This window comes from Paenibacillus marinisediminis (assembly GCF_054343325.1).
Window position 1 is genome coordinate 230,685 of sequence record NZ_JBTGUH010000006.1, and the last position, 85,007, is coordinate 315,691.

The 85,007-nt window shown below is 43.9% G+C and carries 75 protein-coding genes, 1 tRNA gene and 1 riboswitch (1 of these 77 only partly in view); of the genes, 21 read left to right on the forward strand and 55 right to left on the reverse strand.

Annotated elements, in window-relative coordinates:
* The 6 genes from ACXX53_RS15365 to ACXX53_RS15390 form a co-directional block, all read right to left on the reverse strand.
* Nucleotides 1-271: the beginning of a DUF4855 domain-containing protein gene (locus tag ACXX53_RS15365; protein ID WP_458569541.1), read on the reverse strand. It extends 3,968 nt beyond the left edge of the window; the window shows 271 of its 4,239 coding nt (coding positions 1-271); it begins with the start codon at nt 269-271; its stop codon lies off the left edge, out of view.
* A 360-nt stretch (nt 272-631) separates the two neighbouring features.
* The gene (locus ACXX53_RS15370; RefSeq protein WP_458569542.1) at nt 632-2,545 is read right to left on the reverse strand and encodes a hypothetical protein; all 1,914 of its coding nucleotides are present in this window, start codon (nt 2,543-2,545) and stop codon (nt 632-634) included.
* 35 nt (nt 2,546-2,580) lie between these two features.
* On the reverse strand, nt 2,581-3,432 hold the full coding sequence (locus tag ACXX53_RS15375; protein ID WP_458569543.1) for a carbohydrate ABC transporter permease: 852 nt from the start codon (nt 3,430-3,432) through the stop codon (nt 2,581-2,583).
* A complete protein-coding gene (locus ACXX53_RS15380) occupies nt 3,432-4,361 on the reverse strand; it encodes a carbohydrate ABC transporter permease (protein WP_458569544.1) in 930 nt (309 codons plus the stop codon). The genes ACXX53_RS15375 and ACXX53_RS15380 overlap by 1 nt, the downstream gene beginning before the upstream one ends.
* 72 nt (nt 4,362-4,433) lie before the next feature.
* Nucleotides 4,434-5,774 (reverse strand): ABC transporter substrate-binding protein, encoded by a 1,341-nt coding sequence (locus ACXX53_RS15385; RefSeq protein ID WP_458569545.1) that lies wholly within the window; start codon nt 5,772-5,774, stop codon nt 4,434-4,436.
* A gap of 517 nt (nt 5,775-6,291) precedes the next feature.
* Nucleotides 6,292-7,281: a LacI family DNA-binding transcriptional regulator gene (locus ACXX53_RS15390; protein WP_458569546.1), complete on the reverse strand. Its 990-nt coding sequence runs from the start codon at nt 7,279-7,281 to the stop codon at nt 6,292-6,294.
* Between the two features lie 955 nt (nt 7,282-8,236).
* Nucleotides 8,237-8,332: riboswitch (cyclic di-GMP riboswitch) on the forward strand.
* A 95-nt stretch (nt 8,333-8,427) separates the two neighbouring features.
* On the opposite strand from ACXX53_RS15390, the gene ACXX53_RS15395 reads away from it, so the two are divergent.
* On the forward strand, nt 8,428-13,656 hold the full coding sequence (locus ACXX53_RS15395; RefSeq protein ID WP_458569547.1) for an OmpL47-type beta-barrel domain-containing protein: 5,229 nt from the start codon (nt 8,428-8,430) through the stop codon (nt 13,654-13,656).
* A gap of 208 nt (nt 13,657-13,864) precedes the next feature.
* Here the strand turns inward: ACXX53_RS15395 and ACXX53_RS15400 are convergent, their stop codons facing one another.
* On the reverse strand, nt 13,865-14,326 hold the full coding sequence (locus ACXX53_RS15400) for a UTRA domain-containing protein (RefSeq protein ID WP_458569548.1): 462 nt from the start codon (nt 14,324-14,326) through the stop codon (nt 13,865-13,867).
* Nucleotides 14,327-14,428: 102 nt separating this feature from the next.
* Between ACXX53_RS15400 and ACXX53_RS15405 the strand changes: the two genes are divergently transcribed.
* Both ACXX53_RS15405 and ACXX53_RS15410 read left to right on the forward strand, forming a co-directional pair.
* Nucleotides 14,429-15,145, forward strand: coding sequence for a GntR family transcriptional regulator (locus tag ACXX53_RS15405; RefSeq protein WP_458569549.1), 717 nt, complete (start codon nt 14,429-14,431; stop codon nt 15,143-15,145).
* 165 nt (nt 15,146-15,310) lie between these two features.
* Nucleotides 15,311-17,722, forward strand: a complete 2,412-nt coding sequence (locus tag ACXX53_RS15410; RefSeq protein WP_458569550.1) for a glycoside hydrolase family 38 N-terminal domain-containing protein — start codon at nt 15,311-15,313, stop codon at nt 17,720-17,722.
* Between the two features lie 161 nt (nt 17,723-17,883).
* Here the strand turns inward: ACXX53_RS15410 and ACXX53_RS15415 are convergent, their stop codons facing one another.
* From ACXX53_RS15415 to ACXX53_RS15425, 3 genes are all read right to left on the reverse strand, one after another.
* The gene (locus ACXX53_RS15415; RefSeq protein WP_458569551.1) at nt 17,884-18,030 is read right to left on the reverse strand and encodes a hypothetical protein; all 147 of its coding nucleotides are present in this window, start codon (nt 18,028-18,030) and stop codon (nt 17,884-17,886) included.
* A 154-nt stretch (nt 18,031-18,184) separates the two neighbouring features.
* Nucleotides 18,185-18,628 carry a hypothetical protein gene (locus ACXX53_RS15420; protein WP_458569552.1) on the reverse strand — a complete coding sequence of 148 codons (444 nt, stop codon included), beginning with the start codon at nt 18,626-18,628 and terminating at the stop codon, nt 18,185-18,187.
* A 156-nt stretch (nt 18,629-18,784) separates the two neighbouring features.
* The gene (locus ACXX53_RS15425) at nt 18,785-19,078 is read right to left on the reverse strand and encodes a hypothetical protein (RefSeq protein WP_458569617.1); all 294 of its coding nucleotides are present in this window, start codon (nt 19,076-19,078) and stop codon (nt 18,785-18,787) included.
* A gap of 643 nt (nt 19,079-19,721) precedes the next feature.
* Between ACXX53_RS15425 and ACXX53_RS15430 the strand changes: the two genes are divergently transcribed.
* Nucleotides 19,722-20,426 (forward strand): hypothetical protein, encoded by a 705-nt coding sequence (locus ACXX53_RS15430; RefSeq protein WP_458569553.1) that lies wholly within the window; start codon nt 19,722-19,724, stop codon nt 20,424-20,426.
* A gap of 203 nt (nt 20,427-20,629) precedes the next feature.
* On the opposite strand, the gene ACXX53_RS15435 is transcribed toward ACXX53_RS15430, so the two are convergent.
* The 3 genes from ACXX53_RS15435 to ACXX53_RS15445 all read right to left on the reverse strand — a co-directional run bounded on the left by ACXX53_RS15435 (nt 20,630) and on the right by ACXX53_RS15445 (nt 23,564).
* The gene (locus tag ACXX53_RS15435; RefSeq protein WP_458569554.1) at nt 20,630-21,364 is read right to left on the reverse strand and encodes a hypothetical protein; all 735 of its coding nucleotides are present in this window, start codon (nt 21,362-21,364) and stop codon (nt 20,630-20,632) included.
* Nucleotides 21,365-21,457: 93 nt separating this feature from the next.
* Complete coding sequence (locus ACXX53_RS15440) at nt 21,458-22,909, reverse strand: sensor histidine kinase (protein WP_458569618.1); 1,452 nt, start codon at nt 22,907-22,909, stop codon at nt 21,458-21,460.
* Nucleotides 22,902-23,564, reverse strand: coding sequence for a response regulator transcription factor (locus tag ACXX53_RS15445; RefSeq protein WP_458569555.1), 663 nt, complete (start codon nt 23,562-23,564; stop codon nt 22,902-22,904). The genes ACXX53_RS15440 and ACXX53_RS15445 overlap by 8 nt, the downstream gene beginning before the upstream one ends.
* Nucleotides 23,565-23,904: 340 nt before the next feature.
* On the opposite strand from ACXX53_RS15445, the gene ACXX53_RS15450 reads away from it, so the two are divergent.
* Nucleotides 23,905-24,591, forward strand: coding sequence for a hypothetical protein (locus tag ACXX53_RS15450; RefSeq protein WP_458569556.1), 687 nt, complete (start codon nt 23,905-23,907; stop codon nt 24,589-24,591).
* Between the two features lie 79 nt (nt 24,592-24,670).
* Nucleotides 24,671-25,720: a hypothetical protein gene (locus tag ACXX53_RS15455; protein WP_458569557.1), complete on the forward strand. Its 1,050-nt coding sequence runs from the start codon at nt 24,671-24,673 to the stop codon at nt 25,718-25,720.
* A gap of 363 nt (nt 25,721-26,083) precedes the next feature.
* Here ACXX53_RS15455 and ACXX53_RS15460 read toward each other — a convergent pair whose 3' ends face one another.
* Nucleotides 26,084-26,968 (reverse strand): copper amine oxidase N-terminal domain-containing protein, encoded by an 885-nt coding sequence (locus ACXX53_RS15460; protein WP_458569558.1) that lies wholly within the window; start codon nt 26,966-26,968, stop codon nt 26,084-26,086.
* 352 nt (nt 26,969-27,320) lie between these two features.
* Here ACXX53_RS15460 and ACXX53_RS15465 point away from each other — a divergent pair, with 352 nt between their 5' ends.
* Nucleotides 27,321-28,355 carry an ABC transporter permease gene (locus tag ACXX53_RS15465; RefSeq protein ID WP_458569559.1) on the forward strand — a complete coding sequence of 345 codons (1,035 nt, stop codon included), beginning with the start codon at nt 27,321-27,323 and terminating at the stop codon, nt 28,353-28,355.
* A 1-nt stretch (nt 28,356) separates the two neighbouring features.
* A complete protein-coding gene (locus tag ACXX53_RS15470) occupies nt 28,357-29,034 on the forward strand; it encodes an ABC transporter ATP-binding protein (protein WP_458569560.1) in 678 nt (225 codons plus the stop codon).
* Between the two features lie 78 nt (nt 29,035-29,112).
* On the opposite strand, the gene yjeM is transcribed toward ACXX53_RS15470, so the two are convergent.
* Together yjeM and ACXX53_RS15480 are read right to left on the reverse strand one after the other, a co-directional pair.
* Nucleotides 29,113-30,609 (reverse strand): glutamate/gamma-aminobutyrate family transporter YjeM, encoded by a 1,497-nt coding sequence (yjeM, locus tag ACXX53_RS15475; RefSeq protein ID WP_458569561.1) that lies wholly within the window; start codon nt 30,607-30,609, stop codon nt 29,113-29,115.
* 351 nt (nt 30,610-30,960) lie between these two features.
* Nucleotides 30,961-32,700, reverse strand: a complete 1,740-nt coding sequence (locus tag ACXX53_RS15480) for an ABC-F family ATP-binding cassette domain-containing protein (RefSeq protein ID WP_458569562.1) — start codon at nt 32,698-32,700, stop codon at nt 30,961-30,963.
* Between the two features lie 415 nt (nt 32,701-33,115).
* Between ACXX53_RS15480 and ACXX53_RS15485 the strand changes: the two genes are divergently transcribed.
* Nucleotides 33,116-34,564 (forward strand): serine hydrolase domain-containing protein, encoded by a 1,449-nt coding sequence (locus ACXX53_RS15485; protein WP_458569563.1) that lies wholly within the window; start codon nt 33,116-33,118, stop codon nt 34,562-34,564.
* A 102-nt stretch (nt 34,565-34,666) separates the two neighbouring features.
* On the opposite strand, the gene rlmH is transcribed toward ACXX53_RS15485, so the two are convergent.
* From rlmH to ACXX53_RS15505, 4 genes are all read right to left on the reverse strand, one after another.
* The gene (gene rlmH / locus ACXX53_RS15490; protein ID WP_458569564.1) at nt 34,667-35,146 is read right to left on the reverse strand and encodes a 23S rRNA (pseudouridine(1915)-N(3))-methyltransferase RlmH; all 480 of its coding nucleotides are present in this window, start codon (nt 35,144-35,146) and stop codon (nt 34,667-34,669) included.
* Between the two features lie 351 nt (nt 35,147-35,497).
* Nucleotides 35,498-35,875 (reverse strand): hypothetical protein, encoded by a 378-nt coding sequence (locus tag ACXX53_RS15495; RefSeq protein ID WP_458569565.1) that lies wholly within the window; start codon nt 35,873-35,875, stop codon nt 35,498-35,500.
* A gap of 496 nt (nt 35,876-36,371) precedes the next feature.
* Entirely contained in the window at nt 36,372-36,542 is a 171-nt protein-coding gene (locus ACXX53_RS15500) for a CxxH/CxxC protein (protein WP_458569566.1), read from the reverse strand.
* A gap of 107 nt (nt 36,543-36,649) precedes the next feature.
* Complete coding sequence (locus tag ACXX53_RS15505) at nt 36,650-37,903, reverse strand: S1C family serine protease (RefSeq protein ID WP_458569567.1); 1,254 nt, start codon at nt 37,901-37,903, stop codon at nt 36,650-36,652.
* A 341-nt stretch (nt 37,904-38,244) separates the two neighbouring features.
* On the opposite strand from ACXX53_RS15505, the gene ACXX53_RS15510 reads away from it, so the two are divergent.
* Nucleotides 38,245-38,439 carry a hypothetical protein gene (locus ACXX53_RS15510; protein WP_458569568.1) on the forward strand — a complete coding sequence of 65 codons (195 nt, stop codon included), beginning with the start codon at nt 38,245-38,247 and terminating at the stop codon, nt 38,437-38,439.
* A gap of 28 nt (nt 38,440-38,467) precedes the next feature.
* On the opposite strand, the gene ACXX53_RS15515 is transcribed toward ACXX53_RS15510, so the two are convergent.
* From ACXX53_RS15515 to ACXX53_RS15590, 16 genes are all read right to left on the reverse strand, one after another.
* Entirely contained in the window at nt 38,468-39,289 is an 822-nt protein-coding gene (locus ACXX53_RS15515) for an MBL fold metallo-hydrolase (protein ID WP_458569569.1), read from the reverse strand.
* Nucleotides 39,289-40,032, reverse strand: a complete 744-nt coding sequence (gene yycI, locus ACXX53_RS15520; RefSeq protein ID WP_458569570.1) for a two-component system regulatory protein YycI — start codon at nt 40,030-40,032, stop codon at nt 39,289-39,291. The genes ACXX53_RS15515 and yycI overlap by 1 nt, the downstream gene beginning before the upstream one ends.
* A 25-nt stretch (nt 40,033-40,057) precedes the next feature.
* Complete coding sequence (locus tag ACXX53_RS15525) at nt 40,058-41,374, reverse strand: YycH family regulatory protein (RefSeq protein WP_458569571.1); 1,317 nt, start codon at nt 41,372-41,374, stop codon at nt 40,058-40,060.
* A complete protein-coding gene (walK, locus tag ACXX53_RS15530) occupies nt 41,374-43,245 on the reverse strand; it encodes a cell wall metabolism sensor histidine kinase WalK (RefSeq protein WP_458569572.1) in 1,872 nt (623 codons plus the stop codon). The genes ACXX53_RS15525 and walK overlap by 1 nt, the downstream gene beginning before the upstream one ends.
* Nucleotides 43,245-43,967, reverse strand: coding sequence for a response regulator YycF (yycF, locus tag ACXX53_RS15535; protein ID WP_458569573.1), 723 nt, complete (start codon nt 43,965-43,967; stop codon nt 43,245-43,247). Before yycF ends, walK begins: the two co-directional genes overlap by 1 nt.
* A 239-nt stretch (nt 43,968-44,206) precedes the next feature.
* Entirely contained in the window at nt 44,207-45,721 is a 1,515-nt protein-coding gene (locus ACXX53_RS15540) for a peptidoglycan DD-metalloendopeptidase family protein (protein ID WP_458569574.1), read from the reverse strand.
* A 171-nt stretch (nt 45,722-45,892) separates the two neighbouring features.
* Complete coding sequence (locus ACXX53_RS15545) at nt 45,893-46,621, reverse strand: spore coat protein (RefSeq protein ID WP_458569575.1); 729 nt, start codon at nt 46,619-46,621, stop codon at nt 45,893-45,895.
* A gap of 241 nt (nt 46,622-46,862) precedes the next feature.
* Nucleotides 46,863-48,146: an adenylosuccinate synthase gene (locus tag ACXX53_RS15550; protein ID WP_458569576.1), complete on the reverse strand. Its 1,284-nt coding sequence runs from the start codon at nt 48,144-48,146 to the stop codon at nt 46,863-46,865.
* A gap of 274 nt (nt 48,147-48,420) precedes the next feature.
* Nucleotides 48,421-49,776: a replicative DNA helicase gene (gene dnaB, locus ACXX53_RS15555; RefSeq protein ID WP_458569577.1), complete on the reverse strand. Its 1,356-nt coding sequence runs from the start codon at nt 49,774-49,776 to the stop codon at nt 48,421-48,423.
* A gap of 1 nt (nt 49,777) precedes the next feature.
* Nucleotides 49,778-50,221 carry a 50S ribosomal protein L9 gene (gene rplI, locus ACXX53_RS15560; RefSeq protein ID WP_458569578.1) on the reverse strand — a complete coding sequence of 148 codons (444 nt, stop codon included), beginning with the start codon at nt 50,219-50,221 and terminating at the stop codon, nt 49,778-49,780.
* Nucleotides 50,218-52,203, reverse strand: coding sequence for a DHH family phosphoesterase (locus ACXX53_RS15565; protein ID WP_458569579.1), 1,986 nt, complete (start codon nt 52,201-52,203; stop codon nt 50,218-50,220). The genes rplI and ACXX53_RS15565 overlap by 4 nt, the downstream gene beginning before the upstream one ends.
* 11 nt (nt 52,204-52,214) lie before the next feature.
* Nucleotides 52,215-53,141 carry a DUF2232 domain-containing protein gene (locus ACXX53_RS15570; protein WP_458569580.1) on the reverse strand — a complete coding sequence of 309 codons (927 nt, stop codon included), beginning with the start codon at nt 53,139-53,141 and terminating at the stop codon, nt 52,215-52,217.
* A 6-nt stretch (nt 53,142-53,147) separates the two neighbouring features.
* Complete coding sequence (locus ACXX53_RS15575) at nt 53,148-53,450, reverse strand: MazG-like family protein (RefSeq protein WP_458569581.1); 303 nt, start codon at nt 53,448-53,450, stop codon at nt 53,148-53,150.
* Nucleotides 53,451-53,503: 53 nt separating this feature from the next.
* A complete protein-coding gene (locus ACXX53_RS15580; RefSeq protein WP_458569582.1) occupies nt 53,504-53,926 on the reverse strand; it encodes a CBS domain-containing protein in 423 nt (140 codons plus the stop codon).
* A gap of 138 nt (nt 53,927-54,064) precedes the next feature.
* Nucleotides 54,065-55,078, reverse strand: coding sequence for an LCP family protein (locus ACXX53_RS15585; RefSeq protein ID WP_458569583.1), 1,014 nt, complete (start codon nt 55,076-55,078; stop codon nt 54,065-54,067).
* 98 nt (nt 55,079-55,176) lie between these two features.
* On the reverse strand, nt 55,177-55,920 hold the full coding sequence (locus ACXX53_RS15590) for a DUF421 domain-containing protein (RefSeq protein ID WP_458569584.1): 744 nt from the start codon (nt 55,918-55,920) through the stop codon (nt 55,177-55,179).
* A 512-nt stretch (nt 55,921-56,432) separates the two neighbouring features.
* Here ACXX53_RS15590 and ACXX53_RS15595 point away from each other — a divergent pair.
* Entirely contained in the window at nt 56,433-56,798 is a 366-nt protein-coding gene (locus ACXX53_RS15595) for a DnaJ family domain-containing protein (RefSeq protein WP_458569585.1), read from the forward strand.
* Nucleotides 56,799-56,861: 63 nt separating this feature from the next.
* On the opposite strand, the gene rpsR is transcribed toward ACXX53_RS15595, so the two are convergent.
* The 3 genes from rpsR to rpsF are packed head-to-tail and all read right to left on the reverse strand — an operon-like array spanning nt 56,862 to nt 58,014.
* Entirely contained in the window at nt 56,862-57,140 is a 279-nt protein-coding gene (rpsR, locus tag ACXX53_RS15600; protein WP_458569586.1) for a 30S ribosomal protein S18, read from the reverse strand.
* Nucleotides 57,141-57,193: 53 nt separating this feature from the next.
* Entirely contained in the window at nt 57,194-57,688 is a 495-nt protein-coding gene (gene ssb, locus ACXX53_RS15605) for a single-stranded DNA-binding protein (protein ID WP_458569587.1), read from the reverse strand.
* 41 nt (nt 57,689-57,729) lie between these two features.
* Nucleotides 57,730-58,014 (reverse strand): 30S ribosomal protein S6, encoded by a 285-nt coding sequence (gene rpsF, locus ACXX53_RS15610; protein WP_458569588.1) that lies wholly within the window; start codon nt 58,012-58,014, stop codon nt 57,730-57,732.
* 249 nt (nt 58,015-58,263) lie between these two features.
* Here rpsF and ACXX53_RS15615 point away from each other — a divergent pair, with 249 nt between their 5' ends.
* Nucleotides 58,264-58,458: a YjzC family protein gene (locus ACXX53_RS15615; RefSeq protein WP_458569589.1), complete on the forward strand. Its 195-nt coding sequence runs from the start codon at nt 58,264-58,266 to the stop codon at nt 58,456-58,458.
* Nucleotides 58,459-58,849: 391 nt separating this feature from the next.
* Here ACXX53_RS15615 and ACXX53_RS15620 read toward each other — a convergent pair.
* The 4 genes from ACXX53_RS15620 to ACXX53_RS15635 form a co-directional block, all read right to left on the reverse strand.
* Nucleotides 58,850-58,940, reverse strand: a tRNA-Ser gene (locus ACXX53_RS15620).
* An 85-nt stretch (nt 58,941-59,025) separates the two neighbouring features.
* Nucleotides 59,026-59,253, reverse strand: a complete 228-nt coding sequence (locus tag ACXX53_RS15625) for a DUF951 domain-containing protein (protein ID WP_458569590.1) — start codon at nt 59,251-59,253, stop codon at nt 59,026-59,028.
* 1 nt (nt 59,254) lies between these two features.
* On the reverse strand, nt 59,255-60,190 hold the full coding sequence (locus ACXX53_RS15630) for a mechanosensitive ion channel family protein (protein ID WP_458569591.1): 936 nt from the start codon (nt 60,188-60,190) through the stop codon (nt 59,255-59,257).
* 3 nt (nt 60,191-60,193) lie between these two features.
* On the reverse strand, nt 60,194-60,478 hold the full coding sequence (locus ACXX53_RS15635) for a DUF3343 domain-containing protein (RefSeq protein ID WP_458569592.1): 285 nt from the start codon (nt 60,476-60,478) through the stop codon (nt 60,194-60,196).
* A gap of 127 nt (nt 60,479-60,605) precedes the next feature.
* Here ACXX53_RS15635 and yyaC point away from each other — a divergent pair, with 127 nt between their 5' ends.
* The gene (gene yyaC / locus ACXX53_RS15640; protein WP_458569593.1) at nt 60,606-61,196 is read left to right on the forward strand and encodes a spore protease YyaC; all 591 of its coding nucleotides are present in this window, start codon (nt 60,606-60,608) and stop codon (nt 61,194-61,196) included.
* Between the two features lie 18 nt (nt 61,197-61,214).
* Here yyaC and ACXX53_RS15645 read toward each other — a convergent pair whose 3' ends face one another.
* The 12 genes from ACXX53_RS15645 to rpmH all read right to left on the reverse strand — a co-directional run bounded on the left by ACXX53_RS15645 (nt 61,215) and on the right by rpmH (nt 73,276).
* Nucleotides 61,215-61,715, reverse strand: coding sequence for a DUF4446 family protein (locus ACXX53_RS15645; RefSeq protein ID WP_458569594.1), 501 nt, complete (start codon nt 61,713-61,715; stop codon nt 61,215-61,217).
* Between the two features lie 22 nt (nt 61,716-61,737).
* Nucleotides 61,738-62,898 (reverse strand): aminotransferase class V-fold PLP-dependent enzyme, encoded by a 1,161-nt coding sequence (locus ACXX53_RS15650; RefSeq protein WP_458569595.1) that lies wholly within the window; start codon nt 62,896-62,898, stop codon nt 61,738-61,740.
* Nucleotides 62,899-63,165: 267 nt separating this feature from the next.
* On the reverse strand, nt 63,166-64,032 hold the full coding sequence (locus tag ACXX53_RS15655) for a ParB/RepB/Spo0J family partition protein (protein WP_458569596.1): 867 nt from the start codon (nt 64,030-64,032) through the stop codon (nt 63,166-63,168).
* Nucleotides 64,025-64,786, reverse strand: coding sequence for a ParA family protein (locus ACXX53_RS15660; protein ID WP_458569597.1), 762 nt, complete (start codon nt 64,784-64,786; stop codon nt 64,025-64,027). The genes ACXX53_RS15655 and ACXX53_RS15660 overlap by 8 nt, the downstream gene beginning before the upstream one ends.
* Nucleotides 64,787-64,965: 179 nt before the next feature.
* Nucleotides 64,966-65,784, reverse strand: a complete 819-nt coding sequence (gene noc / locus ACXX53_RS15665; RefSeq protein WP_458569598.1) for a nucleoid occlusion protein — start codon at nt 65,782-65,784, stop codon at nt 64,966-64,968.
* Nucleotides 65,785-66,603: 819 nt separating this feature from the next.
* Nucleotides 66,604-67,326, reverse strand: coding sequence for a 16S rRNA (guanine(527)-N(7))-methyltransferase RsmG (rsmG, locus tag ACXX53_RS15670; protein ID WP_458569599.1), 723 nt, complete (start codon nt 67,324-67,326; stop codon nt 66,604-66,606).
* Nucleotides 67,327-67,349: 23 nt separating this feature from the next.
* Complete coding sequence (gene mnmG, locus ACXX53_RS15675; protein WP_458569600.1) at nt 67,350-69,278, reverse strand: tRNA uridine-5-carboxymethylaminomethyl(34) synthesis enzyme MnmG; 1,929 nt, start codon at nt 69,276-69,278, stop codon at nt 67,350-67,352.
* A gap of 85 nt (nt 69,279-69,363) precedes the next feature.
* Nucleotides 69,364-70,740, reverse strand: coding sequence for a tRNA uridine-5-carboxymethylaminomethyl(34) synthesis GTPase MnmE (gene mnmE / locus ACXX53_RS15680; protein ID WP_458569601.1), 1,377 nt, complete (start codon nt 70,738-70,740; stop codon nt 69,364-69,366).
* 144 nt (nt 70,741-70,884) lie between these two features.
* Nucleotides 70,885-71,673: an RNA-binding cell elongation regulator Jag/EloR gene (gene jag, locus ACXX53_RS15685; protein WP_458569602.1), complete on the reverse strand. Its 789-nt coding sequence runs from the start codon at nt 71,671-71,673 to the stop codon at nt 70,885-70,887.
* Nucleotides 71,670-72,443, reverse strand: coding sequence for a YidC/Oxa1 family membrane protein insertase (locus ACXX53_RS15690; RefSeq protein WP_458569619.1), 774 nt, complete (start codon nt 72,441-72,443; stop codon nt 71,670-71,672). The genes jag and ACXX53_RS15690 overlap by 4 nt, the downstream gene beginning before the upstream one ends.
* A gap of 163 nt (nt 72,444-72,606) precedes the next feature.
* A complete protein-coding gene (rnpA, locus tag ACXX53_RS15695) occupies nt 72,607-72,945 on the reverse strand; it encodes a ribonuclease P protein component (protein WP_458569603.1) in 339 nt (112 codons plus the stop codon).
* 196 nt (nt 72,946-73,141) lie between these two features.
* The gene (gene rpmH, locus ACXX53_RS15700) at nt 73,142-73,276 is read right to left on the reverse strand and encodes a 50S ribosomal protein L34 (protein ID WP_458569604.1); all 135 of its coding nucleotides are present in this window, start codon (nt 73,274-73,276) and stop codon (nt 73,142-73,144) included.
* A gap of 807 nt (nt 73,277-74,083) precedes the next feature.
* Here rpmH and dnaA point away from each other — a divergent pair.
* The 8 genes from dnaA to ACXX53_RS15740 all read left to right on the forward strand — a co-directional run bounded on the left by dnaA (nt 74,084) and on the right by ACXX53_RS15740 (nt 84,690).
* Nucleotides 74,084-75,439, forward strand: coding sequence for a chromosomal replication initiator protein DnaA (dnaA, locus tag ACXX53_RS15705; protein ID WP_458569620.1), 1,356 nt, complete (start codon nt 74,084-74,086; stop codon nt 75,437-75,439).
* Between the two features lie 180 nt (nt 75,440-75,619).
* Nucleotides 75,620-76,762 carry a DNA polymerase III subunit beta gene (dnaN, locus tag ACXX53_RS15710; protein ID WP_458569605.1) on the forward strand — a complete coding sequence of 381 codons (1,143 nt, stop codon included), beginning with the start codon at nt 75,620-75,622 and terminating at the stop codon, nt 76,760-76,762.
* Between the two features lie 42 nt (nt 76,763-76,804).
* Nucleotides 76,805-77,032 (forward strand): RNA-binding S4 domain-containing protein, encoded by a 228-nt coding sequence (locus ACXX53_RS15715; RefSeq protein ID WP_458569606.1) that lies wholly within the window; start codon nt 76,805-76,807, stop codon nt 77,030-77,032.
* Nucleotides 77,033-77,035: 3 nt separating this feature from the next.
* Complete coding sequence (recF, locus tag ACXX53_RS15720; RefSeq protein WP_458569607.1) at nt 77,036-78,148, forward strand: DNA replication/repair protein RecF; 1,113 nt, start codon at nt 77,036-77,038, stop codon at nt 78,146-78,148.
* Nucleotides 78,149-78,161: 13 nt separating this feature from the next.
* Nucleotides 78,162-78,428 (forward strand): extracellular matrix regulator RemB, encoded by a 267-nt coding sequence (gene remB / locus ACXX53_RS15725; RefSeq protein WP_458569608.1) that lies wholly within the window; start codon nt 78,162-78,164, stop codon nt 78,426-78,428.
* A gap of 23 nt (nt 78,429-78,451) precedes the next feature.
* Nucleotides 78,452-80,362 (forward strand): DNA topoisomerase (ATP-hydrolyzing) subunit B, encoded by a 1,911-nt coding sequence (gene gyrB / locus ACXX53_RS15730; RefSeq protein ID WP_458569621.1) that lies wholly within the window; start codon nt 78,452-78,454, stop codon nt 80,360-80,362.
* Between the two features lie 481 nt (nt 80,363-80,843).
* Entirely contained in the window at nt 80,844-83,333 is a 2,490-nt protein-coding gene (gyrA, locus tag ACXX53_RS15735; protein WP_458569609.1) for a DNA gyrase subunit A, read from the forward strand.
* Between the two features lie 244 nt (nt 83,334-83,577).
* Nucleotides 83,578-84,690 (forward strand): HD-GYP domain-containing protein, encoded by a 1,113-nt coding sequence (locus ACXX53_RS15740; protein ID WP_458569610.1) that lies wholly within the window; start codon nt 83,578-83,580, stop codon nt 84,688-84,690.
* The last annotated feature ends 317 nt before the right edge of the window (nt 84,691-85,007 follow it).

The window sequence follows — 85,007 nt, forward strand, 5'->3', positions numbered from 1 at the left end:
CAAATTCTGCGGTGGATGCGGTTTGGCCATCAGTGATTCGATCAACGATTTGCGTCTCTACTTCATTTACAGAAAGACTACTATCTGTGGGATGGGGGCTGGTGCCTAGCCCGGTTAGGATTAACTCAGCCTTCTTCCCTAAAGCTAGATTCTGTTCTTCCCCGTAGCTTTTTTGGGTTGTAGATGTTCCGTAATCTGCGGAAGCAGAAACGCCTTCCACTATGTTGTCTGCAGCGCTAACATGCAGCGGGAACAGACCAACAATTAACATAAATATTAGTGCGCTAGCAATGTATTTTGAAGCACGCTTACAACAATTCATTTTCTCTACATCCCTTCTTAGTACATTTAGTTTATGTGCAAGAGATTACGAGTCCGATGAATGCTCCACAATATTGCATGCTTTGCAGCAATAACGCAGCTATAGATCGGATCCATCGCAATTCACTTGCCCAAGAAGATACGTGAAAATGCTTTGCCCTGAACTTTGTAAAGCGGAAACAATTTGCTAGTAATCGATCTCACAGCCATGACATAGCTCTGTGTGCATCGTATGTAATCTCGCCCTCCCTACATTATGAAACACCAGAAAAATGGGCGAAATTCATATTCTAGTGAGACCGCTTATTTTCTAATAAAACCGTATTAGCTTATCCTTCAGCAGTCCCATTAGAAGCCCAGAGGTAATCTCAGCAACTGTCCAGCCCGATTCAATTGCCCAAGGCCCCCAGCCTTGGTCAGCCGGAGATCCAAATACTTCTCCCAGCCTTACATCAAATCCCCTGGCCCAAGCTCCGTGCAGCACGGGGTCGTCACTGTACAATTGAGCTGTAATCATGAACTTCGCCGTTTCTTCCCATAACTGCCAGAAGTAATCGTCCTTCGTTACGAAATGAGCCTGTATAAAAGCAACCGGCAGCCAGTTATTCGAATATAATAAATCGACAATTGGATTACCATTCTCCACAAGTAACGAGCTTTCCCCTTGCCCCTTCTCTTGCCTCATTGCCGCTTTATACCCTTCATCCCACTCTATGTAAGCCCCGGATACGTGCTTAAATTTTTGCAAATCTTTCGTTACACGGTACAACCATTGCTTATGCTCAGGTTTGTCCGTTACCCAGAATAACCAGCTCAGAGGCAATATTAGGCGACAATACTCCTGCGTCTCACTCTGCTCTCGAATCGTCTCAGGGTAAACAGACAAGATGGCATCTAGACCTTTAATGGCTGTAGTTAGAAACTCTTCTTTTCCCGTTAGCTTGTAAGCTAACAATAATGCTGCATAATAATAGCCATTGTAATGTGCGCTAGGTAGATTCCCCGGCTCATCTCGCAACTTCTGAAGTTTCTCAGCAGTCAAATTTATATTATCCGTACGAAACACTCTTGTTCCATCGGTTCCCGTAGTACGAACCAGAAACTGCAACGCGGCTGTTATGTCATCCAAGTGATTGTCTGTACCCGTATACAAACACTTTAACAATTGCGGCATGACAGCACGAGCCACATCGTCTTGATAGCATATTCCCCACGCTTCTTCCGTCCAGCGCACCATTCCATATAATTCATCTGCTTCCCGTGAAAAAAAACTGTCAAAAATACATTGCTGCAGCTGATTGGAAACAGTCAAGCCTCTGTTGTCCTCGGCCCACAAATAGTTCAAGAAGTAAGGCATGGACACTTCTCCGATGCAATCTACTCTTCGCATCGTGCTAACCTTTTGCTTCCCATCGGGATAGATTTCCGTACCGAAGCCTTCAAGCACACCTGTCTTGCCTTCGTCATACAAGGTGCCGGAACGGTCGAACCACTCCATGGCGAGATGAACGCTTTGCTGAACTTGCTGCTGCAGTTGCCGTTCATCATCCCACTTCCCTGTTGTGTACGCTGGAGTAACATCCACTTCTACTTTCTCATCCATTAACCAGCTTACTATAAAAGATACGACTTGCTTGATTCCGGCATTCGGTGAGAATCTTGATTTCACAAAATTAGCCATTCGGAAGGAACAGATGAGCAGGTTGTCCGGCTGATCAAACCATAAGGCTCGATCGGATATCGACTTGTAGATTTCATCCTGCACGACAATCTGATCATGTCCATTGATTGCCGTATATTGAAGGATGGGCGCCGTATGAACGCAAGCGATCTCGTGCGGTTTCAAGCGCATCCCGCATTGGTCGTCTATCAGCATCCCTACAGACAAGCCCTCTATCGCATTCGAATCGGAACAATAGACAAGCCGGTCAAAGCGTGTGCTTACAGGCGGCTCGAAATAAACGTGTCCAATGCTGGCAACGTACTCGGCAAATACTCTTTTTCCTTTATTAATTTGCGCTTCAATACAGATACGCTCCTGCGAAGAAAACAAGATCGGCTGATTGGATGTTCCGCCAATAATAGCAATGGCATCGAATAATTCCAAATCGGTGTGCAACAATTGCGATCGGCTAATGATTGTAAGATGAGGATCTAATTGAAGCATATGCTCCAATAGATCGCTGCTCTCCTCCGTAATGACCGCTACTTTACTGTTCGACATTGACTTCCCCCACATTCAAATGTTTGTATGAACGACTACTTCATCCCTGTAATGCTTATTCCTTCAACAAACTTTTTCTGTACAAAGAAATAAAGGATGATGATCGGAAAGGTGAACAATGCAGCAGCAGCCATCAATGGGCCCCAAGCGACACTGTTTTCGCGAATAAATTGCTTAAGTCCAATAGACAACGTCCATTTATCAGGATCATGCAAATAAATCAATGGGCCCTGGAAATCTCCCCACGCTCCGAGGAACGTTAGCAATCCAATCGTCAAGATGACCGGCACAGCTAGCGGCAAAATAATAGTTGAGTAAATGCGAAACTCTGAAGCGCCGTCAATTTTGGCAGATTCCGTAAGCTCATGAGGCACACCCATAAAAAACTGACGAACTAAAAATATATTATAGGCAATCCCTGTTCCAAACCAGGTCGATAATACAAGCGGCCAAAACGAATCTACTAAATTTAGTTTATTAAAAAAAACGTAAATCGGGATCATCGTTACTTGGCCTGGAAGCATAAGCGTACCCATCATTATGATGAACAAAAACGTTCTTCCTTTAAAATCTATTCTAGAAAATCCATAAGCTACAAGTGGCGCAATGATAACGACGCCGATTACAGAAAGAAAAGCAATTACCAGTGTATTGAATGTAAATAAGCCAAATGGAATCATACTAGTGGCATCCGCATAGTTGTGCCAATTGAGTGTTTCAGGCCACCAAATGACCGGGATAGCGAAAATTTCTTCCTCCGTTTTCAATGAGGTGAGAATAAGCCACAGAAAAGGGAATAAGAAGAGTATACCTACTAGGGTTAATATAAAATGACTGAATATTTTCTCTTTCGCTGATCTATTCACCCGCAATGCTTTAGCAGCCATTATTTGTCACCCCCGTAGTGAACCCATTTCGCTGAAGTTCGGAAAACAATAACTGTTAGAATAAGAACTAGAACAAATAGTAACCAGGCCATTGCAGAAGCGTAGCCCATTTTAAGAAAACTAAACGCATTCTGGTACAAATAGATGGCATAGAATAAAATCGAATTCTCTGGTCCGCCAATCGCTTGACCGCCATCTGCAAAAATAAATCCTTGCGAGAAATACTGAAAAGATCCGATTAAGCCCATAATAACAAGAAATAACGTCATTGGAGAAATGGAAGGCCACGTAATCTTCCAGAACTTTTGCCAAGCTGTAGCTCCATCAATCGAAGCCGCTTCATAATACAGTTTCGGAACGTCCTGCAATGCGGCCAAATACATAATCGTTGTCGTTCCAGTGCCCCAGAAGCCCATTATAATTAATGACGGCTTAGTCCAATTCGGATCTAGCAGCCAGTTCGGCTCTGGAAGCCCCACCATGCCTAGCAGTTGATTAATGAGTCCATACTGCGCATTAAGCAGCCACATCCACAACAATGATGCTGCGACGACAGGCACGAGCGTCGGTAAAAAATAAATGGTACGATAAATCGACTGCCCTCTCACACCCCGATTTAATAACAAGGCAACAGCCAGTGCGAACGCCAATTGTGGGAACAAGCCAAACACTGTCATGAATATCGTATTGTATAGCGACAAGTACATTTTGGGATCTTGAAATAACGTAATGTAGTTCTCCATACCGACCCAATTAGGAGGAGAAAATAGATTGTAGTCCGTCATACTATAGTAAAACGATGTAATGATAGGCAACAGCTGAAAGAATAATAAACCGAACAACCATGGAGAAATAAACAGCAGTCCTGTAATTAATCGTTTTCTAGCTCTCTTCTTTATTGCTTTTTGGGAAACTGCGTATTCACCCATATCGCATAATCTCCTATCCAAAAAGTAATGGAGAACAGTCGAAGTCAATCATTCTACTGTTCTCCCAAACTATTATTTTTTCGCCTTGTCGGCAATAGGCTGCATTTTCTTCACTACATTATCCATTGCTTCCTGTGCGGATGCTTTGCCGAGCAATGCCTTTTCAGTTTCTTCATTCAAAGCTTGCAAGTATTCATTAATATAGATACTGTTTGGGAAACCTGTGAGGTTTTCACTCTTGGCGCTTTCGTAAAAATCTAGCATGGTTGCTGCTCTCTCGTCTTTAAGCAATGCCGGGTTATCTAAAGCACTCGTCAGAACAGGAATCGTGCCTCTATCAAGCGCATACTCGATTTGAATGTCTTCAGTCAATAGAAACTTCATAACTGTCCATGCCTCTTCCGCATGCTTAGCTTTCGCTGGAATGAACATAGCAACTGGGCTAACCATACCCGAGTTCTTCAATTCAGGATGAGCAGCTGGGTAAGGGAACGGAGCAATACCGACCTCGCCATTGTCGCCACGGTTATCCACGTAGCTGTACTCCCAGCCAATCATCATGCCTAGATTACCTGTTAGAATCGGATCTTGCGGTGTCTCTGCTTGGCCAATACCTGATTTGAATTTAGCAATTTCGTCGTTGCCAAATTCTTTGTAGTAATTTGCTTGGTAAGCGATCGAATCAACGTTAGCTTGCTGATTACAAGTTAACTTTCCGCTGCCGTCATCCCATGATCCGCCGAAAATACTCGGCCAGAATACATTGTCGATCCAAGGATAGTCCGGCATAAAACCGATTGACGTAATGTCGCCCTTTTCATTTTTCTTCGTCAGTTGTTTCGCTACATCAAACATTTCCTCTAACGTTTCAGGCGGTGCTGTAATGCCAGCTTCTGCAAACGCTTTTTTACTGTAAAGCAGCTTATTAGCCATACTCATAGAAATTGGAAATCCATAAATATCACCGTCAACTTTCATGCGATCAAGTGCTGCCGGGTTGATTTGGGTCGTATCATAATTATCCTTCTTAATCAGTTCTTCGAGATTCATTACAGCTCCCGCTTCAGACCACGGACCGATATTATTCCAATATGTTATTATTAAGTCTGGCGGGTTGCCTCCAGATATAGCCGTTAGTTGTGCCGTAGGATCCTGATTGCTCAGTGCCTTTACCTTAATGTCACCTTGGCTTTCATTAAATTTGGCAACAACATTATCCACATAAGTTGCATCTTTACCAGCGTACGGGTTCCAGAACGACACCTCTACCGGAGCTTTCGTCTCTCCTTCTTTCGATGTATCGGTATTATTCGATTCGTTTCCGGAAGACGAACATGCGCTTAGTCCCATACTTACGGTAATAATTAACGATAAGAGCACGATAAGTGGTTTTTTTCCATAACTGTTTTTCATTTTGACTCACCCTTTCGATATAATTAGTATCATGGATAACGACTTCGCCATCCTTTGGGGAGGCGCAACCTCACTAGTGCAACGTTTACTGAAAGTCCTAAGCTATATAGGTTGTGTTTTCACCTCCTAGGAAGCCTTCCTGAACAAAAGAAACGGGCATAATTGGGCTTACACCGTAGTCTTGGAGCGCTAATCCATTATCCGTTCCAAAGAAAATCTTTTTCTGTCTGTAATGGGAGGTTTTATTCGCTTTTATTGAATAAAACGGTGATATACTCCATTTTTAAAGCCTGGACAATTTGAAAGCGCAACCAAATTATAACTCCCGTTATCTGGTAAGTCAACATTATATATCACTAGTTATATTTTTATAAACATCAAGTAGAAACGACTTTTCCATCCTTATAGACGGGCGCGTTTCTTCGAGAAATATCTCAAGTATAAGTGTGAAACCTATACTTTCTGAGATTAAAAAAAGGGCGCGATCTTCGCCCCTTTTCACACGTATACAGATTTTCTATTGTGACTTACGACAAAACGAAACGGTTTCGCCCTCAAAAAACTTCACATTCGTTAAATAAATTGTTTTAGGTTCGGCATTTTTATGACAAATCATATCATGAAGTCGATCAACAACTGTCACGGCTTCAGTTGCATCAATGTAATAAGTTGTTAATTTAGGTGTACTCCTTCGAACTAACTCCGTTAAACCCCATCCAATTAAACTAATTTCATTCGGCACGCTAATACCGCGATCTTTCAAACGTTGTAATGCACCGAACTGAATTGCCGTATTTACGCTAAATGCTGCAGTGTAAGGGATTTCTAATATTTCCATACGCGTACAAAGTTCGTATCCGTCCTCATTTTGACTCACTTGTACGAGTTCTTTATTAAATGGTATATCGTATTCCTCCAACGCCTGCTGGTAGCCCATAAGAGTTTTTTGGTGTACTGACGTTTCCAAACTACCGCTGAGCAATGCAATTTGCTTATGACCTAACATAATCAAATGTTTAGTACACTCATAAGAAATTTTGACAACATCTGGTTCAATAATGTTAATATTTTTCTGTTTCACACTTCCATAAACAACATAAGGAACACCCGATTGCTCCATTACGTACAATATATCATCATCTACAGAGCCTATAAGAATAACACCCGCAGCTTCTTTCTTCCCTAAAAAATTTTGCACTTTCATAAAATCGTTTATTTTCGAACGAATATGCATAAAGATCAATCCATACTCATAATTGCTAGAAGCGCGCTCTATATTTTTTATATCAGAAACATATAGTGGATCATCACATTCACGATTATAAAGAATGTATAAGATTTTGGGAAGAACGGTTTCGTCTCTATATCCAAGCTCTTTCGCAGCTTTCAGTATTAAATCTCTCGTTTCTTCTGAAACCGTGCTACTCGGTGTATTGTTTAGTACAAGTGAAACGGAAGTTCTAGAAATCCCCAAGTAATCTGCGATGTCTTTTTTGGTTACTGTCATCTCATCACTCCTTATCCTTAAGACCGCAGCCTGAATAACGAACGTTATGCTATAATCACAAATACAATTATACAGAAAAACAAAGACTAGTAAATGGGATTGTACATAAGTATTTATCCCTCGTAACTTCCGAAATAACACCCGTTATGAAAATTTGTTTATTAAATGGATTGTTTTCTCTTAACTTCAATGGATTTACTCCGTTTAGGTTGTATTTTTCACTCAATTTTACTTTGTGGTTATACAGTTTACAGAATAGAGGAGAATTAACTGCGCAAAGCCGCAGGGGAGATCGCCAGAGACCCCTTCTGCTTGGTTTTATTACTGAGGAGCAACATGCAGCTGTGTTCGAGTCGTTCTACATAGAACTTCTCTTTAATCTAGGCTCTGTTATTCTATATTGTTGATTTTCAACCAATAGAAAATTCGCCTTATCATTGTGGAGGTTAATTAAACTAACGTGTCCCCTTAGCTCAATAGCAAATGAATCACAACTCGTTATTTCTCCCAAAGCTCGACCAGTCGACCTTCAGGATCTTACATTAAATATTCGAGATTTAATTTTAAGTTCCTTTTTCAACTATACAGTCGGTTAATGCAACAAAAATTATCCTCATTTGAAATAGACGTTATTCTCCTTCAACATTAATTCCGTTTTACAATAAGGACATTTGAATGTTTGCCCTTCTTTGTATTCAACGTTCCCATTACAATTAGGACAATTTAATTTAAGTAATTCCACTGGCCACCCCTCCTAATGTCTTTATCTATAAAGGCAAAATTATAGATTGATCTAAAGTATCTGATTATCTTTAAGATCATATCACAACTGGATAATTTTAGTCGATTTTAATAAAATGACTTAACCTATGACAAAAGACCGAATCTTGGTAGTTTATACCTATTCACACCGTCAGTTCCGGGACGTATGATAGATTCGTAGTTACAATTAACCAAGTGAAAAAGGCAAATCATAGGAAACTATGAGACGCAAAGCCAAGGGCCTGTACCACAACGTTTTTTATGATGTGGATGGCAGCCGGTTGCCACAAGGCATCATAGTATTAATTTCTATGGACCTTGTATGTAAGGTTCTTTTTCGCATGCCTTTTTCTCTAAATCCATTATGAAAGGTAGAACAAGATGATGAGAAAACGATTTAGGAGTAGCTTGCCATTACTCGTGTCGATGCTACTTGTGTTGCAATTGTTCTTTCCAATTGCAAACGTGTACGCACAAAATGCTGCCTTGGCTGGCAGCAGTATTTTGCCACCGAGTAACCTCGACCACCAACTTGTAACACCAAGTGACGTAAAACTCACATGGAATTCTGTTTACCAAGCGACTGGGTACAATATCTATGAAATAGGTGACGGTCAACTCAACCTGCTAGGTACAACAAAATCGAACTATTATAACATTAACGCTCTTTCGGAAGGTTCTTACACTTATGTCGTTTCAACGTTAAGTGCTGAAGGTGAATCTGGGCCATGTGCGCCGATTACGGTTAATATCGTTTATCCGATAATGGCGGCACCAGCTACCTTAACTTATACCTTCCAAAATGGAAACGATCTTGTACTGAACTGGGGATCGTCACAGTATGCTGAAACCTACAGTCTCTATCAAATTGGTGCGGATGGAGAAAAGACACTAGTCTCTTCGCTCAAGGACCGTACATACAAAATTACAAATGCACCTGCAGGAACATATACCTATGCGGTGTCCGCTGTAAGCTCCAAATACGGTGAGTCACCACTGTCCAATCCATTGGAGGTAACGGTGGGGCTGCCAGTTATGGCTGCGCCAGGTAATCTTGCGTACACAGTAACAAACGGTGGAAAAGACATCAATCTGAAATGGAGCTCCGCCACCTATGCAAACAGCTACAAAGTCTATCAAATTATCGACGACCAAAAAGTTTTAAAAGATACAGTGACTGGTACAAGCGTTACTTTCAGCAACATGTCTACCGGTACCTATGTTTATGAGGTTCACTCCTATAGTGACCGCTTCGGTGAATCAGAACAAGGAAGCCAGATCTCCGTCACTTTAGGTGACGTAATCATGGCTCCACCAAGCAACCTGTCTTATGTGGTGAAAAACGGAAACGATATTACTTTGAGCTGGGCAACGGTTGCTAATGCGAATAGTTATAAGGTTTACCAAATTGTCGATGGTCAAAAAGTATTAAAAAGTACCATCACCGGTACAACTGTAACGTACACCAACCAACCGTCAGGGGTTTATCTGTTTGAGGTTTATTCTTACAGTAATAGCTACGGTGAATCTCCGGACGGAAGCCAGGTTACTATCACCTTGAACGATGTGGCTATGGCTGCTCCGGATAACTTCGCTTATAAAATCAACAATGGCAACGACATCGTTTTAACCTGGGGAACTGTAGTCAACGTTAACAACTACAAGGTTTATCAAATCATTGACGGTCAAAAAGTGTTAAAAAGTACGGCAACTAGTCCAACCGTGACATTTAGCAACATGCCGACGGGAGATTACAGCTACGAAGTGCATTCTTATTCCACCCGTTTTGGCGAGTCGCCGGAAGGAAGCAAACTCACGTTTACACTGGCTCACCCTGCGATTCAACCGCCGCAGAATTTGGTTCAGAAGACCCAAAGTGCGACCAGTTTCTCTTTAAGCTGGGATGCCGCGTCGTATGCAAATAGCTACAAGGTTTATCAAATCATCGATGGACAAAAGGTATTAAAAAGTACAGTGACCGGTACAAGCGTGGCATACACCAATATGACGCCGGGTGAATACACCTACGAAGTTTATACCTATTCCACTCGTTTTGGGGAGTCGGCGGAGGGAAGCACACTTACTTTCACACTCACCGGACAAACCATGCAAGCACCGACAAACTTGACGTATACCATTACAAACGGAAACGATATTACATTGAAATGGACGGCAAGCAGCTATGCAACAAGCTACAAAGTATATCAGGTGATTGACGGACAACATGTCCTGAAAAGCACAGTAACTGGTACATCCGTTTCCTATACGAACATGCCGGAGGGAGATTATGACTTTGTAATTAAATCTTTCTCAACGGTTTTGGGTGAATCGCCTGAAGGGGCAGAAGTCAATTTTTCATTGGTTCTTCCGACGATGACAGGTCCGGGCAATCTTGCCTTTACCATCAAAAACGGAAATAATGTTGTGTTGACTTGGGCAACAGTACCTTACGCCAACAGTTACAAGGTTTATGAGCTGGTAGACGGTCAAGAAGTGCTGAAAGCAACTGTAACTTCCCTCACTGCAACGATCGCAAATGTACCAGCGGGCGACCATATTTATGTGGTGCATTCCGTAAGTACGCGCTTTGGTGAATCGGCAGAAGGAAGTAAAATCTCATTAAATCTGGATCAACTGATGATGGAAGCACCGGGAAATCTTACACAAAGTATTTCCAACGGCAATAACATCACACTGAAATGGAACTCTGTCACTTACGCAACCGCCTATAAAATCTACCAGATCATTGACGGGGAAAAGGTATTGAAAAGCACCGTAACGACTACGTCTGTTACGTATCCTAATATGCCAGCTGGCGATTACACCTTTGAGGTCCATTCTTTTAGCGACCGCTTCGGTGAGTCTATTGAGGGAAGTCAAATTTCACTTACCCTGGTTGCTCCGATCATGCAAGCTCCAAGCAACCTTAAGCAAAGCATCGCTAACGGGAACGACATTATTCTTAGTTGGGGAGCAGCAACCTACGCAACAAACTATAAGGTTTACCAAATCATCAACGGGGAAAAGGTGTTGAAAAGCACCGTAACGGGCACATCTATTTCCTATCCTAATATGCCTGCAGGTGATTACACCTTTGAGGTGCACTCTTTCAGCGACCGCTTTGGTGAATCTGACGAGGGAAGCCAAGTTTCATTGACTCTGGTGTTCCCGATCATGCAAGCACCAGCTAACTTTAAGCAAAGTATTGCAAACGGAAACGACATTAGACTTAGTTGGACAGCAGCAACCTACGCAACAAACTATAAGGTTTACCAAATCATCGACGGAGAAAAAGTATTAAAAAATACTGTAACAGGCACGTCCGTTTCATTCAGTAACATGCCGGCGGGTGATTATAGCTATGAGATTCACTCGTACAGCACTCGATTCGGAGAGTCACCAGAAGGCAGTACGGTGGACGTCACACTTGTTTGGCCTGTTGTACAACCTCCGACGCTGACAGCAACAATCTTTAACGCGAACAATCTGACATTTACCTGGCCAACAGTAACATGGGCGAACGAATACCGTCTTTATGAGATTGTTGATGGTACCCGCCAGCTAATCTATAAAGGAACAGCATTAAGCTACAAGGTGTACAACCTGAGTGAAGATACTCACCAATATGAAATTACGGCGTACAGTACTCGCTTCGGTGAATCTGCTCCTTCAGAACGAGTGGTTGAAGAGATTATTTATCCCGTGATGCAGCCGCCTGTGGCAAGCTTGAAACTTACAAGTGACACAAGCGCTAGGATTTCATGGAACTTTGTTACTTACGCTAATGGCTACAATGTCTATGAAATCATTGAAGGAAAACCAGTTCTTCTAACCGAGAACCTGAATAACCTGTCTTACACAGTGTCAAATCTGTCGTATGCGGACCATGAGTATTATGTCACTTCATACAGTAACTCCTTTGGCGAGTCAGACCCGTCCAATATCGTGATTGCGAAGCTGATCCTAGACACGACGCCACCAGTAACGAAAGCGAATGTACCAGAAGATTGGACGAATCAAAGCCCGATTGAAGTGACGTTGTCTGCAACAGATGATATTACGGGTGTTGCGAAGACCTACTATGCTGTGAATGACGGGGCTTTCGTTGAGGGCCATACATTGTCTGTCAGCGAAGAGGGAGTAACCAAAATTTCTTTTTACTCTGTCGACAAAGTAGGAAATACTGAAGCCGCTAATGTCGTCTATGTAAAAATCGATAAAACGGCACCAGTGACCAAAGCAACCACAGATTTGCAATCAGCTGTCATCAATCTCACTGCCACAGATGAACAAAGCGGAATACTTAAAACATTGTACTCCGTAAATGGTGCAGATTACGTGGAAGGAACAACAGTAACTCTTGAAAAAGAAGGGGCAAACAAGGTTTCCTTCTACTCAATCGACAAAGCAGGAAACAAGGAACCAGAACAAACTGTTGAAGCTACACTTGACCGGACTCCACCAGTCACTACGGCAGATGCACCCTCGACTTGGTCCAAGGATGATGTGACCATAAGGTTGACCGCTACAGACGCGCTAAGCGGCGTTGCGAAAACCTTCTACTCCGTCGACGGTTCGGCATACGCGGAAGGAACATCCTTCACGATCAGTGAAGAAGGCATTCATAAGATCGCCTTCTACTCAGTGGATGCGGCCGGAAATATTGAAGCGGCGAGCACTGCCGATGTGAAAATCGATAAGTCCGCTCCTGTCATTACCATGAATTTGAATGAACAATACGACATCGGGGATAAGGTACAGTTGACTTACGAAGTAATAAATAGTTTGTCGGGTATCGTTTCTGAGAAAATGACCGTTGTCGGTCCGAATGAAACTATCGGAACCGTGCTCACAAATGGTACCGTAATCCAGCTTGACAAGCCGGGCGTTTATAGCGTCATCGTTACCGTTACCAATGCTGCAGGCACAAGTACTACGATACAAAAACAATTCACGGTAGCTACCATTTTCGATTATGTGCTTTTTGCCGGGGATCCGACTAAAACTTTCACATTAAGCGGTTCAAACAGTAATTTTAGCGGGAAAGTGCATGTCAATGGGAATGCCGCAATTTCCGGAAGCAAGCATAAGTTCGATGTATTCGAATATGGGAATTCGTTAAAGGTATCCGGCTCCGGCACCACGATTGCTTCCGAAGTAAAGTCTACTTATACGGATATGATTCAAATAAGCGCGGATGAATACAAGAATAAAGCAACGACAATTTATAAGGGTAATAAGCACTTCTCCGGAAGTAATATCAAGATCGATGGAATCGTGTTCGTAGACGGAGACGTCACCATCTCCGGAAGCCAGATTAGCGGTACAGGGACAATCTTTGCTACCGGAAGCATTAAAATAACCGGGTCGGGATTAAAATATCAGACCAACAATGATTTGGTTGCCTTCTACTCGCTAAAAGACATCGAAATGTCAGGAAGCAACAACGAATATAATGGGTTATTTTACGCTCCAAACGGATCAATTAAGATAAGCGGAAGTAAAACGACTGTCCATGGTTCGCTGATTGCCAAAGAAATCCGCATTTCCGGTTCAAACTTCAATGCGGTCTATGATCCAAGATATAAAACAGTGTTTGGCTCGGCACAATAACATATTCACGGTCATCAAACGAAAAGTCACTCATGACGACCTTCATTCCCATTTTTGGGGGTGAGGGTCGTCTTTTCATTATCTATGCAGGCCCTTTCTATTTTACCTCTATTTATGATAAGGTTCAGCGTAACGGGTCTATCGGCGAAATTATTCGAGAGTACATGACGATATCTCCACTCGCATTCGATCAAAACAAAATAACCAGTTAGAGTAATGTCAGCTCAGAGGATTCATAGTTCAAATTGCATTCTTGTGTATTAACATAGGAATATTGAACACAGAGCATACCGCTTCTATCCTGAATACTCTGCTGTATAAGCAGAAGTGATCTATACAACCCGCATTGCATCATGGAATGAATCACTTGATCAGCTGTGATGATCGAAAGTGATGTGTTTACAACTTTGAACCGACATTTCAATATTTCTTTAAGATATCTATTTAAAAGACAGTTCTCTGGAGCCAGGTTATCGGCAATAGCCAGTCGCTTAGCAAAATAGGTCTCGGTATAAACGGGGGTTACCTGTTTATCTTCAGTATGAAAACAGCGTTTTATTTTCCATAAATCTGAACCAACCGATACATCAAATTCACGAGCCAAGGCTTCATCCGCTCTGCTGATTAGCGGGCGCTGCCACTCAACAACCAATGGTTCCTTCGTTTTCATCTGATACAAAAATATCTATCCCCTAACTTTATTGCCGTTTCATTTTTTTGATGATATTCTATCACATGTAATGACATATAGCCATTTAGAGGAGCATACACCATGCCTTTGTACGACCAAATTATCCAGGACATCATGTCTAAAATAAATAGCCATGAATTAAAGGAAGGCGATATGCTTCCTACTGAAATAGAACTTAGCGCACAATTCAAAGTAAGTCGTCCTACAGTACGCACAGCCATGCTCAAGTTGGTTAACGAAGGATACCTGACGCGAGTAAAGGGCCGGGGTACATTTGTAACCAAACCCAAACTCGTACAAGAATCTTCACAATTTATTGAAAGCTACAATGAAGAAATGTCGGGTAAGGGATTCGCCCCACGAACCATCGTGTTAGATTTTAAAGTGATAACTAAAAATGATTTGGTTTGTTCCAAATTAAATATCTCTCCTGGTGATAAAATCATTCTGTTACGACGCCTACGTTATGTGCAACCTACGAGTGAAGAAAAACCCGTTGTGCTGACTACCGTATATATTCCTTATGATCTTGTACCTGATCTGATGAATTATGACTTTGAATCGTTTTCGTTATACGAAGTGCTAGGCAAACATGGGATCACGGTCACTCAAGTCATTCGTGAATTGGAAATCAAGATGCTGCATGGAAAAACGGCACGCCTACTCGAGGCAAAAGAAAATTCTGCTGCTCACTTTATCTCTTCTATCGGGTATGATACGAATGGGCGAGTAGTTGAATACTCAGAAAGCTTCTATCCCGCTGATCGCAATAAGTTTATTATAAAAGTTTCAAACTAGCATAAGCACCCTGATTATAGAGCAATCTTTAAGGTTCAATAACCTGAGATTGCTCTTGTTTTTATGCAGATAATTCCATAGTAAATGGCGATTTACAACGGTTTAGAAGGTTGCTACAATACATATGTTATTACATTTAAATAATATTACGCCTTGGAGGACATTATGTCAGAACATACATTCACGATCTATTTGATCCACCACAGTCATACTGACATTGGATATACCGATTACCAAGAAAAAATTGAAATGCATCATGTTCATTTTATTAAAGAAGCTATCGATATTCTAAATGCAGCACATTCAGGAAAAGAAGAATGGCTTGGATTCAAATGGAATTGTGAGAGCTTCTGGTGTGTAGAGAAGTTTCTGGAGTACGCTTCGCAGGAAGAGATTCAAGACTTTATCAAGTATGTTCAATCTGGCGAGATTGGACTCTCTGGCAATTACTTAAATCTTACGGATCTGGTGGATGAAAGAGTCCTTCGTGATACATTTGCCCGCAGTGTAGAGACGATGCGAGGCTATAATCTTTCCATGAAATCCGGCATGACTGCTGATATTAACGGCTATAGCTGGGGGTACGCGGATGCGCTTGCAGACCATGGAATCGAGCACTTGATGTCCTGCATCCATTCCCATCACGGCTACCATCCTTTATTTAAGAAACAAACACCATTCTACTGGCTGTCACCAAAAGGAAATAAAGTGCTAGTGTGGAACGGTGAACACTATCTGGTTGGAAATGAACTTGGCATCACGCAAGTAGGTGAATACGAATATACTATACGCGACAATTTCACTTCTGCCCCTCTAGATAAGTTCACGAAGGCTGAACAGCGGATTGAAGCTTATGTTCGAGTGCTGCAAGAAGAAGGACATCCTTATCCTTTTGTTCCGCTTAGCATCTCGGGTAGAATGACAGATAATGCACCGCCTAACACCAAAATTATTGAGTTTGTTAAAAAATACAACCGCCTTCATGGGGATCAGATCCGACTGGAAATGGTGACATTAGATGAATTCTTTACGATTCTAAAAAACAACAACACGGAGATCCCTACCTACTCCGGCGACTGGACGGACTGGTGGGCTGATGGTGTAGGCTCTACCCCTAATGTCGTACAGCATTATCGTGAAGCTAGCCGCAAGCTTGATATGGCTCATAAGCTTGATCCTGATTTCCAGTTCTGCAGCAAAGAATTGTTGGATAAAGCGAGCTACAATCTCATGTTCTATGCTGAACATACTTGGGGATATTCGTCCTCTGTCTCTGAGCCATGGCATCCGGGAGTCAGCAAATTAGATTTACGGAAAAGTTTATACGCGCAGAAAGCCAATGAGTATGCTTCGCGTGCTTGCGATCAGATTAGCTTTGCGAATGGGGAGACGCCATTTACCTTTAAGAACGAGCTTTCTATCATCGCAATGAACCCGCACGATATACGCGTGACGGATATGATTCAAGTCGAACAAGAAGTGCTTTATAATGAACACTTTGAAGTTGTGGATGATACTACAGGGCAGACTGTGCCGTATCAGATTGGGTCTTATTCGCGTGGCAAGACGCTGAATATCTTGGCGACTTTGGAGCCTCACGAGAAGAAAAAGTATTCCATTCGGATCACAGAAGCGCCACCACTGCATTCCTCAGGTCATTATGCACCTATAGGGATTGATGGAGTAAATGATCTCTCTCCGTCATTTAAGCGTCAACTTGATGAGGGCAGTGTGGTGACACCTTATTACCTGGAGAATTCATTTTTCCGTATGCAATACTCTCAAGGTGAGGGAATAATCTCGGTCTTGGATAAACGACGGAATCAGGAGTTGATACGAAGCGATGCTCCTTACCGAGCGTTTACCCCTATATATGAGGTAACCGATGTTACAACGACGCAGTGCGATGAACGTAAACGGATGGGACGCAACCGCAAAGCAACTTCAACTCGTCGTTATGAGGGTAAGCTGCGAGGCGTAGATGTGCTAGAGGATGGTAGTGTTTATTCCAGAATTGAATTGCATTATGATCTGGAAGGAACCTCATTCTGCTCGCTCCTGATTACAGCGTTCAAGGATATTCCAAGAATCGATGTAGACTTCCGCTGCCATAAGGATAGTGTGTGGAATCCTGAGAATCTGTATCTGGCTCTTCCATTCACGACAGGACAATCCGATGAGGAGTTGTGGATTGACAAGACCGGAGCCGTGCTACGTCCGCGTATAGACCAACTACCTGGAAGCTGTACGGATTTCTATGCAGTGCAGAATGGCCTATGCCTCTGTTCCTCTAAAGGTTCCATTGCAGTAGCTACACCAGATACGCCGCTCCTCATGATGGGCGACATTAAGTCGCATGAGATCAAGCTTGCTGGTGAACCGGGAGTTCACAATCTGGACCATGTATATGCATGGATGATGAATAACTTCTGGGAGACCAATTTCAAAGTGGATCTTGGGGGCTTCCATCAATATCGTTATACACTGATGCTAAGTGATAGCACGCATGCTGCAGATGTACTGAAGCAGGCTAAGGTAGTGAATACTTCTGTGCTTGGATTCCAGTCCTATCAATAGATCTACAGGTTACAAATCGTGAATCTCATTGTTGCTTAAACTTCATATGAACCAAAAAAGCGTAAGGATTCGATAATTTGCAGCTCGAATCCTTACGCTCATTCTTTATTTATCAACGCATCGCAATATACCTTCATAGCATTTCGCATAATCACACTCCGCTATTTATGATACGGTTCACCGTCACGGACAGCACTTTTTGTTCGGATCAAAAATCGCGGAGGCACAATATGCGTAATCTGGCATGCGACATAAGCGTTCAATTCCGAATTCCAGAATCCGAATACGTCACCTGGCTGTATCGTCATGTTTATCCTTGTCCTCCAATGGTGCTTGTTATTGATAAATAGAAAATTACCGCCCAAATCTATATAAGACTTGGGCGGTAAAATAATATTATTCAAGATATATGAAGTAACCACTAAATAACGTTGTCGTCTGCCAAGCCCATATGAGACTCTTTTATTCAGCTGAGTTAATGGTCGGCTCTGTCGCGGTTGCTTTTTTAGCAAGACTTCCTGGCAACTGCCATGCTGTTACCACTGCCAATACTACAAAGATGATATCCTTGCCGCCGAAGAATTCTGTGATATTCTCTTGGAATATCGTTAGAACTTCGCTGTTGAATATTCCAGAGATATCTTCATTATAGTAATACCCTAAAATAAAATATTTACCAAGTAATATTCCAATCAAACTCGCAATTACGGCCATGACTTGATGTACTGCGTTAACATTCTTTTTTGCGAGATAGTAAACCGAATAACCAGCCAAGCCCCCAATGCCCCATGCCACAAAACCAATCTCGTAATCCGTCAGTACTGCGATTAACGCCCACACTGCTCCCCCAATTACCGCAGCTAACAATGCGCCAAGTACAGGCAAAACTATTTTATTGCTCTCCAATGTCATACTCTCCCTACAAAATATGTATTTTATACAACACATTCTATTAAACACCAAAATAATCCTCTTTTCTACATTAATTTGGTAAAATTCTTTGACATTTTTATGTAGGCGTAGCCACGCAACTAAATAACCCCCAACCTATGAGTTGGAGGTTTATTTCTCTGCACTACCTGGGCTTGGCTGCCTTGGGCACTTCTGTCTGCGCTTCAGTGAACTCAATTTGATGCAATTGCCTATTAAATGAAAGGACTGAATCAAAACCATCTCTGGCCCGTACACCAAATTTCCGTAAACATTGTTCTCTGGTAACAGATGAAGAGGAGGGGTTAAGTGTATGTTTCTACCGGAATATCTGCACTCACCAGGGGGAAGCCCATATTCTCGTTTAAACACGCGTATGTAGGTTTGCTCATGTTCATAACCGCATTCAATTGCTATGTCGAGGATTCGTTACTCAGTTTCCATCAATGTCTCCAAGCTGGCGGACAGCTTTCAAGATCGGATATAGCTTTGTAGCGGCACGCCGAAATCGAACTTGAAGAGCCGACGCAAATGAACAGTGGAGATCGGGAGATCGGCTAGATATTCTGTCTCCGTAGTACCAGAAACATGTTCTTCTATTCGTGATAGGAGCTCAGATAGTACGGTCAAATTACACTTGGGTTGCTTTACTTCGCGTTCAATAGCTATCTTAATGAAACATAATTGCTACTAGCAAAGTTATACCATAATATGGGGGTGGATTGTAGTTTCTTGCATATATAAAAAAGCCCCTAAGTCAACCTAAGGGCTAGAATTTCTTATAAATCATCGAGCTTACAGGCCTCCGGGCCTCTTACCCCCAATTTTTTACCGTCACTTATGATACGATTCCTCTCAGTTAATCTTCACCGCGGAGTTCCGCTCCACCAGCACTATTCACATCAACTGGTGCGGCAGCATCATGCGGCCGAAGGACTTGTTTCAACAAGAAAATCAATAAGACATTACAATTAAGATCAATTTTTGATAGAAGTAATCGACAAATAATGCTAGAATTACCCAATGTGCTAGTAAAATTATACCATCTAGAAAAAGGAGTATTACATTCATGAAAAGATTTTCATCTTGGTTTTGGAGTGCTTCAATCATTTGCACGGTTGTTTTAGTTTTATTAACCAGTGTTATCAATACTGAAAAGTACGATTTTAAAATGACAGCCGCTCCTTTTTACATCCTCGGTCACTCGGAAAAATATAGTGGGAATGATGGCTTTTCTCTAGCTTTAGACCTTTTAGAATCTGAGAATGCTAAAGAGTGGGAAAAGGCAGGTCTCGTTAGCATGATTGAATTGGATATGGGGAGTTCTAGTTCTCTTAAATCAGGTGATGCCGCTACGAAAAGAACCATAGCAACCTCTTTTGGGGAAACAGATTTACGATACCATTTTAAGTTGAAAACAGGTAACTTTGTTCCTACTACACTCGATTTTTCAACAAACATCTTATACAACGTTTCTTACATATTAAACACCCCTTCAAAACTCATCCATAATATTAAGCTCGATTTATCAATTTCCGAAAACGGCCTTTTTAAAAGGGCTATCAGTAGTTTAGATGTCTGTCTCTTTATTCTTTTAGACGTTCTACATGCGATTAGTGGCGTCGGTTTAGCTCTTGTCATGGCTTTCCTGGGCTGTATTCTAGGTCTAGTTTTCCACCCAATACAAAGCTTAATTAATTTCTTCCCTTCAATATGGCAAGTCCTAGTGACTACCTGGCATGCTATAAGCTATATTTTTAATATTTTCAAATAATCTCTGCATACTTAACTAGAAGAGGGCTATAGTAGCCCTCTTCTTTTTCAAAATTTGCGTCACTTATGGTACGGATCCCCGTAACATCTACAGAGCGAAAAGAAGGCCCAAATTCACCTTAAGTACGCGAATTTGGAGCCTTCAGCAATATTACCTCTAATTCTATTTGCTAACCTTTTTAATAGTCTCCCGATAATTGCTTTCTATTTCTTATGTTTAGTAGTTGAAGATGCACTTATAGGCTTGGCATCCTTAAACTTGTCTTGAATCTTAGCAACGATATCCTCAGTCGAGTCCTTTAACGAAATCGTCAACTTGTCTTCCTTACCTTCTAAGGTTTGATTGATCACAACTCCAGTATCATTCCCTGTCTTCGCTGCATTCTCCTTCATCTGTTCAATCATTTGAGTTAGAATATCACTTGGGGGAAGACCGCCTGCAAAACCAATCGTGTTCTCGATTGCAGTTCCTGGCTTCGCGGCTACACTTGCTGTAAACCCGGTCATCCCGTTGGAATCCCGATTCCCCTGCTTTTTTTCGATTATTGAAGATGCACTTATAGGCTTGGCATCCTTAAACTTGTCTTGAATCTTAGCAACGATATCCTCAGTCGAATCCTTTAACGAAATCGTCAGCTTGTCTTCCTTACCTTCTGAGGTTTGATTGATTACAACCCCAGTATCATTCCCCGTCTTCGCTGCATTCTCCTTCATCTGTTCAATCATTTGAGTTAGAATATCACTTGGAGGAAGACCACCTGCAAAACCAATCGTGTTCTCGATTGCAGTTCCTGGCTTCGCAGCTACACTTGCTGTAGCCTCCACTTTAATAGCGGTTCCTTTTGCGTTGGGAACGTCGCCGCTCGCAGCATATGCGCTCATCGGGACAAGTGCAGCTGTCAATATGGTTACTCCTAACAAAGCTTTGTTCATCTTCATCTCACATTCCTCCTATTTTGTATTCAAGGAAACATTTCCTTTGACTACAATGTAACAGCGCTAAATGGAGTTAATGTATAGCTAATGTGGAGTTTACGTGGATTTCATACGGATGTTAGCGCTAAACAAGACGCCCTGTTCCGTATTTTTCATCTCATGGTAAATCGATAGAGCTTCAAAAACCATTCTAACGATATATAGGCCCAATCCGCTGCCCCCCGTATTTCGGTTTCTCGACTTTTCCAACCGGTAAAAAGGTTCAAATATTTTATCGATATACTCTTCCGGAATATGAGCACCCGTGTTCATAACTTGAAAATTCAACATGCCGTGACTCGTCTTTTCCAATCGAATGGTCACTTGTTCAGATAGATTAGAATAGACAATCGCATTGTGAATCACATTTTTTAACGCTTTTTCGATGAGCTTAGCATCCGAGTATATCAACAGGTTAGCCTCAATTTCATGGATCACTCGAATGTTTTTCTCCAATGCAAAATATTCAAGATGTTTGATAATGACGCCGATCATTTCAGACAGGTTGATCTCACTATATTTGGGTAAAAGAACTTGATGTTCAAACTTGGATATTTGAAGGATTTCCTGAACTAACTGTTCCATCTCATCCACAATTTTGTAAGACCTCCTCAAATAGGTGTCTCGATCCTGATAGACCCCGATTCGGTGGATCATTCCTTCAAGCTGGCCTTTCATAGCCGTGATCGGCGACTTTAACTCATGCGAAAGGATTCTGAACAGCTCTCTGCGTTTGGCTTCTATTTCTCGTTCCTTCTCCATATCGCTTTTCAACTCTGCATTCGCGCTTCTCAAGTCCTCCATCGTTCGCTGTAATTTCGCCGACATTTCATTCAAACTGTCAGATAGTTCACCAATTTCATCCGTTGATTTATGCTCGATTTTAATTCCAAAGTCCAGGTTCGACATCTTTTTCGCCGCTTGGTTAATCGCGAGCATCGGTTTGGAAATAATTCTTGAATAAAGATAAGCTCCGCTAATAGAAACAAGAAGTATAAACAGACCTATATAGGGTAGGAGCATGAGCAATACCTGAGATGCTTCGTTTATGGGCTGCAACGTTGCGTTCAATCGAAGAGTTAACGTCTTGTCTTTAAAAACAATTGGGGTTGTAATGACATAGGCTTTCGGAAAGTCCTCCGGTATAGACTGGTCAACCGATATCGGGGCCACAGAAGAATTGCTTACCGCAGCAGTGCCATACATTACCGAATTAGGATATACGACTTGCCCCTGTTCATCCAATAAAAGTGGGAAAGCATTCATTTCTTGCGCCAATTGATTAATACGTGTCTTGGCATCCTGAAAAGTAAGGTCGCGAGCGTCCGCCACCAATTCCTTAACTCCGGCATTCAATTGCGTCTTTTTATAGTTTTCGTAGAATATCGGCAGAAAAAAATACAAGGTAGAATAAATTATTGTCGCAGATAGAAACAACAGCAGCGAGGTGACGATAAAGATCTTAAACGTGATGCTTTTCCGATTAGTCAGTATTTGCAGTTTATTGATCAATCTTATACCCCACCCCTTTTACCGTTTTGATATACGGGACATTCAGCTTTTTTCTTATGTTTTTGATGTGGGTATCGATAATACGAGTATCTCCATAGTAGTCATAGCCCCAAAGCTTGTCCATTAGGTTCTCTCTGGTTACAAGCTTCCCCTTGTTCTCGAGCAGCGTCTGCACGATTTCGAACTCTTTAGTGGTCAGCGTCACCTCGCTAGCATGAATATATGCTTTGTAACTGTCACAATCCAGTTCAAGTTCATGGAACTTAAGGAGCGTAGAATCCTCTCTGGAGTAGCTTCTCCTCAGAACCGCCTCGACTCTTTTAATCAGGATATGAAAAGAGAACGGTTTCGTGATATAGTCATCGATGCCCAGCTCGAAACCTTTCACTTGGTCTTGTTCTTCTTCAAGAGCAGTTAGCATGATGATCGGAACATTCGACTTGCTTCGAATGATTTGAGATACCTGGTAACCATCCATATTCGGCATCATTACATCCATGATGACCAAATCAATATCTAATTTGTTAAACAGCTGTATTCCTTCTATACCATCAGATGCAACATGTACAATATAATGTTGAGCCAGGAGAAATTCTTTAATCACTTCTTGAATATCCTGATCATCTTCAATAATCAGTACCCGATACGACATATTACTCTCCCTCCTATTACATTCATTATATTAAGGGAATCTGGAGTCTGTATGAAGTGGTTTATTCTCCCGCAAAATTAATATTACGAATGGTATGGGTAAGTTTTAAACGGAGAGTTCAATTTTGGCTTCGTCCAAATCTGTGACTGGTTCTGCTTGTCCAAATATCATGACGCGCATATCGGGCATTTTTTCCTTCAAAACATCAACAGCAAGAGGTTAGATCTATGGAATTGATTCAAAAGGCCTAATATTTGATCGGATTTTACCGATATAAATAGTAGATAGAATATTCTCAAAATAACCACATCACGTGATAACTTAAAGGAGGTATTTTATTATGGAAGTAAATTTTCAATATGAAGAAAGTAACTCTCTACCAATTAAGACTATATCTGTAATAGGAAGCTTTAATGGTTATGATCCTAGCAAAGGGGTTATGGTCAACGAGGATAGTAAATGGACATTTAAATGTGATTTGCAAACAGGTGAGCATCCCTATAAATTTCTTATTAATGGAGAATTAAAGCTTAATGATCCAACTGCAAATATATATTTTCCAGATGATAATGAAGAGCTTTGGTCTATAGTCAAGATTAATGAAAATGACCAGAGAATGTACAATAATACCCAATATACAGCACATATAGAAAAATACAATATAGGCTCTACAGTAAGTGAGCAAGAAAATAGCGTGAATAAGAAAATTTTTAATATGACTTTAGATAAAAAAATAGTAACAAGGTTTCAATTTACCAATGTAACAGGATTACATACTGTAACAACAGCATGGTATACACCTGCAGGAGAGTTGTTCCAAGTAACTGAGAATAATTTATTCACACCACCAAATCATGAAGAACCAATCATGTTATGGTTTTGGATGGATTTAACAGACAATACTCGTAGATATACTTTTGGGAAATGGACAATGAAATTTTTTATAGATGGTGAATTCATATTAGAAGATCAATTTAAATTAACCCCAAACCCATTATATTCGCCGCAAGGAGAAATAAGATACTAGTTTATAAGTTTAACTTTGCAGGATATAACCACTTATCAGTGATTATATATTATTTAAAAAGAGAAGGATGTGAAAGGTTATGAGAATAACTAGCAACGTCAACCTTAATTCAAGTGTTATCAACAAAAGCATTGATAATAAGAACAAAGGTAAAACGGTTGAAAATTCCAACTCAAAATCAGATATACAAATGGCTAACATGAAAGAAGCTAAAGACATATATGAATCTTCAATTGTTAGTGCTGTAGGAAGCTCTTCAGAGGTTGCATCTAAAGAAAGAGAGACAACTAAGAGTTCCATAGGAGAATTTTTTAAATCAGTTGCTGATAAAATTTCCTTTGCAGCTAATGAGGCTTCAAGATTTGTTAAAACAGCAGTTTCTGTAGGTGAAAGTGTTGTTAAAACAGTAAAGTCGGTTTCAAATGTTGTTGTCGATACTGCTTCGGCTGTAGCAACAACTATAAAAGACGTGTCAGAGTCAGTAGCTAACAAAGTAAAAGATACTGCATCACAAATAGCTAGTACCTTTAAGCAAGTAAAAACTACCGCCGCCGAATTGAAAAAAGCAGCTGAAGATGTTAAAAATTCGGCTACATCTCTAATAGATACAACAGTAAAGACAGCTGTTTCAGTAACGAGCGATGTTGTGGGGATAGCGGTGAAAATTGGGATATCAGTGAATGATATTAAGGCTGAGTGGAACAATCCAAATGACGGCATTATAAAAAAAGTGGTTCAAACGGGCAGAATAGCTAAAGATGGAATAGAATCTGTAAAAGGATCAATAAAAGAAATAGGAAATACAGCTTCAAAAGGAATTGATGAAATTAAGAAGAATTACAATGACATAAAGAGTAAGGTTGAAACTTCACTGTCATTAATTCAAGAAGTTAAACAGTCAGTTGTATCAGCTAGCAAGAATGTAATTGATACAGCAAAAACAGTTGCAACTGAAGTTAAAGATGCAAGCAACATTGTATTTGATAACATAAAAAATGCTTCAGCTAATATAAAGAACATAGTTAAAGATGGGTATAATGAAATTAATGAAACTATACAAAACTCAAGTAATGAAAAAGATAAGAATAGCCTAGAAAATAACATTGGAACGACACCTTTATTTACTTAAAGGATGGTCAGCAAGGGTAAGCTTACAAAGAGGACCTATTAATAGGTCCTCTTTTGAGTTTAGCTTGATTATCCATTCACTTCATTAATCCCCCAAAGGATAGCCCAACTCCCCAAATTGTGACTAGGAAAACATGCCAGAGCCGGCATCATCCCGACGTAAATTCCGTAGTCCAGAAGAATTCAATCGCGGACGTCTTTCTGTATGAATGCATGCAGTCATGCTCTACCTCTCCTTTACATGAGTGATGCAATAAACCCGCAAACACAGACGAAGGCACCCCACTCCGAGGAGTGGAATGCCTATGGGTTTCATTTACTATATCTTAGATACACAGCCATTTCGAAAGGGAATAAGCCCTCATCATCTTCCTTTACTTGCTTCTACATCTCTTTTTAATCTGTTGATATGTTCACCATCTTTAGTTCCATCAAACGTAAAATCTAAGCTAGAGTGATCATCTTTTGCCATAATTGCTACTTGATAACCATCAGACTTTATTACTTGTAATGGAATAATATCTTGTGTAGAAATTATTTTGTATATTTCATTTGCTTTAGTAGGTACTACACTGTTTAGAAGTAGTTTTGCAAAATCTAGATCTTCCGAATTGTTCTCATGCAAAGATAATGTCATTAATTGCATTTCAGGTACTACCTGTGCAAATGAAGTTTGGTGATAAGCACCATCTTCCTCTATGGCCCGTCTGACATAACTTATACCATCTGCCCCAAATTTCTCATAACCGTTGCTGAGAAATAAACTAGGTACTTCTTTTAACGGTATCTTTGTAGTTGCAGTTGGTAATTTGATTGGTTCACTTGATGTAGAGATATAAGCTGTTCGATTGACATAACCTATTTGTAAGCCCAATGCATCAGATACAACTCTTAGGGGCACATAAACCGTATTATTTTTCATTTCAGGCCTACTCGATAATTGAATGAAACCGTCGTTCACTTCTGCATTGTGATAATTTACTGTAAATTTGATATATTTATTATCCTTGGAGATAGTCGCTTCCTTTTCTTTGTTATCCCATTTCACTTTATAATGAAGATTCTCTGATAGAATTCTTAAAGGTATCATAGTGTTACCATTTTCACTTATATACCCTTGACCAATTATCTTATTATCAAGTGATACTGTTACAGGATTCGATAAAGATTTAGCCTGAACTTGTATTGGTGCAAGTGCTAACATACCTACTAAAGTCATCATAATAATCTTTTGTGTTAATCTATTCACTTTATTGACCCTCACTTCAAATTATTCTATTCCAACTATTTATTTCGTAGTGTTTACGACCACCGAATTGCATTTCTCCCTTGATGTAACTTAGATGAGTAAATATATATGAAAATAATATCATATTATTATATACTCCTATTCAAAATTAGTATGTGAGATATATTCCTTATCCCCCCCTCCACCGCACCCACTTTCGTTACGATTCCGTCAAATGGTGCACTAGCATCTGCTCCGTTAATTGAATAATCACTCCTTCTGATCTTTTAAAGCTCCGTTCATCCTCCGTTCATCCTCCGTTCATAATTCAATTGTATACTCATCATGCAACAGAGAAAGGGAGGCACAGTAAATGAATATGGCATGGAAAGAAATCAAGAAGAGTAAAGTGAAGTTTATTATTCTAGGCTCTATCATTTTTTTAGTTAGTTTTTTAACATTTATCATATCGGGACTCGCTAATGGTTTATCACAAGATAATGCATCTTTGATCAAGGATTTACCTGCTGGTCATTTCTATATGAATGAAAAAGCTAACGAAACTTATAATCTTTCAAAAATAGATCCAAGTGTGCAGGAGGACATCTTAAAGGAACAAAAGGATGCCGTTGCACTCTCGATTCAGATGGGTTTTGTGAATGATGCAGAGGACAATCAGCATGGTGTAGCGTTTGTTACTTCAACCGAATCCCCATTATTTGAGAAAGTGAATCCAGGGGAAATCATCTTAGATAGTTCGCTTGAAAAAGAAGGCATTAAAGTTGGAGATGTCTTAACGAACAATCAATTCAGCGGTGAATTTAAAGTGGTGGGATTTGCGGATCAAAAAAAATATAGTCATGCGCCAGTTGCTTATATCCATATGGATGACTATAAAGAAATTTACCGCGTGAAAACTATGCAATTGCTCTTTATCCCAGGACAAGATCAAGCACAGGCTATAGACGGATTACAATCCTTTTCGAACAATCAGTTTCTAGGCACTATTTCGAGCTATAAAGCAGAAATGACGTCCCTTAATATGATTATTTGGTTCCTAGTTGCCATCAGTGGCATGTTGTTTGCGATTTTCTTCTATATGATGAATGTTCAAAAGATCGGACTATATGGTATCTTGAAAGCCATTGGTGTAAAAACAAGTACATTATTCCGTATGATGTGGTCTCAAATGTTCTTCATCACGGCAATCTCACTAATATTATCAATTGCACTCAGTCAGGGCTTTAATATGATCGCACCAGAAGGCATGCCGTTCAGCCTAACGACTGCAGCGACCATTGAATTATCAATTCTGTTCTTAATCATTGGATTTATCGGTGCAACTCTTTCTGGTCTTCAGATTAGAAAAGTTGAACCCCTACAAGCCATACAGCAAGGAGATATCTAATATGACTACCTTCACAATACAAGATGTCAAAAAAACATTTACAAATGGCGAAGTCGACGAACAAGTATTGAACGGGATCAATCTTTCCCAACAAGAAGGGGAAATAACAGCACTCGTGGGTGCTTCAGGTTCTGGCAAAAGCACACTTCTTACGATCGCAGCAGGTCTTCAGCGCGCATCTGATGGACAAATCATTTTCGAAGGAAAGAACATGACCGAAATGTCGCAAGAAGAGATTCGCAAAATACGCGCCAGTCAATTTGGGTTTATTTTTCAATCGTCACATCTTGTGCCATTCCTTACCGTAGAAGATCAGCTCATGCTGATGCTTAACGTATCAGAGACCAAAATGAGTAAACGTGAGCAAAAAGAAGAGGTCACGAAGATACTCAAATTGGTAGGCATGGATCATCGTAAAGATGCTTATCCTTCTTCACTGTCGGGTGGGGAAAAACAGCGGGTTGCCATTGGTCGTGCCATCATCCACAAGCCCAAAATGCTATTCGCAGATGAGCCAACTGCAAGTCTAGACTCGACTAGATCGAACGATGTCATGACACTCATCCGCAAATTGACTAAAGAGTTGAAAATCACCACCTTGCTGGTCACACATGATGAAGAAATGCTCTCCTATGCAGATCATGTTATCACCATGAAAGATGGATTGATTGTAAAATAAATAATGAAGAAGCACCTACATGACTAGGTGCTTCTTTTTTTGCGTTATATGGCGAGAAAATTCACCCTACTTTTCGAGCTAACTTAATTTTTTTCTTTCATAATTTCTATACATTAACCATGCAACAATTGAGAAAATAACGGGTCCAGCCACACTCCAAATGGTTGTTTGCATATCCCCTTCTAAAGCTGGCTGTATGATACTAAAGAAATTTGCAAATCCAACGGTTAGAACAACGATCCATGTCCAAATATTAGCGCTCAATTGCGTCTTATATACAATAAACGGCTTATTGATTTGCACTTTTTTCTTAAAATACGGGAATGCAAGTGCTATAAATATATACGGTATTGTCATAGCCACGTTAGTCATCGAAACGAGTATGTTAAAGAATACGGCCATGGTGCTTCCACCGAACGCGATTAACGCGATCATCACACTAACGATAGTAGCTTGAATCCACATCGCATGAACAGGCAGACCATTCTTTGTTTCTCCAATCTTTCCGGGCCACAATCTTTTAGGTGTTCCTTCAATCAATTGCTTTAGCGGTGAAAACATTAAGGTAAAGAACGCACCGGAAAGTGCCAGGAACATTGAAAGTCCAATAAATCTTGCAACCCCATGTCCCAGGGCTGTAGCTGTAGCATCACTTGCTCCAAAAGCGATGCCTAATGAGTAACCTAAATTGGCCATAACTATATAACTCACGTTTCCTAGGTTAACATTTGCAATACCCATTACAGATGCCCAGTTTGTGAATATTCCAATTAATAGTATTCCTAATGAATACCCTACAGAAATGATAGCTGCAGAAATAAGAATTCCTTTCGGAAACGTTTTTTCTGGATTTTCTGTTACATCCACTAAACCGCCCACTGCTTCAAGTCCGCCATAAGCAAAAAGAGCATATACGATAAAAGCTAACGAAGCAATAAGATCTCCTGCATATTTAGGATTTGGTGTTTCCAAAAATGAATGCAATCCTGTAATCGGCTGTGCCAACTGTCCATGATTGCCTACAAGTACTGCAATTGCACCCACCCAAAGAAATACATTCAATAACAAGACCGCAGTACCACCTAAAGAGGTTACTTTCTTAATCTTATCCAGACCCTTTGTTGATGTGTAGGTTACGATAAGAATCCATACAATTCCAAGTATTCCCAAAACCTGAGGTCCTTGAAGATTAAAGATAGTCCAGCTTTGTGTTGTATCTTGTCCAAAGATAGCATTTGACACTGGAACCCACATACTAGATGCGACATTAACCATCCAAGTGATATAAGAAAAATACCACATAAACGTTCCTATAAATGCAAATTTGGGACCGATGGACTTTTCCATCCATGAGTAGATCCCACCCTTTTCCTCTTTAAAGGCAGAACCATATTCAGCGACCATTAATGCGAAAGGAACAAAGAAGGCTATGGCTGAAAATATGAACCAAGGAATAGCAGCATAACCCATCTTATAAAATGATCTTGGAATGTTGTTGAAACCATACACAGAAGTGAAAATCATTAAAACTAGGGATACTAAAGTCAACTTCCTGGTTGTGTTTGTGTTTGACACACGTTTTTCCTCCCCTATATTTACCTTCAACACACAATGTTTACTTAGTATCACCTAAATTGATTTTTTTAATTGTTCACTTTTAGCAAGTCTTAACAGGATTACTTTAAAAATTTTCGAGAAAATCCCCACAAAAAAAGCGCCAAGAACATTGAATTGTTCTTTGACGCTTCAGTATCAATTAACGATGACTTTGTGCTTACTTATGGTACGGTTCACCATAACACTCTAACGGCGAATTTTTAGGACACCTTTAAACTAAGAGTGCCCTATGCTCATATTCAAGACGTTCAACTTCAGCTTTTCTATAACGTTAAGAATGGAACTCATATGGTACCGCCCCGGTGTATTTTAAAGCAACTTAATCAGCTCTTCTAGCTCATCAACCAATACTTTTGCGGATTCAAAATCAGTATTTTTTAAAGCCAATTCTATTTTCATTTCAACTGCTTTTTTATTTTGTTCAGCTTCTAAATAGTCTTTATTAAAATGACTAGCATAAATCAGCTGTCTAAATTTACGCATACTCATTTTTCTTATCGTCTTATCGTCGATGATTAATACATAATCCATACCATTTACAACAGAATAGAAATCATGAGAAATCATGAGAATCGCACCTTTATAGTCTTCAATGGCTTTCTCCAATGCGATTTGTGAATAGGTGTCTAAATGGCTTGTCGGTTCATCTAGAAGCAATACGTTTGCTTTACTGGCGGCAACTTTGGCCAATTGAAGCGTATTTTTTTCCCCACCAGATAGAGATTCTATCTTCTGATTAACGATTTCTCCTTCAAACCCATAGCCAGAAATATACGATCTAATCTCATCATACGTTTTAAACCCAGCATCGATGAATTCTTCCAGTATTGAATTAGAATCCTTTAGCATTTCGCCTTGAATCTGAGATAAATAAGCCACTTTAACATCAGCATTTATTTCAATTGAATCCTGATTGTTTTTATAGATATCTCGGAGTAAAGTCGTTTTCCCGGTACCATTTGAACCAATAATGGCTACTTTATCTGTAGATCTTATCTCAAAGTTAACATGGTCTAGCAGCAGCTCATCAAAGGCAACACGATAATTATTAACATTTACAACAACGGTATCTTCCAGTTCATGATCTATATCAAAACGAATATTCGGTTGCTTCATATCAACAAATGGCGCTTTAATTCTACGTGCTTCCAATCTTTCTTGAAACTTAACTCTCGCTTTTAGTGCTCTCCCTCTAGATGCATCCGCATTAACAGTCGCGATAGCTCTAAGATTATCAATGATGTTATCGTATCTTTCAATTTCTTCTTGTTCAGCGACTGCAATTTCTTGCAACTCAATTTTTGTCTGAAGTAATGAGAAATTATACTCAATATATCGACCATCAAACTCTTGGATCTCCATGTTTTCAAGGTGAATAATTTTGTTGAAACAATGATTCAATAGATATCGGTTGTGCGTAACAACTAGCAGTATCCCTTTGTGAGCATTAATAAGTTTTTTAAGAGCATTTAGGTTTTCAAAATCTAAAAATACATCGGGCTCATCCATAATCATCAAGTCGGGACGATTAAGCATCTCCTTCATCACTTGAATAAGTTTGAATTCCCCACCACTCAGATCGGATACCCTAACATCTTTTAGCTTCATGAGGTTTGCTAGATTTAGTTTCTTATTAATGTTGCTTTCGAAATTATCACCGCCGATTGCATCATAAGCGTCTAAAGCTAATTGGTACTTTTCGAGTAACGGCTCAATATCCGATGATGTTTCCATTTCAGTACAAAGAGATTGTATTTCATTTTGTATTTTAATAAATTGGTCTCCTATATATTCAAAAACGGTTGTTTCTTTCGTTCTGTCTAGTTGGGAGAACTGACTTACATACCCAATTGTGCAGGTTGGATCTATCTCTAACTTGCCCTCGAACAAATATCTTTCTGGATCCATCAGTATATCGATCAATGTACTTTTACCACTGCCACTTGTTCCTATAAAAGCGCAATGCTGTGCTTCTTCTAACGTAAATGAAATGTTTTTATATAGTTCTTTTTGTGGAAATGAGAAGGATAAGTTTTCAACTTTTATCATAGTATTACCTTTCTTTATAACTAAATTTGTGATTATTATTGAAAGTATTGTAGAGCATAGAGTTTGAGTTTATCGTTGTTAGAGAGTAACACTGTTTACAACTAACTTCAAACCATTTCTATCCCCTCTGATTCCGGAATTACCCTGCGTTCCATACCTACCGGAATAGGTCCATCCTATTGCCCCTTCCGCTAATGAAGCAGAGGGGGCTTTTTGTGTTCCTTGCAAAATAGTTCGTAGTAAGTAGAAGATTATGATAGCAATCTAATTTTTTATATCGTATGATTCTTCACATACAATAAGATTTTGCAATAATAAGCTTCATAATATATACCTTATTACACTTTAGGGGAATAAGGCGTACTGCGGATTATTTATATTTTCCGTACGGGTGTTTTTTCGGAATGGAGAGACTATGAAAAAAATTATTGTCTTTATGATTGCATTACTTATACTGTTCACCGGATTCACAACACCAAGTTATGCATTATCAGATTCGCAATCTGATTCAATACAAACATTGTTGGATGATGCAAGCCGTATATCAGGTGTACCGGGAATGTCAATCTCAATACTTACGAACAATGAAGTGCTCTACTTTTCTTCCGGGTACGCAGATCGTGAAAAGGGACTGTCAGCAAGTGAAAATACTCTATATGAGCTGGCTTCGGTAAGTAAAGCTTTTACCGGCATGGGTATTCTGCTGATGGAAGAACAAGGACTGCTGTCAATGTCAGACCCTATCCAGAAATATTTGCCTTGGTTTACGTTAAAGTATCAGGGGAAACACGTTGATATGCAAAGTATTACACTCAATAACTTTTTACACCATACTAGCGGCTTAACAAATGGCAGTCACAGTCAAAACATTCCACAAGGCAATACGCCGGATATGTTGCAAAAAACCGTAGAAATGCTCGTAGATTCTGAATTGTCGTTCTATCCTGGTGAGCAGTATAATTACGGAACTGTTAATTATGACGTATTAGGTCTGGTTATTGAGATTGTGTCGGGACAAAGCTATGAAGACTTTATGAGGGAACAGGTATTTCAGCCGTTGGGTCTTCACCAGACGTATGTTTATAAAGAAGATGCTCAAGCCACCGGACAGTTGGCACAGGGCTACCGTTCTTCCTTTTTTATGACAACTCCATATAACGCACCGGATTTTTCCGGGAATAAACCCGCAGGCTACATCATTTCTTGTACAAAAGATATGGCGCGTTGGATGGGCATACAGATGGGTATTGTGCAGGACATACCCGAAATATTCCATACGGTTATCGAAAAATCACATCAGGGTGATATGTCTGTTCCGGCTGTCAATGAAATGTATTATGCGGCGGGCTGGTCGGTAAACGCCAACCAAACGATTATAGAGCACCCAGGGGGCAATCCCAATTTCGGAACCGAAGTAGCCATACTGCCAAATGAACGAACAGCCATCTGCTTGCTGACCAACGGCGCAAATATCAATAGAAGCATGGTACTAAAAGTTAAAGATATATTAGACGGCAATCTGACGCAGTCATATGGAATAAGCGGCACACAGCTTTTGGACATCATTCTGTCGTCTACCACAATTATTCTTTGCCTATTGGCTGTTCTGTTCTTTCTCTTAGGATTACGCAGAAGGAAAACGAATGAGCGGCAGCCAATGACAAAAAAGCGAATAATCGTAACAGCTATTTTGCTGATTGCTACGATTGTCCAGTGTATAATGTGCTGTGCATTAGATTGGTCAACGATACTTATTTGGCAAACATATAGTGTTCTTACAGCTTTGATTTCGTCGGCATTATTAACAGCAAGCATTACATGGTTTGTATACACTCACCGATATAATGCCTCGCTCCGAAAATAAGCATTTCATTCGTTTGCCTTATTGAAAAAACGCGAACATTTCTTTTTTATGAGAGAACAATATCAGCAAAAAGGAAGTGCCAGGCACCCCCTATTTTTCGCCCTACTTATGGTACGGTTCACCGCGGTTAATCTTCACCGCACGATAGATCTGCTCCACCAGCACCAGGCGCATCAACTGGTGCGGCAGCGTCATGCGGCCGAAGGAGAGCTTCGACTGCGCGCGGCGCATCACGGCTGGCGAGAGGCCTACCGAGCCGCCGATGATAAATACCACGTGGCTCGTCCCATAGGTAGCGAGCTTGTCGATGTGCGCCGCGAGGTCTTCACTCGACCACAGCTGGCCGTCGATCGCCAGCGCCACCACATGTGCATCCGGCTTCACATGCGCCAGGATGCGCTCGCCTTCACGCTCCTGCACCTGCAGCAGCTCCGCGTCGCTCATATTCTCCGGTGCCTTCTCATCCGGCACCTCCGTCACTTGGAACTTCACATACGGTGCAAGCCGCTTGCTGTATTCCGCGATCCCCTGCACCAAGTATTTCTCCTTCAACTTACCCACGCCAATTAACTGAATAAACATCTATGTATAACCCGCCTTTTCCTTATAATATGGGAACTATCACTGTCCCTAACCTACTGCCCGCATATGATAAGCATACAAAGAGGAGAGCCCGCGCTCTCCCCCATCTCTGCTCCCATCATGCTTCCTTCGTATAGTGTAACCGACAAGAACCGTCTTAGTCCATGCGAACCCACACTATATCAATCCATTACAAGCATTATAGTAGTTCTATCCCACACCACCATTCGACACGATCCCCTGTAAAAAGAGGGAGAAGAACCCCGAAAAACAACTAAAAAGAGCAAGCCATGAGACAGCCTGCCCTCGAATTCTCGCTATAAGAATAATAAGTCGATAATTGCCTACCCATCAACCACCAAACAACCGTTTAAACCAGTTCAACACATCGCCCGTCAGCGGAATTAAGCCGAAGCCATGCTTCCCGATCACTACCACACCGTACACCCACTCGCCTAGAGCAACAGCACCAAAGGCATACTTACCCACAGCAACCGCGCCTAACGCCCACTCTGCAATGGCCACCGCTCCAAGTGCAATCTCACTCGCTATGGCAACAGCACCTGCGGACAAGCCCCAACTGAGCGCCACCGCACCTAATGCCAGCCACAAGCCTAACGCGATCGCACCTATAGATAGCAATCCTACGCTGATCGCTCCGACTGAGATTAGCCCAACTGCGATATCGCCGATTGCGATCAATCCAACCGCGACCTTAGGCTTTCTCATTCCGCCTCTCCAAGAAGATCCATCCCCATATCCTGATAGATTACTTCGAATACTAATCACCGGAAATGAGGAAGAAGGCCATTGATAATCTATTTCTCGCCTACCCCCATTTTGATCAACCATGTAACGTGTAAAGTGCTGATGCCACTTCATCTTCATCCCGTCCTCTACATTAAGCTACTACCAATTATAGCTTGTATCCCTCTATTTGGAATCCAACTCTGACCTGACCTTTACTCGGTCTCTAGACCGACTTTCTCTCAGCTTATTTCAACACTCAACCGTTATCCACATGTGTATAACCATTTACAACAGCGCTATCCCCCGTGTTATCCCCACAATACCCAGCCTATACACAAAAAAACAAGGGCACGGACACTCATCCACAACCCTTGCTCTCATCTTTCTATAATCGTAACTACCTGTCTGCACTGGCCCAAGGACACTAAAGCCCAAACTCTAACCCAAACTTTAGCTTCATCCCGCTCCCTCTCATCTACACAACGAGGAATTGAGCCTCTTGTTCACAGTCCATGCAGCACTTAATCGGGCGTTCCCAGTCACTAAACTCATTTTCATCCAGATTGACTACATCCGGAGCATCCTCATACTCATCTACAAATTTCTCAATTGCCAACTCGATATGCTCTTTGCAAACTACGTACATGACGAACCCTCTTTCTTGCCTTCTAGCTGTCTATATAGCAGCGACTTCGCATTACTTCTTCACTCTACCGCATTTGGTACAGATGATCAAGCATGTTCAATGCTTCTTTATGCTTCCGGCTTCTCATCCAGCTTCACCTGTGTCGTCATCAGCTTCCCATCTCGGTAGAAAGATACCTTCATCTCTTCACCGATCTTCTTCTCTTCATACAGATACTTACGCATATCCAGCGTCGAGCTGATATCCGTATTATCGAACTTTACCATCACATCGTTCAGCTTCAGGCCGCTTGCCTTCGCTGGACCCGATGCTTCCAATACGATAACGCCTTCCTTCTGCGTATCTGGAAGCTGCAGCTCCTCACGCTGTTCATCTGTGATTGGTGCATATGGATTGTTCAGATCCACCGTATAGACACCCAGGTAAGGACGCGCAACCTTCCCCTTAGTCTCCAATTCATCCACTACAGGCTTCGCAACATGCGACGGGATCGCGAATCCGATACCTTCTACTCCCGTCATCTTTATCTTCATCGTATTGATTCCGATGACTTCACCGTTAAGATTCACCAAGGCGCCGCCGCTGTTGCCTTCATTAATAGCGGCATCCGTCTGAATGACGCTCTGTTCCCAATCGTACACACCGTCTTGATTCAGGGAAACAGGAATCATTCGATTCGTATATCCAACGATACCGGCGGTCAACGAATCCCCAAGTCCAAGCGGATTACCGATCGCGATGACCGTTTCTCCTCGCCGCAATTTATTAGAATCACCGAACTTGGCAACTTCCGTGACACCGGCGCCGTCCATTTTCAATACTGCAAGATCCGTGATCTTATCTTTGCCTACAAGCTCGGCATTCTTACGTTGTCCATTAGGCAGCACCACTTCTAGAAGATCGGCGCCATCCACCACATGCTCATTCGTCAACACGTAGGCTTTGTCATTCTCCAGCTTATAGATCACACCAGACCCCAAGCTTGCATCTGCAAGCTTGCTGTCCTCTTCCAAGAGGTTCTTCTGCTTATTCACAATGCTGACAACCGTAGGACTTACCTCATCCGCGGCCTGGACGATTCGTTCATAAGGATCATTCATGACCGCTTCATTAACTGCAACAACTGTTCGTACAGCACCAGGAGCCACAAGCCATCCATATATCGTAATTGTCAATATTGACGTAACTACAGAACTAATAACTGCAACTTGTAACGTTGACAGCCCTTTGCGCTTGCGATCGGGACGTGGTCCACGCCATCTGCGAATACGCAAACGAGGCAGACGCTTGCTTGATAACCAGGAACGGCTACTGTCTCTGCGAATCTTCGGCGAATAGAAATCATCATCAAACAAACCCATCCGCACCATCACTCCCTCTTACGGCGGCATTCATGCCTCTCCGGTTGCTCCAATACCCTCATATGAATGTCTTCTATCCTTCTTGGAACAGGAATGGGAACCATTCAAACGGTCAACACTAATGAACAGCGCATATGACGAGTCTATGAACCAATCTATTGAAATATACCATGGACAACAGGCCGGATAACTAACCATAACTGAATATAGCAGATAGCCTCTATCTTGAAGTAAATTCTATTAATGTGTCATAGACTATATGAACTGTACATATTCTATCATAAGTAAACTATGAACCGCGAACAATATGAAAATAAACCTAATAGAAGGAGCGATCAACTATGACTTCCAACTCATCCAACTGGGCTGAGATCGATCTGATCGGCAAGCTGGCCGATCTGAAGCATGATCACTACCGTTTGACCTTAGCTGTTTCTACACTAATGGAACTGCTAGTGGAAAAAGGAATACTAGAGCAAGAGGATATATCGCGGAAAGCAGCGGAGCTTGATTCCTATATCGCTTGCGCCGAGTAGGGCGGCAGTACAGAGCCGCCTTCGGATATTAACGCCGCACGGGAGTCTTCGCGTTCACCGTATCCCATGCGGTAGGCTTATCAAAATACGTATCATACAGCTGGAATTCCGATTCCTTGAAGAAATGACCGCGGTCCTCCATCACATTTTGCACCGTCATACGAGCCAAGTCCTGATGATTATGCTCTCGACTTAGATGCGCCAGATACACTCGACGAGTATTGCCCGTCATCACATCACACAATGCTTCACCTGCGGCTTCGTTTGACAAGTGACCTTCATCACCGAGAATACGACGCTTAATATTCCAAGGGTATCGACCCATACGCAGCATCTCAATGTCATGGTTGGATTCCAGTACGAGTACGTCCGAATCCGTAATCGCATCGCGCACCTTGTCACTCATATATCCGAGGTCGGTTGCTACACTCAGCTTCGTTTCACCTTCAGTGAAGGTGTATGCAACCGGCTCTGCGGCATCATGCGAGATGCCGACAGACTCAACGCGCAGATCCCCGAAGTCACGAGCCTCTCCTGTCTGCATCACGATCCGATTCTCTTCCGCAATCTCACCTATATGCTTGTCGAGAGCTTCCCATGTCTTCTCATTCGCATAGATCGGCACCTTATGCTTGCGCGCGAACGCGCCCATCCCTTTGATATGATCGGAATGCTCATGCGTTACGAGGATGCCGTCAATATCAGCGCCGGACAACCCTTGCTCCTGCAGCAGCTGTTCTGTTCGCTTGCCGCTCAACCCTACATCTATCATCAACGTTGTATCATCATTTTTCACAACCGTCGCATTGCCAGTAGAACCGCTCGATAATACCGTAAAGCGTAGACTCATTACTTCTCCTTCTTCCCTGCTGGCACGTGCTCAACCGCGCCGTTTATTGCATTCATATAATAGACATCTCCATTTTCCAACAGCAGCCGCCAAGAAGGCGCAGCCACCTGCGTATCCGTGTCAAATACTTGACCGTGATAACCCAGCTTCACATCAGTCACAACGGAGTTAGGCGCTAGATGCTTCTCGATGACCGTATCCAGGGCTTTGGAAGCAGGCAGTATCTTCTGATCCTCTGAAGTCTTCGAATTCTCGATCTCGGCATACTGTTGACGGAATGCCTTAATCATCTGGTTCTCATAATACAGCTCCAGATTCACTTCAAATAACGGCAAGCCATTCACCATCTGCTGATGCATGATGAATACCCCGTCTCCACTAAGGGCCTGATCATGCTGATACATCTCGATATGCGGTATCTCGTCTTCCATCTCTTGAATCGTATCCCGCTTCGTCATAAACAGCACTTTGCTCTCCACCGGCTCCTTCATCGGAGTGGGATCGACATCTTTATTGATCATGCGATACGTAATCTCACGCAGTGAAGGAGTCTCCGACGGAATACTGGCGGTAACGCTAATCTGCTTTACATCCATAATCTTGCGCGTCTCCTCCGAGAGCGACGTCCAATCCAGCTCCTTATTCATCTGAGCACTTATATCCTGCCACAGCTGATAGCCCAACACGATATTCAGGAGCAGAAAGGCGTATATTAAGATGCTCTTCGCACGACTCCAGTCCATGAAACTCCTCCTCTCCGCTTCAACATTACAATCTCAACAACTGAGTTGATCCATCGTAAAATGTAATCTGCCACACCGGTCGCAAATGAATCTGCTTCTCCATCAGAATCGGTTCATATACCGGCTCTACCGCCATAATCGAGTTCATCCGGTTCGTAGCTCGCAGGGCTTCGATTAACACCTCTCCACCTGGAAGCTTGTGAATCTCTTTTTCCTCTGCACGGGTACCCAGCTGCAGCAGCGAACGCTCATAGTTCATAACCATTCCTTGCTGAAGCTTCACCTGTAAATATCCAAACTTGAAGTCCTTCGTGGATATGATCGGATAGGAACCCCAGTATAGCTGGAACTTCAAGGTCCTCTCAGTATCACTAAAAGTCTTAAAGCCGCTTGCAGATACAGTGTCCTTATCGATTGGTATTTCGGCTAATCGGTAGCGACCGTTCCATCCGCCATGCTTATTGACAAAGTTAACGGCTTCCCACACATCAGCTGACAAGTCGTTAGGACCGTCTGTAGGAGCAGTTGCATCCGTATATGTCATCCAGTACTGTTTACTCTGCAGCTGCAAGCCGCGCTTGCCATCCGTATAGATGGTTGATCCGTCCGATTCACGGATAATTTTCGTCAAGGCAGGGTCAAAGAACAGGCTCTTCACCATCTGCTCTGGAGCATAGCTTGTGTATGGAAGCTTAACCTCCACCATCTCAAGCGGCTCCTTCGGGATATAGAATGCTCCGTTGACAAGCTGATAAGGCGTCAATTCGCGCCCGAATTCTACCTGCTGCTTGATGTCCTGTACCGTCAGGTCTGCGCGAGTTGACTCATACACCCGCTCCCCATCAGCGGTCAGGAACAAGACGATCACATCATTGTCCTCTTCCGAGGTATAGATCATCATCTTGCTCACACTTTCCTGTTGAAAGGCGGGATCATCTGCGATCGGCATCGCCTTCTGCAGCAGCTTTACCGGGATGGCTGAATTGTACTTCAGCTCGATGCCTTCAGAATTCGCCTGTATAGACGACCAATCGATCGATGTCGACGGCTTCATCTGAAAGCCATCATAAGATCGCCCCTGCAGTTTGTCCAAGATAATGTTATAGAAGGTCGTTCCTGGAGGCAGCAACGTATGCTCGTTATTGCCCATATGAAGAATGATCTTCTCTGGGTATATTAAGTTCTCGATCTTCTCTTCCGGTCCCATCGGTTCGGTGACGACATAATCCCCGGCAGCTCGCTTCTCTCCATCAAAGTTCGGCATGCTGTAAGTCAGGAAGAAGCTCTGTACAAGACTGAGTACGACAAGGAAGGTAAGTGCAATTGACTTAAATCGTTCCATTATACGCCCCCCTCACTCTTGTCATCCGCATTTGCCCGAACGGGTGATTGATCTATTGGAAGCGTAAAGGTAACGCAAGTTCCTTCGTTCCATTCCGACTCTATATGAATTGAACCACCGTGGACGTTTACCATTTCCCGGGCAATCGATAGTCCAAGCCCAGTGCCGCCCATACTGCGCGAGCGTGCTTTATCCACACGATAGAAGCGTTCAAATATCCGTTCCAGATCCTGCTTCGGAATTCCCATCCCGTTATCCTGTACCGTTATAGCGACGTGCTTCCTATCCTCCGTCAACACAGCGCTAAGCTCAATGACGCCCTGTTCAGGCGTGTATTTGACCGCATTCGACACCAGATTATCCAATACCTGATCAATCTGGTCACGATCCATCACCACCATCGGAAGCTGCGGGTCTACTGTCACATCGGCATAGATCTGCTTGCTGCGGAATTGGAAGGAGAAGCGGTCCTTTACTTCTTCCAGGAGCTCTACGACATCTATTGGCTGCATACGAAGCTTAGCTTGCTTCGAATCAAGACGTGACAGCTGCAGCAAATCTGTTACTAGTCGGATCATGCGCTCGGTTTCATTCTGTATAACACCGACAAATCGACTAGCCAGTTGAGGCTCCTCCAGCGCACCGTCATCCAAGGCTTCCACATAGCTCTTAATCGTCGTGAGCGGCGTTCGCAGCTCATGGGATACGTTCGCTACGAATTCGCGGCGCGATTGATCCAGCTTCTCCTGCTCAGTTACGTCCTGCAGCACGACGATTGTCCCTGTAATGCCCTCTCCACGGCGATGAATTGGCGTGAAGGTAACACGCAGAATCGTGTCATGCCCTTCCTCACCGTCCACTCTCGAACTGAGCGGCAGTAGCATTCCATTGATCTTGTCCTGCATGCGCTCCTTCAGCTCTTCTGCAGTGATATTCAGCAGGGCGGTCATGTCTCGACCTTCCCAGTCTTGTCCTTTTACGCCGAGCATCAGCCCCGCTCGTCGATTCATGACGATAATGTGTCCTTGATCATCAGAAGCGATCACGCCGTCGCTCATGTTCGTCAGAATCGAAGTCAGCTTCTCCTTCTCTTCCTCGTTCATACTGAGCGCTTCCTGCAGCCGCTTCGTCATATTATTGAACGCTTCGCTTAATTGTCCGATCTCATCGTTGCCATGCACCGTAACCTGACCGTCATAATGCCCTTCCGCAACCTTAGTGGCCTGCTTCGTAATCTCCTTGATCGGATGTGTGATCGTATGAGCCAGTATGATGCCAAGTACAGCTGTTAATCCAAGTGCGATAGCCATACCCGATAAGAAGATGCGGTTGATATCATTGATCGTCGCATATAGTTCATTCATGGAGCCGACGGCATATACCGCGCCGATCGTCTTGTTTTCGACCGTGATCGGCAGCGCGAGCACTTGCTTGCGATCATTATTTTCATCGATAATGACCTCTTCGTTCTCGCGAATCCCCTGCAGGGCGCGGCTAACCACCGTTTCAGTATTCTTCTTGCCTATGATATTCGCATTGGATTGCACGGAAGTGGCCAGTATCTTGCCGGTTGCATCAAGCACTTGTATCTCGACCCCGTTCATCTTGAACAGGTTCTGAAGTGAAGTATTCAAGTCCTCGATCACATCTTCATCCTCAGTGCCGACTTCCCCTTTAAGCTTCTGAACGGCCATTAGCAGCACGTAGTTAGCGGTAGTCTCCAGATCTTCTGTAAAATTGTTGGTTAAGGTGTTCTTCATCGTACTGACGAAGTAAACCCCAATAAGCTGCATTGCGATTAAGATCAGCAATACATAGATAATGATCAGTTTGGCCTGAATCGTACGAAAGAAACGGCTAATCCAAGCCATCACATTCCTCCGTTACGCGGATTGCGCATCATATAGCCAAGGCCTCTGCGGGTGATAATATACTCTGGCTTGCTTGGGTCATCTTCAATCTTCTCGCGCAGACGGCGAATGGTTACATCCACTGTCCGCACATCGCCAAAATACTCATAGCCCCATACCGCCTGCAGCAGGTGCTCACGCGTCATGACCTTGCCGCTGCTCTTCACCAGATAATGCAGCAGCTCAAATTCACGGTGTGTCAAATCTAACGGCTCACCATTCTTATAAACGATATACATATCCGTATCAATCAAGAGCTCATGAAGACGAACCCCTTGCTTCTCTTCTTCAGCTGAGGCTGACTCGCTAGAAGTCACTTTCGCCAGACGACGCAGATGGGCCTTAACCCGCGCTAACAGCTCGCGCGTACTGAATGGCTTCGTGACGTAATCGTCAGCGCCCATTTCAAGACCTAGTACCTTGTCCAACTCCGTGTCCTTGGCTGTCAGCATAATGATCGGCATTTGCAGGTGCTGACGCACCTCACGGCATACATCCATGCCATCCTTGACCGGAAGCATGAGATCCAGCAGGATCAAGTCAGGCTTCTCCTTCAACGCCAGCTCAACCGCTGCCCCTCCATCAAATGCACAAACGACTTCATAGCCTTCTTTCTCCAAGTTGAATTTCAGTATATCTGCAATCGGCTGTTCATCGTCAACGACCAGTATTTTGCCGTACATGAACTCCACCTCTTTCATCTCTTCTTGACCACTATTTGACCACTATATTGTATCATACTTGCCCCAATAGTCAGAAGCAAACCGCTATCGTCACCATCGTTATTATGAAGTTTCCTCTAAGGTTCAGCATGATTCGTATCGGGAGCACGGACCCGCATAATAAAAGCGAATAACCCGAAGGCTATCCGCTTTTCGTCGTATCGATATAGATTAAATGATTGCAATAGAGAATGACAAGCTTATAAATATTTGCTAGGATTGACGACTTCACCATTCTTATGGATCTCAAAATGAAGATGCGTTCCCGTAGAGTTGCCGGTGCTGCCCATAATGCCAATCTGTTCACCCTGCTCTACGATTTGGCCCTCTTCCACCGTAATCTTGCTAAGATGGCCGTAAAGCGTCTTGTAGCCATTGTTATGATCAATGATGATGCAGTTGCCATAGCCATTCTTCCAGCCGGCATACTCGATAACACCTTCATCTGCTGCTGAGATCGTCTTATCCGAAGAAGTCATATCAAGTCCCTTGTGAGTTGTGCCCCAACGGGATCCGTATCCGCTTGACAGACTTGCATTATTTACTGGGTATATAAATGAACCTGAGCCCTCACCGTTTACAACCTTCGTGCCCTTCATGACGATCTTGGATACGGGTGCATCAATCACTTCTTGCTCGATCCATTCCTCTTTCGTCAGCAAGCCGTTGTCCTTAATCAAACGGTAGGTCATTCGTTTCATCCCTTGCTTGCCTTCTCGAACTACTTTGCTCTCACCTGCAGGCATGTCGGGATTCTCGCGAATCTCAACCTGAGGCTCTGTAACTACATATTCGGTATAGCGCTCAACCGTCTTCACGGTTACCAATGGATCAGGTTCTGTAATATCAAGAACTTGCCCCACTTGCAGATACTCTTCACCTACACCAGGATTGTTGCGATAGATCGTTTCACGCGAAACATGCATTTTCTCGACAATAGAGCTGACCGTGTCACCTTTCTGAACGGTATATTTTTCTTTCTCCGTATGTCCTGATGTCAGCAACATTACGGCCTCTTCCGGCGTCAATACTTTGTCAGGGGTAGTCTCTGTCTCTACTGTGGCTACACGTTCGCGCAGCGATACGGATTCAACATGAGATACTGCCTTCGTCGTTTGGGCTGACTTCGTAGCGGACAATGTCTTAACTGCTGGTTTCTCATTCAGATCCGGATTATACTGATTCTTAATCTGTGCGATTACCTTATCGGCTGTAGCCTGATCCTTAACGATACCTACTGTCTTGCCCTCAACTTTCAGTTCTACGCCTTCGGCATAGCTAGGGATAACCTCAGCTACCTTCTTCAACGTTTCTACTGTTGCGGGCTCTGCTTTAAACGCTTGTTCTTCTACTGTATGTATCGCAGATGTATCTATCTTCATGATGGCATTCGGATTATCTGCCTGAATTTCCTTCAACTTCGCATCGTAGAGCGCGTCTAATTGATCTGCGCTGGCGATCTCGCCAATAAATTGTTCACCGTTATATACTTGCAAGTATGGAATTGTATTGGCCTTAACATATGCAGTTCCGCCCCAGATCGCAGCTGTTAATACGGCTGCGCCTCCAACTGACAGGAGCAGCTGTTTGCGAGATTCATATACCCAGCGCTTCATAGCAGCCGGCTTATCTTCTGAGCGCCATGCCGCAGTGAGCTTCTGCCACATTGATGATGCTTCGCTCTCGTTCCGTTCCTCGTTTAGATTCTGATCCATGATAATCTCCTTATCTTTATATAAACTGATAAAGATTAATATTTTGTTACCTTTTATAATGTATCATACTAAAACTAACGGTTGCAACTACCAGACGTGGAAACGCTTCATAAATAGACAAAATAATAGACTGCCTATTGGCAGCCTATCGCAATTCATATGATCTTAAGATTAAGAGGCTGGAATTGTCGAATCCTTCCCTGCTTTGGAACCAGCTAACATATCACGCATCTTCTTATACTCTTCATCATTGAGGTGCTTTGCTAGAATCTGTTCCACTTCCGATATCTCTGAGGACGTCAAGCCGCCTTCCATCAACGTCGATATTCGCTGCCAATCCTCCTGTGGGAGCTTCTGTAGCAGCGTTCGGAATATCTCATCCTTCGCATTGGCAGGCAACTGCTCCTTGCTGTCCTTTAGAGCTTCTGGGGTCACGATGACCTCTTCCTGCTGATCGAGTCCGTTAGCTTCTTCCGATACAGATCCCCATACAGGAAGAGCATCATCTCCTGTAGGCTTAGACTCTGTACCTTGCTCCGAACCTTGAGAAGCACCTTGAGTTTCCGTCGAACCTGCTGAACCCGATGATTCAGATCCATTCCGTGATCCACCCGATCCTTCCTCTCCCGTTCCTGGTTTCACGGCTTTACCAATGCCAGACGGGTTCAGTTGGGTTCTATTCCCTTGTTCCGGCTTCGGTGCAGTACCTTTCCACAATGAACTCCATAACGTGACTGCCGTCATCGGTTCCCGCTTGATCGGAACATTGAACTGCTGCAAGGCTGTCTGGATATACCCATCTACCACAAGAGCCGTCGTCCCAATCGTCAACAGGCTCGAAATGATGCTGACTGCCGCTATTACGACAACCATCTTAACCATCCTTATGTACCAACGCATATGTCACGCCTCCTTCTTGCCGCACTTGCACTCGTTGTGTCAGACGCTTCCCCTGCTGCTGACCTTACGTGCGTACGTAAATCACTTCTTAGTATGCCCGCATCAGCTTCATTCCATGCATAACTGCATGTGGTTCCAAACACCGTGCGACGGATCACGTTATCATTCAAAGCAAAAAAGCCCTTCTCGAAACATCCGCATATGCATATGCGTGCTTCAAGAAGGGCTTTCCTATTCTAAATTAACGATAAATCGAGCGAACTTGGTTCGTTTGCTCACGATTGCGGCCAACAGAGAAGATCGAGATCGGAATACCTGTTAGCTCCGATACGCGCTTTACGTAGTTGCGAGTTGTTTCAGGAAGATCCTCCAGCGTCTTGCACTTCGAGATATCTTCCGACCAGCCTGGCATTTCTTCGTAAATCGCTTCGCATTCAGCCAGCATCTTCAGGTTCGCTGGGTAATGCTCGATGACTTCGTCACGATACTTGTAAGAGGTACAGATCTTGACGGTCTCAAGACCGGTCAGTACGTCCAGTGAGTTCAAGGACAAGCCCGTGATTCCGCTGACACGACGTGCATGGCGTACCACGACACTGTCGAACCAGCCTACACGACGTGCGCGTCCTGTTGTCGTGCCGTATTCATGCCCTGCTTCACGAATGAAGTGTCCAACCTCGTTATCAAGCTCAGTCGGGAATGGACCATCGCCAACACGAGTTGTGTACGATTTCGCTACACCAATAACTTCTTCAATCTTAGAAGGACCAACGCCGGAGCCGATGCAGACGCCGCCTGCAGTTGGGTTCGATGATGTAACGTACGGATACGTACCTTGGTCGATATCGAGCATAACGCCTTGAGCGCCTTCGAACAGCACTTTCTCATTGTTGTCGATCGCATCGTTCAACACGACAGATGTATCTGCTACATACGGACGGATGAATTCAGCATACTCCAAGTACTGCTGCAGCATTTCCTCTATATCCAGCGGCTCGCCGTTATACATCTGAATTAGTTCATTCTTCTGTTCACCGAGGTGACGAAGCTTCTTCGTGAATTCTTCAGCATCCATCAGATCCGCGATACGGATACCGATGCGCGCTGCTTTGTCCATATAAGCAGGGCCGATCCCTTTGCGGGTCGTACCGATCTTATTCGGACCTTTGCGCTCTTCTTCCAGCTCATCCAACACCATATGGTATGGCAAGATGATATGAGCTCGGTCGCTGATACGCAAATTATCCGTCTTGAAGCCGTTCTCGTGAATATATTCAATCTCTTCAATAAGCGCCTTCGGATTGATTACCATGCCGTTTCCGATGACGCACAGCTTGTTCTCATAGAAGATACCGGACGGTATCAGATGAAGCTTATACTTCTTATCGTCGATTAATATTGTGTGGCCCGCATTGTTACCACCTTGGTAACGAGCTACGACGTCCGCGCTCTCAGCGAGAAAGTCGGTAATTTTGCCTTTTCCTTCGTCGCCCCATTGGGTTCCTACAACTACTACTGTAGACATAATCTCTACCCCCATCGGGTGTTCACACACCAAATTTGACTGCCTTTGGGTAAAAAGCAGCTATCACAGTGTATCAGCCTTAATGAGCAAAGTCAATCAAAAAACGAACATTAATTAATTCCCAATCCTTAACGTTCGGAAACTTATATGAAATTGGTTTGAGGACTGATAACAATCCATGAATCTATTATGAAATGGTACATTAAGTAAAACAGACCGGTTTCATACACCATCCGTTACGGGACATATGATGCGGCTTGAAGCCCTATCATCATTATCCCGCATGCGGATCGCCATGATTCCGGTCGTAGCTAACAAATTTATTGAAATTTTTGAGGAACACCAGTTCAACTGTACCTACGGGACCATTACGCTGTTTTGCAATAATGATCTCAATGATGTTCTTCTTCTCTGTGTCTTGGTTGTAGTAATCATCGCGGTACAAGAAGGCGACGATATCGGCATCCTGCTCAATCGAACCGGATTCCCGCAAGTCGGACATCATTGGGCGCTTATCCTGACGCTGCTCAACACCCCGGCTTAACTGGGACAGTGCAATAACAGGAACCTCAAGCTCACGCGCGATCATCTTCAATGTACGCGAGATCTCCGATACTTCCTGCTGTCTGTTCTCCCCTGCCTTGCCGCGGCCATGAATCAACTGCAGGTAGTCGATCAGAATCATACCCAAACCGTGCTCTTTCTTCAAACGTCTGCACTTCGCACGAATATCCGCAACGGTAACACCTGGGGTGTCATCGATGAAGATCTGGGCTTCCGACAGCGAGGCGATCGACATCGTCAGCTTCTCCCAGTCATCGTCCTCCAGCGCCCCAGTACGCAGCCTTGTCGCATCTACGTTGGATTCCGCACAGATCATACGTTGTACGAGCTGGGCGGCGGACATCTCGAGACTGAAGATCGCGACGGTTTCCTTGGCACGTACGCCTACGTTCTGCGCGATATTCAGCGCGAAGGCTGTCTTACCAACGGAAGGACGAGCCGCAACGATAATTAAGTCGTTTCGCTGGAAACCAGCTGTCATCTTATCCAGATCGATGAACCCTGACGGAATCCCGGTTGTCGTCCCTTGATTCTCGTTCAAGGTCTCGATCTTGTCGAATACCTCCATCAGGACATCCTTGATCGCGATGAACCCGCTCGATGAGCGGCGATTGGAGATCTCCAATATGCGGCGTTCCGCATCGCTTAGCAGCGCGCCGATATCATCCTCAGCGGTATATCCTTCACTGACGATCTCTGTAGCCGTGCGAATAAGACGCCGCATCATCGACTTCTCTTCAATGATCTGAGCGTAGTAGTCCGCATTGGCCGCCGTTGGTACAGCGTTGGCAAGCTTCATCAGATAAGAGACGCTGCCTACTTCATCCAACTGCTGCTTCGCCTGCAGCTTAGCCGCCAACGTTACCAAGTCAATCGGCTGGCCTTCTTCTGCCAGATCGATCATCGCTTCAAATATAAACTGATGAGCAGGATTATAGAAATCCTCAGGTTGGACCCGCTCCATCGCGGTAATCAGCGCTTCCGCATGAATCAGGATCGCCCCGAGAACCGCCTGCTCTGCCTCCAGATTCTGCGGCGGCACACGATCGACAAACATGTCGCTCATCTTATTCCTCCGTTACATGTACCTTTACGGTCGCACGCACTTCAGGATGGAGCTTGATTGTAACATTCGTATATCCAAGCGTACGGATCGGCTCCGACAGCTCAATCTTGCGTTTATCAATCTTGAGGTTCAGATGTATCAATGCCTCAGCGATCTGCTTTGTCGTGATAGCACCGAATAAACGACCGTTCTCACCGGCCTTCGTCTTCACTTCCACCGTCGTCTCAGCAAGCTTAGCCGCCAGCGCTTCCGCATCAAGCTTCTCCTGCTCTTTGCGCTTCGCTTCGGACTTATGCTGCTGTTCGAGTGTCTTCACGTTGCCTTCGGTCGCAGGACGACCTAGGCCGCGCGGGATAAGGAAGTTAGTAGCGTACCCTTCGGATACTTCCTTAATCTGTCCTTTTTTACCTTGACCTTTGATATCTTGCAATAGGATGACTTTCATTCGAACAACCCCTCTTCTGCATCAATTTCGGCTAGCACTTGCTTCAGTTGCGTCTCTGCTTCCTCTAGGGAGCATGTCAGCTGTACTGCGGCGTTCGTCAGATGACCGCCGCCGCCAAGACGCTCCATGATGATCTGCACATTCATCTGCCCAAGTGAACGGGCACTAATGCCGATATATCCGTCTGAACGTTCGCTGATGACGAACGAAGCTAGTACTCCTGTCATATTTAATAGCGTATCAGCTACCTGAGCAATGAGCAACTGAGAATATTTTCGCCCAGGCTCGGTAACCGCTATGGCAACATGATCATATATCATTTGTGTATGGCGGATCACTTCCGCCTTCTGAATATATTCCTCGAAGTCTTCTTTCAACAGCTTCTGTACAAGAGCAGGATCGGCGCCATGACGGCGCAGGAAGCTCGCTGCATCGAAGGTCCTTGAGCCTGTTCGGAGCGAGAAATGCTTCGTATCTACCGTCATTCCTGCCAGCATGACAGTAGCCTCCAGCACGCTGAGATGCTGGCGGTTATGAATATACTGCAGCAGCTCGGTCACTAGCTCACATGTTGATGATGCATATGGCTCTAGATAGATAAGCACCGCATTCGAGATGAATTCCTCGCCTCTTCGATGGTGGTCAATGAGTACAATGCGGCTGGTCGTCTGCAGAAGCCGGGGCTCCTCAACCATCGAGGCCTTATGCGTGTCAACAACGACAACGAGGCTGTCCTCGCCTGCCATCTCGATCGCTTCGTGGCGTGTTATGAATCGTGACCATAAGAGCTCATCCTTGCTAATCATCGCCACCAGGCGATCGATGGATGGATTGCTCTCCTCAAGCACGATATAGGCATCCACCTCTAACATGCGGCATGCATTCAACACGCCGATCGCTGCGCCGATCGAATCCGTATCCGGATTCCGATGGCCCATAATAAGCACGCGATCGCTCTGGCGAATGAAATCCCGCAGCGCGTGCGCAATCACGCGCGCGCGCACTCTTGTGCGCTTCTCTACGGCATTCGTCTTGCCGCCGTAGAAGGACAGGCGCTGGCCTACGCGCACAGCGACCTGATCGCCGCCTCGACCAAGCGCGATGTCCAAGCTGGACTGTGCCATCTGTCCAAGCTCAACGATGGACTCCACATCCGCTGCGAACCCCATGCTTAAGGTTACCGGCAGCTTGTTGTCCATCGTCATCTCGCGCACTTCGTCGAGAATGACGAATCGGGTCTGCTCCAGCGCTTGAAGCGTCTGTACGTCCATCACCATGAACTGTCGTTCGGAGGATAGACGCTTCATCAGAATGCCATTGCCCGCTGCCCATTCCGTCAGATGGCTGGTCACACGAGCGAGCAGCGCTGCCCGCTGCTGATCATCCAGCCCCTGCGTCGACTCATCCAGATTATCCAGCACAACGATACCCACGGCCATCCGTTCCTGCTCGTATCGAGTACGCAGCGCTGTCATCTCTGATATATCTGTAAAATAAATTAATCGTTCCTCGGAAACAACCTGTACTCTGATCATGCGCTCGCCTATTTCAAGCTCATGAACGTTATGATTGTCTTTAACTGAACCAGTCGGTGCATGCAACTGCAAATCCAGCTTAGGAAACAGTTCTCCCAGCTTACTCCCTGCAACACTGTCTTGTTCCAGCATGTCTGATACATAGCGGTTGTGCCATTCTACAACCTGTTGATCGCTGTAGAGCAATATACCGTACGGTAGTTCTACAACTGCTTCATCACCCGCGAGCTTGACGCGATGCCCCAGCGTATTCAGATACTTCTCCAGTTCAAGTTGAAAATTGCGCTCTGCCATAAATGTAATGACAAGCAGCACTGACAAGCAGAGAACACCTAAGATTGCGATCATCCAGTTGTAAAGAGCTAATACAACCGTCAGTCCCAAGACAAATATAAGTGCCCAGATGGTATGTTTAGCGTACCATCGTTGGAACCACAATTTTGGCATATCCTCTCACCCTATTGTTTTGGTCTTGATACCATCTGCCGCAATGGAAATGCCATATCGATGATGCCGACTATTCGCAGCAGTATATAAGCAAACGGAATAATCAGTGATGTAATAAGGATTGCCACTGGTATGATCTTCGGCCAACGTTTAAAGTCAGCGAAGTAGAACAAGAACGATATTCCCTGTATTATGAAGCCCAAATGCAGGAGGGGCATTAGGTTAAGCAAGATTACAAGCAAGAAACTGTCTGGTGAGTCCCCTACAAATATCTGCATTATGATCGTAATCAGGTAATACCAGATAAACGATTTCGGAAGCATCCAGTGCTTGATTGGCTTCATCTTATTAACATGCACACCCTGTGCCGTTAATAAGCGGTTGCTAATGGCATACGTAATAGCTCCCATATAGATCGAGCTCATGATCAGCATCACTGGGATCATCTTATTGAGCATAATCACAAGCGCATCTACCATTTTCCCTGCTTTATCAGGTGTTATGCCCCCTGCTTGCTGCAGAATATCCATGCTCAATTGAACCTGACTTCTGATAAACTCAACAATATCCAAATCAAAGACAAATGTTCCAATCGCCAACAGAACCAGTGATTCTGCTAAAAATGTAATGGTCCCCGCAGTGAATGCGTTCCATCCAGAACGATTGCGTTTAAACATATAGCCCATAACGATACCTGGAATTATAAAATATATCGAAGCCAGCACAACCACAGAACCAAATGTCCCGGCTAAGAAAAAGACGACGATCAACAGCGCCACGACGTGAATCACGAACGACCTGATCGACTGCGTCGTAAATAGCATGACGAACGGAATCGCCATAAAGCTCATCGTAATGAGCTGAATAGGATTGCCAATCGATAACAACAGCACCACAGCTGCTATTGCCCATGCAATCGATAACCAGCGTTTATTCAAACTATTTCACCTCTTGCGTAAATGTTCATCCAACTTTGATATGTCTTGATACCATTCTTCAAGCTGATGTCCTTCCTGTATAGAACGCTGTAATTTATCTAGGATGCTGTCGTCTAATTCCCGATAGGAGATGCCTACGCGTCGGCCTAATATATAACTGCTTACAATTAGGCTTGCTAAGCTGTCAACGACTTTCGTGGTGCTGCCTTCCCACAGAGACCTGAAGAGGCGCGCTACATAGTCTATCACTTCGGTCTTCAACCATTCGATGACTTTGGCACGCTTCGCTAAATCCATCTCCTTGTGCATCCTCGATTGTCACACCCTTCTATAAAAGTGCGTTACTGCCCATTATAACATAATTAGTGAACATCCATCGCTTTCGTTACGAACTGCTCGCAATATTCAATAATCTGGCTGCGCCGTACAATTCCTATGAATCGATTCCGGTCATCTACTACGGGTACAAAGTTCTGAACCTTGGCCAACTTGATGAGATCTTCCATGTTAGAATCAATTCTTACTGATTTTATCAGCTTGTTAAGTTCTACTTCTTTAAGTAAAAATTTCGAAGCGTTCTCAAAATGAATTGCACCATTCGAGTTTTTCATATGCCATAACAGATCACCCTCAGTTACCGTGCCCACATATTCCCCGTTATCATTAATGATCGGCACTGAAGTAAAACGGTGATGTTCCATGCGCTCCAAGGTTTGGCGAAGAGTTGACTGTTCATTCAGACAAACAACTTCATGTTTCGGCAGTAAGAAAAATGCAATATTCATCCGTTAGGTATCCTCCTCATGATTAGCGGATCATCCCTATTATTATAAAACCTACCTAATTATAAATTAACACATTTACTATTACAAAAACAAAAGCCAGCTGCCCAAGCAGCCGGCTCTTGCTATAAAGGTTATAAATTAATCATTGCTCATCTGACGTGGAACCATTAATTGATCTTTTGTTGTTTTTGGATCCAACCAGTTATTGATTAGCTCCTTCACATAAGTGAGATCTTCTTCATCCGGCATGTAGTACCATACTCCGTCATCCATCTCGCCTTCACCATGCAGCATATAACTGCTGATTGCTGGCGAGGTATCCTGCTTAAACATATATTTGGCCAGATTGATCATGTTCTTAGGCTTCATATCTGTAGTAAAGTTATTGCCTACCACCTCAAGAATCTGCGGGAACTTTCCGATCTGATCCAACTCAATAGCACGATCCATTACGGCTTGTATGAAGATGCGATGACGCTCGGTTCGATTCATATCCGAATCCTCACGGTAACGTACATAGTACAGAGCCTCTTGGCCATTATAGAGCTCCTTACCGCCTTCAATCGTGAACTTCTCATGATTCGGATCTTTGTTCACAATGTCTTCTGTAATCGGCAGTCTTATGCCTCCAAGAGCATCAACAACTTCCTTAAGGCCCTCAAAGTTAATCGTCGCATAATGATCAACTGGACTATCCAACAGGTTGGATATCGTATCCATACTCATCTTAGCGCCGCCTGTAGGACCGCCCTTCGCGGTTCCGAATGCGTATGCGTGATTGATCTTATCTGTAGTGCCATGCCCTACGATCTCGGTATACGTATCACGAGGTATGGAAACGAGAAGCACCTTATTGTCCTTTGGACGGACAACTGAATAAATGATCGTATCCGAACGACCTATTTCGTTGTCTCGTTGGTCAATGCCCAGTAGAGCGGCTGAGAACGGCTCCTCTAATTCGCGATCAACAACTGGCTTCTCGGCTATAGGCTGGTAAGATGGATCGAGCTTATGTTCCACTGTATCGGATAAGAATAAATCAAATGCTAATATAGCTAATTGCTTGCGGAACACAAAGCAGCTAAGCGCTATAATCAAAACGACAGCAAGTATGATCCACCATTTCTTTGCAGATTTTTTTTTCGTTTTCATTTAATTGTCCACTTCTTCCCCTTATGATATCCATAATAAATCTCATGATGTCAGATTGAATACAGAGCAGCTAATGAGCAATTAACCGCCCCATATCCTTAATCAGACTTTGACTTAACAGACTGCTCTCCAACACCACTTGAAGCTTGATTATACAGATCAATATGCAATTGATCCTGATCATTCACTTCAACAACAAACACTTCTTCCGTTCGAAGCCCTCGCTTGGTAAGCTCTGCTTCAAGCCACGCTCGGCTTTTGCCAATCCGTATCAATTCATCTTCCAAAATATTTCCATCCATCAGTACAATGGACGAAAGAAGAAATGATTCATCTTCATCCCTATCTCCCAGCTGGGAATGAATATGGTCAAGCGTTAGAGGTTGGAGATTCTTCTTGAGCATCACATTAATCTCACCGCTTGGTTCCATAACGGCAAATTCTACATCCGATACACGGAAGGCATTACGAGTGCGCAGCTGCGCCATCATTTCATCGATGGTTAAACGTTCCTTGCGCATGTTTTGCTCCATGATCTTTCCATTCTGAATAATAATCGTACTTTTACCATCTACCCAATCACGGAATCGCTTGCTCTTCAGCTGCATCCATGATATCCCGACAGATGTTAATACCCATACAATCAGCGAAATGATCCCTAGAACCCACTTGCCATCAGGGTTTACCGTTATATATACGACGACACTGCCTATGGTTAAACCCGTCATGTATTCAAATAATGACAACTGTGATACTTGCCGCTTGCCAAGCAGCTTGGTCATAATATACAAGATCACCATGGCAAGCCATGTCCTTAAGATTACGTAGATCCAATCCTCCATGAGCTCCCTCCTGCTGTATGCAGTTAGGCATAGGATGGACAAGAGTGATCTATTTTACGTATCCTAACGTCCTGCCGCTATCTGTAATATTAGGTTAATCGATATTCATTCCCGCTCTCGTATATGATGAGATAATCCCATGCTTTCTTTCCAATATGCATTGTTAGGAACCTAACATGTTATCCGTGATATAACACCTGCTCCAGAACAATAAATCTATTTTACTAGCATTGCGACAAAAAATAAAATACTAGTTTGTTATTCAAGTCATTTTTCACATAATCTAGGAGATATATTTTACTTAAATAGCCCATATCTGACTTTATACAATCACAAACACCAATTACGTACCCGAGCATAACCATAAGAACTTATCTAGACCCACTTAGGCTTGGTAACATGCTATAATAAGGTTAAGTTTAAGGATTATTTTCCCATCTATATATAAGCTAAATGAGTGTATTTTATTATTCATTTTCCTATGTGGAATATATGCCGAGGAGGTAACTGGTGTGAGCGAACGAAAAGATTCTATTGACGCCATATTCGAAGAATATGAGAAGTCTGGGGGGCTGCAAGACTTGCCTGGCAAGGGAAAACCCATACCAGAGGAAGCACTTAAAGGCGATGTGTTGAATGGCATCCTGAAGAATGCCAACTATGTTCCCGCTTGGGTCGAGCAGCAACAGCTGATCGCCGCTATGATTCGGAAGGCTATCCAGTCGTTTGACAGCGGTCACCATCAGGAAGGTGAAACGCTTGTTGCGCAGGTTAATGAAGCGATACGCAAATACAACCGTTCCTGCCCTCCCATTATGCAGCGCGGTCTCGTAGTTCCTGAGTCACTGCGTGACAAGCTTGCGCTGTGGGAAGCCTAATATCATAGCTTGTGTACAAACAAAACCGCCGACCTAAGGGTCGACGGTTTCTTATAATACGGACTACTCCGTAGTGTATGGCAGCAATGCTACTTGACGGGAACGCTTGATAGCGATTGTCAAAGCACGTTGGTACTTCGCACAAGTTCCTGTCACACGACGTGGCAAAATTTTGCCGCGCTCGCTGATAAACTTTTTAAGCAAATCAGTGTCTTTGTAGTCGATGTGAGTGATCTTGTTCGCTGTGAAGTAACAAACTTTACGGCGCTTGTTACGGCCACGACGACCACCACTGAATTTACGCTCACGGCCTTCGCCGCCATCGTTTTGCTTGAAGCTCATATCTGTTCAACTCCCTCGTTTAGAATTCCATGTCCTAATAGGCTTAAGCGCCATTAGAATGGCAGATCATCATCCGATATATCGATCGGTTTGCCGTCGTCCGAAAAAGGATCCGCTGCTGGACCACGCGAGAAACCAGAATTGGAGTTACCGCCACCACGTGACTGGCTTGGCGCAGGTGCTGCACCATATCCTCCACCTTGATCTTCACGAGAACCGCCGCCGTCGCGATTGGACTCCAAGAACCGCACATTATCCGCAATAACCTCGGTTACGTATACTCGTTTGCCTTCGTTATTATCGTAATTCCGCACTTGGATGCGTCCTTCAACGGCTGTGAGTCGACCCTTGCGCAAATAGTTTGCACACGTCTCAGCCAACTGCCGCCATGTAACGACAGGAATGAAATCCGCTTCACGTTCCCCGCCCTGACTCGAGAACGGACGGTCTACCGCCAATGTGAATTGCGTTACCGCAACCCCAGACGGAGTGTAGCGCAATTCAGGGTCTTTTGTTAGACGACCAATCAAGATCACGCGATTTAACATCGTATCCCTCCTTCAACAGCTTGTTTACTACATGACAGGCATTAAGCCACGTCGTTTGTTACGAGATGACGGATAACTTCGTCAGCGATCTTCAGCTGGCGATCCAATTCCGCTACTACTGCAGGCTCAGCTGTGAAGTTAACCAACACATAGATACCATCGCGGAATTTCTTGATCTCGTACGCAAGACGGCGCTTACCCAATACGTCATGTTTCGTAATTTCACCGCCGTTAGAGATGACGCCCTGGAATTTTTCAACAACAGCTTGTACAGCTTCTTGCTCAACATCCGGACGAATAATGTACATCAATTCGTACTTGCGCATGTAATTCACCTCCTTATGGACTTTGGCCCCTGGAATCATTGCCAGGAGCAAGGAGCACGAGTAGAACTCGCACTAAATTAGTGTATCAAAAAGCGGACCAAGAAGCAACTAATTGCTTTATTTTTCAATGATGACATTTCCTACAGTGCCTCCCCGCCTTTACCTCCTATAGGTCCTCCCCTTATCGTACACCATATGAGATGCAGAGCTCGTCATATCCCGTCTTATATTTGAAGGAGGTTATTCATCATGGGTGAACGCACCGAATATAATCCCGGCGACCGCGCACCAAACGACGCCATCTACATCGAAGTGGGTGAAGTCAGTTTCCACACGGAGATCATGAATCCCAAGCAGATCAAGTTGAAGAAGGGTGAGCGCTTCCCAGATACAACAAACAAGGATCGTAAGTGGAAGAAGAAGTCCCACGCTATGGTACATTAAAGGCTCTAATAACTTTTTTTGAACTCGATGTATAAACGTCAGCTAAACGACCATAATAACAACTGACGGTACGAAGCGAGGTGGCGTTCCATTGAACAGTGGAGCTGATAAACCAAGTAGACTTGTCTTTACCAAATGAATGTGAAGCGAGGGGTTGTGCTAAAGGCTATTAATGGTCTCACACACAAGTAAGCGGCATGAATGATTTCATGTATGTTTGATCCAAGCGAATCGTAAATGAAGTAAGGCGTGTAAGTCGATCCTTGTACCGTCAACTAGAAAGAGACCCTGCGTACGCAGGGTCTCTTTGCTTATGTATTAGTGCGATACGGCTGACTCGCTGAACAAACAAAAAAACGACTCGTATGAGTCGCCGTTATTAGCAATATGGTGGCGGAAAGGGTGGGATTCGAACCCACGCACGCCTTGCGACGCCTAGTTGATTTCGAGTCAACCCCCTTGGGCCTCTTGGGTACCTTTCCGCAGTGTTATTGATCATAACATAAGTTTAGAAAGGATGCAAGATATTTTATATGGTCATGCACCCTATCCACTATGTGTTATTCATTAGTTAGAATCCTCGGCTGATTGGTCTTCCTTTGGCGCTGCGGAATGCAGCACTTTCTTCATATTCTTCTCAAACTTTACACGAGGTACGAGCACACTGTGCTTGCAGCCCACACACTTAATACGAATATCCATGCCCATACGAATGATTTCCATCTCATTCGTGCCGCATGGGTGCGGCTTCTTCATCTGAACGATGTCACCCAGACCAAAAGACTTTCGATCCATATTAGACTCCTCCTTTTTCCTGTCGATGATAAGTTACCATGCGTGGATAAGGCATCTCGATATCATTCTCATCCAGAGATCGTTTAATAATCTGATTTAATTTACGAGATACCGAAGCTTGTGTGTTGGGTCTGCATTCAGCGATTATTCGAATGACAACTTGAGACGGTCCCAATGTTTGTACGCCCAGTACCTGTGGAACTTTTGTAATGTTTGTTTCTTGGTCTTGTATCGACATTAACGTCTTCTCAATAACTTTAGTCGCATTCTCTATATTCTCTTCGTATGCAATACCTACATCGATAACAGCGATTGAATTGTTAAGTGAGAAGTTGGTTACTTCCGTGATGCTGCCATTTGGAATGATAAATACTTCACCAGTCCAGCTATGAATTCGCGTCGATCGCAAGCCGATCATCTCAACTGTTCCTTGGAACTGACCTACCTTAATGACATCCCCTACCGCAAATTGATCCTCAAAGATGATAAAGAATCCCGTCATCACATCTTTAACCAAGCTTTGCGCCCCGAAACTGACGGCTAGACCGATGACACTCGCACCTGCTATCAGCGGAGCCAGATCAATGTTGAAGACGGACAAGATCAACAAGATCATGACGAAATTCATCGCTAACGACGTTACGTTCTTGAGCAGCTTGCCTATCGTTATCAGTCGTCTAGGGTTAACAGAGATCCTATCTTGCTCTTTTGCTTTCATGGCATGATTAATCATCCGATGAACTATACGTATCACAACTCGAGTAATTAAGAAGATAAGCAGTATTTGCAATGCTCCGATTAGCAGTGACTCCCACGTATTATCCAACCAGACCATAAACTCATCTTTCCATTTATCCAATACCGTCAACGTCTGTTCTACACTTTCTTCTATAGTCTGATCTGTGTCTCCTGCTGTTGCTATATACCAAGATTTCATGTACTACTCTCCTCCTGCACTGCTCCAAATACACGTATAGGTTACCTTAGATTCATTTATGGGACGAAAGATTCCTCTAATGACAACTTGTTCTGATAGAATGATTTCTTTAACTTGCTCCAAATGCTCTTCTTCAAACCGGATTGATAATGCGCACCCTGCTGTAATAGCTTTTGGCGTAGGACATGTATCAATCTCCAGATCCGCATATTCAAGCAGCATCTCTGCTCGCAGCGCTTGTTGGGTAGAATCGAATGCCATTACCAGCCAAGCCGGCTCGCCTATCATCACGCTCTTCCTTTCTATTTTACAAGATTAATAGAATGATTTCAGTTCGTTTATTCACGAGAAGTATATTATTATGCGCTCCTCCATATACTAAATAATACCATTAATAGAAACGGAGGCAGCGCCTTTGAATTTTCCATTATTTCAGCGTTTAGCGACGACTCCTGAGCCGTCACCTTATAAGGTCGCTTACGATAAGCCAGAAGCGGCTTCTCTCATTATGGATGCTGTTTCCGATCATTTACGTGTTCGCGCACCTCATCAGAATATAATAGTTGTCTGTATCGGTACGGATCGATCAACAGGTGATTGTCTTGGTCCGCTCGTAGGAAGTCAATTGATGAAGCTTGACAGCAAGAACTACACGACTATGGGCACTTTATCTGAGCCTGTCCATGCTATGAATCTTCAGGACACACTGGATCGACTTGAACAAGAACATCCTAACTCATTTATTATAGCTGTCGATGCTTGTCTTGGGCAAAGTTCAAGCATAGGACATATCCAAGTGCTGTCAGGACCAGTGAGACCTGGAGCAGGGGTAAATAAACAATTGCCTCCGGTCGGCGATATGCATGTCACGGGCATCGTCAACATCGGAGGCTTTATGGAGTATTTTGTATTACAGAACACCCGACTTCATCTCGTTATGGAGATGTCAGAAGTTATCGCACATGCGCTTCATCATTCTATAAGCCGAGTACAAGCTGTCTATTAATAACATATATAATGGATACTATGACTTAGCCATGTGCTGCCGCGCGGTTTCCATGGCCTGTTTCTCTTCCGGTGATAATGCATAAGTGGAGTTCCCTTTTTCTAGAGGCTTAGCATACACAAACATATGCTCACGGCCGTGAATACCTGTGAATACAACACCGTCTTCTTGATCATTCAGCAAAGCAATCGAAAAGCTCAGATCGCTTCCCCGTTCATTAAACGCATTGTAACGAAGCACGCCTACGTGTGCAACCTGATTCTGTAGTTTGCGGTTCATCGCTTCAATTATGGTCTGGTGATGCTCATTAGACAATTGCAGGCCTTCAATATCTACATTCATCTTGGTCAGAAGCCCTTCCAGATTGTCTATCCCCGCTCCATTCATTAGCTTATCGTAACGATGTCTAAGCTTGCGCAATCCCGCTCCCTGTACGATAACAATTATGAATAATATCAAGCTTACCAGTGCCGTTCCTAATGTTAGGTACGGTATCCAATCCAATCCCATTTCATTCATTGTGGTTGCACTCCTGCTTCTTTCAAGTTTGACTCAGCTGACGCAATGCATTCAGCGCATATTCGATATGTTCTGTTGTTGTGTTCCATCCTACGCTTAAGCGTACCGCTCCCTCACCTAAAGTTCCTGCCAACTCATGAGCCAATGGTGTGCAGTGATAACCCGATCTGGCCGCAATTCCATATGTTCGGTCCAATTGAAATGCTAAAGCTGCACTATCCATAACGGATGATCGTATAGAGACAATTCCGGTTCGAGCCTCTCCGATGGGAGGTCCAAGGGCTTCCAAGGATGGAATCGCATGAATGCCTTCCATTAATAATTGTGTTAACGCCCATTCCTTATTATAAAGGTTCTCTACCGATTCATGCAGTATGTAGCGTACTCCAGCTTCCAAACCAGCAATTCCCACTGTGTTAGGCGTCCCTGCTTCATAGCGATCTGGACGAGTTATGGGCTGTTCAGGATCTTCCGAATGGCTTCCTGTGCCGCCTTGTATTATCGGCTCAACATCAATACTAGGATGAATATACAGTCCGCCTGTACCCATAGGACCTAATAACCCCTTATGACCTGGAAATGCGAGCATATCTATTCCCATCCGCTGTACATCGATTGGCAGCAAGCCTGCCGACTGCGCTGCATCAACCAATAATTTGGCATCGTGTGCATGGGCTAATGCGGCAATCTCCTGAATCGGCAGTATGGAACCGAATAGATTCGAACTATGATTACATACCACTAATCGTGTATCCGGCTGAATCGCTCGTTCCATCTCTTCCAGATCCAGCATTCCCATAGAGTCTGCAGCTACATAGGTGACCCGTACCCTCTTATTTTTCTTCAACCACTCTAGCGGGCGTCGTACCGCATTATGCTCAATGCCTGTAGCAACAACATGATCTCCTTCACGGACATAACCGTGAATCGCCATATTCAATGCCATCGTAGTGTTCAACGTAAAGGCTATGTCTAAAGGGTTAGCAATATTAAATAGCTCAGCCAACACCATTCTAGTCCGCATCAGACGTTTGCCTGCATACATCGCCATACGATGTCCACCACGCCCAGGGTTTGCACCCTCCTCCATCAAGGTGCGTGTCATGGCATCCAATACAGCGGGTGGCTTCGGCCAGGAAGTTGCAGCGTGATCCAGGTATACTATGGAAGAACAATCTCCCATCACTCTTCCTCCTAACCATCAGAAGTATATTACCTTATAATTCGCTGTAAATGGTTTATATCTTGTTAATTTTAGGACATGATCACTTGAATATATATAATTTTAAATAATATTTTTTTGATAATGGAGAACTATCATTTTCTCTTACAACTTACGTCTCTATTCATAGCTCTGTAACCACAAAAAAAGTCAGCATCAATAGTTTAATGCTTCTCCCGAAGGATGACAACTAAAGATGCTAACTTTCTTTTACATTGATGCAATCCGTTACGATTGTGTCTTGGACATCGATTGAAGCATTTCCAACAACCGTTCCAGATCCTCGCTGCTGAAGTAAGATATTTCTATTTTACCTTTGCCTTTTTGCTTGGTTGTCTTAATCTTAACAGTCGTGCGGAATTGCTCGCGAAGCGCTTCCTCTAAGTGATCGATATACGGGTCCTTACTGATTGCTTTCTTCTTGTCGCCGGCTTTCCCTTTTCGATTCATCTGCTGAATCGCTTCTTCCAACTGACGAACACTCCACTCCTGATCGATCGAGGACTTCGCTAACTGTTTTACTACATTCGAATCTTTAACTCCTGCTATCGCACGAGCATGTCCCATTGAAAGTGTTCCACGTGAAACATGGTCCTTCACTTCTTCAGGTAGATGCAGCAAGCGCAGGAAGTTTGCAATGTGGGAACGAGACTTGCCTACTTTAACAGATAGCTCCTCTTGTGTTAAATGAATCTGATCCATTAAATTCTGATACGCCTGTGCTAATTCAATGGCATTTAGATTCTCACGCTGAAGGTTCTCGATCAGTGCAATTTCCATTGTCTGATCATCTGTGAAAGAACGAACAACGGCCGGTATCGTTTCGAGCCCTAGAAGTTGGGAAGCACGGAACCGACGCTCTCCTGCGATAATTTCATGCCCCTTCAATACGGAACGTACAATAATCGGCTGAATGACGCCATGCTGCTTAATCGATTCAGCCAGCTCTTGAATGGACTGCTCATCAAAGCTTTTTCGTGGTTGATATGGGTTCGGTCGAAGTTGCTTCAGTGACAGTTCAACAATCTTATCATCATCTTGAACAGACAACGACGGAATGAGAGCATCCAACCCTCTGCCCAAACGCTTACTCATATGCTATCACTTCCTTAGCCAATTCAAGGTACACTTCTGCTCCCTTGGATTTAGCATCATAGGTCATTATGGATTGACCATGTGATGGAGCTTCACTCAATCGAATATTGCGCGGGATAATCGTCTGGTAAACCTTTTGCTGAAAATACTTCTTCACTTCTTCAATTACTTGTAACCCTAGATTCGTTCGAGCATCAAGCATCGTCAACAATACGCCTTCGATCTGAAGGGATGTATTCAAGTGCTTCTGTACCAAGCGAACTGTATTTAACAATTGGCTGAGACCTTCTAACGCATAATACTCGCATTGAATCGGAATAATAACAGATTGAGCCGCAGTCAGAGAGTTTATCGTGAGGATCCCTAACGACGGTGGACAATCAATAAGTATATAATCATATTGATGAGTCACTAACTGAAGCGCTTTCTTAAGACGCACCTCGCGTGAGATCGTCGGTACAAGCTCGATCTCGGCACCCGCAAGCTGAATCGTTGCAGGAATGATATGAAGTCCGTCAACATTCGTCTTAATGATGGCCTCCTGAGGATGCACATCATTAATGATGACATCATAAATGCAGTTTGCTACATCGGCTTTATTAACACCTACACCACTCGTTGTGTTACCCTGTGGGTCAATATCAATAAGCAATACACGTTTACCCAGTAAAGCTAAACCTGCACCCAAATTAACGGTGGTTGTTGTTTTCCCCACACCGCCCTTTTGGTTGGTAATGGCAACTATTTTAGCCACTCCTCTTCACCCCAATGCCCAATCTTCTCGTCCTTCTAAGCTGCTACCGTACCACTGATGTCCTAACCATCACGTGCCTTGCAGGAATACTACACCAAGCTTAATGATTTGTCATACTCGTCAATAGTATCGTTATGCCTGTTGCTTGTATATCGCGATTCAATGTATAACAAGCGAATCTAGCGTTTTGGAATCTGGATCACGATCTCATAATGATCTTCATAATCTCGTTCATCTGTTTTGATCGTTAAGCCCGAATCGGTAACCATGTCTATCGATTGACGAATCGTATTCAGCGCCAAGCGTACATCTTTCGAGAAGGAGATTCGCTTCGGCTTCTTCTTTTCATGTTGAACTTCCTTGTAAAGTGCTACACGCGCTTCAGTCTGCTTAACATTAAGTTCCTTCGCTATTATTTCATTCAATAGCTTCAGCTGCAGTTCAACTGTGTCTAGACCTAATAGCGCCCGTGCATGGCGCTCAGAGATCTTCCGATCTATTAATGCTTGCTTCACTTCATCCGGCAATTGCAGGAGTCTGATCTTATTGGCAATTGTCGACTGACTCTTGCCTAATCGTTGAGCTAAGCTCTCCTGTGTCAATTGATGAAGCTCGATTAACTTTGAATATGCGACGGCTTCCTCAATGGAAGTCAATCCTTCTCGCTGCAGATTCTCAATAAGAGCGATAGACGCAGCCTGAGAGTCATTAATCTCACGTATAATGGCTGGAATCGTTTCCATGCCTAGCTTCTTTACAGCACGGTAACGACGCTCACCTGCGATAATCTCGTATTTCCCTTCACGAATACGCACTACAATAGGCTGAATAATGCCATGCGTCTTAATGGTTTGGGCTAGCTCTTCAATCCGCTCATCGTCAAATACGGTGCGGGGCTGATAAGGGCTAGTCACGATTTCATGGACAGGAAGCTGCTTTACTTCATCCGATGTCGAACGATCCGCTAAACCAAATAAACGAGATAATTGTTCTTTCATCTGTGTGTCATACCACCTAACTTCATATTAATGCCAGGCACGTCCAACCATCAGAGAGCATCTCACTTCGCTCCCAATAGCTTTATCTGAATTTCATTTGATGCCATATAAAAAATAAAGATACTTCAAATCATGAGGTGCTTGTACAGCCATTCTATTGCGGATTTTTCTACATTTCATCATATTGTGTTTCACTTGATGTGCATCAAGAGTTAAGTCGGGCAATCAAATTCACTATCATATGAGTAAGAATTCAATCATAACATGGCTTACCCTGAACCCACTATATGAATTCATATGATATAAACAAAAACAGCCCGCTAAACACCAATATTTCTATCAAGTACTACATATTTCGCAGGATGCCGTAAACAACAATTGATTTACTTAACACCAATTAAGTAAGTTATATCCTTTATGTATTCTCCAATAGTACTCACTTTTCCTGCCATTTGGAAATAACAGTGAAAATAAATCGTGTTTCACGTGGAACAAAACAGGCTTGTATGGCTCACCTGTTTCCTTCATATCGTAACATAAATACAATCATTCAGCATCCGAATCTTATACGACATTTATTTCTCAAATGATTATTTCATTAGAAAAATAGAAAAATTTAATCAGTATCGTATAAATTATCTCTACATCCTCGGAACAGCATGAACATCCTTCAACCGCCATTATCCACAAGTGGATAACATAAAAACACGCTGTGCTTGGCGTTATCCCCAACCCAGCACAGCGTGTCGATCTATGTTCCGTCACATTACTAACAACATGATTACTTAACCTACGACTTACCTTACGAAGGCACTATACTTATACAATAGGTGTCTTCAATGGTGTGCCAGGCTTGCGCGGATACGCCTTAGGAGTAGCCCCAGTCTTCTCTAGCAGCACAATATGACGCTCCGATTGCTCTACCGGCAGCTTTAAGTCATAATCCCCTACCAGCTTAGCCTGCAGCACCTTCATACTGCGCGAAGCCTCGGTCAGCTCCTCTGTCATGTTGGAGCCTTTCATAGCGGCAAACATACCGCCCGTACGTGTGAAAGGCAGACAGAACTCATTCAGTACATTCAGTCTAGCAACAGCTCGAGCAGATACGAGATCATATTGATCTCGATGCTCAGGCTTGCGCGCGGCTTCTTCCGCTCGTGCATGAACGCATGTCACATCGCTGAGACCGAGTTCTGCAGCCAGATGATTCAAGAACACAATACGCTTGTTTAACGAATCGACAATCGTAAGCTTAAGATGCGGAAACAAGATCTTGAGTGGGATTCCTGGAAATCCCGCGCCAGATCCGATGTCCGCCATCGTATTGACCTTATCCATCGGCACATAGAACGACAAGGTCAACGAGTCATAGAAGTGCTTCTCGTATACCGCTTCTCGCTCTGTAATGCCCGTCAAGTTCATCCGTTCGTTCCAATCCGCCAACACTTCCACATAGCGATCCAATTGCTCGAATTGTCTACTGGATACGGACAACCCATATGGCTCAAGCCACTTTACAAATCGTTCCTGCACGTGATCCATGCTTTATTCCCCACTATTCTTGATTATACTTCTGATGATTCAGCCTCTGCTTCAGCTTGTGCCTGTCTCTTAGCTGTCACTCGATTATAATGTTCAAGATAAACGAGCAGGATCGATATATCAGCAGGTGTTACTCCGGAGATACGCGAAGCCTGACCGATGGACAGCGGGCGAATCTTAGCGAGCTTCTGCCTTGCTTCAATCGCAATTCCATGAATATCTTCATAGATCAGATCTTCTGGTATCCGCTTCTTCTCCATCTTCTGCAGTCGTTCAACTTGCAGAAGCTGCTTCTCAATATATCCAGCGTATTTGATCTGGATCTCTACTTGCTCCTTCATCTCATCATCCAATGGAAGCGGAGATGGGAACAACGTTTCAACTTGAGCATAGCTCAATTCTGGTCGGCGCAGCAGCGTCACGGCATCGCAGCCATTCGTTAGTGGCGCAGAACCTGCTTCAGCCAGCAGCGCTTGAACCGCTTCATCAGGACGCACCTTCGTCGTCTTCAAGCGCTCCATCTCTTGCTCGACCAGCGACACCTTGTTCTGGAAAGCCGCATAGCGCGCTTCTGAGATCAAACCGATGTCATGACCGATTTGAGTAAGACGGAGGTCAGCATTATCATGGCGGAGCAGCAACCGATACTCGGCACGGGATGTGAGCAAGCGGTACGGCTCATTCGTTCCTTTGGTGACGAGGTCATCAATCATCACGCCAATATAGCCTTGTGATCGATCCAGAATAATCGGATCGCGCCCTTGCACCTTGAGTGCGGCATTGATGCCGGCCATTAAGCCTTGCCCTGCCGCTTCTTCATATCCGGATGTGCCGTTAATCTGCCCTGCTGTAAACAAGCCGTTCACTTTCTTCGTTTCGAGCGATGGCCACAATTGTGTAGGAATAACCGCATCGTATTCAATCGCATAACCGGTGCGCATCATTTCAACATTTTCAAGACCTGGCACCGAGCGCAGCATCTGCAATTGAACATCTTCCGGCATACTTGTTGATAGACCTTGGACATAGTATTCTTTCGTGTTCTTGCCTTCTGGCTCCAGGAAGATCTGATGCTTCGGCTTATCGGCAAAACGAACGATCTTGTCCTCTATAGAAGGACAGTATCTCGGCCCCGTCCCTTCGATCACACCCGAGTACATCGGGGCACGATGAAGATTAGCGTTAATCACTTGATGCGTTTGTTCCGAAGTATACGTTAACCAGCATGGGAGCTGCTCATTATCTGAATGCTTTGTCTCATAAGAGAAAAATTTCGGATTGTCGTCTCCAGGTTGAATTTCTGTCTTCGAGAAATCAATGGTTTCACCATGTACACGCGGAGGCGTACCTGTCTTGAAGCGAACCAGATCCAAACCAATCTCCTTCAAGCTTGCAGACAGCTTAACAGAAGGCTGTTGATTGTTCGGGCCGCTCTCATATACCAGCTCACCCATAATGATTCTGCCGCGCAAGTAAGTACCTGTCGTAATAACGACAGCTTTCGCCATATACCGCGCTCCGCTCTTTGTTTCAACGCCTACAATCTTGCCGTCTTCAACGAGGAGCTCCTCCACCATACCTTGACGAAGTGTCAGATTCGGTGTCATCTCAATCGTTTCTTTCATCGTTTGTTGGTAAAGGAACTTATCAGCCTGCGCGCGCAGCGCATGTACTGCTGGTCCTTTACCTGTATTCAGCATCCGCATCTGAATGAAAGTCTTATCAATATTGCGGCCCATCTCTCCGCCAAGCGCATCAATCTCACGTACGACATGGCCTTTGGCAGGCCCCCCGATAGAAGGATTACATGGCATAAAGGCGACCATATCCAAGTTGATCGTCAGCAACAGCGTATTACAACCCATGCGGGCCGCGGCCAACGCGGCTTCACAACCCGCATGACCGGCTCCGATGACGATCACATCTGATTCGCCAGCTAAAAATGGCTTCATTTGCTCCCTCCTTACCTCAACTTATTTTATTTATATAACACACCATTCCACAGTCAAACTTGGCTGCATGTCAGTACCCATCCGATTACTTACCTAAGCAGAATTGAGAGAAAATCTGATCAATGAGCGATTCCCCAACTGCATCGCCAATGATCTCACCAAGCTGCTCCCAAGCCGTACGGACGTCAATCTGAATCATATCGATCGGAATACCTGCCTTAGCTGCATCAACGGCATCCGTAAGGGACTTCTTGGCCTGATGAAGCAGACCGATATGACGGACGTTACTTACATAAGTCGCATCTTGGGACTCAATTTTGCCCGTGAAGAACATATCTGAGATCGCCTTCTCTAACGCATCAATACCCTCTTGGAGCATAGCAGACATCTTTACGATATGGATACCTTTATTTATAGATTCAAGCTCAGTGATATCCAACTGATTAGGCAAATCCATTTTATTCACAATGACGATCACTTGTCTACCCATAACTTCGCGCAGCAGCTCTCGCTCATCATCGTGAAGCGGTTCATTGTTGTTCAATACGTATAAGATGAGATCCGCTTCCTGGAGCGCGCTTCTTGACCGTTCAACACCGATTCGCTCCACTACATCAGAAGTTTCACGCATTCCTGCTGTATCGAGCAAACGCAGAGGTATGCCGTTAATCGTGATCATCTCTTCGATAACATCGCGAGTGGTTCCCGGAATATCGGTCACGATCGCCTTGTTGTCCTGCGCTAACGCATTCAACAGCGACGACTTCCCGACATTCGGACGGCCAATGATGGCAGTAACGATACCTTCACGTAATATCTTGCCTTCTGATGCCGTCTTTAATAAGCGATCAACGGCTGTAATCACAGAGCCGCACTGATTCTGGATATACGCGCTCGTCAATTCTTCAACATCGTGCTCTGGATAGTCGATGTTGACCTCAATATGCGCAAGCGTCTCCACCAATGTATGACGCAATGCTTTGATGCGCGTAGATAGTTGACCCTGCGCCTGCTTCATCGCTACATCAAACGCTCGATCTGACTTCGAGCGAATCAAGTCCATAACCGCTTCTGCTTGCGACAAGTCAATTCGCCCGTTCAGGAAGGCGCGCTTCGTGAACTCGCCTGGCTCTGCGACACGAATGCGCTGCTTCAGCAGCAGCTCCATGACGCGGCGTATGGAAACCACACCGCCGTGCGTATTAATCTCCACCACATCTTCAGTCGTGTAGGAACGAGGACCGCGCATAAGCGAGACCAATACCTCCTCCACACGTTCTTGCGTGTCTAGATCCACAATATAGCCGTATTGTATCGTATGCGATGCCGCTTCCGACAATTTCGTCTTGGAGCGAAAGATGCGCTCCACTTCCGTGACCGCATCCTCACCGCTCACGCGGATAATCGCGATGCCGCCTTCGCCAAGCGGTGTCGATATCGCAGCTATCGTATCGGTGAACATATGACCCCCCCTATCCAACTTATATGCTGTACCTGTGCTTCACTCTAGGGACGCAATAATCTAAAAAAAGCAATGATTACCCCAAACCATCAGGGGCAATCATTGCGTGATATTCATCGTGCTATGAACATGCATAACATGGGATTATTTCAAGGCGATCACGATACGACGGTTAGGGTCTTCTCCCTTGCTGTACGTTTTCACCTTGCCATGGTCCTGCAGCTTCGCATGAATAATCTTGCGCTCCTGCGGGGACATCGGTTCGAGCACCACTTCTTTGCGTGTACGAATGACCTTGTTAGCAAGGCGTTCCGCCAATGCTTCAAGAGTCTGTTTCCGGCGATCGCGGAATTGTTCTGCATCAAGTACGATACGCAGATGCTGATCAGAGTAACGATTAGCGACCAGATTGGTCAAGTATTGCAAGGAATCCAATGTCTGTCCGCGTCGTCCGATAATGAGTCCCAGATCATCGCCCGCAATATCAAACAAGATATGCTCTCGCTTCTTGTCCACTACCACGTCAACTTCCAGCCCCATCGTACGGGCCACATCCATGACAAACAGCTTCGCTTCTTCAATGCCGTTCGCTGCTGTCTTTCCTTCATTACTTGCTTGCTTCAATATCGCGTCATGCTTCAGGTCGTCAGTCCTACCCTGCTTCGATTCCTCATCTGCATGGATCGATGGCGCACTAACAGCAGCTGCAGAAACCTGCGCTTTCTCTGCCGTTGCATGTGCCGCTGTGCTTGGAGCAGGCTGAATAAGCGTAAGCTCAACTTTGGCAGGACGCGTGCCTATAAACCCCAAAAACCCTTTTGACGGCTGCTCGATTACACGAACAGTCACTTCGTCTTTCGTGACCTTGAGTTCGGCTAAGCCTTTCTGAACAGCTTCTTCGATCGTCTTCCCTGATACAGTCAAGGTACTCATTTCGCCGGTTGTACCTCCTTGTCTCGATTCCGATAAAGGAAATAGTTCTGAATGATTGTAAAGGTGTTACTGTATACCCAATAGAGAGGCAATGCCGCTGGGAAGCTCATGGACATTACGAAGATCAATACAGGGAATACGAGCATCATAAATTGCATGGAAGATGCCATCTGATTGGACATCATCTTCGATTGAATAAATGTCGTCGTTGCTGCGATTACAGGCAGGATATAGTAAGGATCCGGCTCACCCAGCTTCAACCACAGGAATTCATGCATTCGTACATTAGAGTTCATATATATCGCATTATACAATGCAATAAATACTGGCATCTGAATCAACATTGGTAAACAGCCCGCAAGCGGATTCACTTTGTGCTGCTGGAACAGCTTCATCGTTTCTTCTTGCTGCTTCTGTGGATTGTCTTTATACTTTTTCTTCAGTTCTGCCAATTGCGGCTGAATCTTTTGCATTTGTCTAGAGCTTTTCACTTGCTTAATCGTTAGCGGCAAGATCGCCGTACGCACGATAACGGTAATCATCAGGATAGCTAATCCATATTCACCGTTAAACCAACCAGCAAACGTATCCAATGCTAATGAAAAATAATAAACTACGTTTCTTTCCCAGAAATTTCCCTGTAGAAGATCCTCAGTTTTCATTGTGGCCATTGTATTAGAAGAAGTACATCCACTTAACAGCACAAGAAACATGACGGATATTACCACGAGGAGCCATTTACGGTTCGTAAACAACTTTTTCAGTTTCAGCGACAATAACAAAACTCCTCTCTACACCATCCGATTCCAAAGATAATATATCATACTTCACCTATTAAAGGAAACGGTACAAGCCCTGATATACATACGTTTCACTTCTGTTTTAACGAAAGGTTGGATGTTTAATTTTTGGAAACAACATTTTCTGATTGTTTCATTTAAATATTGAGGCTTTTCGACATACGTGAAGCACACTCTTCGTCAATTGTTCATAGTCCATATCCACGGCACCTTTACGAACAATAATGACAAGATCAACATGGTCCTTGATCCGATCGGCGTGCTGCCTCATGATTTCCTTAATCAGGCGTCTCATACGATTTCTAACGACGGCATTGCCAATTTTTTTGCTTGCGGAAATACCGACGCGGAATTTCTCCACCTCAGGTCTAGGGTAAACGTATAAGACGAGCTGGTGATTGGCCCACGAACGTCCGTATCGATATACGCGGCTGAAATCCGCGCGATCTTTTAGACGATATTCACTTTGCACAGTCGTACTCCTGCCTATCTCGTATCAGCTCAAGCTGCATAATCATATAGGTAATAAATCAAGAGACTTATTTTCCAAAGTATGTACCTGAGCCCGCTGGAATAAACATCATAGTTACGTATATTACGCATAAATCTGAATGAAGCTGATGATAAAGAAAAAAAAGACCACCGCAGTGGTCTCGGATGCAGCGTTATTAAGCGCTCAATACTTTGCGGCCTTTTTGACGACGAGCAGCCAGTACCTTGCGGCCATTCTTCGTGCTCATACGCGTACGGAAACCGTGAACTTTCTTGCGCTTGCTCACGTTTGGTTTAAATGTTGGTCTCATTCTAATTGCACCTCCTCAAACAGGAACATTCATGTTAAACCGGTCAAAACCGGCTTTGTGCTCAAAGCATAAAAATCCTTTATATATTTAATCAGAAATATAGCAAAAAGTCAATGCTCGACCCATCCGCGCATTTCAACGCATACTAGCCGAACTCTTCTCTTGATCACAATACCTTTTCTATTTCATAAATTGACTATTCACAAAATGATAATCCACCAACATCAATCCTCATCATTCTTCAATAGTTATTAACATGTGCAAAACTTTCCGATTTGTAGACATTTTTCATCAATCATTTGTGTATAACATTCGACGGCATATTCATCGCCGCTGTCGAACAGTCACAAGTTATAAACAATATCTAGTGTTGTATATAAAATATATACACAAGCTATTGAATTTGTGGATAAAATTTGGACTATCGTTGAAATATAAGGGCTCATCTGCTATGCTTATATTGCTTTTCGGTTGTGAATAGTTTCAGTTTATCCATACTTATTAACAACCTGTGGATAACATTGTGTACAAGTTATCCTCACCTGTTATTAATTTCATTACTGCAATGTTGTTATTGTGGATAATAATGAACATAGTACGGTATATTTCGACAGTGGCCGCAGCATTGCGTCTTGTCGTTACCAACATAGACCCCGACAATGCGCCCTTGCATATTCAGAGGGCTTTCTGTAAGCAGAGAGAGCCCTCCTTGCGCACTTTGTCGGGGAAATTGTCCTTATAGGCGAATTTGCCGGGGGAGCGCGTCACCTGTGACGACGCAACAGGTTTGAAGGAGTGAAACCATCTGTGGATCGCCAAGTAAATGCATACTGGCAAGAAATACTGACCGTCGTGCAGACCAAATTGAGCAAGCCGAGCTTTGATACTTGGTTTAAAGCTACCAAAGCGGTCAAGTATACTGACACCCAGCTCATTATTACAGCACCGACTACCTTTGCCGTTGAATGGCTGGAGAGCCGTTATACGAAGCTTATTAGTTCAACTGTATACGAGATGACCGGCAAGCAAGTAGAGGTCAAATTCATCATCGAGGAAGCGGCGCAGGTCGAGCCAGAGATCGTACAGCCGCAATCTCCGCCGCCGCGCGCGGTATTGCAGGAGGAACCCGTATCCAACATATTGAATCCGAAGTACACATTCGATACGTTCGTTATCGGTTCCAACAACCGTTTTGCGCATGCAGCGTCACTCGCTGTTGCTGAAGCTCCAGCTAAGGCTTACAATCCGTTGTTTTTATATGGAGGCGTTGGTCTCGGAAAGACTCACTTGATGCATGCGATCGGTCATTATGTGTTGGAGCATAATCCGAATAGCCGCGTCGTATACACAACATCTGAGAAGTTTATGAATGAGTTCATTAACTCGATTCGTGATAATAGAGGCGAAATCTTCCGTAACAAATACCGCACGATCGATATTCTGCTCATAGACGACATCCAGTTCCTTGCGGGCAAGGAATCGACTCAAGAGGAATTTTTCCATACGTTTAATGCGCTTCATAACGACAATAAACAGATTGTCATTTCCAGTGATAGACCGCCTAAAGAGATCGAGACGCTGGAAGAGCGGCTGCGTTCCCGTTTTGAATGGGGACTAATCACCGATATTCAGCCTCCTGATCTGGAGACGCGGATTGCGATCCTGCGCAAGAAAGCGAAAGCGGAGAATCTCGATATTCCGAACGAAGCGATGGTATATGTCGCTAATCAGATCAATACGAACATCCGTGAACTCGAAGGGGCTCTGACTCGAGTTGTTGCTTATTCGACGATGACGAATCAGGATATTACGACTCATCTAACGGCTGAAGCGTTAAAAGACATTATTCCGAGCAGCAGACCAAAGATCATTACCATTCATGATATTCAACAAAGAGTTGGCGAGTTTTACGGATTGAAGTTGGAAGACTTTAAAGCGCGTAAACGGACCAAGGCCATAGCATTTCCTCGTCAGATTGCGATGTACCTGTCGCGTGAATTAACGGACTACTCATTGCCTAAGATCGGGGAAGCATTCGGAGGCAGAGATCATACGACGGTTATCCATGCGCATGAGAAGATTACACAATCACTAGCCGACGATCAAGAGTTGTACAAGGTCATCCAGAATCTCATCGACAAAATTAAAAACCCGACACTGTGAACAAAATGACAAGCCTATGCACAAACTATACACATGTGGATAGGCTTTATCTTATATAAGCTCAGACCACTTATCCACATATCCACGGTCCCTATTACTATTACTATAAATTATTTAAAAGATATTCATCATAGAAATAGTGGTCCACAATCAACACTTAAGCATTCGAGGAGTGAAAGTATGAAGTTATCCATTCTGAAAAATGAACTGAACGAAGCAATACAAAATGTATCAAAAGCCATTTCCAGCCGAACGACTATCCCCATTTTGACAGGAATTAAGGTTGACGTTACCTTTCAAGGGGTAACACTGACCGCAAGTGATACGGATATATCCATTCAAAGCTTTATACCTGTTGAAGATGACAAACAAACGATTGCTCAAATTGAGCGTCCAGGCAGTGTCGTATTGCCTGCTAAATTTTTTGTTGAGATTATTAAGAAGCTGCCTTCCCAATATATTGAGATTGAAGTCAAGGAACAATTTCAAACGTATCTTCGTGCAGGCAAGACGGATATCCAGATGGTCGGCTTAGACCCAGAAGAATATCCAGTGCTTCCTAGCATCGAAGAGAACCAAGTCATTACCGTGAACGGCGATCTGCTTCGAACGATGATCAAGCAAACGGTATTTGCCATTTCCACGAATGAGACAACACCGATATTGACAGGGCTGTTATGGAATCTTCAAGACGCGGAATTAAAATTTGTGGCAACTGACCGTCATCGCTTGGCAAGCCGAACGGCTCGCATTGATGTAGATCCAGATATCCGCTTCCAAAACATTGTTATTTCGGGTAAGACGTTGAACGAATTGAGCAAGATCATTCCAGATCAGAACACACTTGTAGACATCGTCGTTGCGGATAATCAGGTGTTGTTTAAGATCGACCATGTACTGTTCTATTCGCGTATTCTCGATGGGACATTCCCTGATACTTCTAGAATTATTCCGACACAATTCAAAACAGAACTCGTCCTGGACACAAAAAAATTGACGGAAGCGATCGACCGTGCTTATTTGCTGTCTCGTGAGGAAAAAACAAACATTGTTCGCCTTCAAACTAAAGAGGACGGAACGATTGAAATATCATCGAGCTCCTCAGAGCTAGGCCGTGTTACGGAAGAACTCGAAGTGAAACAATTTGACGGCGATCCGCTGCGGATTGCATTCAACTCCAAATATATGCTTGATGTACTCAAGGTTATTGAGTGCGAGCACATCAACATTTACTTTACCGGCGCTATGAGCCCGATCATTATTAAGCCAACTGAAGGTGTAAACAGCTTGCACTTGATCTTGCCATACCGCACAACGAACTAAGGATAGAGGGCAATAGCCTTGCTCCGAAAAGGAGGAACAAAGATGAAAGACATCGCGATAGCAACAGACAAAACCGCATACATTCAGTTAGGTCAATTTCTTAAGCTTGCTGGCTGTGCGTCGACTGGCGGTCACGCTAAGATCATGCTGGCCGAGGAAGCTGTGCGAGTGAACGGAGAAGTAGATACTCGCCGTGGACGCAAATTGTATCCAAACGATACGGTCGAAGTGGACGGCTGCGGCAGTTTCCGCGTTGTTCAGGAGGGTTAACGATTGCTCGTCAGATCGCTGGCCCTGAATCACTATCGCAATTATGAGACGCTGGAGCTCGATACGAACCATCAAGTCAATTTGTTCGTAGGACGGAATGCGCAAGGCAAGACTAATCTGCTGGAAGCGATATTCGTACTGGCATTGACGAAGTCGCATCGTACGTCTAAGGACAAAGAGCTTATTGGCTGGGATGCGGATCAAGCCAATCTGCATGCTTCTATTGAGCGCAAGTACGGCGTATGCCAATTGGATCTATCCATATCGAAGCAAGGGAAGAAGGCTAAGCTGAACGGTTTGGAGCAGCGGAAGCTTAGCGGCTTTATCGGTTCTCTCAATGTGGTGATGTTCGCGCCAGAGGACCTTGAGATCGTGAAGGGAAGCCCGAGCGTTCGACGCCGCTTTCTTGACATGGAGATTGGTCAAGTTCAGCCTAGTTATTTGTATCATCTACAGCAGTTTCAGAAAGTGCTTGTTCAGCGCAACAACCTACTGAAGCAAATGTGGGATGACAAGGCTAAGGCGTCCCATGTGATGCTGGATATTTTTAATGAACAGCTTGCTGAACATAGCGTTAAGATTGTTAAGAAAAGGAAACAATATTTAAGAAAGCTCCAGGTGTGGGCAGAGCAGATTCACGCCGGCATTACCAATGGTCAGGAGCAGCTCCTTATTGACTATCAGCCTTCGTTTACAGCCGAGGGTGAGGATGACACTGTCTTATTGGAGCAATTTATGATAAAATTAACACAAATGCATAATCAGGAAGTGCGGCGCGGGATGACCTTGGTTGGACCGCATCGCGATGACCTGCTGTTCTCGATAAACGGTAAAGAAGTGCAAACATACGGCTCTCAAGGTCAGCAGCGTACCACCGCGCTATCGTTGAAACTTGCAGAGATTGAGCTGATGCATGAGGAGATTGGTGAGTATCCGGTGCTGTTGCTTGATGATGTATTATCTGAGCTCGATACTTATCGGCAGACACAGCTCATAGAAACATTCCAAGGGAAAGTGCAAACTTTCATTACGACGACCGGAGTCGAGGGCATTCATGCAAGCAAGCTGCAGGATGCAAACATTTTTCATGTAGATGGTGGGCAAGTCAAGCGCTGATGAGGTGAGTTGAATGTATATACACTTGGGTGGCGAGAAGGTGATCCGCTCTTCTGAGCTGGTCGCTATATTCGACATTACCATTGAGAAGTCATCCAAATTATCCAAGCAATTTGTGGCGCATTCTCTCAAGATGAAGAACATCGAGAGTATAGGGGAAGAAGAAGCGAAGTCGATTGTCGTCACGACCGGAAAAGTGTATTACTCACCGATATCGTCGACAACACTCAAGAAGCGTTCGCATCACTTGCCGCGCGTGGATGAAGATAGACGGGATTGAAATTAGAGAAGTGGGTGAATGGCATGTCTTTGAACCAGAATTCGTATGATGAAAGTCAGATACAGGTGTTGGAAGGCCTAGAGGCCGTACGGAAGCGTCCGGGTATGTATATCGGCTCTACCAGCGCTAAAGGTCTTCATCATCTGGTCTGGGAAGTCGTTGACAATAGTATCGATGAGGCATTGGCTGGATATTGCGACAAGATTATTGTTACTGTCCATCCAGATAACAGCATCTCGGTTGTGGATAATGGACGCGGAATTCCAGTTGGTGAGAACCAGAAACTGAAACGCTCGACGGTTGAGGTTGTTATGACCGTTCTTCACGCCGGGGGTAAGTTCGGAGGAGAAGGCTACAAAGTATCCGGCGGTCTTCACGGTGTTGGTGTGTCAGTCGTTAATGCATTGTCCGAGAAGCTTATCGTAACTGTTAAACGAGACGGACATATTCACCAACAAGAGTACCGTCGAGGTGTCCCTCAATATGACCTCAAGATCATAGGTGATACAGATGAAACGGGAACAACGATTAAGTTCTTCCCTGACCATGAAGTGTTTACAGAAACGCAAATTTTTGATTACGAACTGCTCGCTTCCCGTATTCGGGAGCTTGCTTTCTTGAATAAAGGCATTGAGATCCAGCTCGCTGACGAGCGAACAGGCAATTCCCATGTGTTCAAGTATGACGGCGGTATTATTGAATTCGTCGAATATCTGAACCGCAACCGCGAGAAGCTGCATGAGCCGCCTATCTATGTAGAAGGTTTAAAGGATAATATCTCGGTTGAAATATCCTTGCAGTACAATGACAGCTATACAGACAATATCTATTCCTTTGCCAACAATATTCACACTCATGAGGGCGGAACGCACGAGTCAGGCTTCAAAAGCGCATTAACACGTATTATTAACGATTATGCGCGCAAGATGAACCTGATGAAGGACAGTGACGCCAACCTGACGGGTGATGATGTACGTGAAGGATTGGCGACAATCATATCCGTTAAGATCCCTGATCCGCAGTTCGAAGGTCAGACGAAGACGAAGCTAGGAAACAGTGAAGTGCGCGGTATCGTGGAATCGGTATTTGCGGACAAATTCATGCAGTTCCTCGTTGAGAATCCGGCTGTCTCTCGCAAGATTCTGGAGAAGGGAACACAAGCTGCACGTGCTCGTGAAGCAGCTAAACGTGCGCGCGAGTTAACTCGCCGCAAGAGTGCGCTTGAAGTGAGCTCGCTGCCAGGCAAGCTCGCGGATTGCTCCTCCAAGGATCCTTCCATCAGTGAGATTTTCATTGTCGAAGGTGACTCTGCGGGTGGATCGGCGAAGCAAGGGCGTGATCGTCATTTCCAAGCGATCCTGCCGCTACGCGGTAAGATTCTGAACGTAGAGAAGTCTCGTTTGGATAAAGTGCTGTCCAACGCGGAGATTTGCGCCATTATTACAGCACTCGGCACCGGTATTGGTGAAGATTTCGATATCACCAAGGCTCGTTACCACAAGGTCGTTATTATGACCGATGCTGACGTTGATGGAGCGCATATTCGCACGCTGCTCCTAACGTTCTTCTATCGCTATATGAGACAGCTCGTTGAGCGAGGCTATATCTATATCGCACAACCCCCGCTCTTCAAGGTGGAGCGTAATAAAGTTATTCGCTATGCTGATAGTGAGAAGCAGCGCGATGAGATCATCGCAGAGTTCGGTGAAGGAGCTAAGGTCAACGTACAGCGTTATAAAGGTCTTGGCGAGATGAATGCTACACAGCTGTGGGAAACGACGATGGATCCAGAGAGTCGTACGATGCTGCAAGTATCGGTAGACGATGCGAAGCGGGCTGACGAGATCTTTGATACGCTGATGGGTGACCAAGTTGAACCCCGCCGTGATTTTATTCAAGAGCACGCGAAGTTTGTTAAGAACTTGGACATCTAAGTTCGTTGATGACTTCATGAATATACGACACGAGAGTGGAATAAGAATTTCTTCTTCCAGTCTCGTGTTTTTATTAGTCATTATGGATTCGGTAAGCGGTAAGAAGAGTATGATTAACGCTAACGGCTCCACTTTGACGATTATGTACGGTAATGGCTTCATTTCATGGTATAATGAATGATAGTAAGTCCAACCATCCGCTTGGTTAAGATGCATTAGAAGAGGGAGTTCGGCTTAATTGTTCGGATATAAAGCCGAATGAAGTGAACGTTTAATTGTTTCTTATTTGTGAAAGTAATATAATAAGTATAGCGATAAACAAAGGTTTTTTTGCCATTATTAGAGGGAAGGCGGTGCTGTTTCCTGCAAGGGAATCATGCCGTTTTTTCTTGTGAGCAATACGATCCCTCGGCGGAGCGAGATATGGCTGTTATCATACCAATGCGGACGCTGTTAACGAACAATTTGAAGGAGGTCCAGCATGGCAGAAGAACAACAATCGCATATCAAGGATCGTGACATTGGTACGGAGATGCAGGAATCCTTTCTAGATTACGCGATGAGTATCATCGTGAGTCGTGCGCTGCCTGACGTGCGCGACGGTCTGAAGCCGGTTCATCGCCGTATATTGTACGCGATGTCGGAGCTAGGCATGGCACCGGACAAGCCACATAAGAAATCAGCGAGAATCGTCGGTGAAGTTATAGGTAAGTATCACCCACATGGTGACTCTGCAGTTTATGAAACAATGGTTCGTATGGCCCAAGATTTCTCTCTGCGGTACATGTTGGTCGACGGCCATGGTAACTTCGGTTCGATCGACGGTGACGCTGCGGCTGCGATGCGGTATACAGAAGCGAGATTATCCAAGATTGCGATGGAATTATTGCGCGATCTGAATAAAGATACGGTAGACTATGCACCCAACTATGACGGAGAAGAGAAAGAACCGGTCGTATTACCAACCCGTTTCCCTAACTTACTCGTTAATGGTCTATCAGGTATTGCGGTCGGTATGGCGACAAACTTTGCACCGCACAATTTAACAGAAGTTATCGATGGGGTACAAGCATTCATCCGCAATCCGGAACTGACACCGCTTGACCTTATGGAATATATTAAAGGTCCGGACTTCCCTACAGCAGGCTTAATCATGGGAAGAGAAGGCATTCGTCGTGCTTACTCAACTGGTCGAGGCTCTGTTACGATGAGAGCTAGAGCTGAGATCGAGGAGAATGGCGGCAAGGCTCGTATCATCGTAACGGAAATTCCGTATCAGGTGAATAAAGCGCGTCTTGTAGAGAAGATCGCTGAACTCGTACGCGAGAAACGTATTGAAGGTATTACCGACTTGCGTGATGAGTCCGACCGCAACGGTATGCGCATCGTGATCGAGCTTCGCCGCGATGTGAATCCAAGCGTTGTCTTAAACAATCTATATCACCATACGCAGATGCAATCGAACTTCGGCGTAAATATGATCGCTCTGGTTAATAATGAACCGCGCTTGTTGAATCTGCGCGAAGTCATCTATTACTACGTCCAGCATCAGGTTGAGATCATTCGCCGTAGAACAGAATTCGATCTGAAGAAGGCACAAGCTAGAGCCCATATTCTTGAGGGCTTGCAGGTAGCGCTTGACCATCTGGATGAAGTAATAGCGATCATTCGCGGTTCTCGCGGTGATGAGGAAGCGCGCAACAGCTTGATCGAACGTTTTGCCTTATCCTATGATCAAGCACAAGCGATCTTGGATATGCGTCTTCGCCGTCTCACAGGCTTGGAGCGAGAGAGACTTGAAGAAGAATATAACGAGCTGATGAAGAAGATTGCTGAGTATATAGAAATTCTCGGCAGTGAGGAACTCGTCTTGAATATCATTTACGATGAGTTGGAAGAGATCAAGCAGAAGTATGGGGATGAGCGCCGCACGGAGATTACGATCGGTGAAGACATCCTCGACGAAGATCTCATTCCGCGTGAAGATGTTATCGTTACGGTTACACACAGCGGATACATCAAACGTTTGCCTGTTACGACATACCGCAGTCAGAAGCGGGGTGGTCGAGGCGTTGTAGGTATGGGAACGAAGGATGATGATTTCGTTGAGCATATGTTCGTTACGAACTCGCATCATTATCTGATGTTCTTTACCGACAAAGGCAAGGTGTACCGCATTAAGGCATATGAGATTCCTGGCTTGAGCCGAATTGCTCGTGGAACACCGATCATAAACCTGCTTCAGGTTGAGCAGGGTGAGAAGGTTCAAGCGGTTATTCCGGTAGAGGAATTCAACGAAGATCAGTACCTGTTCTTCGCCACACGTGAAGGTATAGTGAAGAAGACGCCTCTGGATAATTACGTGAACATCCGCAAGGGAGGTCTGATCGCTATTAACTTGCGTGAAGAAGACTCCTTGATCGGTGTCAAGCTGACGGATGGTGAGCAGGAGATCATCATGGGAACAAGCACGGGCATGTCGATCCGATTCTCGGAGAAGGATGTTCGTTCTATGGGTCGATCCGCTACAGGCGTTAAGGGTATAGCGCTTGATGATAAAGACTATGTTATTGATATGGATGTCATTGATCCAGCGCTTGATGTTCTTATCATCACGGAAAAAGGTTATGGTAAACGCACCCCTATCGGTGATTACCGTTCCCAGACCCGCGGTGGTAAAGGTATTAAGACGATCAACGTTACAGATAAGAATGGTGCGGTTGTGGGTCTGAAGATCGTTAATGACGAAGATGATCTAATGGTTATTACGGCATCAGGTACCATCATACGTACTAGCATTGACGGCATTTCGCAAATGGGACGTTATGCACAAGGCGTTAAGATCATTAATATTCGCGATGAGGATGCAGTTGCAACTGTTACCCGCTGTGATAAGGCGGAAGAGGAAGAAGAGGAGATTGAGGACCAAACTTCCGATGGAACAGAAACATCTTCAAGTGATGAAGAATAATATAAAGTTTTAAAGTATAGGGACGCAGGATAGTGCGTCCCTATTCATTTTGCGGGGAGATATTGGTAGAATGAAGGTTAGAGCGATTCATGATCTGTTCATGCTCAATATTATCTAATGTTATAGATACGATCATATAGGTTCGAAATGAATATGTTTGCTGCAGATGGTGTCATGCGTAATGGACCTGTTGTGGAGGCATTATAACTTAGTTGTAGATACTAGCTAGGAGTGTGAAAGGTTAATGGTGATGATTCCACTAGCCCAAGTCAATCCGGGTGAACGATTAGCTCAAGATGTATATTCGGTTCTCGGAGGTCTATTGATGTCTAAGAATCGAGTTCTATCTAATCGAGATCTTGAAGTATTGGATGCATTTATGATTCATCAGCTTGAAATAGAACGCAATACGGATAAAGAACAAGCTTCAGCCAGAACGAATCCTTCGAAAGATGAGGGGAGCTTGCCTGCGGTCAACTTGCAGCAGGTGTCAGAAGAAGAGCGAATATTTCTTGAAATATGGATGGAACTTGCATCACATGTCGACAAGATGATGGGAACATCCGCTGTAATTCGTATTCCTATATTCGAATTGCGCAGCTTATTGGAAAAGCTCATTGTACATATTAAACAATTTCACCCGATGGCAGTTAGATCCCAGCTTCATGAGCACTTGAATAAAGATATGTCTAACTACTTGATACATAAATCCATTGCGGTAGCGTTAACCTCTTACCTCATAGGGCAATGGATTGACATGCCGCCCAAGGAAGGAATGCAGATTGCACTGGCTGGACTGCTGCATGATATCGGAAAAATAAAGCTAGACGACGATGTCCTTAACAAGCGCGATACATTGACACCTAATGAACAGCTTGAAATAAAACGCCATACTCAGTTTGGCTATGAAATACTCCGTAACACACCTGCCCTCAATGATGGTGTGAAGTTAGCGGCTCTTCAACATCATGAGCGTATTGATGGACAGGGTTATCCATTACGAATATCAGGCGAGAAGATTCACGTGTATGCCAAGATAGTTGCTATAGCAGATATGTTTCATGCGATGACAATGGATCGTGTATATAGAAGGGCAGAGTCGCCTTTCTTAACACTAGAGAAGCTGCAAGAAGCATCCTTTGGCAAGCTCGATCCTCAGATGGTGCTAACGTTCATTCATAAGATGATGAATTTAACTCAAGGAACCGTTGTTAAGCTTAGCGATGGTCGAGTAGGTAGAATTGTATTTATTGATAACCAATATCCAACCCGTCCATGGGTAAGCATTAACGGGACGATAGAACAACTAGTTAAGGACAAGCAGCTATGGATAGAGTCTATTGTAGCTGTTAAGTAGGATAGGATATCGAATCCGGAGATCGCTAAGAGCTGACTGTAAACTGTAAGAGATATAGCGGTATAAAGACAGCTGTTATGTGGTTTTCCGGATGTTTAAAGTTTTTTTAAAGAAATGCTTGCATTGGCATTGCCCATGTGGTATATTAATTAAGTCGCCGCTGAACGACAGGGCGAAACGAAGCGAGAAAGTGCTTCGGAATGAATATTGTTCTTTGAAAACTGAACAACGAGCGAATGTTAGAAATTAACGAGTTAAACTCGTCAGCAATACAAATGAGCAAGTCAAACACTTTTATGGAGAGTTTGATCCTGGCT

What these genes read in the sequence shown, in the direction of transcription:
- ACXX53_RS15370 (WP_458569542.1), bottom strand. Translation starts at nt 2,545, where the DNA reads ATGTCGAACAGTAAAGTAGCGGTCATTACGGAGGAGAGCAGCGATCTA.
- ACXX53_RS15375 (WP_458569543.1), bottom strand. Translation starts at nt 3,432, where the DNA reads ATGGCTGCTAAAGCATTGCGGGTGAATAGATCAGCGAAAGAGAAAATA.
- ACXX53_RS15380 (WP_458569544.1), bottom strand. Translation starts at nt 4,361, where the DNA reads ATGGGTGAATACGCAGTTTCCCAAAAAGCAATAAAGAAGAGAGCTAGA.
- ACXX53_RS15385 (WP_458569545.1), bottom strand. Translation starts at nt 5,774, where the DNA reads ATGAAAAACAGTTATGGAAAAAAACCACTTATCGTGCTCTTATCGTTA.
- ACXX53_RS15390 (WP_458569546.1), bottom strand. Translation starts at nt 7,281, where the DNA reads ATGACAGTAACCAAAAAAGACATCGCAGATTACTTGGGGATTTCTAGA.
- ACXX53_RS15395 (WP_458569547.1), top strand. Translation starts at nt 8,428, where the DNA reads ATGAGAAAACGATTTAGGAGTAGCTTGCCATTACTCGTGTCGATGCTA.
- ACXX53_RS15400 (WP_458569548.1), bottom strand. Translation starts at nt 14,326, where the DNA reads ATGAAAACGAAGGAACCATTGGTTGTTGAGTGGCAGCGCCCGCTAATC.
- ACXX53_RS15405 (WP_458569549.1), top strand. Translation starts at nt 14,429, where the DNA reads ATGCCTTTGTACGACCAAATTATCCAGGACATCATGTCTAAAATAAAT.
- ACXX53_RS15410 (WP_458569550.1), top strand. Translation starts at nt 15,311, where the DNA reads ATGTCAGAACATACATTCACGATCTATTTGATCCACCACAGTCATACT.
- ACXX53_RS15415 (WP_458569551.1), bottom strand. Translation starts at nt 18,030, where the DNA reads ATGACGATACAGCCAGGTGACGTATTCGGATTCTGGAATTCGGAATTG.
- ACXX53_RS15430 (WP_458569553.1), top strand. Translation starts at nt 19,722, where the DNA reads ATGAAAAGATTTTCATCTTGGTTTTGGAGTGCTTCAATCATTTGCACG.
- ACXX53_RS15435 (WP_458569554.1), bottom strand. Translation starts at nt 21,364, where the DNA reads ATGAAGATGAACAAAGCTTTGTTAGGAGTAACCATATTGACAGCTGCA.
- ACXX53_RS15445 (WP_458569555.1), bottom strand. Translation starts at nt 23,564, where the DNA reads ATGTCGTATCGGGTACTGATTATTGAAGATGATCAGGATATTCAAGAA.
- ACXX53_RS15450 (WP_458569556.1), top strand. Translation starts at nt 23,905, where the DNA reads ATGGAAGTAAATTTTCAATATGAAGAAAGTAACTCTCTACCAATTAAG.
- ACXX53_RS15455 (WP_458569557.1), top strand. Translation starts at nt 24,671, where the DNA reads ATGAGAATAACTAGCAACGTCAACCTTAATTCAAGTGTTATCAACAAA.
- ACXX53_RS15465 (WP_458569559.1), top strand. Translation starts at nt 27,321, where the DNA reads ATGAATATGGCATGGAAAGAAATCAAGAAGAGTAAAGTGAAGTTTATT.
- ACXX53_RS15470 (WP_458569560.1), top strand. Translation starts at nt 28,357, where the DNA reads ATGACTACCTTCACAATACAAGATGTCAAAAAAACATTTACAAATGGC.
- ACXX53_RS15480 (WP_458569562.1), bottom strand. Translation starts at nt 32,700, where the DNA reads ATGATAAAAGTTGAAAACTTATCCTTCTCATTTCCACAAAAAGAACTA.
- ACXX53_RS15485 (WP_458569563.1), top strand. Translation starts at nt 33,116, where the DNA reads ATGAAAAAAATTATTGTCTTTATGATTGCATTACTTATACTGTTCACC.
- rlmH (WP_458569564.1), bottom strand. Translation starts at nt 35,146, where the DNA reads ATGTTTATTCAGTTAATTGGCGTGGGTAAGTTGAAGGAGAAATACTTG.
- ACXX53_RS15495 (WP_458569565.1), bottom strand. Translation starts at nt 35,875, where the DNA reads ATGAGAAAGCCTAAGGTCGCGGTTGGATTGATCGCAATCGGCGATATC.
- ACXX53_RS15500 (WP_458569566.1), bottom strand. Translation starts at nt 36,542, where the DNA reads ATGTACGTAGTTTGCAAAGAGCATATCGAGTTGGCAATTGAGAAATTT.
- ACXX53_RS15505 (WP_458569567.1), bottom strand. Translation starts at nt 37,903, where the DNA reads ATGGGTTTGTTTGATGATGATTTCTATTCGCCGAAGATTCGCAGAGAC.
- ACXX53_RS15510 (WP_458569568.1), top strand. Translation starts at nt 38,245, where the DNA reads ATGACTTCCAACTCATCCAACTGGGCTGAGATCGATCTGATCGGCAAG.
- ACXX53_RS15515 (WP_458569569.1), bottom strand. Translation starts at nt 39,289, where the DNA reads ATGAGTCTACGCTTTACGGTATTATCGAGCGGTTCTACTGGCAATGCG.
- yycI (WP_458569570.1), bottom strand. Translation starts at nt 40,032, where the DNA reads ATGGACTGGAGTCGTGCGAAGAGCATCTTAATATACGCCTTTCTGCTC.
- ACXX53_RS15525 (WP_458569571.1), bottom strand. Translation starts at nt 41,374, where the DNA reads ATGGAACGATTTAAGTCAATTGCACTTACCTTCCTTGTCGTACTCAGT.
- walK (WP_458569572.1), bottom strand. Translation starts at nt 43,245, where the DNA reads ATGGCTTGGATTAGCCGTTTCTTTCGTACGATTCAGGCCAAACTGATC.
- yycF (WP_458569573.1), bottom strand. Translation starts at nt 43,967, where the DNA reads ATGTACGGCAAAATACTGGTCGTTGACGATGAACAGCCGATTGCAGAT.
- ACXX53_RS15540 (WP_458569574.1), bottom strand. Translation starts at nt 45,721, where the DNA reads ATGGATCAGAATCTAAACGAGGAACGGAACGAGAGCGAAGCATCATCA.
- ACXX53_RS15545 (WP_458569575.1), bottom strand. Translation starts at nt 46,621, where the DNA reads ATGCGTTGGTACATAAGGATGGTTAAGATGGTTGTCGTAATAGCGGCA.
- ACXX53_RS15550 (WP_458569576.1), bottom strand. Translation starts at nt 48,146, where the DNA reads ATGTCTACAGTAGTAGTTGTAGGAACCCAATGGGGCGACGAAGGAAAA.
- dnaB (WP_458569577.1), bottom strand. Translation starts at nt 49,776, where the DNA reads ATGAGCGACATGTTTGTCGATCGTGTGCCGCCGCAGAATCTGGAGGCA.
- rplI (WP_458569578.1), bottom strand. Translation starts at nt 50,221, where the DNA reads ATGAAAGTCATCCTATTGCAAGATATCAAAGGTCAAGGTAAAAAAGGA.
- ACXX53_RS15565 (WP_458569579.1), bottom strand. Translation starts at nt 52,203, where the DNA reads ATGCCAAAATTGTGGTTCCAACGATGGTACGCTAAACATACCATCTGG.
- ACXX53_RS15575 (WP_458569581.1), bottom strand. Translation starts at nt 53,450, where the DNA reads ATGCACAAGGAGATGGATTTAGCGAAGCGTGCCAAAGTCATCGAATGG.
- ACXX53_RS15580 (WP_458569582.1), bottom strand. Translation starts at nt 53,926, where the DNA reads ATGAATATTGCATTTTTCTTACTGCCGAAACATGAAGTTGTTTGTCTG.
- ACXX53_RS15585 (WP_458569583.1), bottom strand. Translation starts at nt 55,078, where the DNA reads ATGAAAACGAAAAAAAAATCTGCAAAGAAATGGTGGATCATACTTGCT.
- ACXX53_RS15590 (WP_458569584.1), bottom strand. Translation starts at nt 55,920, where the DNA reads ATGGAGGATTGGATCTACGTAATCTTAAGGACATGGCTTGCCATGGTG.
- rpsR (WP_458569586.1), bottom strand. Translation starts at nt 57,140, where the DNA reads ATGAGCTTCAAGCAAAACGATGGCGGCGAAGGCCGTGAGCGTAAATTC.
- ssb (WP_458569587.1), bottom strand. Translation starts at nt 57,688, where the DNA reads ATGTTAAATCGCGTGATCTTGATTGGTCGTCTAACAAAAGACCCTGAA.
- rpsF (WP_458569588.1), bottom strand. Translation starts at nt 58,014, where the DNA reads ATGCGCAAGTACGAATTGATGTACATTATTCGTCCGGATGTTGAGCAA.
- ACXX53_RS15615 (WP_458569589.1), top strand. Translation starts at nt 58,264, where the DNA reads ATGGGTGAACGCACCGAATATAATCCCGGCGACCGCGCACCAAACGAC.
- ACXX53_RS15625 (WP_458569590.1), bottom strand. Translation starts at nt 59,253, where the DNA reads ATGGATCGAAAGTCTTTTGGTCTGGGTGACATCGTTCAGATGAAGAAG.
- ACXX53_RS15630 (WP_458569591.1), bottom strand. Translation starts at nt 60,190, where the DNA reads ATGAAATCTTGGTATATAGCAACAGCAGGAGACACAGATCAGACTATA.
- ACXX53_RS15635 (WP_458569592.1), bottom strand. Translation starts at nt 60,478, where the DNA reads ATGATAGGCGAGCCGGCTTGGCTGGTAATGGCATTCGATTCTACCCAA.
- ACXX53_RS15645 (WP_458569594.1), bottom strand. Translation starts at nt 61,715, where the DNA reads ATGAATGAAATGGGATTGGATTGGATACCGTACCTAACATTAGGAACG.
- ACXX53_RS15650 (WP_458569595.1), bottom strand. Translation starts at nt 62,898, where the DNA reads ATGGGAGATTGTTCTTCCATAGTATACCTGGATCACGCTGCAACTTCC.
- ACXX53_RS15655 (WP_458569596.1), bottom strand. Translation starts at nt 64,032, where the DNA reads ATGAGTAAGCGTTTGGGCAGAGGGTTGGATGCTCTCATTCCGTCGTTG.
- noc (WP_458569598.1), bottom strand. Translation starts at nt 65,784, where the DNA reads ATGAAAGAACAATTATCTCGTTTATTTGGTTTAGCGGATCGTTCGACA.
- rsmG (WP_458569599.1), bottom strand. Translation starts at nt 67,326, where the DNA reads ATGGATCACGTGCAGGAACGATTTGTAAAGTGGCTTGAGCCATATGGG.
- mnmG (WP_458569600.1), bottom strand. Translation starts at nt 69,278, where the DNA reads ATGAAGCCATTTTTAGCTGGCGAATCAGATGTGATCGTCATCGGAGCC.
- mnmE (WP_458569601.1), bottom strand. Translation starts at nt 70,740, where the DNA reads ATGTTCACCGATACGATAGCTGCGATATCGACACCGCTTGGCGAAGGC.
- jag (WP_458569602.1), bottom strand. Translation starts at nt 71,673, where the DNA reads ATGAGTACCTTGACTGTATCAGGGAAGACGATCGAAGAAGCTGTTCAG.
- rpmH (WP_458569604.1), bottom strand. Translation starts at nt 73,276, where the DNA reads ATGAGACCAACATTTAAACCAAACGTGAGCAAGCGCAAGAAAGTTCAC.
- dnaN (WP_458569605.1), top strand. Translation starts at nt 75,620, where the DNA reads ATGAAGTTATCCATTCTGAAAAATGAACTGAACGAAGCAATACAAAAT.
- ACXX53_RS15715 (WP_458569606.1), top strand. Translation starts at nt 76,805, where the DNA reads ATGAAAGACATCGCGATAGCAACAGACAAAACCGCATACATTCAGTTA.
- remB (WP_458569608.1), top strand. Translation starts at nt 78,162, where the DNA reads ATGTATATACACTTGGGTGGCGAGAAGGTGATCCGCTCTTCTGAGCTG.
- gyrB (WP_458569621.1), top strand. Translation starts at nt 78,452, where the DNA reads ATGTCTTTGAACCAGAATTCGTATGATGAAAGTCAGATACAGGTGTTG.
- gyrA (WP_458569609.1), top strand. Translation starts at nt 80,844, where the DNA reads ATGGCAGAAGAACAACAATCGCATATCAAGGATCGTGACATTGGTACG.
- ACXX53_RS15740 (WP_458569610.1), top strand. Translation starts at nt 83,578, where the DNA reads ATGGTGATGATTCCACTAGCCCAAGTCAATCCGGGTGAACGATTAGCT.